Raw genomic sequence first — 115,343 nt, forward strand, 5'->3', positions numbered from 1 at the left:
TGTTCGCGATCAGCCGGCGCGCGGGTTTCGTGCCCGAGCGCGTGAGCCTCGAGCATCATCCGTTCGGCAAGATGCTCGGCGAGGACGGCAAACCCTTCAAGACCCGCTCGGGCGGCACCGTGAAGCTGGCCGAGTTGCTCGCCGAAGCGGTGGAGCGCGCCGCCCGATTGCTCGTCGAGCGCAATACCGAGATGGCGCCGGACGAGCGCGCCGCAGTCGCGCGCATCGTCGGGATCGGCGCGGTGAAATACGCCGACCTGGCGAAGAACCGCACCAGCGATTATGTGTTCAGCTGGGATCAAATGCTGAGCTTCGAGGGCAATACCGCGCCCTACCTGCAGTACGCATGCACCCGTGTCGGCAGCATCCTGCGCAAGGCCGGGGTCGATCCCGCGACGCTCCCGGGACCCATTCACATCGGCTCGCCCGAGGAACGCGCCCTGGCGCTGAAGCTGGTGCAGTTCAGCGAGGCCCTGGAGTGCGTGACCCGCGATGCCGCGCCGCACCTGCTGTGCGCCTATCTTTACGATCTCGCCGGGCTTTACATGCGTTTCTATGAAAACTGCCCGGTACTGCGCGAGGACATTTCCGCCGAACAGCGGACGAGTCGCCTGCGTTTGTGCGACCTGGTTGCGCGCACCATTCGCCAGGGCCTCGAACTGCTCGGCATCGAGACACCGCAGCGCATGTAGGAGCAATTCGCACTGCCGTTACGCCGGGCAGGGACAACGATCGCTGACTACACTACGCTCTGCCCCATCATTCAGGATCGTCATGACGCAGCAGGGCCATGAAACGCGCACCGTAGAGGACTGGATCACTCGTATCAACCAGCGCGAGCTCGCGGCGCTGGCCGCCATCGTGCAACGGGTACAGTCGCTGGTCGGTGATGAAGACAGTTCGGCCGCGCAACTGAGCGAGGTATTGCGGCTCGACCCATCGCTCAGCTCGAAAATCCTGCGCATCGCCAACAGCCCGACCTACCTGGTTTCACCCGATCCGGTCACTACCCTCACCCGGGCCACCACCCTGATCGGCTTCGATGCCATCGCCAATATCTGCATCACCAACCGGCTGCTGGAAACGCTGCTGGCAAGGAAGGAGCTTTCGCGCAGCGTGGTGGAGCGCGTGCTCGATCGCACCGCGGCATCTCTGCACGCCGCGGTACAGGCCCGCGTCATGATCAGCAACGCGAGCTCGAGGGAGCGCGAGGAGGCGTTTCTCGGCGCCCTGCTCGAACAGATCGGCGAAAGCGCCTTCTGGAGCCTCGGCGGGGCGGAAATCGATGCCCTCGATACGGCCCTCGCGACGACGCCGCAGAACACCCGGGAAGCCCTCATCAGGAGGACCGTCGGCGGCTCGTTCCGCCAGCTCAGCAGAGGCCTGATCAAGGCCTGGCATCTCGGCCCCGGCACGGCCCTGCACGAACAGATCACGCCCGCGAGAGCGTCGCGCGCGCAGGTCATCCTGCTCGCGAACGAACTCGCCGACTGCGTGGCGTGCGAAGGCTGGGAATCGCCGCTGCTCGATGATCTCTATGCCCGGATCGCGGCACTGACCAACATCGAGACCGGAGCGGCCGCGATGCGGGTGCGCGCCTGCGGTCGGGAGGCCGAGGGCATCGCGCGCTGCTACGGAGCCAGCATGCTGGCCCAGCGCATGAGCCACAAACCGGCAGGTGCGAAATCCCGACGCACCAGCGCGCACGGGGATTCGAGCGTGCGACTCGGCGTACTGCAGGAACTGGGCGCGATGCAGCCCGGCACTGCGGACATCAATACCGTGATGCAGACCGCCATCGATGGCATATACCGCGGCATCGGCATGGATCGCGTCATCGCCGCGCTGCTCAGCGACGATCGAAAAACGCTCTCCGCCCGTTTCTGGCTCGGCGACGGGTGCGAGCAGTGGGGCCCGACTTTTCGCTTTTCCGTGACCAGGCGCGATGACATCCTGCACCAGTGCGTCGCCAACAACCGTTCGTTTCGGCATGATGCCAGTGCCGCGCAAGCCCCGGCCGGACTGATGCCGGCGGAACTTCTGGACTTCTGCCAATCGGGCGACCTGCTGCTGGCACCGGTGCTGGTCGGAACACGCTGCATCGGGGTGTTGTATGCTGACCGTACGCTTTCGGGTGCCGCGATCAGCCAGGAGGATTTCGACGCCTTCGCGGAACTGGCACACCAGCTCGCCCTGAGCATCGAGCTCGTTGGCAAGCCCGCGTCCTGAAGGGCTTCGGTTGCGCCACCGCCCATGGTGAGCGCGCGCGGCGCCGCTGCGGTGGCCGGCAATCAGTGTGGTGCAGTTGCGGCGCGCCGGTCCGCCTCGGCAATCACGCTCGCGCAGGGATCCTCCAGCGTCGAAAAGCGGTCCCACACACTGCTTGCCAGAATCGACAAACCACCGGTGGCGACCGCGGTCCCGCCGCTGATCAGCGTGCCTTTCTGGTCGAGCGTCAGCTCGGGTTTGGCCAGCGTCCCGGAGACCTTGACGTAGGGATTGAGCAGTTGCGTCGCGCTCAAGCCGAGGCCCTCCCTGGCTACGGTCCTGAATTTCAGATCGATGCTCTCGTTGCGCAGGTCCGCGGCGCCATGACTCATGATGTCCAGCGCGCTGGTTCGAATCACCAGCGCCGGATCCGTGCGCAGCACACCTCCTTCGGCGCGCAACGCGTAGGCCGCGCAGATCACGTCGGTGTAGGGCTCGCGCTTCATCAGCGGATTCAGTGTTTGCAGGAGTTGGCCGAAAAAGCTCGAATACATCAGGTTCAGCTTGCTGTTGGGCAAGCGGGCGCCGGCGCTGGTAAAACGCAGGGTGCCACGCAGGGAGGTCGCCAACTCACGCAGACTGCGTCCCTCGCCCGCAAGATCGATCTCCCCATCGTAACGAAGCAGGCCGAACGGGTTGCTGCCACCGAAATCGAGCAGCAGGCTCTTGCCACTTCCCGCCAGGCGCACCAACGGCACCGTACCTGCGGAGCGGATATCGAGCTGCCCCGAAAACGTCCCGTTGCGGTTGGCAAAGCCGATCGGAGCCGCGGCGAGGTTTCCGTGCTCGAGACGGGCATCGAAGCCAACCGCGGAGTATTCGAGCCCCGCGAAGAGCAACTTGTCCGCATGCAACGCGAAGCGGCCGTCGAGCTTGTCCAGCCGCTCCAGCGGCAGCGGGAAATCGGGTATCAGCAATTTGCGCTGCGGGCTCGCCGCTTGCTGCTCGCGAGGGATGAACGGCGTCAGATCCAGGGAATCGGCATGCAGCTCGATATCGACAACAGGACGCGGGGCGAGGCTGATCCGGGCGCGCCCGGAAAGATCGCTGGCGCCGAACGTTGCGCTGAAGCTCTCGAAATCCAACGCAGCCGGTGTGGCCGAGATGCGCGCCTCGAGCCGCAGAGCACTCGCGGGCAGCGTCAGGCCGGGGGGCAATTCGACGCCGGAGCGCCGTCCCGCGGCGGCCAGGTCAGAGATATGCGCATCGAGCTGCAGCCCCATGGCGGAGAGTTCCGGCGCAAACCCGAGCTCACCCTTCAGGCTCACCTTGTCGGTGGCGGTTTCGAGCTGCAGCAGATCGAAGCTCAAGCGGTCGTTTTTCCAGCCACCGCGCGCACTCAGTTGCCCGCGCTGGTGCACCAGCGGCAACCAGCCCAGCTCCGGCAACAGCGCATCGAAACCGTTACCGGTGGCGCTGATGGCGAATTCGCCGCGCGATCCGGCGAGAGGTAGTCCAAGCGTGGCGCTGCCCCCGATAGCGAGATCACCGACGGAGAATTCCAGCTTGCGCACCCGGACGGCATCGCTCGTGCTGCTCAATTCACCTGCAGCATTGAATCGCAGCCCCGGCAATTTGCGTCGTGCCATGCCACTGAACCCGGCGAGGTCCGGCCCCTCGACCCTGAAGTTCAGCGCGATTCCCGGCAGCGCGCGCGGGCTGCCAATCTGCCCATCGAGACGCAAGCGAGCCCCGGCGATCGTGGCCTCGCCATCTTCCAGCCGCCAGGGGCCGCCGCGGGCGCGAAGCAATCGCCCGCCCGCGGTGTAGGGCTCGGCAGGCAGCGAAGGCTGGCCCAGCAAGTCGGTGAGCAGGCGCGGATCCTTGCCCTGCAACGAGACGCGCAGGTCCAGTTGTTCACCAAAGGGTTGCATCCCGATCACGCCGTCGAGTTCGAGCCGATCCCCGCCGAGTTGCAGCGCGCTGCTCTCGAACTCCAACCCGGCCTCGCTCCAGCGCAACCCGCCGCTGGCATCAAAGCTGCCGCCGGGAAAGCCGCCTGTCTTCAATGCGGCTCCGATCGCGGCAAAATCGGCGCCACTGGCGGTGAATTGCAGCTCGCTGCCGTAGAAGCCGGGAGCCTCTCCCAGCGGACCGTCGATGGTGAGTTTCCCGAGCGCGGTGATCGCGGTGACATCGAGCAGCTCGCGGCCTTGCGCCGAGTGTTTCAGGCGGCCGTTCAACTCGAACGGCCCGGCCGCGAGGCCGGGTACATGAAGCAGTTCGCGCAATCGCGCCAGGTCGGCACCCTTCGCTTCGAAGCCGAGATCGCTGCCGCTCAGGCGCTCGATGCCATCGATGCTGCCGTGCACGCGGAGTTGCGCATCTTTCAGTTGTACCGCCAGGGCATCGATGGTGAGCGAGTCTCGCCGTCGCTCCATGTGCAACTCGAGGCTGAAGGATTCGGGCGGCAGATGGTCGAGACGAAACAGCCCGCCCATCACACTGAGATCGGGGCCGGAAGCCGCGAGCTTCAGCACCGCCTTCTCGACGTTCACCGGATCGACGAGTTCACCGCTCCCCTCGAGTCTCAGCTCGCCCACTACACCCGAGAGTTTGCCGCTGATTCCACGATTGCCGGTCCCCGGGGCGACGCTTGCCTCCAGCCTGACGGGGCCGGAACCGAGATTGCGAATTCCCAGGTGATGGCTCAGGTAGTCGGCATCGGGACCGCTGACCGCGAGTACCAGCCGCGTATTCCCCGGGGACCCCAGGTCGTCGATGAGCCCGCTGCCATCCAGCGTCAGTTCCCCGAGTTGCCCCTGCAACGCGACGCGGATGTCCTTGCCCTCGAGCAGACTGCCCAGGGGGCCCACGCTGGCGCTGAAGCGCAGCGGTATGTCATTGGCCTGCCCCGAGGCATTGAAGACCAGCAAGCCATCGGTCCCGGGATGCTGCTCCACGGTGCCGAAGCGAAACTCCAGTGGGCGGCTCAGGCGCGGCCCGCTGTAACGCAACCGGGCACCGGGCATCGAGATCAGTTTCACCAGCAGCGACGGAGCCTCCGGCCAGCCCGATTCGTGCTCTTGCCCGAGGTTGCCGAATTGCCAGTTGGCCTGCCCCTGCGCGTTGCGCTCCAGCAGCACGTCGAGGCCGGCCAGCTCGATCCGCGGGATCACCGCCGTGTCGCGCAACAACGACAGCAGCTCGAGCTCCAGTACCATGCGCGAGACCCGCAGCATCTCGGGCTCGCTGCCCCAACCGGAATTGGCGAGCCGCACCGCTCCCGCGTCGATCCGCACGATCGCGCCCAACTCCAGGCGCAGCTCCCCATCGATGGCGAGCCGGCGGCCAAGCGCAGCGCCAACCGAGGCCTCGAGGCGGCTCTTGAAAAACCCCGGATCGAGCTCCAGCGCAGCCACCAGCGAAACGATCGCCAGCAACGACAGCATCAGCGCGGCGAGGAGAAATCTGCGTACGATCATCATGGCGCGGGAGTGTAGCCCATGGTGGGCGGACAGGCGTGCTCCAGGTGCCGATACATCGCACTGCTCGGTGCGTTCAAGGTACAGTTGGCCCGGGCCATTCATGAACTCATGATCGGAAAATGACACGATGCATCGCTTGCTCGGCTGGATCGTCAATGTGCTCGTCGCGACCCTGAGCGTGCTGGCGACCATCGTCCTGATATATGCGTTGCAGGCGCGCAGGCTTCCCGATCTGCAGCCTTGGCACACGCAGGCACCGGCCGGCGAGATGCAGGCAGCGGAGCTTGACGCCGGATTCACGCTGGATCGCTACCTCGGGCGCGAGCAGGATCTGTTCGAGGAAACGCGCACTGGGCTGTTGCAGTCGATCCCCCTGGAACAGCAGCTGCCCGGCAATCGCTACTGGGCGCAAAGTCCCAACTACCAGTGGCTGTTCCCGCGCGACTGGAACCGCAGCTTCGAGCTGCGGCCGGCGCGGATCGAGGGCGGCGCGTTGCTGTTGCACGGTCTTACCGATTCGCCTTACAGCATGCGTGCAATCGCCCGCGCGCTGTTCGATCGCGGCTATTACGTGCTGGCCTTGCGCATGCCCGGCCATGGCACGGTGCCGGCGGCGCTGGCGCAGGTGACCTGGCAGGACTGGATGGCCGCGACCCGCCTCGGTGCACGGGCAGTACGCAGTCAGATCGGTGCCGACGCGCCGTTGCTGATGGTCGGTTATTCGAACGGCGCGGCACTGAGCGTCAAGCATCAGCTCGATGCCCTCGAGGATGCATCACTGCCACGCGCCGACCGTATCGTGCTGATGTCGCCGATGATAGGGATTTCGCCGAGCGCTGCCCTGGCACGGCTCCTCGGCAGGCTGTCGTTCATTCCCTTTTTCGCCAAGTCGGCCTGGACCGAGGTGCAACCCGAATTCAACCCGTTCAAGTTCAATTCGTTTCCGCTGAACGGCGCGGTGCAGACCCGCGCGCTGACCGAGGAAATCAGCCGCGGAATCGGTCGCCTCGAAGGCAACGGCGGCCTCGCCCGGATGCCGCCGATCCTGGCATTCCAGTCGCTGCTCGACTCCACCGTCAGCACCCGCGCGGTCGTGCGCACGCTGTTCGCTCATCTGCCAGCGAATGGCAGCGAGCTGGTGCTGTTCGATTTCAACCGCAACGCGGTGTTTGCCACGGCGTTCAAGCGCTCCGACCGCGAATTCCTGCGCACCCTGTTCGACGACGATCCGCGCGCCTACCGCCTGCAAGTCATCACCAACAACAGCGAGCACGGCTCCGCTACCGTGCGCAAATCGATTGCCGCCAGATCGCGGGAGATCGTGGAGCACGGCATGGATGTCGGCTATCCGCGCAGCGTGTATTCGCTGTCGCATATCGCGCTGCCGTTCCCGGTCAGCGATCCGGTCTACGGACTGGAGCCGGATTATACGGAATCGTTCGGTGTGCGCCTGGGAACCCTGGTGCTGCACGGCGAACACAACGCGCTCGCGGTACCGCTCGAGCAATTGACCCGTCTCGGTTCCAATCCGTTCTACCCATACCTGGAGCAGCGCGTGCTGCAATGGGCCTCCGCCACCGGTGCCACGCCATGAACCAGCCGATTTCCGCGGAACATTGCGCCTCGTATTACGCCGCAACGCGCAACGATACTCGCGTGCATCCTCCGCTCGAAGGCAGCGTGCGCGCCGATGTGTGCATCGTCGGCGGCGGTTTCACCGGTGTGGCCAGCGCGCTGGGCCTGGCGGAGCGCGGCTACAGCGTGGTACTGCTCGAACAGAACCGCATCGGCTGGGGCGCTTCGGGGCGCAACGGCGGGCAGCTGATCGGGGGCATGAGCGGGCAGCCCGGGTTGCTCCGCCACCACGGTACGGGAGTGGCCGCGATGCTGCGCGAGATCGGCTGGCGCGGCAACGAGATCGTCGAGACACGGATCCGCGATCATGCGATCGACTGCGATTTCAGGCGCGGCTACCTCGACGTGGCACTGAAGCCGCGCCACATGCGTGACTTCGCCGCCAGCGAGAAAGAGCTGCACTCCCACGCAATCGACCCGCAGGCACGCCTGCTCGATGCACGCGAGTTGCGCGCGATGCTCGCCACGGATGCCTATATCGGCGGGCTGCTGATACCGCGCAATGGCCACCTCCACCCGCTCAATCTCTGCCTCGGCGAGGCGCGCGCGGCAGTCGCCCTGGGCGCGCGGATTTTCGAGCGGTCCGCGGTCACGGAAATCGTGCGCGGCCCACGCGCACGGGTAAAAACCGCATGCGGAGAAGTCGCGGCCGATACCGTGCTGCTCGCCGGCAATGCCTACCAGCGGCTGGAACAGCGTCGGCTCGGCGGACTGGTATTCCCCGCGGGCAGCTACATCATTGCGACCGAACCCCTGGACGAAGCGCAAGCAAACGAACTGAACCCGCACGATCTCGCGGTCTGCGACCCGAACAACGTACTCGACTACTTCCGCTTCTCGGCCCAGCGCCACCTGCTGTTCGGCGGGCGCTGCAATTACTCGGGGCGCGAATCGCGCAGTATCCGCGCTGCCATCATGCCCCGCATGCGGCGCATATTCCCGCATCTCGCAAGCAAGCGCGTGGCATACGAATGGGGTGGGCGGATCGGGATCGTGGTGAACCGGGTGCCGCTGCTCGGGCGCCTCGACCGGCAGGTTTTCTACGCCATGGGTTACAGCGGCCACGGGGTGAATTTCAGCCATGTCGCGGCCGAGATCATGAGCGATGCGATCGCCGGAGACATGGAGCGCATGGATGTGTTTGCCCGCGTGCCACACCGGCGCATTCCCTTCGGCCAGGCCTTCGGCAATCAGCTGGTCGCGCTCGGCATGCTCTATTACCGGCTGCGCGACCTGCTGTGATCCGGCAGCGCGCGCGCACCATTGCCACCGCCCCTCGATTGCGCCTCGCCACCGACGCATCCGATGCGGCACAATTGCAGGCATCAGGCACAGGGGAAAACAGGTGACACGGGACGCGGCGGAAACCTCGAACATCGGCGAATCGCTCGCCGCCATTGGCGCGGCGCTCGATGAGTTTGCCCGCTTCGGTCACGGCGATGCCCAGCCGGCACGGGAGCGCTGGCAACGAATGCTGGAGCAGCCGTTGCCGCGGCACGGCGCAGGCCTCGACACGGTGCTCGCGGAGCTTTGCGAGCAGCTGATCCCCAACGGCAGCGCGGTCGCGCGCCCGGGCTTCAGCGCCTACATAACCACCGGGCCGACCACCGTAGCCATTGCCGCCGCCACTGCCGCCATGCTGGCAGCACCCCAGCGCCAGATGCTGCATGCCTTCAATTTCATCGAGGAACTCTCCCTCGACTGGCTGCGCGAATTGCTCGGGCTGCCGGTGTGCATGAAGGGCATCTACAGTTCCGGCGGATCGGTCGCCAACCTGGTGGCGCTCGGTGGAGCACGGCAGTGGGCGCTGGAGCAGGCGGGCATCGATCCGGCGGCCGAGGGCATGAGCCGGCGTGCAGTGCTCTACGCCAGCAGCGAGACCCACCATACCGTCAAGCGCGCGGCCGGGGTGCTCGGCATCGGCCGCAACAACGTCATCAACATTGAAACCGACCGCCAGGGACGCATCGTGCCGCGGGCGCTGCGCGAACGCATCGCGCAGGATCGGGCACGCGACGTACTGGCGGTCGCCGTGGTCGCGAGCGCCGGTACCACCAACACCGGTGCGATCGATCCGTTATACGAGATCGGCAGCATCGCGGCCGAACACGGCCTGTGGTTTCATGTCGATGGCGCCTATGGCCTGTTCGGTATTCTCGATCAGCGCAAGGCGCCGCTGTACCGGGGGATCGAGCTGGCGGATTCGGCGATCGTCGACCCGCACAAGTGGATGGGCGCTCCGGTCGGCGTTGCGGCAAGCTTCGTGCGTGACCGCGAACTGCTGTTGCGCGCCTTCACCCAGGAGCCCGCCGCCTATCTCGAGGGCTCGGTGCACAACGAGGACGCAGTGCACTCGATGGACAGTCTCGGGATTCCCTATGCGGATTTCGGCATCGAACTGTCGGCGGCCCCGCGCGGCGTGGTCGTGTGGGCGATGCTTCGGGAAATCGGTGCCGCCGGCATGCGCGAGCGCGTCGTTCGCCACAACGACATGGCCAGCCACGTCGCCGAGCGCGCGCGCGCCGATCCGCGTCTGGAGCTGCTGCTGGAGCCTACCCTCTCGGTGTGCTGCTTTCGCTTCAGGGCGCCGGGAATCGGGGATCTCGATGCGTTCAACCGTCGCATCCATCGCCGTCTGCTGCAGGGTAACGAGCACTTGCCGAGCACCACCATGGTCAACGGCTGTCTCGCGATACGCCCCTGCTTCATCGGTGCACGTACCACCGCCCGTTACGCCGACGAACTGGTGGATGCGGTTCTGGACATCGGCCAGCGGCTGCTTGCCGCCGACGGCTCCGGCACAGCAATCGCGCTGCCGGTTTGAAGACGCGCAGTCGACCCGCCTGTTGCCCGGAATCAGAGCCCCGCGCAACAATGCACGCCCTGCAGAATCACATTGTCTGAACAGCGCCTGTGCGCGCCGGGAGATTGAACATGGATATCACGATGAACGAACTTGGCGACAAGGCCGCGATCCGCGATGTGCTGTCACGTTATTGCCGCGGCCTCGACCGCATGGACAAGGACATGGCCCGTGCGGTGTTCGCGCCGCAGGCCAGCGCGAATTATTACGGAATTTACACGGGCACCGGCCACGGCTTCATCGACTGGGTGTGGGAAGCGCATCGCGGCATGGAGACGCATTCGCACCAGATCACCAATGTGCTGATCGAGCTCGACGGCGACAGCGCGGTCAGCGAGGCTTATATTACCGTGGTGCTGCAGCAGCAGCGCGAGACCGGAGCGGTGGAAATCCAGGTGCGCAGCCGCTACCTCGATCGCTGGTCGAAACGCGCCGGCTGCTGGCTGATCGTCGAACGCGAGCACGTGATCGACGCCCAATCGGAAGTGCCGCTGCAGGCCATCGTCAAATCAGCCGAGTCGCGGCGCGACCGCGATGACGCCTCATACAGGTTTTTTTCCTGAATCGGGCATAAGTTAAGCCTCTGGCAACCGCCCGCTCTGGCTACCGCAATACAGTTCCGCGACATTCCCAGGACTGGTCGAGCCCGTCGTCTGCGGAGTAATGAAGGCGCGCAATCATGCCTGGACGGCGGCAGCCGGTTACACAATGATGACGCGTTCCACAACGAACCGATCAGGACTGCTGAACGATGGCCTATGTTTTTGTGAAGTACGAATGCCGGACGCCAGCCGCCACCACCTCGGTGTCGCTGGCGCAGATGTACGACACCACGCTGGAGCAGATTGCGTGGATCGATTCGCTCGGGCTGCCACTCACGATCAACTTCTGTGAACATCACGGCGTCGACGACAATTACCTTCCGAGCCCGATGGTGCTGGCGGCCGCCGCCGCACGCCTCACCAGGCACGTACGGCTGCAGGTGAACGTGCTGCTGCCCTATCTGGACCCGCTGCGCGTGGCCGAGGACGTGGCGGTGCTCGATCACCTGAGCCACGGTCGCGCCGAGGTACTGCTGCTGGGCGGCTACGTCAGCTCGGAGCTCGCCATGTTCGGCGTGGATCCAAAGCGGCGCGGCCTGCTGATGGACGAGGGCGTGCGGGCACTGAAGGAGGCGTGGACCGGTGAGTCATTCACCTACCGCGGCCGCCCGGCGCGCATCTTCCCGCGCCCGCTGCAACGGCCGCATCCGCCGATCTTCATGGGCGGCAGTGCGGCGCCCGCCGCGCGCCGTGCGGCCCGTGACGGCGATGCTTTCATCGGCGGCATGCCGCACCTGAACGAGATTTATGTCAGCGAGTGTCAGGCGCTCGGCAGGCAGCCGCGCTACTCGGGCGAGCTGCCGATGGGATTCCTGTACGTGTCGGAAGACCCGGAGCGAGACTGGGCGCGCATCGCTCCGTTCTGCCTCTACGAAACCAACTGCTACGCGCGCTGGCAGCAGAGCTCCACACTCGACATGCTGTTCAGCTCCGCAATGGATGCGGATGAATTGAAAAAGAACGGAACCTACCAGGTCATGCGGCCGGAGGACGCGCTGGCGCGCGCCTCGCGGATGGCGCCGAACGACATCATCACTCTGCACCCGCTGGTGGGCGGGCTCGACGCGGACATCAGCTGGGCAACACTGCGGAATTTCTTCGGGAAGGTCGCACCGCAACTGAGCATCAACCCTCTTTGACGGTGAAGACCAGGCTGCGATGCTGTTCGCCGTGCACTGCCTTTGGCATACTGCCTGCGCTGTGACGCGAGCACGCGCCATCGAAGACGAGATTAATGCCATGCATCGTCTGTCGGGTCAGGACGCCTACTTTCTCTACCAGGAAACGCCCTCGGCGTTGATGCACACGCTGAAGATCCTGGTATGCCGGTCGCCCGCCTCCAGCGATCCGGGAGAGGACTTCCGCGCCCTGGTGCAACGCTCGATGAGTGTGTTGCCGTTGTTCCAGTACCGCGTGATACCGGTGCCGTTCGGTCTGCATCACCCGGTCGTCATCAACGACGGCGGTTTCGATTTCGATATGCACCTGCATCGCATCGTGGTACCGGCACCGGGTGGGCGCGAGCAGCTGGGTCAGGTGATCGGCGAAATCGCGGCCGGAGCGCTCGATCGCTCGCGACCGTTGTGGGAAATCTGGGTGGTCGAGGGGCTGGAAGGTGGACGCATTGCCTACATCAACAAGATCCATCACCTGCTCGCCGACGGAGTGGCCTCGGTCAATTACCTGGCACACGTGCTGTACCGCGATCCCGCCGCGCTCGCCACTCTCGAGATACCGCATTTCACCCGCGAGGAGGAACCTTCCGCGACACGCCTGGTGGCGGATGCATTGCGTGACCTGTTGCGCGATTTCGCGCATTTTCCCACGCTGCTGCGCGACAGCGCGCGGCGGCGCAAGCTGATCGAGGCGCGCAACCGCTCCGCAAGCGTGGTGCCGGCCGCACCCTACTCGAAGGAAATACCCAAGCTGCGCTTCAATCGGGCGCTGTCGAACCTGCGCAACTACGCCACCGCGCAGTTCGCGCTGGATGATTTCAGAAAAATACGCGAACGCCTCGGCGGTACCATCAACGACGTCGCGCTCGGCATGATCGCCGGTGCGATGCGCCGCTACCTGCTGGCCCACGACGATCTCCCGGCGCTACCACTGGTGTGCGCGATCCCGGTCAGTGCCGATCGGGAAGCCGCTGCTGCCCGTATTTCGGGTAACAACCTGGCGTATTTTCACGTGCGTCTGCGCACCGATATCGCGGATAGCCGCGCACGCTACGAGGCCACCCGCGCCGAGACTGCCGCGGCCAAGGAGGTGCTCGAATTGCTTGGACGCGAAGCGGCACGCGAGTGGATGCAATATATCCCGCCGCTGATATTCTCGCGCAGGCGCCAGCGCGACTATCGCGTGCATGCGGCCGACCGCATGGATTTTCCGCTCTCGGGCAACCTGATCGTCTCGAACGTACCGGGCCCCCGCGAAACCCGCTTTACCGCGCGCGGCGATGTCTGCGAAGCGCTGTATTCCGCCGGGCCGCTCACCGAAGGCACCGGTCTCAACCTGACGTTCTGGAGTTACGCCGGGCAAATGAATCTCGGCGCGATCGCGTGCAAGAAAGCCCTGCCCGATCTGCGCCGACTGATAGATGATATGCACGCGGAGTTCGCCGCGTTGCTGGAGGACTCGGGGTAATTCGAGACAGTCAACTTTTTAGCGAGCAGCCAAAGAGTTTACTGTCTCGAATTACCGTCATGATTTGCGGTCGTGAATGGCAGAGAACACGAACATGCTGATGTTGCCACCCGTCTGCGATCAGGATCTGCGCCGGGCCATACGGGCACTGTCGGACAGCGATGAAGGGGCGCGCGTTGCGGCATTGCTGGCGCAGGCCGATGCTGAGCTCGGCGATGGTGCCGCGGTCGCGGCACGGGCCGCTGCGCTGATCGAGGCGATCCGCGAGAAACAGCGCTACAGCGCCGGCATCAATGCGCTGCTCACGGAATATTCGCTGTCGAGCCGCGAAGGCGTGGTGCTGATGTGTCTCGCGGAAGCCCTGTTGCGTGTTCCCGATCGCATTACGGCCGACCGCCTGATCCGCGACAAACTCGGCAGCGGCGACTGGCGCTCGCATGTTGGCAACAGGCACTCGCTGTTCGTGAACGCCTCGGCGTGGGGACTGCTGCTGACGGGCAAGGTGATCCGTCTGCAGCAGGATGACACCGAGTCGGCGTGGCGCATGTTGCGCCAGACAGTGGGTCGCGCGGGCGAGCCCGCGATCCGCACCGCGATGCGCCTGGCAATGAACATCATGGGCACGCAATTCGTGCTCGGTACCGATATCGATGCCGCGCTCGACAAATCGAAGGAATGGCTGGTGCGCGGTTATCGCTACTCCTATGACATGCTTGGCGAAGGCGCGCGCACCGCAACGAGCGCCGGCGAATATCACGCCGTCTACTGCGCTTCGATCGAGCGGGTCGGACAACACTCCAGGGCGTCCGATCCGGTCAGTGGCCCGGGCTTCTCGGTAAAACTCTCGGCGCTGCATCCGCGGCTCGAACTCGCGCAGGGCAAACGTACCCGGGCCGAGCTGGTGCCACGCGTACTCGAGCTCGCGCAGCTGGCGCGCGCTCACAATATCGGCCTCACCCTCGACGCCGAGGAGGCGCACCGGCTCGATCCCATGCTCGATGTGTTCGAGGCGGTGTATCGCGACAGTTCGCTGTCGGGCTGGGAAGGATTCGGCATGGCGGTGCAGGCTTACCTCAAGAACGCCCCTGCCGTGATCGACTGGCTGGCGGATCAGTCCGCGCGTCAGCGCCGGCGCATCATGGTGCGCCTGGTAAAGGGCGCGTACTGGGACGCCGAGATCAAGCACGCGCAGAATTTTGGCCTCGCCGGCTACCCGGTGTTTACCCGCAAGGCCGCGAGCGATCTGTCCTACCTGGTCTGTGCCGGGCGCCTGCTCGCGCAACGATCGCGCCTCTATCCGCAGTTCGCCACCCACAACGCGCATTCGGCCTCGGCGATACTCGCAATGAGCGGCACGCCGGGCGGTTTCGAGTTCCAGCGCCTGCACGGCATGGGCGAGGAACTGTACGAGGAAATGCTGGAGGCGCAGGGCATCGAGGTACCGTGCCGGATTTACGCCCCGGTCGGGGTACATCGCGATCTGCTCGCCTACCTGGTACGTCGTCTGCTCGAGAACGGCGCCAACAGTTCCTTTGTGCACAACCTCGCCAACAAGGCGCTGCCGAGCGTGCTGCTGGGCGCTGATCCACGCGACAAGCTGCGCGGACTGCGGCAATACGCCAACCGCAGTATTGCGTTGCCCCGGCAGATGTTTGGCACGGCGCGTGCCGCTGCACACGGTGTCGATCTGCAGGATGCGGAGCAATTGCGTGCCTTCGCGAGCGGTCTCGATGTCTGGCGCGAGAGTGCCGCGCGTCTCGGCGCGGATACCGGCCCGGGAACGCGGACCGCGGTGCGCAACCCCGCCAATCGCGAGGAAATTCTCGGTCACTACACGCCGAGTTCGGGCGCGCGGATCGAAGCGGCCGCAGCCGCGGTGCATGCGGCCGAGCGACGCTGGGCCGGGACACCCGCAGGCACGCGTGCCGACTGCCTGAGGCGGGCCGCCAATCAGATGGAAGCCGGGCTCGCGGAACTGGCCGGATTCTGCATCAAGGAAGCCGGCAAGACTGTGCGCGATGCGCTGGCCGATGTGCGCGAAGCCATCGATTTCTGCCGCTATTACGCGCTGGAGGCCGAAACACTGATCGCGCGTCATGGGCACAAGCTCGAGCCGCGGGGACCGATACTGTGCATCAGTCCGTGGAATTTCCCGGTCGCGATATTTGTCGGACAGCTGAGTGCGGCACTGGTCAGCGGAAACCCGGTGATCGCCAAGCCCGCGGAACAGACCACGCTGGTCGCGTTGCGCCTGGTCGAAATGTTCCATGCCGCGGGCGTTCCGGCCGATGTGCTGCAGATCCTGTGCGGACCCGGCGCGCCGGTTGGTGATCGCCTGCTTGGTGATCCGCGCATCGCGGGGGTGATGTTCACCGGTTCGACCGCGGTAGCGACTCATATCGCGAAGGTACTGGCCGCACGCGGCGGCGCGCGCGCGATGCTGATCGCCGAGACCGGGGGTCAGAACGCGCTGGTGGTCGATTCCAGTGCTTTGCCCGAACAGGTGGTCGATGATGTGATCGCCTCGGGATTCAACAGCGCCGGGCAGCGCTGCTCGGCCCTGCGCGTTCTCTGTGTACAGCACGAGATTGCCGAGCGCCTCATCGCGATGCTGCGTGGCGCGATGCAGGAATTGCGCGTCGGCGACCCGGCGGACATTGCCAGCGATATCGGCCCGATCATCGACGAGGAGGCACGCGCGCGCCTCGAGGCCCATGTGGCCTGGCTCGAGGGCAAGGCAAAACTGCTGCACGCCTGCACCCTGCAACCGGGTAGTGACAACGGCAGTTTCTTCGCCCCGCGGCTCTACGAAATCGATTCTGTCGAGTGCTTGCGCGAGGAGGTGTTCGGGCCGGTGGTGCACCTGGTGCGCTATCGCGCGGCCGATCTCGAACAGTTGCCGCAACGCTTGAATGCCGCAGGCTTCGGCCTCACTTTCGGCATCCACAGCCGCGTCCAGCGCAGCATCGATATGCTGGCGCGCGACACCCGCGCCGGCAACGTGTATGTGAATCGCAACATGATCGGCGCGGTGGTCGGCGTCCAGCCTTTTGGCGGGCAGGGTTTGTCCGGCACCGGCCCCAAAGCCGGAGGGCCGTTGTATCTGCCCCGCCTGATGCGCGTGGCGGGCAACGACGTGCCCGCCTATCGCGCCATCGAGGATTCCGAGACACCGATCGATATCGCGGAGGTGTTCGATTGCCGGCTGCTGCTCGCGGCGCTGGCGGAGCTGCAGCACGAATGGAGCCTGGCCGATATGCGCACCCGGTTCGCACCGGCGCGTGCGTTGCGCGAGCAGATCACACACAACGGTTTGCGCGATCACGATCAGCGCGTGGCACTGGGTACACGCCTGCATTCGCTGCTCGAGCAGGGCGCTGCGCTTGCGCAGGCGCTCGAGATGCCCGGCCCGACCGGTGAAACCAACACCCTGTCATTCGAGCCGCGGGGCGTGCTGGCCTGCGTGTGCCGCGACGGTGCGCGGGAAAGCGATATCCTTTTGCCCGCGCTGGCGGCGCTGCTGTGTGGCAATACGCTGCTGTTCCTGTCCGATGCCGCCACGCGTCCGCTGGTGATGACGCTGCGCAACCTGCTCGGGGAGGCCGGTTTTGCCGACGGACTGAGCGCGCATCACACGGTGGCGGATATGCAGGCGCTCGGGGAAATCCTGCGCGGCTGCGCGATCGACGGCGTGCTCTGTCATGGCGATGCCGCGCTCTCGTGTCACTGCAGCCGCTCGCTGGCTGCCCGCGAGGGTGCGATCCTGCCGCTCATCGACGAGGATTTCGGACCGCTCTACCTGCAGCGTTTCGTGCACGAAAAAACGGTTTCGGTGAATACCACCGCATCGGGTGGCAATACCGCGCTGATGTCGCAATCCGAAAGCGATTGATTGCTGCCCCCCCTCTCCCGCGGCGGGAGAGGGGTATTGCGAGCAGGCTCAGGCGGCGTTGTAGCCCATGACCGCCTTGGTTTCGAGGAAGTCATGGAAACCGTGGGCACCCCACTCGCGACCATTTCCGGATTGCTTGTAGCCTCCGAACGGCGCCGCCAGGTCCACGCCACTGCCATTGAGGTGGACCATCCCGGTACGCAACTGCGCGGCAACCTTGCGTGCCCTCTCGATATTCGAGGAGGTTATGTAGCCCGACAGCCCGTAGACCGTGTCATTGGCAATACGGACTGCATCGGCCTCGTCCTTGTACGGCAGGATCGAGAGAACGGGGCCGAAAATTTCCTCGCGAGCAATGGTCATCTCGTTGTTCACGTTGGCGAACACCGTGGGTTTGACGTAATAGCCGGTTGCGAGCCCTTCCGGCTTGCCGGTGCCACCGCAGACGAGCTCGGCGCCCTCGTCGATGCCCGCCTGTATCAGTTTCTGGATCTTGTTGTATTGCAGCTCGCTCACCACCGGGCCCATCGTGGTGCCCTCGGCATCCGGATTGCCGACCTTGACCTTCGCGGCCGCCGCGCGCGCGATCTCCTTCACTTCCGTCAACCTCGATTCCGGTACCAGCATCCGGGTCGGCGCATTGCAGGACTGGCCGCTGTTGCTGAAGCAACCGATCACGTCACGGGTCACGGCCTTTTTGAAATCCGCGTCATCGAGCAGGATGTTGGCCGATTTTCCCCCGAGCTCCTGGCAGACACGCTTGACCGTGTCCGCGGCATTCTTCGCCACCAGGATACCGGCGCGAGTCGAGCCGGTGAACGACACCATGTCGACTTCCGGGTGCGAGGCGAGCGCCGAGCCCACTCCGGGCCCATCCCCGTTGACCAGGTTGAACACGCCGGCGGGTACCCCGGCCTCGTGCAGCACCTGGCTCAGCAGGTAGGCATCGAGCGGCGCGATCTCACTCGGCTTGAGCACCATCGTGCAGCCCGTGGCCAGTGCCGGGGCGACCTTGCAGGCAATCTGGTTGGCGGGCCAGTTCCAGGGGGTGATGAATGCGCACACGCCGATCGGCTCACGGAATATCCGCGTGGTGCCGAGGTCTTCCTCGAACTCGAAGTTCCTGAGCACCTCGAGCGCCGTGGTGAAATGCGCCACCACCATCGCGGCCTGGGCATTGGTGGCCAGCGGCATCGGCGCGCCCATCTCGGCCGAGATCGCGGCCGCGAATTCGCCGTAGCGCGCCTGGTAACCGCTGATGATGCGTTCGAGCAGGGCAATGCGCTCCTCGCGCGTGGTCCGCGAATAGCTCGCGAACGCGGCACGTGCGGCCTTGCACGCGGCATCCACATCCGCGGCGCTACCGAGCGATATCGTTGCAATCGCCTGCTCGGTGGCCGGGTTGATCACTTCCAGCGTGCGCCGCACGACCGGCTCCACCCACTGGCCGTTGATATAGAACTGTTCACAATTTTGCATGCTCGGATTTCCTCGGAAAGAAACAAGTTGCTCGCCACCGCCCGCGGCGGCGAATTCAGGAAGAGTGCGGGTTGTGCCCGGACACCGCTCCCGCCGTAGCTCGGCACGGGGTCGGGGTCGGGGGCGTTATGGTCGCGCCTTGTCCGGTGAATGTAAACCGTGTCGCGAGCGTGGCGTCGAGGTCGAGCAAGTGCCATGGGTGATCGACGAGCACACGCCGTGCCCGGCGTGGCCAGCGTGCGGGCTATCAACGGGGTGGGCGGTGACGAGGAACTGCAGATCGTGTTCGATCCCTGCCGCGCGACAAAGATCGGCATCACCATACCGCAGATTGCGGCGGTTGCCGGCAGCGCCAACGACGCGTCGGGTGGCGTCGTCGATGCAGTGATATTGCATCGGGGAGGGAAAAACATGCTAAGTTTCCTCAATAATCAGGCCGGCAGACGCGCGGACGGCCCACGCGATCCGCAGCCCGGTGGCAGATTCGGAATTCGAGGAGTGAAATGGTTTCCCGCGACGAGGTACTCGGTTGTTACAGGTTCATTCTCGGACGTGATCCCGAGAGCGAGGAAGTGGTCAGGGAGCACCTGGCGGCTTCGAGCCTGGCGGAACTGCGCAGCTCGTTCATCGGATCCGCCGAGTTCCAGCGCATCAGCGGAAGCATCGGAGCGGCGGCGCCCGATATCGACGCCTGCCTGCCGCCGCAGGTGTGGCAAGCCAATCCGGTCGACTGCGAGGCCACTCCCGAGCAACTGGTGGTGCTGCTCGACCGCATTCGCCGCGAGTGGGAGGGATTCGGCAAAACCGAGCCGCACTGGTCCGTGCTCACGCACGACAACTACCGGCAGGACGCGATCGCAGGCAATATCGAGGAGTTCTACGCCTCGGGAATGTTCGTCGCCAACATCATAAAGGCCTTTTTCGAGCGCCACGGACTCGAACCCGCGAAACTGCGCAACTGCTTCGAACTCGGCTGCGGCGTCGGGCGCATCACGATCCATCTCGCGCGGCTGTTCGACAGCGTGGTCGGCGCCGACATCTCGAAATTCCACCTCGATGTATGCCGGGAGGAACTCGGCCGCCGCCGTGTCCGCAATGTGGAACTGCTGTGCCTCGACTCGCCCGCGCGCCTCGAGGCCCTGTCCGAAATCCGCTTCTTCTGTTCGTTCATCGTGCTGCAGCACAACCCACCGCCAGTGATCACCTACATCCTCGATACGGTGCTCGCGCGCCTTGGCGCTGGCGGCGCGGCGGTTTTCCAGGTCCCGACCTGGCGCCGCGGCTATGCCTACGACCTCGACGCCTACCTGCGGCGACCCAAGCGGCTGCACATGGAAATGCACGTGCTGCCGCAGGCCCATGTCCATCGCATCATTGCCCGCAACGGGTGTCGCCTGCTGGAGCTGCGGGAGGACGGCTGGGCCGAGGGGCGTACCGCGGCGACCATTTCCAATACCTTTTTTGTCGTCAGGGACTGAAAGCATCGGCATTTGTCGGTGATCGGTAACCCGTGCCCGGCCAACACGTGATCGGCCTCAAAACCGATGCACAGGCTGGAGACGGAATTACACGTGCGATGGCGGATTATTGCCAGGCCCTCGATGCCCTGGCGCACAACTCGGGACCAGCGCCTGGGGCGCGCCTCGACGAGTGCGCCAGGCGAAAGCCGTTTGACGCCCGCTCAGACGACCCGATGCTCGAGCGCGACCGAATCCCGTATGGCCAGGCTGTTTCTTACCGCCACGTCGATACTCCGACCCAGCGTTTCGTTGGTCAGCCAGGCAAGATGCGGCGCGACAGCGACGTTGTCGAGTGCGAGCAGGGGGTTCGTTGCCACCGCCGGTTCATGGGCGAACACATCCAGCCCGGCCGCGCCCAGTGCGCCCGAGACCAGCGCGACATGAAGCGCGATTTCGTCGATTAGCGCACCGCGCGCGGTATTGATCAATATTGCCCCTCGCTTCATCAGCGCCATGCGCGAGCGGTCAATGAGCTTTTCGGTTTCGGCGGTCAACGGCACATGCAGCGTGACGATGTCCGAAACCTGCAGCAGCTCCCGCAATGACACGAATGGGTAGGCAACCTCCTTTCTGCTGCGCGCGGTATAGATCACTCGTGCGCCCATCGCCTCGAGGATCGGTGCGAGAATTCGCGGAACCTCGCCAAAACCGACGATCCCCACCGTGCGCCCGCACAGCTCGCCAAGGCTCTCCCTGACCTGTGCATCGACGACCCACTTCCCGGTGCGACAGCTGCGCTCGACGCAATATTGCCGGCGCAATGCGGACAGCATCAGCAGCAGGCTCATCTCGGCAACCGCCCGGCTGTTCGTTCCCGGCATATTGCAGACCGCAATTCCCCTGGAGCGGGCGGCATCGAGGTCAATGGTATTCACGCCGACACCGATTTTCTGAATCAGCTCGAGCTTCGGTGCCTGGCGGATCACGTCCGCCGTGATCGGCTGCAACACATGCCAGATCACGCGCGCATCGGCCAGCTCCGCCAGGAACGGCTGCTCGAAACCTTCCGCGCAGCAGACCACTTCAAGCCCGAGCGTTGCGAAGCGCGCGACTTCCTCACGCAGCCTTGCTCCGGCCGCATAGTGAAAAAGAACCTTCACTCGCCGCGATCCGGCTACAAGCCGAAATGCGCCTCGTCGAGCGCCATCATCGTGCGGCTGCCCGCCATCACCGCATCGCGATGGGTCTGCGCGCGCGGCAGTATCTGTTCGGCGTAGAAGCGCGCGGTGATCAGCTTGGCGCGCAGAAAATCACAGTTGCCGCCGCCTGCAGCCAGCCGCCGCAAGGCAGCTGCCGCTGCCACCGCCAGTTGCCAGCCACCGGTCACGGTACCTGCCAGCATCAGGAAATTGTAGGCCGCGGCGCCCGCGTTCTCGCCGGCCCCGTCGAGATTGCTCTTCAGCCACTCGCCAGCCTGCTCCAGCGCATCGACGCCGCGTGCCAGCGCCATGCCGATATCGGCGTATTCGGAGCCATCCAGCGTTGCGGCAACGCCGCGTATTTCGCTCAGCAGGCCAGCCATCGCCGCCCCGCCGTCACGCAGGAATTTGCGTCCCACCAGGTCGAGCGCCTGGATACCGTTGGTACCCTCGTAGATCGGCAGGATGCGGGCATCGCGCAGATACTGCGCGGCGCCGGTTTCCTCGATGAAACCCATGCCACCGTGCACCTGCACACCGGTCGAGGTAATCTCCATCGCGACCTCGGTACACCAGCCCTTCACGATCGGCGTCAGCAGGGCAACGCGCTGGTCGTGCGCCTTCCTCGCGCCCTCGTCGCGCGAGTGATGAATATGGTCCTGGCTGCTCATCGCGACATAGGCCAGCGCACGCCCGGCCTCGGTCAGCGCCTTCATGGTCAGCAGCATGCGGCGCACGTCGGGGTGGTGGATGATCGAGACCCGCTCCGGGCTGCTCGGCGTCGAGCCCTGTACCCGCTCCCGCGCATAGGCTACCGCATGCTGCAGCGCGCGCTCGGACACCGCGACGCCCTGCAAGCCAACCGAAAGTCGGGCGTGATTCATCATCGTGAACATGCAGGCAAGACCCTTGTTCTCTTCGCCGATCAGGTAGCCGAGCGCACCGCCGTTGTCGCCAAAGCCCATCACGCAGGTCGGACTGGCGTGGATGCCGAGCTTGTGCTCGACCGACACCGGATACGCATCGTTACGCTCGCCGATGCTGCCATCGGTATTCACCAGATACTTCGGCACCAGGAACAGCGAAATGCCCTTTACCCCGGGCGGGGCGTCCGGCAGACGCGCCAGCACCAGGTGGATGACGTTTTCCGTCATCGCATGATCGCCCCAGGTAATGAAGATCTTGTTGCCGAAAATCCGGTAGCGATCGCCGTCACGCTCGGCCCGTGCACGCACCACCGCAAGGTCCGAGCCGGCCTGCGGTTCGGTCAGGTTCATGCTGCCGGTCCACGCACCGGAGATCATGTTGGGCAGGTACACCGATTTGAGTGCGTCACTGCCGTGCATCACGATCGCATCGATGGCCCCCTGGGTCAGCAGCGGGCACAGGCTGAACGAGAGGTTCGCCGACTGGATCATCTCCTGCACCGCGGTGGCAAGCACCAGGGGCAATCCCTGCCCGCCGTATTCGCTCGCAAACGGCAGGCTGTTCCAGCCGCCATCGACATATTGCCAATAGGCTTCCTTGAAACCCTCGGCCTGTACTACCGCGCGATTCTCGACCCGCGAGCCCTGCTGGTCGCCGCTGCGGTTGAGCGGAGCGATCGCAGCCTCCGTGAGTTGCGCGGCGCCTTCCAGGATCGCCCGCACCAGGTCCGGTGTAGCCTCCTCCAGACCCGGCAGTGCCGCGATCTCCGCCATCCCCACATGCTCCTCGAGCACGAATGCGATATCCGTTACCGGTGCCTTGTATTCACTCATTTGCGTTCCTCACTGAAAAATCCTGATGCTCCATTGCGCTGGGGCCGGACGCCGACTGACCATCATCGGATTCCTTGTGCCGCGCACCGCGATCGATGTCGTGCGACTCACTCCAAGCCCTTGGCCGCGCATGCATATGCGCGGCGCGTGAATCTCAATCCGCCTCGGGAAACCGGTATTCCCTGAACTGGTCGCGCAGATCCTTCTTGCTGATCTTGCCGGTCGCGGTATGCGGCAATTCATCGACAAAAGCCACGTCCTCGGGAATCCACCACTTCGCGACCTTGCCATCGAACCAGGCCAGCATCTCCTCGCGACTGATCGCGGCGCCGGCTTCACGCACCACGCAGAGCAATGGGCGCTCGGACCAGCGCGGATGATAGGCGCCGATCACCGCCGCCTCGGCGACCAGCGGATGCGCGATCGCGGTGTTCTCGAGCTCGATCGAGCTGATCCACTCGCCACCCGACTTGATCACGTCCTTGGTGCGATCCGTGATCGCGATAAATCCGTGGGCGTCGATCGTGGCCACGTCACCGGTCTCGAACCAGCCGTCCTCGGCATGCGCCTCGCCCCTGCCAATGCGGAAATACTCCGAACAGACCCAAGGACCGCGCACCTTCAGCGCACCGAACGCGACCCCGTCCCAGGGCAATTCCCTGCCTTCGGCATCGACGATCTTCACGTCCACGCCGAACACCGGGCGACCGACCTTGGTGCGCAATTTCCATTGTTCGGCGTGGCTCAGTTCCGCCATGTCGCGCGTAGGGCTGTTGAAAGTGCCGAGCGGGCTCATCTCGGTCATGCCCCAGGCATGGTGCGTGTAGACACCGTGCTTGCTCTCGAACTCCTCCATGATCGCCTGCGGGCACGCCGACCCTCCCACGACCACGCGGTTCAGCGACGGTATTTTCTTGCCGCTCCTGTTCAGATAAGCGAGCAATGCCAGCCACACCGTCGGCACCCCGGCCGACATCGTGACGTTCTCGCTCTCGATCAGGCACTGCAGGGTCTCACCGTCACCCATGCGCGGGCCCGGGAATACCAGCTTGGCACCGACCACCGCCGCCCCGTAGGGAATGCTCCAGGCATGGACGTGAAACATCGGCACCACCGGCATCACCACTTCACGCTGCGACAGGCCCATCACATCGGGCATCGCCGTGGCATAGGTGTGCAGCACCAGCGCGCGGTGGCTGTACAGCACGCCTTTCGGGTTACCGGTGGTGCCCGAGGTGTAGCACAGCGAACAGGCGCTGTTCTCGTCCAGGTCCGGCCAGGAAAAACTCTCCGGCTCCCCTGCGATCAGGCTTTCATAGGACAGCGCATCGCGCAGCCCCGTGTTCTCGGCGGCAGCGGCGGGACCGAGGATCACGAACGCCTCGACCGAGGGCAGCCGGTCCTGGATCGGCACCAGCACCGGCACAAAGGCCGGATCGACAAACAGCCAGCGGTTCCCGGCATGCTGCACGATGTACTCGATCTGCTCGGCAAACAGCCGCGGATTGACGGTGTGGCACACCAGCCCCATGCAGGCACTGCCGAAATAGACTTCGAGATGGCGATAATCGTTCCAGGCCAGGGTGCCAAGGCGATCGCCGGGCTTCGCGCCCAGGCGCGTCAGGGCATTGGCCAGCTTGGCAGCGCGCGCAAAACACTCTCGATAGGTATAACGGTACAGCGGCTGGTCGGCAGTGACCGAGACCACTTCGGCATCGCCATGGAACTTGCGGGCGTGCTCCATGATCGTCGTTATGGTCAATTGTCTGTTCATCATCAGGCCGAGCATCGCTTTGTCTCCGGGTGGCGGGTCTTCATCGGGTGTTATGGCGCCGGTTTTTCAGTTTATCCGCAAGTGCCGCGAAATTCAGCACGTCCGCCCCGATCAGCGCCGTCATTGCAGGTATACTTGCGCTCCGCGCCGCCCATGACCGGGTGCGGGTTCGAGGTGCTACACATGAGCGACAAACCGGCCGGGAAAACGCCGTTTCACGAACTCGTGGGTGCGGTCGAACCGCTGAAGGGAGAAATCAGCCTGTTGCTGAAACGGGCGCCGGAGATCACGCCGGGCACGCTGGAACGGCGCCGCGCCGCGGAACTCCCGGATGGCAAGGAGCGCAATTATCTGTCCACCACGCATATCCCACTGGTGGAGCCGCACGCCGAACTGAGCTTTGTCCGCCCGGGCGTGCAGCACGGGGTGTTCCGTCGCCTGCGGCTCGGCGAGTACCACTTCGATACCCGGCTCGACCTGCATGGACTCGGTGTGGAACAGGCGCGCAGCGCGGTGTTCCGGCTGGTACGCGATTGCATCGCGCACGATATCCGCGCCTGCCTGATCAGTCACGGTCGCGGTGCCGAACGCCGCCCCGCCGCGCTGCTCAAAAGCTGCGTGGCGCTGTGGCTGCCGCAGCTCGAGGAGGTGCTGGCATTCCATTCGGCCCCACGCCATATGGGTGGAACAGGGGCAACCTGCGTGCTGTTGCGCAAGAGCGATCGGGCGCGGCAGGAAAATTTCGAAAAACACAGCAAGCGCAGCCGCTGAGAACTGCGTAACCACCGGAGAAAGCCATGAACGGAGCAGATCAGGATCAGCAGCGCTACCTCAACCGGGCCACCGACGTGGCGATCCGTATCGGCACGCTGGCGCTGCTGTTTGCGGGTTGCCTCGTGATCGTCGCGCCATTCCTGCTGCCGATCGCCTGGGGATGCATCATCGCGATTGCCCTGCACGGCCCCTTCCTGCTGCTGAGCAATCGTCTCGGCGGACGGCGCAGGCTGGCAGCCAGCCTCCTGGTGATTGCGCTGCTGGCAGTGCTGATCGTGCCCAGCGTGTTGCTCGGGGGATCGCTGGCCGAAGATATGCAGCGCCTGCTCGGGGCATTCCAGGCGGGCACGCTGAAGGTTCCACCACCACCGGAAAAGGTCTCCGACTGGCCAGTGGTGGGAGCGCGCTTTCACGCGTTCTGGCTGCTCGCCTCGCAGAATCTCCAGGGGGCGCTGGCGCAGATCGGACCACAGATGAAACCGGTGGCCGGCTGGCTGCTCGGATCCGCCGCGCATTTTGGCATGGCCTTGCTGCAATTCGTGTTCGCGGTGCTGATCAGTGGCGTGTTGCTGGCCAGGTCCACCGCCGGGGGGGCCACCGCGCGCGCCATTGCGCGGCGCCTCGCCGGCACCCGCGGCCCCATGCTGGTCGAACTCGCCGGGGCCACGGTGCGCGGGGTCACGCGCGGCATTCTCGGCGTGGCGCTGATCCAGTCATTGCTGGCAGGAGTCGCGCTGTTTGCCGCAGGAGTGCCGGCCGCCGGCGTATGGACAGCTGCCGCGCTGGTGCTCGCCGTAATCCAGATCGGTGTCGGCCTGATCATGATCCCCGCGACGTTCTGGGTATTTGCCACGCTCGATACGCTGCCGGCGATGGTGTTCCTGGTATGGACCGTGTTGCTGCTCTCGCTCGACAATGTCCTGAAGCCACTGTTGATGGGACGCGGTCTCGACATCCCGATCGCGGTGATTTTCATCGGTGCGATCGGCGGGTTCATTTCCCAGGGCATCATCGGGCTGTTCGTGGGCGCGGTATTGCTGGTGCTCGGTTTCGAGTTGTGGCGGGCGTGGATCGCCGAAGGCAGTCCGCTCCAGCCTGCAACCAGCTCCGAGGCTGAACCCGCGGCATGATCCGCAACGATGGGCTGCGCAGCGCCGCAAGCCGGGTAGCCCGGGTCAGGAGTTCCGCGCGGCAGAACGCCTGGAGCTCAGCCCTCTGGCTCGAACGCCAGCAGCGGCGCACCGCCATCGACCAGGTCGCCGGCGGCGTAGAACAGTTCCGTCACCCGACCGGCAGTCGGGGCGCGTATCGAATGCTCCATTTTCATCGCTTCCATGATCAGTAGCGCATCACCTTTGGCCACCCGCTGATCCGGCTCCACCAGTACGCTCACTACCGAGCCGTTCATCGGCGCAACAAAGGCATTGGCCCCGGCATTGTCGAGCTCGACACCGAAATCCGCCGATTGCAGCGCGAATTCGGTCACACCCGCGGCGTCGAACAGGCTGAACACCGCATCGTGCGCGACCACCGTCACGCGGCTGCGATGACCATCGATATTCGCCTCCAGCTCCGTGCCCCGCAACTGGCCACCGAGCATCACCCGCCGCTCGGGCAGCTGCAGCACGAAGCGCCGAGCCGGCCCCTCACCGAGCTCCTCGATCTCCACCTGCCGCGTTGCGCCAGCGAGCGCGATGCGCAGCCGATGCAAGCGCCGCTCGCCCGAGCGCCACCCGTTCGCCAGGTGCCAGGGCGAGAACGGATCCGTGCTCTGGCGCGCGCGCTCCGCCGTCTGCTGCTCGCGGCGCAGCAGCAGATACAGCACCGCAAGCGGCAGCTGCACTGCCGCACCAGCCGCGGAGCGGTGGAAAATCTGCTCCCGATGCTCCTCGATGAACCCGGTATGAACCTGTGCGTCGGCAAATTCGGGAACGCTGACCAGGTTGTGCAGGAACGCGATATTGGTGGTCAGCCCGCCGACCCGATACTCGGTCAACGCCCGCCGCAAGCGCAGCACGGCACGCGCCCGCGTCTCGTCCCAGACCACCAGTTTCGCAATCATCGGATCGTAATGGATGCTCACTTCGTCACCCTGCACCACGCCGGTATCGACGCGCACATGCGCGCTTTCGAGCGGCGGCTGCACGAACGCGAGGCGTCCCGTCACGGGCAGGAAATCGTTTTGCGGATCCTCGGCATACAGGCGCACTTCCAGCGCATGCCCGTGTATCGCCAGTTCGTGCTGCTGGCGCGGCAACGGCTCACCGGCAGCAACTCGCAACTGCCACTCCACCAGATCCTGGCCGGTGATGAGCTCGGTGACCGGATGCTCGACCTGCAACCGCGTGTTCATTTCCATGAAATAGAATTCGCCTTCGGCGGCAAGCAGGAACTCGACCGTGCCGGCACCGCGGTAAGCGATCGCCTCGGCGGCACGCACCGCAGCCTGGCCCATCGCGGCGCGTACCTGTGGGCTCAATCCCGGCGCCGGCGCTTCCTCGACCACTTTCTGGTGCCGCCGCTGCAGGGAACAGTCGCGCTCGAACAGGTAAACACTGTTGCCATGGTTGTCGCAGAACACCTGTATCTCGACATGACGCGGACGGATCAGGCATTTCTCGACCAGCATATGACTGTCGCCGAATGCCTTGTCGGATTCGCGACGCGCCCCCGCCAGCGCTTCGGCAAACTCCGCCGCGCGATCGACCCGGCGCATTCCCTTGCCGCCGCCACCGGCCGCGGCTTTCAGCAATACCGGATAACCGATGCGCCCGGCTTCGTTCAGCAGCAGCGCATCGTCCTGCGATTCGCCGTGATAACCGGGCACCAACGGCACCGCTGCCGCTTCCATGATGCGCTTGGCCGCGCTCTTCGAGCCCATCGCGGCGATCGCCGCGGGCGGCGGGCCGATGAATACCAGACCGTTATCCGCGCACAGCCGGGCAAAAGCCGCATTCTCGGACAGGAAGCCATAGCCGGGATGTATCGCGCGGGCACCGGTGGCGAGGGCAACCTCGACGATACGCTCGCCGCGCAGATAGGATTCACGCGGTGCGGCAGCGCCGATATGCACGGCCTCGTCGGCCATCATCACGTGCAGCGCATGACGATCGGCGTCCGAATACACCGCTACCGTGCCGATACCGAGCCGGCGCGCGGTGCGGATCACCCGGCAGGCGATTTCGCCACGATTGGCAATCAGGATCTTCTCGAACATCGTTCCCTCACCCCCATTGAACCCGAGCGGCCTGTTCCGGCCGAACCCGACTCGCGGATCGGTTTACATGCGAAATACCCCAAAACGCGTTGCGGATACCGGTGCGTTCAGTGCCGCCGAAATCGCCAGGCCAAGCACCGTGCGCGTATCCGCCGGATCGATCACGCCATCGTCCCACAGCCGCGCCGAGGCATAATACGGATGCCCCTGGTGCTCGTACTGCTCGATGATCGGCTGCTTGAATTCGGTCTCTTCCTGCGCGCTCCAGTTCTCGCCACGGCGCTCGAACTGATCCCTCTTGACCTGCGCCAGCACGCCCGCCGCCTGCTCGCCACCCATCACCGACACCCGCGCATTGGGCCACATGAACAGGAAGCGCGGATCGTAGGCGCGACCGCACATGCCGTAATTTCCGGCGCCGAATGAACCGCCGATCAACACCGTGAACTTCGGCACCGCCGCACAGGCCACCGCGGTGACCATCTTGGCGCCGTGCTTGGCAATGCCGCCGGCTTCGTACTGGCGCCCGACCATGAAGCCGGTGATGTTCTGCAGGAACACCAGCGGAATGCCGCGCTGCGCGCACAACTCGATGAAATGCGCGCCCTTCTGCGCCGATTCGCTGAACAGGATGCCGTTGTTGGCGAGCACTCCGACCGGATAACCCCACAGCCGCGCGAAGCCACACACCAGCGTTGCGCCATAGAGCGACTTGAACTCGTCGAACACCGAGCCATCGACGAGGCGAGCGATCACCTCGCGCACATCGTAGGGCTTGCGGGTATCGCGCGGGATCACTCCATAAATATCGGCGGGCTCGTACAGCGGCTCTTCGGCGGCGATCACATCCAACCCCGGTGATTTCACCCGGTTCAGGCGAGCGACCGCGCGCCGCGCAAGCTCCAGCGCATGGTGATCGTTGCGCGCGTAATGGTCCGCCACACCCGAGGTGCGGCAGTGCACATCGGCACCACCGAGATCCTCTGCGCTGACGATCTCGCCGGTGGCGGCGCGCACCAGCGGCGGGCCACCGAGAAAGATCGTGCCCTGCTCGCGCACGATGATCGCCTCGTCGGCCATGGCCGGCACATAGGCTCCACCGGCCGTGCACGAACCCATCACCACCGCGATCTGCGCAATGTTGCGTGCCGACAGATTCGCCTGGTTGAAAAAAATACGCCCGAAATGCTCGCGGTCGGGAAACACCTCGTCCTGGCGCGGCAGGTTGGCCCCACCCGAATCCACCAGGTAGATGCACGGCAGGGCGTTCTGCGCGGCGATGGCCTGCGCCCGCAGGTGCTTCTTCACGGTGAGCGGGTAATAGCTGCCGCCCTTCACGGTCGCATCATTGGCGACGATCATGCATTCCTGGCCGCTGACCCGCCCGATCCCGGTGATGATCCCGGCGGCCGGCACATCGTCGTCGTAGACACCGAGAGCCGCGAGCGCGGACAGTTCCAGGAACGGCGAACCCGGGTCGAGCAGCGCATCGATGCGCTCGCGCGGCAACAGCTTGCCCCGTCCGAGGTGCAATTCGCGGGCGCGTTCACCGCCCCCGAGACGCGCGGTCTCGAGATGCGTCCGCAGATCATCGACCTGGGCCTGCATCGCGGCGCGATTCTCCGCGAATTCGGCGCCGCGGACATTGATGGCAGTCTGGATCACGTTCATGACAGTTTCCGTTGCCGCCTCAGCGGGTTTCGTTGAACAGTTCGCGTCCGATCAGCATGCGGCGGATCTCGGAGGTGCCCGCGCCGATCTCGTAGAGCTTGGCATCGCGCAGCAGCCTGCCCGTGGGGTAGTCGTTGATATAACCGTTGCCACCGAGAATCTGGATCGCATCGAGTGCCAACCGGGTGGCGGATTCGGCGGTGTAGAGAATGACCGCCGCCGCATCCTTGCGCGCGGTTTCATTGCGGTCGCAGGCGCGGGCCACCGCGTACAGATAGCTGCGCCCGGCATTCAGCGTGGTGTACATATCGGCCACCTTGCCCTGGATCAGCTGGAATTCGCCTATCGACTGCCCGAACTGCTTGCGCTCGTGCATATAGGGGATCACGACGTCGAGGCAGGCCTGCATGATCCCGACCGGTCCACCGGAGAGCACCACGCGCTCGTAATCCAGGCCCGACATCAGCACCGCGGCGCCGCGGTTCTCGCTGCCGAGCACGTTTTCCGCCGGCACCTCGCAATCGACGAACACCAGCTCGCAGGTATTCGAGCCGCGCATGCCGAGCTTGTCGAGTTTCTGGCCACGCGCGAACCCCGCGAAATCACGCTCGACGATGAAGGCCGTGATGCCGCGCGAACCGGCTTCGGGCTCGGTTTTGGCGTAAATCACGTAGACGTTGGCATCCGGCCCGTTGGTGATCCACATCTTGTTGCCGTTCAACACGTAGCGATCGCCGCGCCGCTCGGCACGCAGGCGCATGCTGACCACATCCGAGCCGGCGTTGGGCTCGCTCATCGCCAGCGCGCCCACGTGCTCGCCGCTCACCAGTTTCGGCAGGTATTTCTGCTTCTGTGTGCTGTTGCCGTTGCGGTGAATCTGGTTCACGCAGAGATTGGAATGCGCTCCATATGAAAGGCCGACCGAGGCCGAGGCACGGCTGATTTCCTCCATCGCGATCGCATGCGCGAGATAACCGAGACCGCTGCCGCCATACTCCTCGGCAACCGTGATGCCGAGCAGGCCGAGTTCACCGAACTTGCGCCACATATCGGCCGGGAATTCGTTGTCGCGATCGATCCGGGCCGCGCGCGGCGCCAGCTCGTCACGGGCAAACGCATGCACCGTCTCGCGCAACATGTCGATATCGCTGCCAAGCTCGAAATTCAGGGAGGGATAACCATTGCTCATCACTTGCTCCTGTTGCGGACCGTTTCTTTCGTGGCGGGTTCGCCGAGCGCCTCGAGACAACCCGCCTCGACCTCGCTCAGTTCATCGAACATGGTACGCATCTCGCGCAGCCGTTCCTCGAGAATCCTGCGTTGCTCGCGCACCCGCTCGAGCAGCCGGCGCAACTGTTGCCGGTTGTCGTGGGCGGGATCGTACATGGAGATGATGTCGCGGCTCTCCTCCAGCGAGAAGCCAAGACGCTTGCCACGCAGGATCAGCTTGAGACGCACCCGGTCGGCGGGAGAATAGACGCGTGTCTGGCCGCGTCGCTGCGGCGCGAGCAAGCCTATTTCCTCGTAATGACGGATGGTGCGCGCGGTGACCGCGAATTCACGGGCCAACTCGCCGATCGAATAACTCCGCATGATCGATGCCCTCGAACAGCTGGAGCGAAAGCCTATATGCCGTTTACGTTAACGTCAACTTTTGTCTCGACCGAGAACACTCTTCACGAAGGGAATGCTGATCCGCCTTCCGGCTTCGAGGGTGGCCGAATCAAGCCGGTCCAGCGTTTCGATCAAACTGCTCATGCCGCGGGCGTTGCGCAGCAGGATGAATCGCGCCACCTCGGGCTCCAGCGTCATGCCGCGATCGCGCGCCCGCAACTGCAGGGCCAGGAGCTTTTCGTCGTCATCGAGACCCGCCAGCCCGAGAACCAGCGCGGCCTGCAGCCGCGAGCGCAGATCGGGCAGCACGATACCGAGATCCGCGGGCGGTTTGCGTGCCGCAAGCAACAGTCCCGTCGCGTTCTCGACGATCCGGTTGTACAGATGAAACAGCGCCTCTTCCCAGTCGGGCATGCCGATCACCGCGTCGATATCATCGAGGCATACCAGCGCGCGCGTCTCCAGGCCCGCAAACAGTTCCGCGGGCGGACAATCGCGCAGCTCCGCCAAGGGAAAATAGGCCGTGCCCGCACCCTGACGCTCGAGATACTGACAACTGGCCGTGAGCAGGTGACTGCGACCACTGTCGCTTGCGCCATGCAGCAGCAAGGTCCAGTGCGACCGCTCGAGCAGGGCGCGCAGACGCTCCACGCACAGCCGGTTGGAATCGCAAACCAGGAAATTGTCGAATGAAGCCTCGTCCGCGAGCCGCACCGGAAGCACCAGCTGGCCGGGCATCAGTCGCCGCCGCCGGCGGGCACACCGGGCGCCGATTCCTCAGCCACGGGCTCCGCCGCCGCCGGGCCATAGAGGCTGCTGGACCGGTAGCGATCGTGTGCATGACGCAACAGCACCATGATCACCGCCGAGACCGGCAATGCGAGCAGCACGCCGGTGAAACCGAACAGTTGTCCGCCCGCCATCACCGCGAAGATCACCACTACCGGATGCAGCCCGATCCGGTCTCCCACCAGCTTCGGCGTCAGGTACATGCCCTCCAGCAGCTGCGCCAGCGTGAACACCAGCGCCACCCACAGCAGCGGCAGCCAGTCACCGAACTGCAGCAATGCCGCCACCGATGCCGCACTGATTCCGAGCAGCAGCCCGAGATAAGGCACGATCGCCGCGAGCCCCGCAAGCATGCCGATCAACAGCGCCAGATCGAGTCCGACCAGCATCAAACCGACGGTGTAACATACGCCGAGCGCCAGCATCACCAGCAGCTGACCGCGCAGAAACGCGCTCACCACCTCGTCGCATTCGCACGCCAGCGCCACGACGGTCGGTTCCCACGCACGCGGCAGGGTGCCGCGCACATTGGCGAGCATCACGTCCCAGTCACGCAGCAGGTAAAAGGTCACCACCGGGATCAGCACCAGGTTCGCGATCCAGCCGAGCAGTACCAGCGAGGACGAGGTCGCGGATACCAGCAGCCCCTGCGCCACGCCCCCGGCGCTCTGCCAGTTGGCCATCAGGGCCTGCTTGATTTTCTCCAGCGGAATATCGCCGGCACCGACATTGAACTGTCCCTCGAGCCAAGGCAGCAGGCTGAGCTTGAACCAGTCGATCGCCAGCGGAACCTTGGCGGCCACCACGTGCATCTGGCGACCGAGCAGCGGAACCAGCACCAGCACCAGGAGGATCAGCAGCAAGCTCATCAGAAAAAACACGAGACTGACGCACAATCCGCGCCCCATTCCGAGGCGCTCCAGGCGATCGACGGCCGGATCCCATAGATAGGCCAGCGCCGTCGCGACCAGGAATGGCATCAGGATCGGTGCCAGCAGATGCAGCAGCAGCCCGGCAACCAGCAACAGTCCGAGCCCGGCGAGACGTTGCATCATCCGTGTGCTCGGCTTGTCCTCCTCGCTCACTCGCCGACCCACCGGTAACGGAGCTCTCCCGCAGCGCCCTCCTGGTGCAGACTGCGCAACAGCGACAGCTCTTTTTCGATGCTTTCGATCGATGCATCGCTGCTCAGGTCGAAAAACAGGGTGTCGCGATCGACCAGCGCCAGTTGAAAGCGGCGTACCGACGCCAGCTCCCTGAGCATGCCGGACAACTGCCAGTAGCCCGCGAAGCTCCCGACTCCGTCGATGCGGATGCGCAACTGCCCGGCATGCTCGGGATCGGGACGCACGGCGTAACGCTGCGCCAGCGTCTCGGCGAGCGCGTCCACCAGCTGCGCACCGAGCGCATCGACCGAAGCCGCAGTGGCCTGTCCGAAGACCGTCTCGCCATCTATCTGCTGCTGCCACTCGCCTTGCCACTGCCCATCGATCGCGCGCACCAGGTGCCCGATCACGATGGCGTCGGCGCCGTAACGCTGCGATGCGGGCACCAGCACCGAGGCATCGAGCGCCGCAACCTGCTCGACGCTGACCGCCAGGCTGTCTTCCAGGTCGAGCGCGGGGAACAGCAGCGGAATGCCACGACGCGCGCCATCCATGCGCAACCATCCGGCAACCGTGCCATCGGTTTCCGGGCTCACAATTCGCGGCCCTGCGCCCTCATCGAGCGCGAGCCACAACAGCGTACCCGGACGATTGGGCGAGAGTTGCGGCTCACCGGCCCGACGCAGGATTTCCAGCACGGCGGCCGGCGCATAACTCATGTGCAGCAACAGTTCGGGAGCGGTGGCATTGTCGCGTGGTGGAAGGTCCGAGCGCCGGAAATAGAATTGCTGCAGCAGCGATGGCCCGTCGGCCAGCGCGGCGCTGACCACCGGATTCTGCAATACCTGGGCCGAACCCGAGACCTTGACCAGCACCATTGCGAATCCGGTTCGTGCGGCCGCATTGCGCGTTGCTGGCTCCTGGTCCGCAACTGCCACTTCCGCCTCGTACAAGCCGCTCACCGGCTCGGCAAAGGCAACCAGCGCAAACTGGACGAGCAGCATCGCAAGGATGCCGCGAAGGGCGATCTGGCTACTCATGCACTGGGCCGGTGATGAAGGTGAGCGGCGCATTCTAGCAAGGTGGCGCCAGCCTCCACAAAGCACGCCCGGGCGGTTTGCTGGCCCGGATCGGCTGCTGCTAGAATCGCCCGCCCCAGCGACAGGCGAAAAAGGCGAAAAACGCATGCCCGATACCAGCAACAAGCCCCTCTCCTACAAGGATGCGGGGGTCGATATCGATGCGGGCGACGCGCTGGTCGCAAACATCAAGAGCGTGGCGCGACGCACCGCGCGCCCGGAAGTGCTCGGTGGGCTGGGCGGTTTTGGTGCACTGTGCGAGATTCCCAAAAAATACCACGAGCCGGTACTGGTGTCCGGAACCGATGGCGTCGGCACCAAGCTGCGGCTGGCGATGCAGCTCGGCAGGCACGACACCATCGGCATCGACCTGGTGGCGATGTGCGTCAATGACCTGGTGGTGAGCGGCGCCGAGCCGCTGTTCTTTCTCGATTACTACGCCACCGGCCGTCTCGATGTCGCTATCGCAACCCGCGTGGTGCAGGGTATCGGCGAGGGTTGTGCGCAGGCCGGGTGTGCACTGGTCGGCGGCGAGACCGCCGAGATGCCCGGCATGTACCACGGCGAGGATTACGATCTCGCCGGCTTCTGTGTCGGGGTGGTGGAAAAGAGTCGCATCATCAACGGCAGCCAGGTGCGCGCCGGCGATGTGCTGATCGGTCTGGGCTCGAGTGGCGCGCATTCGAACGGCTACTCGCTCATCCGCAGGATTCTCGAACGCAGCGGCGCGGATCTCGACAGCGACTTCGACGGGCGCCCGCTTGGCGAGGCCCTGCTCGCACCTACCCGCATCTACGTCAGGTCGCTGCTGAAGCTGATCGAAGCCTGCGAAGTGAAAGCGATGGCGCATATCACCGGAGGCGGCCTGCTGGAGAATATTCCGCGGGTGATCCCCGACGGCTGCCAGGCGGTTATCGATACCGCCAGCTGGGTGGAACCGGAGTTATTCCGCTGGCTGGCGCGGGCGGGAAACGTAGAGCGGATGGAAATGTACCGTACTTTCAACTGCGGTGTGGGCATGGTGATCTGCGTGGCAGCCGAACAATCCGCCGCAGCACTCGCGCTGTTGCGCACGGCAGGCGAGAACGCCTGGCGGCTTGGCCATATCGATGCGGCCCCGACGGGCAGCGAGCGGGTGCGCCTGCTTGGCTGCTGAACCGCACGAGGCACGGCGCTGCCGCCTCGTGGTGCTGATCTCGGGTGGTGGCAGCAATCTTCAGGCATTGATCGATAGCTGCGAAACCGGGGAGTTTCCGGCCTCGATTGCCGCGGTGATCAGCAACCGTCCCGACGCCGGCGGACTGGAACGCGCGCGCCGCGCCGGCATCGCTACCGCGATCCTGGATCACAAGTCCTTCCCCGATCGCGCCAGCTTCGATGCGGCATTGCTGCGCGAGATCGACCGCCACGAACCCGGGCTCGTGGTGCTGGCCGGTTTCATGCGCATCCTCAGCGCGGACTTCGTGCGCCATTACGCCGGGCGGCTGATCAACATCCATCCCTCGCTGCTGCCTCTTTATCCCGGGCTGCACACCCATCAACGCGCACTGGAAGCTGGCGACAGCGAACACGGCGCCACGGTGCATTTCGTTGGCGAGGAACTCGATGTCGGCCCGGCAATCGTGCAGGCGCGGGTGCCGGTGCACACGGGCGATACGCCCGAGACGCTCGCCGCCCGTGTACTCGGACAGGAACACCGGATCTATCCCCACGCGGTGCGCCTGTTTGCCGAAGGTCGCTTGCGTCTGGTCGACGGGCGCGCCCTGCTCGATGGCGAAGCGCTACCGGCAACGGGTTTGCCCTTTCCGGACTGATCTCCCCCACTTCCGCTCCAAATTCCCGTGATCGAAATTTTTCGCCTGACGTTATGAAAAAAAGAACTAAGTTAGTTGCTTGACTAAATATGTTCAGCAGCGGATAGTAAGCGCCATGACTAACTCCGGGCAGCAACATGAGCGCCACCAGGTCAGTTGACAAACGCGAACGACTCGTCGATGCCGCACGGGTGCTGTTCCATCACAAGGGCTTCGGCGAGACCAGCCTGGCGGAAATCGCACGCGAATCGGGCGTGCCGGTGGGCAATGTCTACTACTACTTCAAGACCAAGGAGGATATCGCGGCGGCCGTGATCGCTGAACACTCGGCGTATCTCGGAACCATCGCCCGCCAGGCGGAAAAGCTGCCGGCCCCGCGTGAGCGCATCGTCAGCATGCTCGACAGCATGGCCTGCAATTGCGGCTCGATCGCGGACAGCGGCTGTCCGATGGGCTCGCTGTGCATCGAGTTCGGCAAGCGCGACACGGCGTTGCGCGAGGATGCGAACCTGTTGCTGCTGAAAATCGTCAACTGGGTGCAGCGACAATTCGAGGAGATGGGGCGCCGCGATGCCCATGAACTGGCCATTCAACTGGTCTCCACGGTCCAGGGCTCGAGCATCCTGTCACTCGCGATGCACGACCCCGAGATCATGCGCGGCGAACTGGCACGCCTGAAGCGGATGGTCGAGGTCTTATGATATTTTTTTCGCAGAATTTAAGTCAGATGACTAACATATTTTTTGTAAAAATTGAGTTGGTTGACTCGCTTATTCACGGGAATGCAATGCCACTCGCGCCGCGGCGCCGCAGGCATTCCCAACACCAAACCGCCGGTAGCGGTCGCTGCCGGGGATACGCGGATACGCCGCCGGCGCATCCGCAACTACTGGAGAGGACCATGAACGCCACAATCCATACGCGCACACACTCACTTACGCGCGCACGCCGCAACTCGGCGCTGCTGCTCGCGGCCGCCCTGATGGCGGCCGGACTGGCGGCACAGATCCACGCGGCGGAGCCCGCAACCCCTCCCCGATGGCAGGTGCCGATCGAGCGGCTGCTCGAGGCAAAACTGGCAGACCGGCTGGCAAACCTGCCACTGCAGCTTGCCGCGCCGGGCGACACCGCCATTGCGCGTGAGGACGCCAGGTGGCGCAGGCCCCCGGCCAATCCGCAACCGAACGCAATTCCAACCCCAACCGTACAGGAGAAGTCATCATGAACAGTCAATTCAGCTTGCGCGCCGTCGTGGCTGCCGGCTTGTTCGCGGCCAGCCTGAACAGCTTCGCGGCGCCACCCGCGGCAGCGGAACTCGAGGCCTGCATGGCACGTGCCGAACACGGCCTGGCGATTGACAATGGCGATCTCGAGCTGCTCGGGGCGGGTACATTCCGGCTGAGCAATGAGCGCAGGATGATCACGCTCGATGCCCGGATCGGCGCGAACCCGAGCGCCATGCGCCCGCGTATTTATTGTACCGTCGAGAGCAACGGCGTGGTGAGCGCGCTGCAGACGATGCCGCGCCTGCCGCTGCAACCGACGCCGCAACAGGTCGTGACCAAGTGATGGTTGCTGTAGATGGAAGCCCGTCGGTGGCGTTTCGTGCGCCGCCGACAGCGCCCTCAGGCCCTGGGCAGCGTGACGCCGGTCTGGCCCTGGTATTTGCCGCCGCGATCGCGATACGAGGTTTCGCAGACCTCGTCGCTTTCAAAAAACAGCATCTGCGCCACACCCTCGTTGGCGTAGATTTTCGCCGGCAGGTTGGTGGTATTCGAGAACTCCAGCGTGACATGCCCTTCCCACTCGGGTTCGAGCGGGGTGACGTTCACGATGATACCGCACCGCGCATAGGTCGACTTGCCGAGACAGATCGTCAGCACGCTGCGCGGAATACGGAAGTATTCCACGGTGCGCGCCAGCACAAAGGAGTTGGGCGGGATGATGCAGTAATCGGCCTTGATATCGACAAAACTCTTGGGGTCGAAATTCTTCGGATCGACGGTCGCCGAATGCACGTTGGTGAAAATCTTGAAATCGTCCGAGCAACGCACATCGTAGCCATAGCTCGAGGTGCCGTAGGAGATCACCTTGCCCGCGGCGGTGCTGCGCACCTGGTCGGGTTCGAAGGGGCTGATCATCCCCTGTTCGGTCGCCATGCGGCGAATCCATCTGTCCGGTTTGATCGACATGAAACGCTGTTACTCCAGGCGCGGGAATCCGGGGCGACATGGTAGCCGCAAGCCGGTGCCGGCAACAGTGCCAGCCCGCAGGTGCCAGACCGCAGGTAGGGTCGGGGTGCATCCTGCCGGCGGCAGGGCATTACCGGGAGGTGACGATCCTGTCATACGCAGCGTAGTGACTTCTTTTGTACGGGACGGGTATTCTGCTGCTGGAGTCCGTCGGCGAAGCGGGCATGGGTGCCGCGGCGGTGTATGGGCTTTGCTCACGTCGAACAGAAAATAAGGAGAAGCGACCGTGCTGACTGCCCTTGACGAGACGCTGCGCCACCAGATTGCCACCACATTCGACCACGCGGGCACGAGCGATCACCGCTTCTTCGATCGCTATTGGTTCGGCGTCTACGACCCCCGGGGTCGCATGGCGCTGGTCTGTGGCATGGCACAGTACATGAACACGAACGTGATGGACGGGTTTTGTGCCATTCAGCTGCCGCGTGCGGACGGTGGGATCGAGCAACACAATTTTCGCCTGTCGCGGGCGCTGCGCCCGGACCTGGACGAGACGAGGGTCGGTCCTCTCCGGGTTCGGATCGAGGAGCCGTTCCAGCGCATTCGCCTCGGCTGCGAGGCGGGAGAACTTCCGCTCAGCTTCGATCTCGAGTGGACGGCGTTCCTGCCGCCGAGCGAGGAGAAGCACCACTTCAATCGCGTCAACGGCCGCGTATTCCAGGACTATCACCGCTACACGCAGGCAGGTCGCGGCACGGGCGTGGTGCAACTCGGGGATCAGGTTTTCGACGTCGACGACTGGTGGGCCGGACGCGATCACTCCTGGGGCGTACGCTCGCAGGTCGGCGGCTACGAGCCGGCGACCGGACCCGGCACGGAAGCGCAGCTCGCCGCCGCGGGATACGTGTATTACTGGCTCACCTTCAATGACGGCGAGTGCGGGGGCTATGTGCAACTGCAGTTCCTGGGCGACAGGACCCGCATCTTCACGGACGGTGAAATCGTGTGGCCGCAGACGGGGCGCCGCTTCATCGTCGCAGACGCCGAAGTCGAGGTGGAACTGCATCCGGGCACGCGTATCTACAAGCGACTGCGCACGCGGCTGCGCGGATACGACGGATCCACGGTCGAACTCGTGGCGGAACCGGTCATAGGTTACTGGTCCATGGATGGCACCGGCTACGACTGGGGATGGAACGACGACAAGGGACTGGGTTTCCATCGCGGCGAGTACGTGGTCGAGCACGATATATACGACATCACCCATCCCGAGCGGGTTGTGCGTCCGAACGGCGAGCTGCGTATTCCCGGGCACCGCGAGGCGCCGTGCGCCATCACCGTGGACGGCAAGCTGGCGCCGCGCAGTGCCGGACATCAGGTATTCGTTGCGAGCGGCCCGGTAAAGTGGCTCGGTCTGGACAAATAGGCGCCGCCACCGTTCGGCACGAAGGGGCGATCGACCATGGCTGCGAACCGCGATCCTGCCCTCGCATGCACTGATCACGGCGGCCCTCTCGCCGCGTGGTTCGCGGAACACAATCCCCGCGCGACCGGGATTCGTGTGGACGAGATCAGCAGGCCGAGTTCGTCGGGATACTCCAACGAAACCGTCTTCTTCCGCGCACGATGGTGTGAAGGCGCGGCATTGCACGAGGGACGCTACGTGGCCCGCATCGAGCCACGAACGCCTCCGGTGTATCCCGTGCAATGCGCCCAGGCGCTGACCTCGGTGGCACTGCAGTACCGGGTGATGCAGGCCATCGCGGGCGCCAATGGCGTCCCGGTCGCGCCTCTCGTCGCCTACGAGAACAGCGATACGTTCCTGGGTGGCCCCTTCTACGTGATGGGTTTCGTGGCCGGCGACGTACCGAAGGACAATCCGATCTACACGAAGGAAGGATTCTTCGTCGCAGCCAATGCCGCACAACGTCTGCGGATGATCGACAGCGGGCTGGCCGCACTCGCCCGCCTGCACGCCATCGATTCCACCCGTGCAGGGCTCGACTGGCTCGCCGGGGACGCGCGTCCCGGTCTTGGCCGCCAGCTCGAGATCTACGCGCGTTACGCGAGCGAGCTACTCGGCGAGCGCACACACCCGATCCTGGCGCACGCATTCGCGTGGCTGGCACGGGAGTCCGGGGCGGACGGCACGATCGTGCCGAGTTGGGGCGATGCGCGCATCGGGAACATGATCTTCCGCGACTTCGACTGTGTCGCCGTGAACGACTGGGAGGCGGCTGCACTGGGTCCGGCCGAGCTCGATCTGGGCTGGTGGCTGATGTTCGATCGCTTCGCGCACGAGAGCAGTGGCCAGCCACGCCTGGAAGGCGAACCCACGCGGGAAGAGCAGATTGCCCTGTACGAACGGCATGCGGGTCGCACCGTGGGCAACCCGTTCTACCACGAGGTGTTCGCCGCCGCCCGGTTCACGACCGTAATGATCCGCACCTGCCAGCGCAGCACCGATGCGGGCCTGGTGCCGGCGTCGATGAACATGCCCATCAACAACCCGGCAACGCAGGTGCTTGCCGACCTGCTCGACATTCCCTACGCGTGGCTGCAAGCGGCCGGCGTGGCATCCTGATGCAGTGGATGCGTACGGATCAAGACTCTCGCGGAGAACTCGACCATGCCCGGAACACACAAGACTTTCTGCCGCATCTGCCAGGCCCTGTGCGGAATTGACGTCGAGATCGACGCCGGGCGCGTGCTCTCGGTACGCGGGGACTTCGCGCACCCGATGAGCCGTGGCTATACCTGCGAGAAGGGGCGCCAGCTCGGCGCCCATCTGCACAACCCGGAGCGGCTTCGCAGCTGCCTCGAGCGGCGCACCGACGGCACGTTCGCACCGATCGCGAGCGAGGCGGCGCTGGATGCGATCGGAGCGCGCCTGCGTTTGATCCTCGAGACGCACGGTCCGCGCGCGATCGCCACGTACTCCGGCACCGCGGCCTACATGAATGGCACGGCGATTGGCATCACCCGCGCATTCCACGAGGCAATTGGCTCGCCGATGCGATTCACGACAATCACTCTCGACCAGCCGGGAAAGATCATCGCGATCATGCGCCACGGGCTGTGGGCTGGAGGAGGGCACTCGTTTGAATCCGCGAACGTGGTGATACTCATCGGGACCAATCCCCTGGTCTCTGCCTTTCACGTCCACGGCGGCCCGCCGGGTTTCCATCCCGGCGACATCCGGCGCGCGCAGCGCGAACGCGGACTGCGGGTGATCGTGGTCGACCCGCGGCGCACCGAGACAGCCGAGCTGGCCGACCTGCACCTGGCGATCCAGCCCGGAGAGGATGCCACGCTGCTTGCAGGAATGATCCGGCTGATCCTCGCCGAGGAACTCCACGATCGCGCGTTTTGCGACGCGCACGTCGCGGGTCTCGACGAATTGCGTGACGCCGTGGCAGCCTTTACCGAGGATTACGTCGCGCGACGAACGGGCCTCGCAGCGGAACTGATCGCCGAGGCAGCGCGACTGTTCGCGCGTGGGCCGCGCGGCGTCGCCACCGCGGGTACCGGGCCGAACATGTCGCTTCATCCGACATTGACCGAACATCTCGTTCTCTGCCTCGATACGCTCTGCGGCCGCTGGAACCGCGAGGGTGAGCGCGTGAACGTACCGAGCCTGCTCACTCCGGACTTCCCGCGCCCGGCGCAGGCCTTCCCGCCATCGCTGCTGCCACCCGAACTCAATCCCGAGGCGAACCGGGAGCGATCGCGGTTGCGCCAGCTGCGGCAGATCAACCAGGAGATGCCGACACCCGCGCTCGCCGACGAGATCCTGGAGCCCGGAGAAGGGCAGGTGCGGGCACTGATCGTGACCGGCGGCAACCCGCTCGCCGCGTGCGCGGATCCCGTGCGGCTGGCGCGGGCGCTCGAGTCACTCGATCTCCTCGTGTGCGTCGACATCGCGCTCACCCCGACGTGCCGCCGCGCGCACCATGTACTTGCCGCCCGGCACATGCTGCAGCGTGCCGACGTGGCGGCCTACCAGGACATGCTCTACGAGCGGCCGTTCGCGCAGTACACCGATGCACTCGTCGCACCGGACGGCGACCTGCTCGACGAGTGGTACGTGTTCGCGGCGCTCGCGCAGCGCATGGGGAAGAAGCTCGTGCTGCCGGGCGGCGAACTCGACCTGGGCGCTAAACCCACGACCCTCGACGTTCTCGAACTCCTGTACCCGCAGTCCAAGGTCCCCATGCGTACCCTCGCCCGCTACGAGGGCGGGCACGTGTTCGACGACATCGACATTCGCGTAACGGCGCCGATCCCCGGGCTCGAAGGCCGGCTGTGCGTCGCTCCGGAGGGTATCGCCGACGAACTGCACGCCCTGCGCGCGGAGCCCGTTCCCGAGCCGGGTCGCTTCGGGCGTGACGGGCGCTTCACGCACCTGCTCATCTCGCGGCGCATGAAGCACGTCAACAACTCGCTGTGCCACGATCTCCCGCGAAGCAAGGGACGTGCAAATCCGGCGTTCGTGAACCCGGGAGACCTGGCGAGCCTCGGCGCGGTACCGGGCGAACTCGTCGAGATCGAGTCCGACCATGCGCGCGTGGTGGCGGTGGTCGAGGCGGACGACGGCTTGCAGCCAGGCGTGGTCTCGATGGCGCACGCCTTCGGCGGTGACCCCGCCGCGCCGGGTGATCCGCGCACGCAGGGCACCCCCGTGAATGTGCTCGTCGCGACCGATCGCGACTTCGATCCCTGGGTGGGAATGCCGCGCCAGAGCGCGATCCCGGTTCGCCTGCGGCGGATCAGCTGAGCGCAGTTGCCCAGGGCGACCGGAGCTGTCCGCTTACAGTCGCTGCCCGGTCACTGGACCGCGCCATCGGAATCAATCATTGCTGATCGTGATAGTGGGAATCGTCGGCGCCGGGCCCGCACTGCGACGCGCGAGTTCGAGAGCGGCGCGGCGGGCGATCTGGCGATAATCCGCGGCCAATGCGCCCTGCGGATCGGCCACGACGGTGGGCGTGCCGCCATCGGTCTGTTCCCGGATGCGTATGTCGAGTGGCAGCGAACCGAGCAACGGCACCCCGTATTCACAGGCAATACGTTCGCCGCCGCCGGCGCCGAACAGGTGCTCGGCGTGGCCGCACCGCGTGCACACATGCACCGCCATGTTCTCGACCACGCCGAGCACCGGGATATCCACCTTGGCGAACATCTCGATGCCTTTCTTGCAGTCGAGCAGGGCGATGTCCTGCGGGGTGGTCACGATCACCGCGCCGCTGACCGGCACTTTCTGCGCCAGCGTGAGTTGAATATCGCCAGTACCGGGCGGCATGTCGACGATCAGGTAATCGAGCCCTTCCCACGCCGTCTGCGACAGCATCTGCTGCAAGGCACTGCTGGCCATCGGCCCGCGCCAGACCATGGCGGTCTTCTCGGTGATCAGGTAACCCATCGACATGGTCTGCAGCCCGTGCGCCATCACCGGCTCCAGCATCTGGTTGCCGCGCGATTCGGGGCGCTGGTGTTCGGGGATACCCAGCATGATCTGCTGGCTCGGGCCATAGATATCGGCGTCGAGCAAACCCACGCGCGCGCCTTCCGCCTGCAGCGCGAGCGCCAGGTTGACCGCGGTGGTGGATTTGCCGACGCCACCCTTGCCGGAGGCAACGGCGATGATATTGCGCACGTTCTCCAGCGCCGGTACTGCACTGCGGCGGGCACCCGGGGCGATACACCAGGCAAGCTCCACCCGCACCGTCGCCCCCGCGGCCAGCGATGAGAGCGCCTGTTCGACCGCGGCGGCAATCGGTTCGCGCAACCCGGCCAGCGCAACCCGGCATTCGATCTTCACCAGCAACAGGCCGCTGCGGCGCTCGACCCCGGCAACCTGCGCGATCTCGAGCAGGCGGATATCGAGCTCATCGACCCGGCAATTCGCCAACGCCTGTTCTACAGCCTGCATTTCGGTAGGACTCATGCTTCACTCCACATTCGAGGGAGCACGCATATTACCGGCCTGCTCGCAGCCACGAAAGCAGGTCACGCCCCGGGCGGGTGCAATGGGGCCGCGAAATCGTTATATTTCCGGCCTTTTACCCGGCAAGATCCGCCCCAAGGACAAGCGCCAGATGAGCACCAAGCGACGACGTATCCTGGTCACCAGCGCGCTGCCCTATGCCAACGGGCCGGTGCACCTGGGGCATATGGTCGAGCAGATCCAGACCGATATCTGGGTGCGTTACCAACGGCTTCGCGGCCATGAATGCCTGTATGTCTGCGCCAGCGATGCGCACGGCACACCGATCATGCTGCGGGCCGAACTCGAAGGCTGCACACCCGAGGCACTGATCGAGCGCATCCAGGCGGGCCACCGGCGCGATTCGGCCGACTTCCTGATCAACTTCGACAATTTCCACACCACGCACTCGCCCGAGAACCGCCACTACGCGGAGCTGTTCTACACGCGCCTCAAGGAGGCGGGCTTTATCGCGCGGCGCTCGATTGCCCAGGCATTCGACCCCGAAAAAGGCCTGTTCCTGCCCGATCGCTATATCAGGGGCGTCTGCCCGCGCTGCGCCGCCGCCGATCAGTACGGCGATTCCTGCGAAGCCTGTGGCGCAACCTACACCCCGATGGATCTGCTGAACCCGGTATCGGTGCTCTCGGGTGCGACCCCGGTCACCCGCGAATCCGAGCATTTCTTTTTCCGGCTCGGTGCGTTTGAAGCCATGCTGCGCGAATGGACCTCGGGAGCGCAGGTGCAGCCGGAGATCTCCAACAAGCTCGCCGAGTGGTTCGACCAGGGCCTGCAGGACTGGGACATCTCGCGCGATGCACCGTATTTTGGCTTCGAGATTCCCGCTGAACCGGGCAAGTATTTCTATGTGTGGCTGGAAGCCCCGATCGGTTATATGTCCAGCATGCACCATCTGTGCGCGCGTACCGGCCGCGACTTCGACAGCTTCTGGGCACCGGACAGCACCGCCGAGCTGTACCACTTCATCGGCAAGGACATCGCGTATTTCCACACGCTGTTCTGGCCGGCAATGCTCGAAGGGGCGGGATTCCGCCTGCCCACGGCGGTTTTCTGCCACGGCTTTCTGACCGTGAACGGCCAGAAGATGTCGAAATCGCGCGGCACCTTCATCATGGCGCGCACCTACCTCGAGCATCTCGGTGCCGAGTATTTCCGCTACTACATCGCCGCCAAGCTCGGCTCCGGCGTCGATGACATCGATCTGAACCTCGAGGATTTCGTGCAGCGCGTGAACTCGGACCTGGTCGGCAAGGTGGTGAACATCGCCAGCCGCTGCGCGGGCTTCATCGGCAAGCGTTTCGACGGCATGCTCGCGAGCGCGGCGGCGCAACCCGCCCTGCTGACGGAATTCAGCGCGGCACGCGAAGCGATCGCGACGCATTACGAACAACGCGAATTCAGCAAGGCGCTGCGCGCGGTAATGGCGCTCGCCGACCGTGCCAACCAGTACATCGATCACGAAAAGCCGTGGCAACTGGCCAAGGACCCTGATCAGCAGGCCCGGGTGCAGGAGGTATGCACCATGGGTATCAACCTGTTCCGGGTACTGATGGTCTATCTGAAACCGGTGCTGCCGGCGATGGCACAGCGCGCCGAAGCCTTTCTCGCCTCGCCGCTCGACTGGGAGGCGCTGGATCAGCCGCTGCTCGGCACACGGATCGAGACCTTTGTGCCGTTGATGAACCGCATCGATCCCGACCGGGTCCAGGCCATGGTCGATGCCAGCAAGGAAAGCACCATGCAATCGCCCCCGGCACCCGCGGCACCGGCCCGCGCAATCGCTCCCATCGCCGAGACCATTTCGATCGAGGACTTTGCCCGGATCGATCTGCGTATCGCGCGCATCGTCAAGGCCGAACCGGTGGAGGGTGCCGACAAGTTGCTGGCGCTGACGCTGGATCTCGGTGACGGCACGCGCAATGTATTCGCCGGCATCAAGTCCGCTTATGACCCGGCCGAGCTGCCGGGACGGCTGACCGTGGTGGTCGCGAACCTGGCGCCGCGCAAGATGCGCTTTGGTACCTCGGAAGGCATGGTGCTGGCGGCGGGGCCGGGCGGCAAGGAGATCTGGCTGCTGGCACCGGACAGCGGTGCCGAGCCAGGCATGCAAGTGAAATGAGCGCGGAATCACGGTCATGATCGGGGAACTGGCGCTGCTCCTGATCGGAACGGTGCTGGCAAACAACATCGTACTGACGCAGTTCCTCGGCGTCGGCCCTGCCCTGGCTGGCCCGAACCGCCTCGCGCCGCTGCTCGGCATGTGCCTCGCCAGCGCCGTGGTGCTGACGCTGGCTGCCCTGCTGACTCATCTGGTGTTTCACCATGTGCTGGCGCCACTTGGCCTGGCGTACCTGCGCACGCTGGTCTTCGTCCTGCTCATCGCAACCTCGGTACAACTCGTGCAACAGTACGCGCGCAGCCGCGAAGCACTGGCACAACACCTGTTCGATGGATTCCAGCCGCTGCTCACCGTGAATTGCGCGGCACTCGGCGTCGCGCTGCTGAATGTGCAACGCGAATACGACTTTGCGCATGCGATGGTGCACGGAATCGGGGCAGCGGGAGCGCTCGCGCTGGTGATGTTGCTGTCCTGGGCGTTGCGCGAGCGCATCGCGGCCGCCGCTGTGCCGGAGCCGTTTCGCGGCGCGGCGATCGGCCTGGTCACGCTGGGCCTGATGTCGCTGGCGTTCATGGGATTTGCCGGCCTCGCCTGAACCCATGCTTGCGCTCGCCCCCATCCATCCGGTATTCGCCTCGCTGCTGGTCGTCGGTGCGACCACGCTGTGCTGCGCGCTGCTGCTGAGCCTTGCCGCCATCCTGCTGGCGCGCCGACCGGATACGGTGACCGAGGCCATCCTGCGCTGCCTGCCACAAACCCAGTGCGGTCAGTGCGGCCACCCGGGTTGCCGCCCCTATGCCGAGGCGATAGTCGCCGGCGCTCCGATCAACCGCTGTCCACCGGGCGGCAACGCCACCCTCCGCGCGCTGGCACACCTGCTCGATGTGCCGCAACTGGGGCTCGATCCGCTCCACGGCAGCCACAAGCCGCGCGAAGTCGCCTATATCCGCGAGGCGGAATGTATCGGCTGCGTGAAATGCATTGCGGCTTGCCCGGTCGATGCGATCGTCGGCGCCAGTGGCCAGATGCACACCGTGATCGCGGCGCAGTGCACCGGTTGCGATCTGTGCGTGGAACCCTGCCCGGTCGACTGCATCGAGATGCGGGTGCTGCCCGCGGACAATACGGCGCAGGAACCCTCCGCGCAGGCGGTCAGCGAATGCATCCGCTGCGGCCACTGCGAGCGCGTCTGCCCGGTCTCGCTGCTGCCCCAGCAACTCTACTGGTACGCGCGCAGCGCCGAACACGCAGCCCTGGAGCGCTACGGTCTGTCCGATTGCATCGAGTGCGGTGCCTGCTCGCGCGTGTGTCCCAGCCAGATCCCGCTGGTGGCGGTGTATCGCGATGCCAAGCGCGGGTTGCGCAACGCGCAGGAACAACAACAGCTTGCACAGCTGGCCCGCCAGCGCTTCGAGGCAAGACAAGCCCGTGACCATGATGCCCGCCAGCTGGAACAGGTGCGACGCAGCGAGCGCGAGCGCGCCACTACGCGAGCGGCGCAGGTGGAAGCTGCCGTGGCACGGGTGCGCGCCCGCACACTGCAAACACCCGATGCGCAGACGCCGACGGTAACGAGCGCCGTCGAACGGGCGCGCCACAAGGCCCTCGAACGCGTGGCAAAAATGGCGCCGCTCGACACGCAAGCCGGCAGGTCACCGCCTTCGGTCGAGAGCCTGCAGCGGCTGGTCAGCATGACCGAGCGCAAGCTGCAGCGCGCACGGCAGAAACTCGCGGCGGCCTCGGCCGCGGCCGACGCCGAAACCGCGGCGTTGCTGGCACAGGCGATCACGCGTCTCGAACAGCGCCTGGCAGCCGCCCGCCATGATCTCGGTGGCCTGCAAGGAGCGGACGCATGAGCCCGCCGCGTGACGCACATTCGCCCATGAGCAGCGCCGGCATCATGCGCGAAGTGGCGCTGGCGACCACCCCCGGCATCCTGATGCTCAGCGCGTTTTTTGGCTGGGGCACGCTGATCAATATCCTGTGGGCAGTGCCGATCGCGCTGCTGTTCGAATCACTGGCACTGCGCCTGCGCGGGCGCGCGGTCCAGGCAGGGCTGCGCGATGGCAGCGCGCTGCTGAGCGCGGTGCTGCTGGCGATCGCGCTGCCACCCGCCGCTCCGTGGTGGCTGATCGCAACCGGAATCGCGGGCGCGATCCTGGTGGCCAAGCATCTCTATGGCGGCATCGGACACAACGTGTTCAATCCGGCGATGGTGGGTTATGCAGTGCTGCTGGTGTCCTTTCCCCTCGAGATGAACCGTTGGCTGGCCCCCGCTGGCGCGCTCGGCGCGGGACAGGCACTGATCTCGCCGCTCGGCGCGATGCAGGCATCCCTCGGGCTGTTCGAAGCGACGCAACTCGACGCACTGAGCATGGCCACACCCCTCGCTGTGCTGCGTCATGAGCACGCCCGCATGATGGGAGAGCTGGCGGCGGTGTATCCGCAGTTCGGTACGCTGGGTGGCATCGGCTGGGAGTGGGTCAACGCCGGTTTCCTGGCCGGTGGCCTCTGGCTGCTCGGGCGCCGCATCATCGACTGGCAGGCACCGCTCGGGATGCTGGGGGCGATGCTGCTGATGGCGCTGCTGTTCTACGCTGGCGGCAGCTCATCGAGCGGTGGCTCACCACTGTTTCATCTGTTCAGCGGCGCCACCATGCTGGGCGCGTTTTTTATCATTACCGATCCGGTCAGCGGTGCCAGCAGCGCGCGCGCGCGCCTGCTGTGCGGCGCATTGGTCGGGGTGCTGGTGTACCTTGTCCGGCATTGGGGCAACTACCCCGACGGGCTCGCGTTTGCGGTGCTGCTGATGAACGTGGTGGCGCCGCTGCTGGACCGTGTGCTGATCGCTCGTGAACCGGGAAAGACCGTGTGATGCACCCGCGCGCGCTGGTGTTGCCGATGCTGACAGCCTGTACCGTGGCGGTGCTGCTCGGCAGCGGCTGGTCATTGTTGCGCGAGCGTATCGGAGATGCGGAGCGCAGCGCACGCGCCGCGGCATTCGCCGAATTGCTGCCGCGCGCGCGCTTCGACAATTCGCCCGGCGATGATACCGTGCGGGTGGCTGACCCCGTGCTGCTTGGCTTTGCCCGCGAGCGAGCCGCGTATATCGCGCGGCTCGATGGCCGCATCGAGGCAGTGCTGCTGCCGGTGGTCGCGACCGCTGGCTATGCCGGCGCGATCGAACTGCTGGTCGGCATCGACCGCGAAGGTGTGATCACCGGCGTACGGGTGCTGGCGCACCATGAAACGCCGGGCATGGGCGCGCAAATCGAAGCGCGGCACGGCAACTGGCTGCGCCAATTCGTCGGTCGCTCGCTACGCGACCCGGAACGGGAACGCTGGGCCGTGCGCCGCGACGGCGGCGAATTCGATCAGCTGAGCGGTGCAACCGTCACGCCGCGCGCGGTGACCGCGGCCCTGAAACACGCGCTGCAGTATGCCGAGGCCAACCCCGGGCTTTTTGCCGGAGAGATTCATGAGTGACCTGGAAGAACAAATCGTCTTGCCGAAGTGGCAATCGGATGCCAACCCGGCGGCGGTGAAACTGCTCGGCTTGTGCCCCTTGCTCGCGATGAGCCACAGCCTGGTCACCGCGCTGGCGTTGGGCCTTGCGATGCTCGGCGTGATGCTGGTTTCCAGCGTGCTGATCGCGCTGCTGCGCAAGCACCTGGCGCATCCCCTGCGCCTGCTGGTGTGGTTGCTGCTCATTGCCGCCAGCGTTTGCAGCGTGGAGTTGCTGATGCAGGCATTCGCCTGGCAACTGCACCAGGCGCTGGGTATTTATCTGCCGCTGATCGCCGCGAGCTGCCTGGTGCTGCAGCGTGCCGAAAGCGTCGCCAGCCGCAATCCGGTGGCGCACGCCGCTTCCGACGCATTGTTCACGGGCGGCGGCTTGCTCGGCGCGATGCTGCTGCTCGGCGCGCTGCGTGAATTGCTCGGCAACGGAACCGTGTTGGCGGACATGGAGTTGCTGTTCGGCGCCACGGCCGCCGGCTGGAAACTGCAGCCCTTCGCCGGACAGGGCAGATTCCTGCTGGCGATCCTGCCGCCCGGCGCATTCCTGTTCGCGGGGTTGCTGCTGGCGCTGAAGAATCTCGTCGATTCACGTCGCGCCTCCGCGAGTCGATCATCGCAACCTGCGCCGGCACCGGGCTCGCGGCGCGTGCGCAGCGGCGCAATTCAACCATGAACAGGGACAAGCGCCACGAGATATTTCGTCGGCTGCGCGAACAGAACCCGACGCCGACGACCGAGCTCGAATACCACACCCCTTTCGAGTTACTGGTCGCGGTGATCCTGTCTGCCCAGGCCACCGATGTGGGCGTCAACAAGGCCACCCACAAACTGTATCCGGTTGCCAATACCCCGGAGGCCATTTTCGCGCTCGGCGAGGAGGGCCTGAAGCGTTATATCCGCAGTATCGGCCTGTTCAACAGCAAGGCAAAAAACATCATTGCAGCCTGCCGGATACTGATCGAACAACACGGATCACAGGTGCCGCGGGATCGCGCGGCACTCGAATCATTACCGGGTGTGGGCCGCAAAACCGCCAACGTGATACTCAACACCGCGTTCGGCGAACCCACCTTTGCGGTCGATACGCATATCTTCCGGCTCGCCAACCGCATTCGCCTGGCGCCCGGAAAGACGGTGCGTGAGGTCGAGGACCGCCTGCTGCGCACCACCCCGCCCGAGTACCTGAAAGATGCCCATCACTGGCTGATCCTGCACGGTCGCTATGTCTGCACCGCGCGCGCGCCGCATTGCGCGGAGTGCGTGATCAGCGATCTGTGTGAATACCCGGGGCGACGCGCGATTCTGCGCGCCGCTGGAAAAAACGCCTGAGCGGCCTCAGGCGGCGTTGCGCGGCTCGAGGGTCGCGAGGATCTCGTCCACCGCGGCATCGTCCATGTGCTTGTGCTCGAGCAGGCAGTGATAGGCGATATAGACGAAATGCCCACCCTGGCGCAGGAACCACTCGCGCCAGTGATGCTCCGCGTCATCGTGCACGAACAGCTCGCCACGCCATGCACCCACGCTGACCGGTCGCGACGTATGTCCTTCCTCGCGCAAATCGAGACTGAAGCCCGCGAGATCGGCATCGCTAACCACGCCGTCCTCGCGCACCAGGCTCGAAATCTCGATGCAGCTCACGCCGTCCTCGTCCTCGATCACCACCACCTCGTCATCCTGCTCCGCCTCCCATTCGGGCGGCAGTTCGATGGTCCACCAATCGGTTTCGAGCATTTGCATCAGGGTTCTCTCGCAGCCATTTCCAGGCGCAGCAGGAGTGCATCCTCGCGTGCCGCACCGGCGCCATAATAAGCCTTGCGCAGCCCGTTCGGCACGAAACCGTGCGCAAGGTAGAGCGATTGCGCGGCCTCGTTCGATACGCGCACCTCGAGATAACAGGCGCGCGCGCCCTGCGCGCGCGCCTCCGCGAGCGCCGCGGACAACAAGCGCGTGCCGATACCGCGTCGCTGCTGGCCAGGTTCGACCGCGATGCCGAGGATCTCGCACTCGTCGAGGACCGTTTGAAATACCACGAAGCCGCAGATCCGTCCGCTGGCATCGACCGCCAGCCGACACTGTCCTGCGGCAATACTGTCGCGAAACAGGGTCTCGCTCCACGGGCCCGGATTCTGCAAAGCGTCGATTTCGGCGAGTCTGCGGGCATCCGTTGCGCAGGCCTCACGCACGCCTTCAGACACCACCGGATCTACCCGCCTGGATGTCCGCCCAGCTCGCACGCTTGAGCAAGGGATTCTCCAGCAACCCCGCAGCCGAGTGGGTCACCAGCAACGGGGCATCGATGCCAGGGACGCGCTGCGATCGCGACTCGCGCGCGCGGTACTGCTCGCCATTCCAGCCGAGCAACAGCGCGGCGGCCTGCTCGCCCATCACGATCACCTGCTCGAAGCGCCTGGACTCGCGCAGCTTGGCCATCAAGCCGAGCACCGCATCGCGCGCCTGTGCCCGATCATAGGCCACGCCGCGCGGCGGCCAGGCAAACGGATAGGGTTGCGGCGCCACGCGCCCGCCGCCGATGGCAAACGCAAGCGCCGCAATCAGTTCCAGCACCCTGCGCTCGCTGCCCTGCGGCGGCGCCTGATCGATGAACAGGGTGTATCCGGCCGGTACCAGCAGCAACGCACAGCCACTCTCCTCTGCCGGCCCCTGCGGCACGGAACGCGCGCGCTCCGTCACTGCCCGGGGAGGGGCAATGCGTGGCGACGCGCTGCTGCCGAGCAGGTCGCGGGCCCGGTGTGCGCCAGGCGGCGCCGCCGTCTCGAGTGCCTCGGTGTGCGCGGACGCGTGCTGCTCCGGCTCATCTTCGAGCAACACCGGATCCGCGGCGCGCAACAGCCACACCGGGATATCCATCGCGGCGAGATACGCAAGGCGCAGGCTCTCCTCCATGAGTTCAGATTCCGCTGATCTGCGGATGCGCGCGGGTCGCGCCACTCATCGCGTTCAGCGCATGCAGATAGGCCTTGGCCGAAGCCACGATGATGTCGGTGTCAGCGCCATTGCCATTCACGATGCGGTTGTCGCGCTCCAGGCGCACCATCACCTCGGCCTGCGAATCGGTGCCGGTGGTGATCGCGTTGATCGAGAACAGCAGCAACCGGGTCCCGCTGTTCACCTCGTTCTCGATCGCCCTGAACACGGCATCGACCGGCCCGTCCCCATCGGAATAGCTTTCGCGCTCGGCACCATCGATACTCATCGTGACCCGCGCATGGGGCTTTTTGCCGGTATGGGAAACCGCCTCCAGCGCCACGAACTGGTACCGATCCGCGGCTTCCTCGCTGCTCACATTGCTGGCCAGCGCCTGCAGATCCTCGTCGAAGATCTCGTGTTTCTTGTCGGCGAGTTCCTTGAAGCGCTTGAACGCCAGGTCGAGCTCTTCCGGGGTCTCGAAGGTAATGCCGAGTTCATCGAAGCGGGCGCGCACCGCGGCACGGCCCGAGTGCTTGCCCAGCACCAGGCGGTTGGTGCTCCAGCCCACATCCTGGGCGCGCATGATTTCGTAGGTCTCGCGGTGCTTCAGCACCCCGTCCTGGTGGATTCCCGCCTCGTGGGCGAATGCATTGGCCCCGACGATGGCCTTGTTCGGCTGCACCGGAAAGCCGGTGATGCTCGAAACCAGGCGCGAAATCGGCACGATCTCCTCGGTCACGATTCGCGTTTCGACCGGGAAGATATCCGCGCGGGTGCGAACCGCCATCACGATCTCCTCGAGCGAGGCATTTCCGGCACGCTCGCCAAGACCGTTGATGGTGCACTCGATCTGGCGCGCGCCGTGCAGCACCGCCGCCAGGGAGTTGGCCACCGCCAGCCCGAGATCGTTGTGGCAGTGCACCGAAAACACCGCCTTGTCGGCATTCGGTATGGTGTTCATCAGGCGCCCGATATAGGCGCCGTACTCGCCCGGCTCGCCGTAGCCAACGGTGTCGGGCAGGTTGATGGTGCGTGCGCCGGCCTTGATCGTGGCCTCGATGATGCGGCACAGGAACTCGAATTCCGAGCGGCTCGCATCCTCGCAGGAGAACTCCACATCGTCCGTGTGTCCGCGTGCCTGGGTGACCGAGCGCACCGCCTGATCGAGCACCTGCTCGGGCGTCATCTGCAGCTTGTACTGCATATGGATCGGCGAGGTCGCGATAAAGGTGTGGATACGCGGCAGCGCGGCGCCCTCGAGCGCGGCGGCGGCCTGCTCGATATCGCGGTATGCGGCCCGCGCCAGCGAGGCCACGGTGCAATTTCGTACCGTCGCGGCCACTGCCTTCACGGCCTCGAAATCGCCTGGGCTCGCAATCGCGAACCCGGCCTCGATGACATCGACATTCAGGCGCTCGAGCGCCCGTGCAATGCGGATTTTCTCGTCCTTGGTCATCGATGCGCCGGGGCTCTGCTCGCCGTCGCGCATCGTCGTATCGAATATGATCAACCGATCCTTGCTCATGGTCATTCCTCGGGTGCGAACAGGCGCACGTGGGCACCCATCCTATTGAACTTCTCGCGACTATGGAATTGTAGAGACGTGTGTGCTGCCCCTCAGGGCAGGAGGAGTACCAGCAGGCGCGGCGCATGGAATGCACTCGGCGCGGATTGATTGGCGATTCTCGATCTCATCGGGTAATTGTCCAGCGACCGTTCCGGATAGCAGTATGCCGATGGTAAGCAAAATAGCCGACGCTTGCCAAGCTCGGGGCACGCATACCCGACATTGTACCGCGCCCCGGGTGAGCCGGGACCCGGTACCGTTCGCCCGGGGTCGCGCAACGGCGGAAATTGCTAGACTGTCGCGCCTGACACGCCAGGGTGCGCGACCACGCCGGGCGCATCGATCAATGAGAAATAGCGGCCCTTTGAGGCCGGGATCCGGACAACCATGAGGCAGCAACCTTGCAGATAGACGTGTTCGTCGCGGGTTTCGGAAAATGCGGCACCACCACCCTCTGTGCACTGCTGGGCAGACATCCCGGGATATTCGTTCCCGAGGCCAAGGAGACCTGGTTTTTTTGCACCCCCGACTACGATTCCCGCTGGGCCGAACTGCATGGGCACTACGCAGGCCATCGTCCGGGACAACTGCTTCTGGACGGCACGCCACAGTATTCCTCCTACCTGTCCGAGGATATGTGCGTAGAGCGCATTCACGAACACTGCCCCGGTGCGCGCTTCATATTCATTGCCCGCGATCCGAAAAAGCGCATCGAATCGAGCTTTCGCGAGATGCATCACAGCTCACCGCTGTTCGGCTTTGATACGCCTTACCGCTTGTCGGATGCTCTCGACATGCTGCCCCAGATGACAAAAGACAGCCTGTACTGGGAACGTATCTCGAAGTACCGTGCGGTGTTCGGCGATCAACGGATTCTGGTCGTCTTCCTGGAGGATCTCGCCCGTGCCCGCGAATCCGTATTGCGGGCGTGCTTCGGCTTCCTGGGCCTGGACGAAAGTCCTGCGCGGGATATTCCGGCCGCTGCACTGAATGCCGGGGAGCGGAAATACATCGATACCAGGGTGCTGCGCTGGTTGAGAAACCACGAATTCAGTGGCCAGGCAATTTCCCTGGTGCCGGCACGAAACCAGGACCGGCTGCTCGCCCCTCTGGGTCTGAGGCGGCACTTTCGGGAAGCGGTCCACTGGGACGCGAGAGCGCGGGAACTCACCCGAACCGAGGTGTCCCCCGATGCCGCCCGGTTCCTCCGGTTCTATGGCAAGCCCGCCGATTTCTGGCCTGAAATCCTTGCGCTTTGAGCAGCGCCGGCAGCGGAATCCGGGTCGGTCTCCGCCAACCGGTGCTGTGGTGCCTCGCGATCAGCAGGCATTCGCGATACATTGCGCTCGTTCCGGTAGCGCTCCGAAATCACCGCGCCGCGCCTGCGCAACGGAACCTCGAGCAGCCGATAGTTTATTTCGGCACACCCGACAATCAGGGCCACCGCGGTTGCGAGGAAAAGCGGCATGTAGGCGGGACTGAACACGGTCCCCTCCGGCTCCAGGCGAAACCAGATTTCGCGGGTCGCGAAATACGCCGGAATGTGGATGAGATAGATGGCATAGGAACGCCCTCCGACCCATTGCAGCACATTCTTCAGCCATCCGCGCGCGAGGATATAGTCCCGATCGAACGATGCCAGGAACACCAGAATGGCCGCGATGATCGCCACCATGCTGATTTCGATCGGGATATGGATATCCTCGCCGCCAATGAACGCGAGCCCGACCAGAAGTATCAGCACCAGAGTGGCCCGGACCCAGCGGTTCGCCATGAAGCGAGGCTCGAACAGCCGGTAGCTGTCGCGGCTCGACCATAGGGCGATCAGCACGCCCAGCCCCAGCGCATCGGTACGGCAGATGATGCCGAGCGGCGTGCGCGGCAATACCAATTGCGCGACGACTATGACCGCCAGCACCAGCGGCAGGCGCCGTCCGCTCATCCAGATGAGGAACGGAAAAAACAGGTAGAACTGCTCCTCGAGTGAAAGGCTCCAGTAAGGGAATGTCGCTCCGGCTTCGTGAACCCCGTAAGTCGCCATGACGCGCAGGTTCGCTACCTGGAATATCGCGGCGAGCGCCCCCTCGAAATTCGCCCGCAACGAACCCCAGGCGCCCGAGCGATCAAACACCACACAGGCGACGAGAATCACGCCGAGCCACCACCAGGCCGATGGAATCAACCGCCACGCGCGGCGGATCCAGAACGCGACCGAGACCACCAGCCGCTCATGCGTGGAGCCTGTTGCCGCCAGCCGCGGCACCAGGTCGCGCGCGATCACGAAGCCGGAGATCACAAAAAACAGATCCACGCCCGACCACATTCCGCTCCAGCCGTAAAACATCTGGTGCCACTGACCGGGCACCCAGGCAAACAGGTTCATGTGCATGTGCTCCACGCACACGAACAGCACAGCGATACCGCGCAGGACCTCGATATCCTGAATCTTTTTTGTCATGTGCTGGTCCTGGTGCAAACCATGGAACGGGGGACGCAAGCCTGCTTGTAACGACCGGAGGTCTGCATTAATGTGCGTGCGAACCCAACAAGGGGTCTTATGCTGCACATACCGCGCACCGCTCGCAAGTCCCGTGATTCCGTCCCGAACACCGGCTGGATACCCGTAGCAGCATATTTCCGGAGTCGCCGGCTTTGCTCGGCCTGATCCGCTTCGCGCTCGCGCTCGCCGTGTTGCTCTCGCATGTTCCGGGTTTCGACTGGGCGTTGAATCCAGGCGTTGTCGCGGTGATCTGCTTTTACTGTATCAGCGGCTACCTGATGCGCTGCAGCTACCAACGGTTTACCCGCTTGGCGCAGACCCCGGTGCGTGACTTCATCGTGGACCGCGTGCTGAAGCTGTTCCCGCAATACCTCGTGGTGCTCGCGATCACCGTCGGCCTGCTCTGGCTGTGGGGTGCATCGCCCGGATTCTGGTTGATGAACCAGCAGCTTTCCCCGCTCAAACTGCTGTGGAACCTGCTTCTGCTGCCCGCGAACTATGTTTTCGAACCGCTGGTGATCAGCGAATTGCTGCCCCACCCCCTGGTGCCTCCCGCCTGGTCGCTGGCAACGGAATTCCATTTCTACCTCCTGCTCCCGCTGCTTTACCGATGGCGGAGTCTGTTCATGGTAATGCTGCTGGCAACACTTGCCGTACAAATTTTCGGCTTTGTCCATGAATCCACACGCTTCAACAGCGACAACCTGGGTTACCGCTATATATTCGGCGTGCTGCCGGTTTTCCTGATGGGCTACCTGTATGCCGACGATAGCGGTGGACGGCGGCCGCTGGCGGTTGTGCTATGGCTGCTGTATCTCGGCCTCGCAGGCTGCGCGTTCACGGACACCCTCATCCACCAGCAACGGGCGCGCGAAGTGCTGCTCGGGGCCAGCGTTGCCCTGCCGCTGCTGGCAACCACCATGCATCTGCGCGGGCATGCCTGGCCGGGGCGCATCAAGGCGCTGGATGAACGTCTCGGAAATCTCGCTTACCCGATATTCATCACCCATTGCCTGGGATTTTTCATCATCGAGCATGTGACCGGAATGCCGGTGCGGGCCAGCGCGAGTTTCGTGCTCTGCGCCATCCTCGTCTGCCTGCTGCTCTCGATGCCGCTCGAGATCCTGCAGCGACGCCTCGAGCGTGCTCGTATTGCGCTGCGAGGATTCGCGTCGATGAAGACAGATCAGAGATTGGACAGCGACACGCCGGCGAGGATCAACCCGGCGCCAAGCGCCTGATTGAGGCTGATCGACTCCTGGAATACCAGCATTCCAAGCAACGGTACGAACACGAAACTCAGCCCCATGAATGGATAGGCAACCGACAACGGCGTGGTGCGGAGCAGGTGAATCCAGAGCAGTGTGGCCAGGCCGTAGGTCAGCAGCGCGGTGCCCAGCAACAGCAGCACCTCGCTGTCGAGCCATGCTCCGCGGCGCTCGATCGCCAGGCTCGTCTGCCGGAAAAGCAGTTGCCCCGCACTGATCATCATCACGCAGACAATCGCCACGATCGGCCCGGAAGAATAGAGCTTCATTTCTGCACCTTCAGATGCGCGAGATAGAACAGGTTGAGGTCCATCGAAGGTATACGCAACGGCGCCCACGATTCCTGGCGCTCGGGAAAATAATAGCGGAGCAATGCGACGAGGTTGTTTATCGGATTGATGTGCTCGCGCGCCATCCAGTAGTCGTATTCCATGCCCGCCTTCACAAACTTGCCACGCGCGACGAGCTGGCGCCCCAGCCGCCAGCCGAGCCCGGGATCGCAGGGAAGAATCAGCGATATCACTCCCCCCGGTTTCACTACCCGGTGCCACTCGCGCAGCACCTCCCAGGGTCGCTCCAGGTGCTCGAGCACATGCGTGGCGATGAGGCGGTCGAAGCCATCGTCCTCGAACTCGAGATGACAGGCATCGGCAACGCGCAGCTGCACCGAGCCTGCGCGATCCGCGGGCAGTTGCACCTGGCGCAGCATGTCGGCGCTGCCGTCAGTCAGAACGTACTCGCGGAAACGGTGACGAACATGGCGCAGATGAATGCCGGTTCCGGCGCCCACCTCGAGCACCCGCGGGAACTCCCGGTCCGGCGCAAAAGCATTCTCTAGCCACGCGTGGCTTCTGGAGAGAAAGTAGCCAGCCAGCCCCTGGTCGTAGTTGGTTGCCTCGTAAAGCGATACCCACTGGCGCATGTATTCTTCATGGGACGGATCGGGCCTCATTTCGGCACCCCTGCCTTGCGTCGAAATGCCTTCAGTCTGCACAACGCCGTGTCCGGGACCGCTGCAACATCGAAATTGACGAACGAGAGCAGCAGTTGCAGCCCGCTCAGGGCAGGCAGTACCGCGAGCATCACCGTTCCGGTACTCGCATACTGCTGGACCTTCCAGTAGAAATACCATTGCGAAAGGCCGAACACGATACCGAACACGAACAGGATCAGGCCAAAAACCAGCGCCAGTGAAGCAATGGAGAAATCGCGCAGGAAGTAGTTGTAGACCAGTCGCTTCGCGGTATTGCGCAAATGCAGCAACAAAAACTCCAGCAACACGCGCCCGGGGCGCAAACCGCTCGTCTCCTTGTCGTAAACCGAGCGCATCGGGATGTCCACGACCCGGGCGCGAATCGTGTTCAGGCGGAACAACATGTCGGATTCGAAAAAGTAACGCCGGGAAAGCTTCCCGAGCGGCAGCAGCCGTAACACCTCGGCGTGTATCGCGGTAAAACCATTGGTCGGATCGAAGATGTTCCAGTAACCGCTGGAGAGCTTGGTCATGAACGACAGCGCGGCATTGCCAAACAGCCGTATCAGTGGCATGCCAGCCAGATCGTCCGGATGGAAAAACCGGTTGCCCTTGGTGTAGTCGGCTTCGAATGCGCGAATTGGTTCTATGAAATCGGGTATCAGCGACGGATTCATCTGACCGTCTCCGTCGATCTTGACCACGATATCGGCGCCGTCGGCGAGTGCTGCCCGGTAACCTTCGATGACCGCCCCGCCAACGCCAAGGTTTTGCGTATTGAGCAGCACCCTGACGCGTGGATCGGATACCCGCTCGCGCACGTATTCTCCGGTGCGTTCCGGACAAGCATCGTCGATCACATAGACACGCTGAACCTCCGGACCCAATGCCGCGAGCACCGCTTCGATGTGCTCTCTTACCCGATAACAGGGGATGACGACCGCGACCTGCACGTTTTTATCTCACTGGCCAGGCGAGGCTGGCGGCAACCGGTTGACACAAGAGCTGCGCGATTGCCGCCGCCCCCCGAGATGCACGGCCAGCAACACCAGGATTGCCACCATGCTCAGCAGACTGAGAACCAGTCCCGCCCGGAAACTCCATGGCAGAAACTCGAATTCCACCGTGTTGTCCCCCGCCGGAACCTCGACTGCCTTGCCAAGAACCTGGGCACTGAAGAGCGGCGCGAGCTGCCCGCCGATGCGCACGCGCCAGCCGGGATAGTTCGCATCCGCCATGAACAACCAAACGGGCGAGGTCGACTTTACCCGCACCACGCTGCGCGATGGGGTGTGCCGGAGCACCGCCAGGCTCGCCGTCGAGGCTCCGGGCCCGGATGCCCCGGCGCTGAACCCCGGGCCGGGGGAATCGATGAAGAGTTCATCGACAGCGCGTTCCGCCCAATGTGCGATTGCCTCCTCGGGCGTCGGAAAGGCACGTGCCGCGGAATAGAGCTGGAACCGCGGCAACGCATGGGAATTGCGGTAGACACTCCAGTCCTGGGGAGCGCCGTATATTGCCTGCGCATGCGCGAGATCCATACCGGAACCTGCCGTCACATAGCGCACCCCGAGGACGTCGATGAACCGCCGCCCGGGTGTCCCGGTCTGTTCATGAAATTCGTTCCGGGTCAACTCGTACAGAAGATGGCGCCGGTGCAGCCCGAGCGAGGAAACCGAGTCAATGGAGGGCAATTGCCAGAGCAGGTTCGCCATCGGCGTAAGCGAGTTGATCATGCTGCGGAAACCCCGCTCGAGACCGGGTGAATCCGGCGGCATGTAGCCAAAGCTGCTGGCTGCCGTCATGTCCATGACCCGGTAATCGTCAACCGCCCTCCGATCCGCCCGGATCGCCTCCATTTGCCGGGGCTCTGCCAGGATGTTGCGGTCTGCAAAATGAAATACGTCGAAACGCAAAGCCACACACTCCAGGATCAACAGTCCCACGGCGAACCGCGCCGTCCAGGCCGGACGTCGCATGGCCAGCGGCAGCACGCACGCGGGCGCAAACATCAGGGCCATGACCAGTTGCGTTCTCCCATACTCGGGATGGTAATACGAAATCACCAGGGCGCCGATGGCAACCGCGCTCAGCAGCAGTACACCGCCCCCGAAAACGCGTGCTTCGATGCGAGCAAAGCCGCGCTGCGCCGCGCGCCCCCCCAGCGCATCGAGCGCTCCGCCCGCCACCAGCGAGGCACCGACGACGAATATCGCCACGTATGCCCACATGAAGCGAAATGCGTGGATGCCGGGAACCAGAGAGTGCTCGTACACTACCCTGAACAGCGGTGAAAGCTCCTGGACACCCAGGTTGTAGAGCACCAGCGCGGCAATGCCGTGCGCCACGATGCGCCGGTCGCGGCATACAACCAGGCCGCACAGGAACAGGGAGGATACAAACGCGCTTCCGAGGCTCTGCAAATTCGGCGCGGACGGGTCGCTATAGTGGCCAATAAAGGAGAACAGCAAACCGCGCACATGCATCGTGAGCGAGCTCGGATACAACAGGCCTATGCCTTCGCTGCGATGGGACTCGCTCACCAGTTCCGCCAGCGGGAGCAGTTGCACTGCGGCCAGGCCGATAGCGAGAATCACCCCTGCGGCGCCCATGAGCAGCAAGCGCCGCCACTGCGCGCGCGCCTGTGCCCGCCCGTCCCGGTAGCAGGCCTCGACAAACACCCGGCATACGATATATATCGCGACCCCATGGGCAAAATGCGGATAGCCCGACAACACCAGCAGCGTCGCGGGCAATGCGAGCCAAAGCACGCTCGCGATGTCCGGGCGCCGCAACCAGCGCTCCACGCCAAGCAGCACCCACGGCACCCAGGTCAGGGTGCCGGCGCAAACCATGTTGTTGTGAAAAAAAACAAAGACAATCGAAAAACCCGTCCCGAGGCCGGCAAAACAGGCCGCCGACCGGCTGAGACCGATTTCCCGTCCGAGCAGCAGCGTACCCAGCGCGGCGCCGAACATGGCCAGGAAATGATAGGCCATCATCGCCGACGCGGGCCCGAGCAGCAGCGCGAGCGCGAGCTTGAGCGGCTGGGCGAATGCAGCCTGTCCCTCGGCAAACAACGGAAATCCACCGTAGAGCTTGTCGTTCCACAGGATTCCCGGGTCCACCTCCAGCGCCTGCGACTGCAGCAGCAGCATCAACAGGTCGAAATGGATCGTCTCGCCATGAATCAGGATTCTGTCGTGCAGCAGCGCCGCCCTCCAGAACAGCACACAGAGCAAGAACAGCAGCGCCGCCGGAAGATACCAGCCCAGGTGTCGGCGCGCGGAAATCGGGCCGGGGGCAACCATGGGTTCAGATTTCATCCCAGGGTTCGGCTCTCAGCAAATGCTGCACCCGACCATATTGCCAACGCGCGACCGGATGGCGGAAGCAATGCTCCGCGGGAATCTCCGGAAGCAGGCCCGCGGCGATATCATCGCGCAGGAATATCACGTTGAAACCGTAGCGGTTGGCTCCGACCAGCCGGTAACCTTTCTCGCGCCCGAGCTTGACCATCGCCGGGAGCGACGCCCCGCAATAGTCGACCTCGATGTGCTGCTCCGGATCGACCAGCTTGCGCACGCAGAAGCCGGGGTCGTAAGGCACTGTCACGCTCGCATCGCTCATCCAGCCGGCCTGGATCTCGATGATCACCACGCGCGGATTGGCCACCTGGATGGCTCTCCACAGCCAATAGTCGTTGCCATCAACATCGATGGACAGAAGATCGATCTGCTGGTCGAAGCCATGGCGGCTGATCACCTCGTTGACGTTTTCGGCGGTCAGCCATTCGCGGGAGATCGCCGGAGGAATCCTCATGGTATCCGGATGGCGCCAGTAGAATGCGGTCGCCGTGCGGATGTTCTCCTCGCTGCCGTCGCACAGCAGCGCGTGCCAGCCGTGGTTGATGATCAGGTTTGCCGCATTGCATTCACGACCGTCCCCGGCACACATCTCCACCACGTACTTGTTGGTGGTGCCGATAACGCTGAAGATGTAATGGAGTATTCCGTCCTCGCCGTTCTGGGAATGATTGCGGAACTCGACGCTCTCGAAATCGTGCGCCACCCCGGTGCGGGCGTCGCGCCGGTACTCCATTGCCAGCAGTTGCTGGGTGCCGCGGTCGACATAGTTCGGCTGCTGAACGACGGCGGCCGTCTGACCGCGAAGCAGTGCCTCCATGGCATCGAAACGCGAGCCAAGCGTGCCGAGTTGCGGCGCGATCCCCGCGCACTGCCGCTCCAGTTCCGCAAGGCGTGACGCCAGCGCTGCCAGTTGCGTCGCCGCGTCGTTGTTGCTTTGCGTCAACCGGTTCGCGTTGCGTTTGAACATGTCTCTCCCCACTCTTGATTTCCCTGCCCCGCGCCCTCGCCTGCGAGGGCGCGCCCGGCATAGATTCAGGCACGGCGCGCGACGATCACCCGGCTCTTCGGCATCAACTCGTTGAACGAGCGATGCATGGCCTGTGCCCCCGGCAGTTCGAGAAACCGCGTCCAGGTTTCCGACCAGCTCTCGAGCAATGGATGATAGGGCGGTTTGATCTGGTCCAGCGTGGGCACATCACCGGCTGCCTGCCCCTGGGCGGCCCAGTAAAAGCTCATCCACATGAACCAGTAGAAACCCCATTGCCCGCGGCTCTCCACCACGAGTCCGCAATCGACGACGAGGGCCTCGAGTTCCGCCGGCTCGATGATACGCACATGGTTCGGCGGTGCAAAATAGGCGGCCGACGCGAACGGCATCTGGAACGTTTCGCAGGCAGCATCGGGAACGCTGATCAGGTATTTCGCACCCGGCTTGCCGACGCGCACGAGCTCCATGAGCAGCGCCCGCGGATCGTCGACGTGCTCCAGAACCTCCGTCGCGATGACCCGGCTCATCGAGGCATCGGCGAACGGCAGCCTGTCGCCACGCACGACATGACCTGCATGACGAGTCAGCCCGCGCTCGTCAAGGTGCCGCCCGAGCGCACGTATCTTGTCGGGATCGATGTCGCAGAAATCGACATGGGCGCCCTGTTGGGCGCAGAACGTCACGGCCAGCCCGTCGCCGCAGCCGACATCCAGCACGGTGTCGTCCACACCCACCGCGAACCCGCCGAACAGTTCGCCGGCAGCGGCGTTGCACCAGCCGCTGCGCACCATGTCGGAAAGACCACTCGCCCGCGGGTCGGCACGCAGGTTTGCGCCACGCAGGAGCGCGGACTCGCGCAGTGAAAACAGCAGGCGCCGCAGTTTGTCGCGAAGAAATGTCCCCACCAGCCCGGACCTGGCCGGAAAGTGCTCGCCCACCACTGCGCCAGACGCCCCGGGCAGCTGCGGCTGATGGTCTGCATCCTGCAGGCTTCGGGCATGCGCGCGGAAAAAATGCAGCAGCTTCGCCCGCGCCACATCCTGCGAACAATGCCTGCGCTGACGCCCGCGCGCCTGCTGCGACATACGCCAGTACGCGGGCGGATCCAGCAGACGCAACTCGCGACTCGCAACGTAGGCCGACATCAGCGACTCCCACTCCGGACGATGGCGCCGTGTGCGCAGCATCTCGCGCAAATCCTGCGGCCAGTTGCACCACTCGGGAAAAGCCCGCACGACGAAACCACAGGTGTCATCGAGATAATCGAGCATGGCGGTGTGTCCGGGAGCGATGGCGGGCACACCCGCCGACATGAATTCCATCAGCGGCAGGCACTGCCCCTCTCCGAGCGAGGAGTTCACGATGAAATCGCTGCCCCGGACCAGCTGCCCGTACTGCTCGTCATCGAGGAATGCGTGCACGACGAGAATACGCGCCAAACAGCGCGGCAGACGCCTCATCGCCAGGAGCACCTCGGCGATGGCCTCCTCGCGGTCATGGTGCACGAGCTTCAGGACCAGGGTGCAATCGGCCTTGTCCCGGAACGCCCAGCAAAATGCCGTAACGAGATCTTCCCAGTTCTTGCGCCCGTCCATCGGGCAGAATATTGCGGTATAGACCACGCCGTCGAGCGTCAACTCCTGCTCTCGCGGCGCGCAGGCACGCAGCAGTTCGGCATCATCCGCGCGCAAATCGTCCACCCGACTGTCGAGCACGGCCCCTTGCACAACGAGCTTGCGCGCGGCGCCGGGCTCCTGCAGCGGATCGCGGGCGGCGGCGCAGGTGTACCTGTCCCACACCGGCGCCGGTATGGAGACGATCGGGAAATCGGCGCGAATCGAACCGCGCACCGAGCTCACGGCGAATTCCGAGTGGGTGATCGCGCGGCCGTGGAGAGCAAGTATTCTCGACCAATCCGTTTCGCGGTCATGGCGCCAGCTCTCGTCGGGAATGCTGTCGTATTCCCATGCGAATACCGGCACGACCGGGCAGCGCAGTCCCATCGGAATGCGGTGCGGCGGCGAGAACGCGAGCAGCACGCAGTATTCACCGCGTGCGGCACACTGGCTGTGCCACACGTCTGCCTCGGTGTGCGGATCGCGCAGTTCCACGACCGTCCCCAACGCCTGCAGTACCGGCACATAGGATCGCAGCACGAAGTAATAGCTGTAGTCCTCCTTGCCGAGATCGCCCTCGATCGTCTCGGCGGCAAAATTCGCGTGCACGAGAAACATCATCTCGCCGGCTCCTCGTGGCCCGAATCGGCGCCGCGGTCATGGACCGCGCTCTCGCGCTCCCCGCCACCAACGAACGCCCGCATCCGACCCAGTACGCTGTCGAATCCGCAATAGCGGCGCATGCGGTTCATTGCGGCGTCGCCCATGCGCCGGTACGCCTCGGGTTCGCTGCGCAACAGTTCATGGCTTCGCCTCAACGCCAGAACCACCGACTGCGGATTCACCCGGTATTGCAGCGTGCGCAACACCTCCCGCTCATCATGCGGCCAGATACACGGCTCGACGCTCGCATCGACTGTTATCGAGTTTGCATCGTCGAGGTAATCGCAAAGGGAGGTGTGACGCGGCGCGATGGCGGGCTTCCCGCAAATCATGAACTCCATGATGGGAATGCACAGACCTTCGGCCTTGGAGACATTGACATAAAAGTCGGTGCGCGCAATCAGGTTCCTGTAGTTTTCGCTGTCGAGAAATCCATGTATCAGGACGATATTGCAGGCAAACGGCGGCATGCGCTGCAACAGGTGATGGAATTCAAAAAGGTAACTGGACTGCGAATGGTGCGTCATCTTGAGAACCAGCGTCGCATCCGCGCAATCGGCGAAAGCCATGCCGAATGCGGACACCAGCAGTCGCCAGTTCTTGCGGTCATCGCAGGGATTGAGAACGCTGGTGTAGACCACACCCTCGAGCCTCGCACAGTGCCGCACGTGTGCCGGTGCAAGAGAGCGCAACAGCGCCTGGCGCGAGCCGAGGGGATCGGACAAGGGGCGAATCAACAGACTTCGCAGGCCGATTCCGAGCAACCGGGGGTCACCCGGCTCCCCGACCGGGCACAGCCGGACTCCGATAAATCCGAAAATCTGGGCGGGTTCCGCGAGATCGAACTCGAAGTGGTACATTTCGACCACGGACGACAGCACGACTTCTCTCGTCTGTTTGCCGAGATAGACGGCAATCCGGCTGCCGGCATTGAGGCCGAAGCCGCACAATTCAATCTCCACGGCCACACGCCCGGTCACCGGCCGGGGCAACATGACCCACGGCGCCTCGGCGGAGGACCAGCTTCCCCAGTCATCGGGAGCCCAGAAACCGTGCAGCAAGGGGCCGTCGGATGAGCCTGCGCAAAAATCCAGGGACACGGGAGCCGCGGGCACCGTGGTGCCCTCGGCACGACGCACGCTCAGCCCCAGCAAGCCGATGCCGAGCGTGCGCTGGTCCGTCCCGTCGGGCGGGTGCATGACATCGATGCCCGTTATTACAAGCAGACGCGCCGGATGCGACAGGCTGAACGTGAACGAATGTGTTTCGTCACGGTCGCCGATACGCAGCACCTGGAATTCGCTGCCGATCCCGATCAGCAATGGACGCCCCTGGTTGGTCCCGTAGGCGCGTGCCACTATCTCGATGGTGACATCGCCGTGCAGCAACCACGGCAGCACCACCGAGACCTCGGCATTGCGCGACCAGGCACCCCAGGGTTCGGGAGGAAAAAAGCCGTCCAGCGCACCGGTGCCCGGCGCGTGCAGGCGAAAATCGAGCGTTTGCTCCGAGCCGTCCCAGACCTCGAACGTGAACGAGGACAGCGGACGTTGGCTGTGAAACGAATCTGCGCCCACAACGAAATCGCGCGTGCTCAGCAATGCGCCGTCGACCACGATGCCGGCGGTGAGTGCACTCTCCCCGCGACACATCGCCTGCGCCGGCGCCATTCGCTCCCAGATCGGCACCGGCACCGCCAACACCGGAAAGTCTTCGCCCATGGCTGCCTTTACCGCGCGCAGCGCGTGTTCCGACAGGGTGATCGCACGACCGCAGCGCGCCAGCGGGTTACGCCAGTCATTGTCCGGATTGCCGCCCCACACCTCGTCGGGAATACGCTCGAATTCCCAGGCGAACAGGGGAATGACCGGACAAGCAGCGGGACGCGGCATATTGTGCGGCGCCGTAAACGCCACCAGCACGCAGTCCTGGCCGTTCGCACGATGCTTCGCGTAGAGTTCGTCCGCCTCGGCGAGCGCGTCCTCGATCACCGTGACGGTACCCAGCTGTTCGAAGACCGAACGGAATTCCGCCAGCAGAAAATAATAGCTGTATTCGGGTGCACCGAGCGCACTCCCGATGTCGCGGGCGTTTATGCGCGAGTAAAGCAGGAACTGCATGGTCACGGCTCACCAGCCACGCTCGCGAAACTCCCCGTGGGCGCCAGCCAGTTGCAGCCCACGAACCGCGGATACTCGACATTCATGACGTGAAAGATCAGCGCCCGATCTCTCCACTCATAGGTGCGGTCGATGTGCGAGTCCGAGCGGGTGAGCGCGGCAGAGACCGAATAGTGCCCCTCCCCGATATTCATCACGAAACCCAGACGGAACACGTGCTCGGTACCAGCCGCGAGATGGCCTATCGGAATGGTCAGCCGGTGGCTGTTTATCCCGAAGATCTCCTGTCCCAGCCGATCCTTCACCAACACTCCCACGACCAGCGAGGGCAATTCGACATGCACGCGGATGCGCACGCAAATCGACACCTGCTCACCGACTTTCGCGGCATCGCTCGACCTGCCCGCGGAATTCTGCAGCGTAACCGAGACGATCGTCGCCTCTCCGGTGCCGGATACGGTCTGCTCCAGGCCCTGTGCGTTCAGTTCACGGCGGATCATGGCAAAGGTGCGGTCGGCCATCAGTGCGTGATAGTAATCCATGACCACCGCAGGTTCGCCCTGCTGATGGAGTCGCCCTTCATGCAGCAGCAGGGCGCGATTGCAAAGGGACTGTATGGAATGCCGGTCATGGGAAACGATCAGCAGTGTGGTGCCTTGCTCGCGGAACTGGCGAATCCGCGAAAAACTCTTGTGCTGGAAGTACGCGTCCCCTACCGACAATGCCTCGTCGACTATCAGGAGTTCCGGGCGCCGCGCGGTCGCCAGGCTGAAAGCGAGCCGCATCGCCATGCCACTGGAATAGATGCGCAAGGGTTCGTCGAAATACGCGCCTATTTCGGCAAAATCCTCGATTTCCGGCAGTAATTCATCGATTTCCGCGCGCCCCAAACCAAGCAGTTGCCCGGCAATCAGCACGTTCTGCCTGCCGCTGAATTCGGGATGGAACCCCATGCCGAGTTCGAGCAATGCCGCCACTCGCCCCTGCAGGCGGACCGAACCTTCCGTCGCGCCCGTGGTACCACAGATGATCTTCAGCAGAGTGCTCTTGCCTGCGCCGTTGAAGCCGACGATCCCCAGCGCCTCCCCGGCAGCCACCTCGAAGCTCACATCGCGCAACGCCCATGTGAGCTGGTGCCGGGGGCCCGCGAAAGGCAGCAGCCACTCTCCAAGCCGCGACCAGTGATTCGGGTAATGCCGGTAGGCTTTGCCGACGCTCCGGGCCTCGACGGTGATGCTCATAGTTCGTCCACCATTTCAAACGAACGCCGCCTGAACAGCATCAGCGCCAAAGCAGCGAGAACGATCGCCAGCAGCAACGGGGAAACCAGACTCGACCAGTCGGGCCACCCGGTGCCCAGGGCGATGCCTTGTTGCGCGCTGATCAGCGGCGTCAGCGGGTTGGCCCTGACCAGGGACGCGATACTTTCCGGCAGGATCGATATCGGGTAGACGATGGGGGTAAACCAGAACCAGAACTGCAGCAGGATCGTGAACAACTGCCCCGCATCCCTGAAGAACACATTCAGCACCCCGATGATTATTCCGAGACTCGTCGCCAGCAGGCACACCACGGCGACAACCGGCAGCATCGCCACGAGAAATGCACCGGGAAAGCTCCCGAGGACCAGCAGAAGCAGCAGGAACAGCGCGGATATGATCGCGTAATTCATCCCCGCGTTGAGTACCACGATGACCGGCAGACAGATGCGGGGAAAATTCATTTTCTTGATCATGCCGGCGTTGTCGAGGAACATCGACATGCTTCGCTGGATGATTTCCGCAAAGAAATTCCAGGCGAAAATTCCGGCACAGAGATAGATTCCGTACTCGAAGGTCCCCGAACTGCCCGGCAGGCGAGCCTGCATGATCTGCGAAAACACCACCGTGTAAATGATCACCATCGCGAGCGGGTTGATCACCGCCCAGCCCGCGCCGAGCAACGAACTGCGGTATTTCGCGACGAACTCGCGCTTGACGCTGCCCGCGATGAAACCTCGAAAGCTCCATGCGGCTCGAACCAGTTGCATCAGCACGCGGTTGCTCCAAACGCCGAAAGTCCGGAATTGTAACAGCCCGAAAAATTGCGGTCACCGACGCCCGATGTGACTTTCACACCACAACTTCCCCGAGCAGCTCGCAATACAGCGACTGGTAGGCATCGATCATCCGTCGGGCGCTCAGCGTGGTCGCGACGCGCTGGCGCCCGGCAAGACCGAGTCTCTTGCACAACACATCGTCGCCCTCGAGTTGCAGCATGGCGCCGCGCAGAGCAGCAGGGTCATCGGGAGCGACCCACAATCCGGTCTCTCCCGGCACGTTTACAAAATTCATCCCGGAGTCGATATCGACACTGATCACCGGCCGGGCGCAGGCCATGGCTTCGAGCAACGCCACTCCATAGGCTTCCGAGCGGACATTCGAGGGAAACACCATGGCCCTGGACAACTCGAGCAGCGCCCATTTGTCGGCATCCGCGATGCGCCCGGCAAACTGTACATTCCCGGCACCGAGCCGCTCGGCAAGGGCGCGCAGCCGCGGCCCCTCGGGACCGTCCCCGGCAATCACCACCCGCAGCCCGGTGCCCGCCACCGCGTGCAACAGCACCTCCAGGCCCTTGTAGTAGCGCAACACGCCGACAAAGAAAAAGAAGCCTTCCCCCACCTGCGAACGCCACGCTTGCAACCGCGCGGACTGTGCGCGCTCGACACGTGCTGCATCTATTCCGATCGGAATGACGCGCACCCCTGGCGCGAACTCGCCGAGCAGCGCACTGCCACGCATATAGGGCTCGGACGTCGCGACGATACGGTCGACCGAACGCAGGAATCGGCGCATGAGGGGAGCATAGATGCGCCCGAGCAGGCGTTGGCGCACGATATCGGAATGGTAGGTGAGCACCGACTTCGGGCGCGGGTGCCCCGCGACCAGGAGATGGAGAATATCCGCGAACGGCCATGGGAAATGGTAATGGACAATGTCCGCCCAGCGCGCCCAGCGCCGGAATGCACCGAGTCCGCACAGGAACACGTTACAGGAGGCGACTTCGAACAATTCGGGCACGCGGCAGACGCGCACCCCATCGACCTCGACTTCCTCCACACATCGCACCTGGCGCGAGGGACAAAACACCACCACATCGAAGCGATCGCGCGCAAGCCCGCTGGCAAGCGTGCGAATCACATCCTCGAGCCCACCCTGGGTATCGGGAAAGTAGGTACGATAGACGTGCAGGATTCGAATCATCGATTGGCGACACGGTTTGTTGCCCCGCGCTTCGCAACTGGACACGAATACGGCGAAAAACGGCTGTGCGAAGGCAAGTTTCGATGGATCCCGCATCCTTCCCGGATGGTGGCCGCGGCGAGGCCGGTCATCTGCGCAACGCCTTGAACCAGACGGAATACGGTTGGTAGAGCCACCACTTGAGTGGCACGCGCCCGTAATGCCTGCGCACCACCTGCATCGCCTCGCGGTAGTGAAGCCGGCGGTTGTTGCGCGTTTTCGTCCAATCGTGCTCGCGGTTCACCGCCAGCACGGAGTCGACGTAACGAAACGGGCCTGCATGCCGGTAAAGACGCCACCACAAATCATAATCCATTGCCATGTGCAGTCGCTCATCGAGCCCTCCCACCGCGTCCCACGCGCTGCGGCGTATCAGCGTCGCGGGTTGCGCAATGAAACAGCGCAGCGCAAGCCGACGCTCGTCAAACGATTCAACCCACACCTTGCTGCGTCTGCCATCGCGCTGGCGTTGATTCCACGCCTGACCGTATGCGACCGGCGCCATGGGGTTTCCCTGCAGTGCATCCACCAGCGTGCGCAGCGCACCGGGCAACAACAGGTCGTCGCTGTTCAGCCAGCACACGAAGGGTGCCCGCCCGCGATCGATGCATTCGTTGATCGCGGCCGATTGCCCCTTGTCAGCGTGACTTCTCCAGCCCGCCAAATGCCCTTCTCGCGACTCGATGATACTGACGGAGGCGTCAGATGAGCCCCCATCGGCAACGAATACCTCGGCCGGAACATCCTGCATGAATATCGAGTCGAGCGCCTCGCCCAGGAATTCCGCCTGATTGAATGAGGGCACTGCCACTGTTACCAGCGACTCCCGGGGTGTGCCGATCATCCGTAGCGGTTCAGGAAGTCGCGGTAGGCAAGCGCAATTCCCGCCTCGAGCGAGGTCGACGCACGCCAGCCAAGCCCCGCCATGCGACTGACGTCGAGCAGCTTGCGTGGCGTACCATCGGGCTTGCTGGCATCGAAGACGATATTTCCCCTGAACCCGACCACGTCCATGACCGTCTCGGCCAGCTCGCGGATACTGATATCCGCACCGCACCCTATGTTGAACAATCCGTCGTCGATTTCATGCTCCATCAGGAACACGCAGGCATCGGCCATGTCGTCAACATACAGAAACTCCCGGAGCGGCCGACCCGAACCCCAGACCACGAACTCGCTGTCTCCGCACAGCTTTGCCTCGTGTGCCTTGCGAATCAGCGCAGGCAGAACATGACTCGTTTCGAGGTCATAATTGTCAGCGGGACCGTAGAGATTGGTCGGCATTGCCGCCACGTAACGGGTGCCGTACTGCCGGTTATAGCTCTCGCAAAGCTTGATACCTGCGATCTTGGCGATCGCATAGGGCTCGTTGGTATGTTCCAACGGGCCGGTCAGCAAATAGTCCTCTCGAATTGGCTGCGGGCAATCGCGGGGGTAGATGCAGCTGGAGCCGAGAAACAGCAGGTGCCGGACGCCGCTGCTCCATGCGGCCTGGATTATGTTGCTCTCGATCATGATGTTCTGGTACAGAAATTCGGCGCGGAAGGTGTTGTTTGCCAGTATGCCGCCAACCCTGGCGGCAGCGAGGAACACATGGTCCGGGCGCTCGTCCCGGAAAAAACGCTCCACCGCCGCCTGGTCGACGAGGTCGAGTTCCGCATGCGAGCGCAGGATCAGGTTTTGGAAGCCGGCAGACTGCAATCGCCGCACGATCGCCGAGCCTGCCATGCCCCTGTGACCGGCCACATAAATACGCATGTTTTTGTCCACTGCATTCACTCGTGATGATCGTAGGTCGAATACCCGTGCTTGCGCACCAGTTCGTCACGCTCGGCACTCTTCAGATCCTCGCGAATCATTTCCACCACCAGATCGTTGAAACTGGTCCGTGGTGTCCAGCGCAGTTTTTCGCGCGCCTTTGTCGAATCGCCAAGCAGGGTGTCGACTTCGGTTGGCCTGAAATAACGCGGGTCAACCCGAACGATGACCTTGCCGCGCTGGTCCGCGCCCGTTTCTTCCGTTCCGCGACCCGACCAATTGAGGCTAAGACCCAGCTCGGCGGCTGCCGCATTCACGAAGTCCCTGACACTGTGCTGTATTCCGGTAGAGATCACGTAATCCTCGGCACTTTGCTGCTGCAGCATAAGCCACTGCATCTCGACATAATCGCGCGCATGCCCCCAATCGCGCAGCGCATCGAGATTGCCGAGGTAGAGGCAGTCCTGGAGCCCGAGCTTGATACGTGCCAGTGCGCGCGTGATCTTGCGCGTGACGAAGGTCTCGCCGCGGATCGGCGATTCGTGATTGAAGAGGATGCCATTGCAGGCATACATGCCATAGGCTTCGCGGTAGTTGACCGTGATCCAGTAAGCGTAGAGCTTGGCAACCGCATAGGGACTGCGCGGATAGAATGGCGTGGTCTCCTTTTGCGGCACCTCGCGCACCAGTCCGTACAGTTCGGAACTGGATGCCTGGTAAAAACGCGTTTTGCTCTCCAGGCCCAGCAGGCGAATCGCTTCCAGAATGCGCAGCGTGCCGAGCCCGTCGGCGTTGGCCGTGTACTCCGGGACTTCAAAGCTCACCGCGACATGGCTCATCGCACCGAGATTGTAGATCTCATCGGGCTGGATCTGCTGGATCACGCGGATCAGATTGGTCGCGTCCGTGAGATCACCATAATGCAGGAACATCCTGCGCTCCGTTTCATGCGGATCCTGGTAGAGATGATCGATACGATCGGTATTGAGCAGCGAGGCGCGCCGCTTGATCCCGTGCACCTCGTAACCCTTCTCCAGCAGCAACTCGGCCAGGTACGCCCCGTCCTGCCCGGTAATGCCCGTGATCAGCGCCTTTTTCATCAATTCCCTTCCTCCCCGATTCGCGCCACTGTGCGGCTCATTCCATGACGGCGCGCAAACGCCGGATCTGTGCGTTGACCATGTCCTGCACCATCTCGTCGAATCCGAGGGCAGGGCTCCACCCGAGACTGGCATGCGCCCGGGCGGGATCCGCGACAGTACATACGGTCTCCAGCGGACGCGCCAGTTGCGCATTCGTGACCACGTGATCGCGCCAGTTCAGCCCCACGTGCCGGTACGCGAGTTCGCAGAGATCGCGCAGGGTGTGCAATACGCCCGTGCCAACCACATAGTCGGCAGCCTCGGATTGCTGCAGGATCAGCCACATCGCGCGCACGAAATCACGCGCGTGCCCCCAGTCCCTCTCGATATCCAGATTGCCGAGCGCGAGCTTGCCGTTCTCGACGATAGGGCTGCCGAGTTCGTTGAGCTCCGGAGAATCCCTGACACCCAGGGCAGCGCACGCAGCGCCATAAGCGATTTTCTGGGTCACGAAATGCAGCGGTCTGCGCTCGCTTTCGTGGTTGAACAATATGCCCGTCGCAATAAACAAACCGTAGCTTTCCCGGTAGATGCGCGCCATATGGTGCGCGTACACCTTGGCGGCCGCATAGGGATTCTGCGGGTTGAACGGCGTGGATTCGTCTTGCGGAGCGCTCGACGCGCGGCCGAACATTTCCGATGAGGAGGCGTGGTAGACGCGGCATTCCGGACGCACATGACGCACAGCCTCGAACAACCGGATCGCTGCCAGACCATTGATGACCAGCGTCTCCGAAGAGCGCGCCCAGGATTCACCCGGGCGCGATTGCGCGGCAAGATTGTAGATCTCGTCCGGACGCGCATCCTGCACCGCGGTGGCGAGATCCACGCCCTCGGCCATGTCGCCAAACAGCACCTGTATGCTGTTGCGAAGATGGCTCGCGTTGTTCTGGCGGAACCAGCTCTCGCGCCGTGCAAGCCCGTATACCGTGTATCCCTTTTCGAGCAACATCTCGGCCAGATAGGATCCGTCCTGACCGGTGATTCCGGTAATCAATGCCGTGGGCACGACTCGCTCCTCCTGGGCGTAGCAGCCGCCTCCTCGTACAGGGCCAGAAGATCACCCGCTCCCTTGCGCCAGTCGAAACGCGCCGCTTGCAGGCGCGATTTCCGGCCCATGGTTTCTCGTCGTGCAGGATCACCGGCCAGGTGCAGCATTGCCGCGGCCCAGGCCTCCGTGTCGTCACTGGGCAGCAGTTGCGCTGCCTCGCCGGCGACTTCCGGCAACGATGAATTATCCGCAACCAGCGAAGGCGCGCCAAACTGCATTCCCTCGAGTATCGGCAAGCCGAAACCTTCGAACAGCGAGGGGTACAGGTTCGCGTGACAATGCCGGTAGAGCCATACCAGTTCCTGATCCGAGACATAGCCCGTCAGGATCACTCGGCCCGCAACCCCGCGCTCCTCCAGGTAACGCGGGAAATCATCCATGCGCCAGCCCGCGCCCCCGGCAAACACCAGTGGCATCGGCGGGCCTCCGCGCCCAAGGTACTCGCAATAGGCATCCACCAGCCGGCGCTGATTCTTGCGCGGCTCGATGGTGCCCACACACAGCCAGAATCCTCCTTCCGCAACGCCCTGCAGGGCCGCCGGACGCTGGGCGGCTGGCACCTCGTCGACAAAGCGCGAGCAGGGAGGTATCACGCGGATCCGATCCGCCGGAAAATGCGGAAAAGTGGCGAGATAGTGATCACGCGATGCCTGCGAAATCGCCACGATCCAGTCAGCCGCCAGCGAGGCACGAAACACGCCATCAAAGCAACCCACGCGATTCTCCTCGGTACTCCAGGCGGGGGTCAGCAGAAACCCCAGATCGTAAAGCGTGTAGACGAGACGGCTCGAATGCAGTTGCAGCGGGCACCAGAAATTATTGGCATGCACGATCTGTGGCGCGCCGAGCGCTGTCTCCAGTTCATCCGAGTTCCAGAACCGTGCCGCCGCCTCGCGTGTGAGGTGCCGCGGTCCGTAGCTGCTGCGCGCCGACGCGTAGGGATTGACCATCGGCATGCGCGCATCGAAGTAGAAGTCGCCAAAGTCCGGATAAAACGACCAGCGGTGATCGGCCCCGTGGTCGAGAAGGGCGCGGGCGAGCGCATGCGCGTAATAGCCGCAACCGGCCTTGCTGCTGCCGGTCTGCGACACATCAAACCCGATATGCATGCCGACTCCACTCCACCATCGAAGCGCGCATTCCCCGGCTCACACTCCGGTTCCAGCGCAGCGAGGTCGCGCAGGCATGCCACGCCAGACACAGCAGGAACAGCCGCGGGCGCCGGGTTCTGTCGATGCGCGGCTCCACCACCGCGTGAGCGTAATTGAAGAGCCAGCGATCGGGTACCCGGCCGAGCAGCCGTTTCATGACACTGTTGATCTCGCGATGCACCGCGACCCGTGCGCCGAGCGTCTTGTTCTCGCCGTACATGCGCGAGCCCGCCAGCTTGCTCTCGAGATAGTGGAATCTTGCCCCTTGCAACCCGAGCCGCATCCAGTACTCGTAGTCCATGCAATAGTGCAGATTGTCATCGGGATACCCGTATCTCTCCAGTACGCTGCGCCGCATGAACAGCGCGGGCTGGCAAATGAAGCAGGTATCCTGCAGGCGCGTCAGATCCCACGGCTCGGTCGGATAGGCCTCGAATGCCCGGTCATTCTCGTCGATGTGATCCGCCATCCCGTAGACGACATCGACTTCCGGGTGCTCCTCGAATACTTCGAGCACGCGTTTTATTGCTCCCGGATAATAGACATCATCGGAATTCAGCCAGCCGATGATCTCGCCTGCCGCTTCGCGCAGGCCCTTGTTGAGCGCATCAGTCTGTCCGCGATCCGGCTCGGACCGCCAGCGCACCGGAGGATCAAAATCGCGCAGAACCCGCACCGTCTCGTCCTTGCTGCCACCATCCATTACCAGATGTTCCAGACCGTCGATATCCTGGTGGGCCACGCTCACCAGGGTTCGTTCGATGAACCGGCCCTGGTTGAACGAAGGCGTGACGATACTGACTTTCACCCTTGTGATTCTCCCCACAGAAGGTCGCCGTCACCATCGTCGCGGCGTACGGAACAGTGTTTCAGCTTCAATGTGAGTTCGCGCGGATCCTCTCCATGACCACAGAGAGCCGGAACGAACGAGGGCTTCAGACACACATCGAGCAGCCCATCACTCACCGGAACGCTCCATAGCCGGGACTCCCCGCGTCGAAGGCGGATATGCCTCGCGTGGCTCATGCCACTACGGACACGCAATTCCACATCCACGCTCTTGTGGGGAATCCAGTCAGGAACCACCAACTCCATGCGCAATTGCACATTCTCGCCGGGTGCGACCACATCAAGTTCCAGTTCGTTGCCGACCCAATTGTCAGCGTACACTCCAACGAGTTGACTCGCGGTTCGCCCCAGTGACATGGCTTCGCCAAAACACACCAGATAGTCATTAGCCATCTGCCGCGTGTCCGAATAGCCGGCAGCGCGCAATCGACCCGCCCTCACCAGGTCTTCGGCGACCGTTGCGTCGGTCGCCAGCAGCAGGATCGCGTCGGCAATTTCCCGAACCGATCCGGGATCGAAGAGTATGGCCGCCCCTGCCGCCACCTCGGGAAGCGACGTGGCATTGCTGCACGCCACCGGAACACCCGCGTCCATGGCCTCGAGTACCGGCAGGCCGAACCCTTCGTACAGCGAGGGAAAAACCATACCCAGGCTGCCGCGCATCAATGCCGCCAGCTCCGCGGTGCTCAAATAGCCGGGAAACAGAATTCGCTCCTGCAAGCCCATGGTGCGTGCCGCATTCATCAGGAAATCGCATCGATCCCCCGCGGCACCCGTACAGACCAGACGAACGTCGGCGGGTAATGCGCCCGACGCCGCCACACCGAACGCTGTCAGCAGCAATTCATGGTTCTTGTGCTTCCAGAAGTTGGCCGGGTACACCAGATAACGCGTGCCGCCCAGGCCGAGCCGCAACAACAGCGAGGGATCCCCGCTGGCCGCGTCACCGAGCCTTCGGGCGAGACGATGGGGAATCGTCCGGATGCGATGCTCTCCGAGCTTCCCATGATGAATCGCCGATCGACGCGTGTATTCCGATATTGCCACGAGTCTGGTTGCCTCCCGGCAGGCGGTGACGAACGCGTAATCACGGTGTGCCACCTCCTCGGCAGCAAAAAACTGCGGGTAGGATTTGTATTGAAGGTCGTGGATGGTACTCACCGCAGGGACACCCGGCACCGCGTAGACTGTTGCTCCAAAGGGACAGAATAGAAGGTCCGCACCCGATTCGCGCAGCAGGCTGCGCCCGTGCGGCCGCTTTTGTCTCCGGCGCAGGCAAGCGCCCATGCGGACTACAAGATGCTTAACTCTGGTTGGAAGATAGGGTAACAACCGTTTCCAGGCCTTGAATACCAGAGAGTCGGCAACGACGCCCCGGGACTGTTCCAACACTTGCAGACGCTCGATATTGGAAGCGTCGAGCCCCGCCAGTTCACCGTGTGACTCGGCCCGGGTGAGCAACACGAACTTCCAGCACGGCGCGAGCCGCCCAAGCTCCGGCAACAGCTCGCAGACGAACACCTTGGCACCGCCATTTCCGCCGCCAGGAAGCAACGGCGTGACATCGACCGCAATCACGGCTTCATTCTCGAGGGGCGACTGCCCGTCGCCGCGCCGGATTCCGGAGCATAACGGCAGCACCTGCTTCTGCATTACCATCGGGACCGGGCTGCGCCACAAAGCGACTCTTCTCCGCCGCGCACCAACAACGGTCGCGTGTCGCCGTCGGCCGTGCCGACCACCCAATGAAGAAACGGCTGGTTTGTCTGCAATCGCCGGACGATGGAATCAGGCATCGAAACAATCATGGAAAACCGGTTGAGTCGTAGAGCATGCAAATCTCGGAAGGCACGAGAATACCGCAGGTTGAGCGTCGCGCCGCAGTAAACGTGAATTTTCTGGCTTGGCACATCAAGCGGTAGCTGCAGCCGTTGTCGACGTGCTTTGCGAGCCGGCCGCCCATGTCAGATCCCGGACCAGGACAGCAGACGCTCCGGCATTCGGCGCAACACCCACATGAGCCATCGCCAGTATCGCGGCGCGTAGAGCACATGCCGTCCCTTGCCGAGTGCGTCGCAAGCCAGCCGTGCAACCTCATCTGGCGATGACTGGAGCAGGCCCTTGCGGATTCCTCCACCCATCATGATTTCCAGCGGCCCCGGCTTCAGATTGAGAATATTTACCGCGCTGCCCGAATCAGCCAGGCGCAGCCCCTGGACAAAGGCGTCCAAGCCCGCCTTGGTCGCCCCGTAGAAATAGTTCCTGGCGCGTACGCGATCGCCGGAGATCGAAGAGATCAGCACCAGGTCACCACCGCGGCGTGAATCGAACAACGGAATACAGCGCTCGGCACACAGCGCCGCGCTGGTCAGATTGGTTTGCACCATGAGATTGAATTTTCCGGGCTCGTCTCTGCACGCCTGATCGCTGGCCATCAAACCCTGGGCGACCAGCGCCACATCCACGGGAGCCCGGGCGCAAATGTCAGCAAATACCCTGTTCATTGCGGGTTCATCGAGAAAATCCAGCTGGTGCCACTGGAGAACCACGCCGCCCCCACGGACGATCTCGTCTGCAAATAGCTGGACGCGCTCCCGATCGCGCGCCACCAGGATCAGTGCATAACCGCGTACGGCCAGCTCCCGGCTGATCGCCTTGGCCAGATTCGATGTCGCCCCCAATACCAGCGCTGTCTTCTGACGCAGTTGCATGAGTCCCATGAATTTCAGGTCGATTCAATGCCAAGCGTCAACCGGCCGCCTGCGCAGTTACTTGCCACGCAGATTGGCGTGGCTGCTATCACGCCTGAACTCCCACGCAGGAGTTGGCTGAAACCGCTGCAGCGGCCACACCGCCTCGATGCGTTTCTCGATCGACAATCTGTTCTTCTGCGCCATGTCTCGCCCCTCTGTGGAGAGATTATCTTACACCGGGGCCAAGGAGGCCGGGGCAAAACGCTCGTTCGCAGCCAAATGGTGCGCAAGCCGTATTGCCAATGCCCCAATGGTAAAAGTCGGGTTCGCGCAGCCAGTGGTAGTAAATACCGAGGAACCGAGCGCGAACAGATTTTCATGATCGTGGAATCGACAGTCGCCGTTTACCACTCCGTCGTCTGGGGTATGTGACATGCGCGTAGTACACATGTGGTGATGTCCACCCCAGAATTTCAGCTCCCCGCTCATCGTTTTCCTGATTGCATCCTGATCGAGCCAGATCCTGCCAAGATCATTCGAACCAAGTTGCCGACCGAAAAACAGCAACTGCTCGTAACTCGAACGAATCTCGTTCGGGGTCACACTCAAGTCGATATACAGACGGCGCTGACCGAAATCGTCCAAAGAATCGGTCAATCCGACATGGTTATCAAAGCGCGTCTCCATTTCGTTGATCAACAGCAAGAATTGCATCAATACGTGATTCCTGGATGTGAGATGACCAATTATCTCCGGATCCAGCGCGCGCGATTCCTGTGGTGGCATGGGCAATACGATTTCGAAAACACAGTCCAACCAGTTTCGCGTCCTCCGTATCTCGTCGGAAACCTTGAGAAACGCACTCAGTCCACTTCCGGAGACAGGCTTCATCGAGTTTCTGGCGTAGAGTTTTGATTCTGCCAAAGCTCCGGTTAACAGCACCTTTCCCCAGAAATACACCGGATGAACACTGAAGTAACGTCCTACATTAACGTGCGTTACTGGCAGGAAATCCGGATTTTCCGCTTTTTGATTCAGCAAGAAGCGGGCGTTCTCGAGCCCGCCCATCGATACGACGAATATCCCGGCTGCGACTGAAACCAAAGCGCCGTTATGTGCACAGTTGGCCTGAACAATACGACCGTTGCTATCCAAGCGCAGTCCGACGCAGGTCGTTTCGACAAACACATCAATCTGCGCTGACAGTTCCAGCGCATTGCCATAAATGGATGCGAAATTCAATCCATGGAACTGCCAGATTTTTTGAGTTAGTCCATGTCCCCTGAAGCTCGCCGAATAATGGCTCTGGTCTAGCCAATGGGCAGTATCGAAGTAAGGATCGACTTGAAAATACGACGATGCAATAAAATAGAAAGGGTCCAAATCCTCCTTCGAAATGGGCCAGCCGCTTTTTGGTCGCCAAGCCTGGCGCTCAAATGACTCCGTATCGAGGGGAGAAATATACCCACCCCATATGTGGCTCGTGCCACCCAAAGCGCGAACGCGAGATATACCTGGGTCCTCGGCTTCACTCAGCACCGGACTTCTGTTTTCTCCCTGGCAATATTTCTGGTAGATCTGGTTTCTCTCTTTTGCACCGCTTTCGACAAGGCAAATACGGTAATCCGGTCGCTGCTTTGCAAGTTCCAGCGCCGCAATGATGCCCGCTATTCCAGCGCCCAAAATGCACACATCGTAGTCTGGCAGCACCTGAGCATCTGGTTTGACAATGGTCACTTCGAGCACCGCGCGTGTTGATCCGCCTCATGCTGGGACATGAGCCAGCCATTCACGATAACCGTTCGTCCTGAATCGAAGTCTGAACGAATCCGGGATTCGTCGAGGACACCACATCGTGGAACGAGCCGCGAGAACATCCACACACCAGGCACTGCTACTGCCAAGGCAATCAGCTTGCGTCGGTGTATCACCCAATTCATTCCAGGATCTGCTGACATTCAATCCAACCAGATGAACGCTGCGGCGAGCGCGATGAATGATGAAATGCGGCTGGCGAGTTTGTCGAGTTCCTTGCAGCGTTGCGGACCTGCAAAAAATCTCCCCGCCGCACAATGAAAAAAGGCCCACCGTTACGGGTGAGCCTTTTTTGTTTAAGTGCCTGGCGATGACCTACTCTCACATGGGGAGACCCCACACTACCATCGGCGATGACGCGTTTCACTTCTGAGTTCGGTAAGGGATCAGGTGGTTCCACGTCTCTATGGTCGCCAGGCAAACGGGATTGCCTTGCGGCAAATTCGGTTGAAGGGTGATAGCGCGGTCGAGTCGAGCTCATATCCGTTGTGTATTCGCAGTTGTCGTTGATCGTTTGGGTTATATGGTCAAGCCGCACGGGCAATTAGTATGGGTTAGCTCAACGCCTCACAGCGCTTACACACCCCACCTATCAACGTCCTGGTCTTGAACAACCCTTCAGGGGGATCGAGTCCCCGGGGAGATCTCATCTTGGAAGAGGCTTCCCGCTTAGATGCTTTCAGCGGTTATCCCGTCCGAACGTAGCTACCGGGCAATGCCACTGGCGTGACAACCCGAACACCAGAGGTTCGTCCACTCCGGTCCTCTCGTACTAGGAGCAGCTTTCCTCAAATCTCCAACGCCCACGGCAGATAGGGACCGAACTGTCTCACGACGTTCTAAACCCAGCTCGCGTACCACTTTAAATGGCGAACAGCCATACCCTTGGGACCGGCTTCAGCCCCAGGATGTGATGAGCCGACATCGAGGTGCCAAACACCGCCGTCGATATGAACTCTTGGGCGGTATCAGCCTGTTATCCCCGGAGTACCTTTTATCCGTTGAGCGATGGCCCTTCCATTCAGAACCACCGGATCACTAAGACCTGCTTTCGCACCTGCTCGAGCCGTCGCTCTCGCAGTCAAGCACCCTTATGCCTTTGCACTCAAAAGCGTGATTTCCGACCACGCTGAGGGTACCTTCGTGCTCCTCCGTTACTCTTTGGGAGGAGACCGCCCCAGTCAAACTACCCACCATACACTGTCCCCGACCCGGATAACGGGCCTGGGTTAGAACCCCAAATATGTCAGGGTGGTATTTCAAGGTTGGCTCCACCAGAACTAGCGTTCCGGCTTCATAGCCTCCCACCTATCCTACACAAACAGATTCAGAGTCCAGTGCAAAGCTGTAGTAAAGGTTCACGGGGTCTTTCCGTCTAGCCGCGGGTACACTGCATCTTCACAGCGAGTTCAATTTCACTGAGTCTCGGGTGGAGACAGTGTGGCCATCGTTACGCCATTCGTGCAGGTCGGAACTTACCCGACAAGGAATTTCGCTACCTTAGGACCGTTATAGTTACGGCCGCCGTTTACCGGGGCTTCGATCAAGAGCTTCGCCTTGCGGCTGACCCCATCAATTAACCTTCCGGCACCGGGCAGGCGTCACACCCTATACGTCCACTTTCGTGTTTGCAGAGTGCTGTGTTTTTAATAAACAGTCGCAGCCACCTGGTCACTTCGACCGCCCGGAGCTCACGGAGCAAGTCCGATCACCCCAAGCGGCGTACCTTCTCCCGAAGTTACGGTACCATTTTGCCTAGTTCCTTCACCCGAGTTCTCTCAAGCGCCTTGGTATTCTCTACCTGACCACCTGTGTCGGTTTGGGGTACGGTCCCTTGTTACCTGAAGCTTAGAGGCTTTTCCTGGAAGCATGGCATCAACCACTTCACCGTCAGACCGAAGCCTTGACAGCTCGTTATCGCGTCTCGGAATTGACCCCCCGGATTTACCTAAGAGATCTCCCTACTCGCTTGAACGCGGACAACCAACGCCGCGCTGGCCTAGCCTTCTCCGTCCCCCCATCGCAGTAACAAAAGGTGTTGGAATATTAACCAACTTCCCATCGACTACGGCTTTCGCCCTCGCCTTAGGGGCCGACTCACCCTGCGCCGATTACCGTTGCGCAGGAACCCTTGGTCTTCCGGCGGGGAGGTTTTTCACCTCCCTTGTCGTTACTCATGTCAGCATTCGCACTTCCGATACCTCCAGAGAACCTCCCGATTCTCCTTCACAGGCTTACGGAACGCTCCGCTACCGCGCATGCACTTCCTTAACACCACCGCATCGCCCCATTGACCCCCTTCATCACGACTCAACGTGATGAATGCTTGGTCCTCGCGCTCACGCGCGAGGACAAGCTCCAGGATGATGGCGTTAAGTGAAGTGCACGCACCCGCAGCTTCGGTTACTGGTTTAGCCCCGTTAAATCTTCCGCGCAGGCCGACTCGACTAGTGAGCTATTACGCTTTCTTTAAAGGATGGCTGCTTCTAAGCCAACCTCCTAGCTGTCTGAGCCTTCCCACATCGTTTCCCACTTAACCAGTATTGGGGACCTTAGCTGGCGGTCTGGGTTGTTTCCCTCTTCACGACGGACGTTAGCACCCGCCGTGTGTCTGCCAGGCTGTACTCCTCGGTATTCGGAGTTTGCAACGGTTTGGTAAGTCGGGATGACCCCTAGCCGAAACAGTGCTCTACCCCGAGGGTAATCACCTGACGCGCTACCTAAATAGCTTTCGCGGAGAACCAGCTATCTCCGGGCTTGATTAGCCTTTCACTCCTAGCCACAGATCATCCGAATCTTTTCAACAGATCCCGGTTCGGGCCTCCAGTCCGTGTTACCGAACCTTCACCCTGTCCATGGCTAGATCGCCCGGTTTCGGGTCTACTACCAGCGACTGAAACGCCCTATTAAGACTCGGTTTCCCTACGCCTCCCCTAGACGGTTAAGCTCGCCACTGACAGTAAGTCGCTGACCCATTATACAAAAGGTACGCGGTCACCCTTGCGGGCTCCCACTGCTTGTACGCACACGGTTTCAGGATCTATTTCACTCCCCTCTCCGGGGTTCTTTTCGCCTTTCCCTCACGGTACTGGTTCACTATCGGTCAGCTGGGAGTATTTAGCCTTGGAGGATGGTCCCCCCATGTTCAGTCAAGATACCACGTGTCCCGACCTACTCATCGCACTCAACTCGACACGCCATTTCGGATACGGGGCTATCACCCACTATGGCCGGCCTTTCCAGGCCCTTCTCCTATGACGTGTCGCGATACAAGTGCTGGGCTCTTCCCCGTTCGCTCGCCGCTACTAGGGGAATCTCGGTTGATTTCTTTTCCTGCGGGTACTTAGATGTTTCAGTTCCCCGCGTTCGCCTCCCTGGTCCTATGTATTCAGTCCAGGAATACTGGCTTATGCCAGTGGGTTTCCCCATTCGGATATCTCCGGATCAAAGTCTGGTTGCCGACTCCCCGAAGCTTTTCGCAGGCTCCAACGTCCTTCATCGCCTCCAGCTGCCAAGGCATCCACCGTGTGCGCTTATTCGCTTGACCATATACCGAAACAATCGTCCGCTATACAGCTGCAAATACTCATTCGGTGCCACGTGCGACCACGCTCGCAGCACCTCTCACCGGATATTACGCTTGACTCGCCGTACGTGTGTGTACCACACACATACAACTACCGATTACAGAAGCATCACACTTCCGCAATCTTCGCTATCACACTTCCACCTTTTTAAAGAACTCTCCAGGTGTGTAACCCAGACCGAAGCCACCCGCGCCGGGTCGCTTCGGTCTGCATTCACATCGCCACCCTCTGGTTGGTGGAGCTGAGCGGGATCGAACCGCTGACCTCCTGCGTGCAAGGCAGGCGCTCTCCCAGCTGAGCTACAGCCCCGTCAAGAAGCCAGAATCAAGAAGCAAGCATCAAGAAAGAGAACCTCTTGCCTCTTGCCTCTTGCCCCTAGTTGGTGGGTCTGGGTGGACTCGAACCACCGACCTCACCCTTATCAGGGGTGCGCTCTAACCACCTGAGCTACAGACCCCTGTAGTCTCATCGATCAAGCAATTGGTGTGGACGCTTGCGCCAGCGGGTGCGGCTCAGCGTTTAAGGAGGTGATCCAGCCGCAGGTTCCCCTACGGCTACCTTGTTACGACTTCACCCCAGTCATTGACCACACCGTGGTAAGCGCTCTCCTTGCGGTTAAGCTACCTACTTCTGGTGCAGCCAACTCCCATGGTGTGACGGGCGGTGTGTACAAGGCCCGGGAACGTATTCACCGTGACGTGCTGATTCACGATTACTAGCGATTCCGACTTCACGGAGTCGAGTTGCAGACTCCGATCCGGACTACGACCGGTTTTAAAGGATTCGCTCCACCTCGCGGTTTCGCCGCCCTTTGTACCGGCCATTGTAGCACGTGTGTAGCCCAGGTCGTAAGGGCCATGATGACTTGACGTCGTCCCCACCTTCCTCCGGTTTGTCACCGGCAGTCTCCCTAGAGTGCTCGACCGAATCGCTAGCAACTAAGGACAAGGGTTGCGCTCGTTACGGGACTTAACCCAACATCTCACGACACGAGCTGACGACAGCCATGCAGCACCTGTCTCAGAGTTCCCGAAGGCACCCATCCATCTCTGGAAAGTTCTCTGGATGTCAAGACCTGGTAAGGTTCTTCGCGTTGCATCGAATTAAACCACATGCTCCACCGCTTGTGCGGGCCCCCCGTCAATTCATTTGAGTTTTAACCTTGCGGCCGTACTCCCCAGGCGGTCTGCTTATCGCGTTAGCTGCGCCACCGAGACCTCAAGGATCCCAACGGCTAGCAGACATCGTTTACAGCGTGGACTACCAGGGTATCTAATCCTGTTTGCTCCCCACGCTTTCGTCCTCTATCGTACTCCAGCTTAACAGTATCGAATGCAGTTCCCAGGTTGAGCCCGGGGCTTTCACATCCGACTTACCAAGCCGCCTACGCGCGCTTTACGCCCAGTAATTCCGATTAACGCTCGCACCTTCCGTATTACCGCGGCTGCTGGCACGGAATTAGCCGGTGCTTCTTCTGTGGGTAGCGTCAACGACCCAGGGTATTAGCCTGGGCTCTTTCCTCCCCACTGAAAGTGCTTTACAACCCGAAGGCCTTCTTCACACACGCGGCATGGCTGCGTCAGGCTTTCGCCCATTGCGCAATATTCCCCACTGCTGCCTCCCGTAGGAGTCCGGACCGTGTCTCAGTTCCGGTGTGGCTGATCATCCTCTCAGACCAGCTACGGATCGTCGCCTTGGTAGGCCTTTACCCTACCAACTAGCTAATCCGACGCAGGCTCTTCCTATAGCGCGAGGTCCCGAAGGATCCCCCGCTTTCCCCGTAGGGCGTATGCGGTATTAGCCCGAGTTTCCCCGGGTTATCCCCCACTACAGGGCAGATTCCTACGCGTTACTCACCCGTCCGCCACTCTACTCGCCACCGAAGTGACTTTCGCGTTCGACTTGCATGTGTTAGGCCTGCCGCCAGCGTTCAATCTGAGCCATGATCAAACTCTTCAGTTCAATCTTTAGCCTCTGCCTTTCAGCAAGAGGGAGCGTTTATCCAAAAACCCGGACAATCACTCAAAACCCGGCTCAGCAACAAGAACAACTGTATACAAATGAATCTACACAGGTCACTTGCGCCGATGGTCTCTTCACCGAAACCCCCCAACACAAGCGCCCACACAAATTGCTTGATCGTTGATTTCTTAAACAACCGCAGCCTCGCTCGGAAGCCACCTTTATCCCTGACCTGTCGTCAGGGAACGCGCATTATAGGGATCGAACTCCGCATGGCAAGCGCGAATACAGCAATGCACCAGTAAATTTTCACACCGGCGAATTTCGCCATTCGCCTTGACAAGTTCAGGAGGAAAGACGGCGCCCCTGCAATCGCTGCCAAAGAAGCTGCCCCGGCCCGGACAACGCATAGCTGATCGCAATCAGCAAGAGGATTCGCGGCGGATCGATCGTCACGACACCCACCACCAATACCAGCACCAGCATCAGCGCGAACGGTACGCGCTTCTTCAGATCGAATTTCTTGAAGCTGTAATAGCGAAAATTGCTGACCATCAGCAGACCCGCTCCGGCGGTTACCAGCGCGACAATGAACTTCACTGCCACCGGGATGTCGTCCCCGATCAGGCCGAGCTCCGGGTCGCTGCACGACCATACCAGCGACGCCAGCAGCGCAGCGGCAGCGGGGCTGGCAAGCCCGCGAAAAAAACTGTTGTCGGTGGTGCCTGCCTGGGTATTGAATCGCGCCAGACGCAACGCCGCTCCGGCAACATAGATGAACGTAGCGGCCCAGCCGAATTTCCCCATCGAGGAAAGCGCCCAGCTGAAACTCACCAGGGCCGGCGCAACGCCGAACGAAACCATATCCGACAGGCTGTCGTACTGCACTCCGAAGGCACTCTGGGTATTGGTGAGGCGAGCGACCCGTCCATCCAGCCCATCGAAAAACATGGCCACGAAAATCGCGATGGACGCTGCTTCGAATTGCCCGTTCATGCCGGCAACTATTGCGTAGAACCCCGCGAACAGCGCACCCGTGGTCAGCAGATTCGGCAGCAGATAAACGCCACGCATGCGGACTTTCTGTCCGCCCACGGACACTTCTTCCTCGTGCTCGTCGACCGGCAAGCCGAGCTCGACTTCTCCGGACCGGTCTCCTTCCTGCTGCTCCCTGTCCTGCTCCACCTGACTCTCCCGAAATATGTCCGACCGTACTATAGAGCACTGCAACCGACAGTGTCAGCCGCGCCGCCCCCTTTCACCGGCGAGCTTCCACAGCGCCGCCACCAGAGGATTTCCGAGAGCCTGCTTCAAACAGCACAGGCCGATGCGAAAGCCGGGCAACTGCGGCATCACCTCGAGTACGCGCACGCTGTCGCGAAACGGGCTCGACTTCAGCACCAGCAAGGGTACGACCCCCAGGCCGCAGCCAAGCGCCACCATCCCGACAATCGCCTCGTTGCCGGACACCTCCGCATATACATGCGGCTCGATTCCCTGTGCACCGAACCACCGGTCCACATGCTCGCGTGCCAGGCCGGACTCCTGCAGGATCAGCGGTAATCCAGCCCAGGCAGGCCGCGCGGACACCGGCAGCAGATCCCCTCTGGCTGCCAGCGAAGCCTGCGCTATGAATACCAGCGGCGTGCTGATCAACTCCAGGAACGCGATCCGCGCTGGCAGTTTTTCCGGTCTCGCGGCAATTGCAACGTCCTCCAAGCCTTGCATTATCCGCCCCAGGGCACTGGCCTCGTCACCGGTATGCACCCTTATCTCCACACTTGGGTAATGCTCGCGGAACTCCGGCAGCAAACCGGCGAGCAGGCTGTAGCTCGCCGTGACCGAGCAATAGAGACTGACGGCACCACGCAGTTCCGCGGACTGATCGTCCAGTTTGCGCTGCAGCGCCCGCAGGCGCTCGATCAGGTCTTCCGCCTGCGCCTGCAGCACACGCCCCTGCTGCGTCAGGCGCACCTCGCGGTTGTTGCGTTCGAACAGCCTGCAGCCGAGTTCCTGTTCCAGCCGCTGGATGCTGCGACTCAATGCAGACGCCGACAGGTGACATTGCGCCGCGGCGCGTCCGAAATGCAGGGTGCCGGCAAGAGCGACGAAAACCTTCAGGGAATGAATATCCATATCGTTGCATTTCATGCATCATCACATTTCCAATATATCACTTTACGCAATACATCACCGGGCGTATCGTGCCGCTCCTCGCTCATCAGGGCGTACCGGCTCACCACAGGAGAAGCCACATGGGTGCCAACTACTTCAATACGCTGGTATTGCGCCAGCAACTCGAGCAACTCGGCAAATGCCGCTTCATGGACCGCGAAGAGTTTGCGCACGAGACCGAGATGCTGCGCGGCAAGAAGATCGTCATCGTGGGTTGCGGCGCGCAGGGTCTCAACCAGGGACTCAACATGCGCGACAGCGGTCTCGACGTGAGCTACACGCTGCGCGACAGCGCGATCGCCGAGAAACGCCAGTCGTGGCAAAACGCCAGCGAGAACGGCTTCCGGGTCGGCACCTACGCCGAACTCATTCCCACGGCCGACCTGGTGTGCAACCTGACTCCCGACAAGCAGCACAGCGCAGTCGTCACCGAGATCATGCCGCTGATGAAGCAGGGCGCATGCCTGGCCTATTCCCACGGCTTCAATATCGTCGAAGAGGGCATGCAGATTCGCCCCGACATCACCGTGATCATGGTCGCGCCGAAGTGCCCGGGCACTGAAGTGCGCGAGGAATACAAGCGCGGATTCGGCGTACCCACGCTGATTGCAGTGCATCCGGAAAACGACCCCCAAGGCAATGGGCTCGAGATCGCCAAAGCTTATGCCGCCGGCACCGGCGGGCATCGTGCCGGGGTGCTCGAGTCTTCCTTCATCGCGGAGGTCAAATCGGACCTGATGGGCGAGCAGACCATTCTCTGCGGCATGCTGCAGGCCGGATCGCTGCTGTGTTTCGACAAGATGCTCGAGCGCGGCATTGCGCCCGGTCGCGCGGCAACGCTGGTGCAGTATGGCTGGGAAACCGTCACCGAGGCGCTGAAGCACGGCGGCATCACCAACATGATGGACCGGCTGGCAAATCCGGCGAAGATCGAAGCCTACAATCTCGCCGAGCAGTTGAAGAAGATCCTGCGACCGCTGTTCTGCAAGCATATGGACGACATCATCACCGGTGAATTCTCCCGCACCATGATGGCGGACTGGGCTGCCGATGACCGCAACCTGCTCGGGTGGCGCGAAGAAACCGGCAGGAGCGCATTTGAAACCACACCCTCGGATGCCAAGGGCAGCATCGGCGAACAGCAATATTTCGATCAGGGAATCCTGATGGTCGCAATGATCAAGGCCGGCGTCGAGCTTGCCTTCGAGACGATGGTATCGAGCGGCATCATCGCCGAGTCGGCCTACTACGAGTCACTGCACGAGACCCCGCTGATCGCCAACCTGATCGCGCGCAAGAAGCTCTATGAAATGAACAAGGTGATCTCCGACACCGCCGAGTACGGTTGCTACCTGTTCGCGCATGCCGCGGTACCGTTGCTCGCCGGCTTCATGAAGGATGTCGACACCGACGTGATCGGCAAGGGACTGGCGGGCGACAATCGCGTGGACAATCAGGAACTGATCGTGGTGAACACCGCGATCCGCAGTCATCCGGTGGAACTCGTTGGCCGCACGCTGCGCTCGCACATGACGGCGATGAAGAAAATCATCTGATTCCCGCGGCGCCGGCGCCGCGTTCCCGCCCGGGCTACGGGCTGAGAACGCGGTCGCCGCGCGCGATGCCGGATACGCCGCTGCGGACCACTTCGAGGATCACCGCATCGCCCACCGCCTGCACAAAAGCGTCGAGCTTCTGCTGGGTTCCGGTGAGCAGGATGGTGTAAAGCGAGCTGGTCACGTCCACGATCTGGCCGCGGAAGATATCCGCGCAGCGCTTGACTTCATCGCGCTGGGTACCCGTCGCACGCACCTTGATCAGCATCAGCTCCCGCTCGATGTGCGCGCCCTCCGTGAGGTCGGTCAGCTTCACCACATCGATCAGCTTGTTGAGTTGCTTGGTGATCTGCTCGATCACGCGATCATCACCAACGGTGGTCAGCGTGAGCCGCGAGAGCGTCGGGTCCTCGGTGGGCGCCACGTTCAGCGTCTCGATGTTGTAGCCGCGCTGCGAGAACAGGCCCACCACACGCGAGAGGGCACCGGATTCGTTTTCCATCAACAACGAGATGATATGGCGCATCTAGGTTCTCTCCGTCTTGCTGAGCCACATGTCACGCATTGATCCCGCGGATGCGATGAGCATCGGATACACATGCTCGTGCGGGTCGACCATGATATCCATGAACACCAGGCGATCTTTCAGTGCAAAGGCGCGCTCCATGGCCGGGCGAAGCTCCTCCTTGCTCTCGATTTTCATTCCAACATGGCCATAGGCTTCGGCCAGCTTCACGAAGTCCGGCAGCGAATCCTGGTAGGTGCTGTGCGAGTGGCGCCCGGCATACTGCATGTCCTGCCATTGCTTGACCATGCCGAGATAGCCGTTGTTGAGGTTGATGATCTTGAGCGGCAACGAGTAATGGGTGCAGGTGGCAAGCTCCTGGATACACATCTGGATACTGCCTTCACCGGTGACACAGGCGACATCCGCCGCAGGATGCGCGAGCTTGACCCCCATTGCCGCCGGCAAACCAAAGCCCATGGTGCCGAGACCGCCGGAATTGATCCAGCGGCGCGGTTCGTCGAACCGATAATACTGCGCCGCAAACATCTGGTGCTGTCCCACATCGGAAGTGACGTACGCCTCCCCGCGGGTGACCTCATAGAGCGTCTTGATCACGTCCTGCGGCATGATCATCGAACCCCCGGTGTTATAGCGCGGCCGTACATGGAAACCATGCGCTTCGCGCCAGCCATCGATCTTCTCCCACCACTGGACAAGCGCATCGCGATCGGGTTCGCCCTCATTGCCGCGCCGCAACTCCTCGATCTGCGACAGCATCTCGTCGAGAACCGCATCAACCGGCCCGGTGATCGGAAGGTCCGCCACCACGGTCTTGGAAATCGAGGTGGGGTCCACATCGATGTGGATGATCTTCGCATCGGGGCAGAATTTCGTCGGCGTGTTGGTCACCCGGTCATCGAAACGGGCACCGATCGCGATGATCAGATCGCTGTGGTGCATCGTCATGTTGGCTTCGTAGGTGCCGTGCATGCCGAGCATGCCGAGAAACTGCCGATCCGTGCCCGGGTAGGCCCCCAGCCCCATCAGCGTGCTGGTTACCGGATAATCCAGCGTGCGCGCCAGCTTGCGCAGTTGCGCCGAGGCATTGCCGAGCACCACCCCGCCGCCGCTGTAGATCACGGGACGACGTGCGCCGAGCAGCATCTGCACCGCCTTGCGTATCTGGCCGCTGTGCCCGCGGGTGACCGGGTTGTAGGAGCGCATCCGCACACGCTCCGGATAGACGTACTCGAATTTCTCCGCCGGACTGGTCACATCCTTCGGTATATCCACGACCACCGGACCTGGCCGGCCGCTCGCGGCAATATAAAAGGCCTTCTTGATGATGTCCGGAATCTGCTCGGCCCGCTGCACCAGGAAACCGTGCTTCACGATCGGTCGCGAAATACCGACCATATCGGTTTCCTGGAAGGCGTCCTCGCCGATCTTGTCGCGCGGAACCTGGCCCGAAATCACCACCATCGGAATCGAGTCCATATAGGCCGTCGCGATGCCCGTGATGGCGTTGGTCGCCCCCGGGCCCGACGTGACCAGCACCACACCGGTCTTTCCGGTAGCGCGCGCATACCCGTCCGCGGCGTGCGTGGCCGCCTGTTCGTGCCTTACCAGCACATGAGTGAGCCCTTCGCCATGAGTGAACAGCGCATCGTAGATATGCAGCACCGCGCCACCCGGGTAGCCGAAAACATATTCGACTCCCTCGTCCTTGAGCGCCTGAACGACCATTTCACCACCCGACAACAGTTCCACCGCGACCACCTCCGTGATGTGCATTGCGCACGCTTTCCAGCCCCACCGACCCACGGCCCCCGGGCGCGTGCCATCCGCACCCTGCCCGCCAGGCAAGTCTGTTGCTGTTATATCTGATCAGAATCCGCGAATCAGCAGCGTAATGATGCCTGTGACCCCGGTGCAGAGCAGTTGATAAGCGTCTGTGTCTGAGTGCCGGGGGATGGAAACACGCGGTTTTCGCGTTCCCTGACGGTACCGATCACGGATGAGATCACGGCACAGCCCCGGGGAGAGACAATTTTTCCGGCAGCAACGCTGCAAGTCAACCTGAATTTTACCGCTCCCGGGGGCCAATGCCTTGTTTCCGAAATGAATTGTGTGCATTTTCGCGCGTTGGTCACGCTCGCAAATTCTCTGTCTATACTAATGCTGCGCACTTTCCCGGATGTGGAACAGCAATATGCAACGAAATACTCTCTTCCCGCTGATCGCCGCAACGCTCTGCGCGGCGGCAATGACGCTGACAGTTCACGCGGGTGAAAAAGTCTACAAATGGACCGATGCCGAGGGCGTCGTGCATTACGGCCAACAACCTCCGACGGAGACACAGTCCGAAGCCATCAAGGTGCAGAAGGGCTATTCCACCGCAGCGGAGCAGGATCCTGCCGAGTTGAGCGAGGAACAGAAAAGAACAACAGCAGGCCGAAATTTGCCGCGCGGCCACGCAGAATTTCAACGCGCTGGCGGGCGAAGCGGAGGTCGAGCAGGCTGACGAGTACGGCAACGTCCATACGCTCAGCAAGGAACAGAGGGCCGAGCAGATGGAGCGCGCCAAGGCGGCAATGGAGCAAAACTGCAAGCCCGGCGCCGATACGCCGGCAACCTAGATCGCGCTTCCGGCATCACACGGCGCATTGCCCGGAACCACGCTCGCCCCCCTACTACAGCCCCGAACTCCGGCGCAACGAGATTGCGGCGGATTGTCGCGTGGGCAGCGATGACGGAGCAGTCGTCAGCGCTTTGAGAACACCAGGTCTTCATCACCCTTCTTGCCAGCGCAATCGACCAGCACCGTATCTCCGGCGACGAACTTGCCCGCAAGAATCAGTTGTGCGAGCGGGTTTTCAATCTGGTGCTGGATCGCACGCTTCAGCGGACGCGCCCCGAACACCGGATCGAAACCGGCCCGTGCCAGTTGCTCGACGGCCCTGTCCGTCACTTCCAGCCCGAGTTCGCGCTCGGCCAGACGGCGCCGCAACAGATCGAGCTGGATATCCGCAATACCGCGAATCTGATCGCTGCCGAGCGGGTGGAATACCACCGTATCGTCGATCCGGTTGATGAACTCCGGGCGGAAATAGCGCCCGACAACCTCCATCACGGCCGCTTTCATCCGCGGGTAGTCGGCCTCGGTCGCCAACTCCTGGATCAGGTCCGAACCAAGATTCGAGGTCATGACCACCACGGTGTTGCGGAAATCCACCGTGCGCCCATGCCCGTCCGTGAGCCGCCCGTCCTCGAGCACCTGCAACAACACGTTGAACACATCCGGATGCGCCTTTTCGACCTCATCGAGCAACAGCAGCGAGTAAGGTTTGCGACGCACCGCCTCGGTCAGGTAGCCACCTTCCTCATAGCCCACGTAACCGGGCGGCGCACCGATCAGGCGTGCCACGGAATGCTTTTCCATGAATTCCGACATGTCAATACGCACCATCGCGTCATCGCTGTCGAACAGGAACTCGGCAAGCGCCTTGCACAATTCCGTCTTGCCCACGCCGGTCGGGCCGAGGAACAGGAACGAACCGTTGGGCCGCGCCGGATCGGCCAGGCCCGCGCGACCACGGCGCACCGCGTTCGACACCGCGACGATCGCCTCCTCCTGCCCGATCACGCGCCGGTGCAGCGCCTCCTCCATGCGCAGCAGCTTGTCGCGCTCGCCCTCGAGCATTTTCGCGACCGGAATGCCGGTCCATTTCGACACCACCTCGGCGATTTCTTCCTCACCGACCTTGTTGCGCAGCAGTTGCATGCGTCCGACGGCGGGTTCCGCGGCCGTGGCGAGACGCTTCTCGAGCGCCGGGATCACGCCGTATTGCAGCTCCGACATACGTGCCAGATCGCCCGCGCGGCGGGCGCCTTCCATGTCGATGCGCGCCTGCTCGAGCTCACTCTTGAGCTGCTGCGAGCCCTGCACCGCCGCTTTCTCGCCCTTCCATATCTCCTCGAGCGCGGCAAACTCGCGCTCCAGTTCCGCGATTTCGCCCTCGATCTTTTCGAGTCGCTGGCGCGAGGACTGATCCTCGTCCTTGCGTACCGCTTCACGTTCGATCTTGAGCTGGATGAGGCGTCGCTCCAGCCGGTCGAGCTCCTCCGGTTTCGAATCGATCTCCATGCGGATGCGGCTGGCGGCCTCGTCGACCAGGTCAATCGCCTTGTCCGGCAACTGCCGGTCAGTGATATAGCGCTGCGAAAGGCGGGTGGCGGCAATGATTGCCGAATCCGTGATGGTCACGCCATGGTGCACCTCGTAGCGCTCACGCAAGCCACGCAGAATCGCGATCGTGTCCTCCTCGTTCGGTTCGTCGACCTGCACCTTCTGGAAGCGCCGCTCGAGCGCCGCGTCCTTCTCGACGTACTGGCGGTACTCGTTGAGGGTAGTGGCACCGACGCAATGCAGTTCACCGCGCGCCAGCGCCGGCTTGAGCATGTTCCCGGCGTCGAGGGCACCCTCGGCCTTGCCGGCGCCGACCATGGTGTGCAGTTCGTCTATGAAGAGGATCACGCGCCCCTCCTCGCGACCGATCTCCTTGAGCACCGCCTTGAGTCGCTCCTCGAAATCGCCGCGGTACTTGGCCCCCGCCAGCAGCGAGCCAAGGTCGAGCGAGAGCAAGCGCTTGTTTTTCAGCCCTTCGGGAACCTCGCCATTGATGATTCGCTGGGCCAGGCCTTCCACGATCGCGGTCTTGCCCACGCCCGGCTCGCCAATCAGCACCGGATTGTTCTTGGTGCGCCGCTGCAGCACCTGGATGGTGCGGCGAATCTCGTCGTCGCGTCCGATCACCGGGTCGAGCTTGCCCTCGCTGGCGCGAGCGGTCATGTCGATGGTGTATTTCTCCAGCGCCTGACGGCTGCCTTCCGCTTCCGGATCATCCACGGCCTCTCCTCCCCGAACATCCTGGATTGCCTGCTCCAGTGCCGCACGCGTCAGCCCTGCCGCGCGCAGCGCCGCGCCGCCTCCGCTATGGTCATCCAACGCCGCCAGCAATACCAGCTCGCTGGAAATGAACGTGTCCTTGTGTGTTTGTGCCAGCTTGTCCGCCACGTTCAGCAGCTTCGACAACTCGTTGGAAACGTGTATCTCGCCGCCGGTGCCTTCCACCTGGGGCTGGCGCGCAAGCAATTCCTCGAGGCTGTTGCGCAGCACCTTCACATCGACCGCGCATTTCAGCAACAGCGGACGCACGGTCCCGCCTTTCTGATCGAGGAGAACCAGCAACAGGTGCGCGGGCAATATGAAATTGTGATCGCGCCCCAGCGCCAGGGACTGGGCCTCGGCCAGGGCGGCCTGGAGCTGATTGGTAAGACGGTCAATACGCATGGAATGCCTCCCGGGATGGCTGCACACTATGTGGGGGCTTTGGGGGCACAGTTCAAGTGTGCCGGGCTAAGCACCGATCCATGCCAATGTCGCCATGCGACCGGTGAGACCATCGCGTCGATAGGAGAAAAAACTCTCCTTCTCGCCGAACGTACAGCGTCCACCGCCACTGATCCGGCATACGCCTTTCGTCTCGAGTATCAGCCTGGCAAGCGCATGGAGATCGGCGTGATACTTCCCGCCGCGCGCAGGCAGGAAAGCCGCCTCGGTGGCATCGCGGGCCGAGCACCCCACTGTCGTCTCCAGGAACGCCGCTCTGACCTCCGCACCCACTTCAAAGGCGGCCTGGCCAATCGCCGGTCCGAGCCACGCCTGCAGTTCCGATGCCGGGCGGCGAAACCGCGCCACGGTGGCCTCCAGCACGCCGGCTGCAAGGCCACGCCAGCCACAATGCGCCACCGCGACTTCGGTACCCTCGCGATCGGCGATCACCACCGGCAAACAATCCGCCGTCAGCACCGCGCAAACGGTACCGTGACGATCCGTGTATGCGGCATCCCCCTCGCGCAGCACCCCGTCGGCTTTCGCGTCCACCACGATCGTGCCGTGCACCTGGCGCAACCACTGTGGCTGCGCCGCAAGGCCCAGCACGCGGCACAGCAACTCGCGATTGGCCCTGACGGCGTTCGCATCGTCACCCACATGCATGCCGAGGTTGAACGACTCCCACGGCCCCGTGCTGTAACCCCCGCGACGGGTGCTGACCACTGCCCTCACCCGGCCCGGCGCGGGCCAGCACGCCTCGATGATGTTGCCCTCATCCACCATCCGCGCATTCCCGGCGATCCGCATCCAGCGCATTCACGAGCCGGCGCATGTCCTGCGGCAGGGGGGCCGCGAAATCGAGCATTTGCCCCTGCACCGGGTGGGCAAACCGCAAGCGGCAGGCATGCAGCGCCTGGCGGCGGAATTCCTCCAGACAGGACAACAGGGCGCGCGATGCCCCACGCGGCACGCGCGCACGCCCGCCGTAGACCTGATCGCCCACGATCGGGAAACCGATCGCCGCCAGGTGCACGCGGATCTGGTGGGTGCGCCCGGTATCCAGGTTCACTCCGAGCAGGCTGTGGGCACGATAACGCTCGAGCACGCGATAATGGGTGACCGCACTCTTGCCGCCGCTGGAGAGCACCGCCATGCGCTGGCGATCACGTGGATGACGCCCCATCGGCTTGTCGATCGTGGCACCGCTGATGACCACACCGTTCACCACCGCACGATATTCGCGATGCATCTCGCGCGCCTGTATCGCGGCCACCAGGTGCGTCTGCGCAGACAGGGTCTTGGCAACCACCATCAAACCGCTGGTATCGCGATCCAGGCGATGCACAATTCCCGCACGCGGCACTTCGGCCATCTCCGGACAGTGGGCGAGGAGCCCGTTCAGCAGCGTATCGTTCACATGACCGGCCGCGGGATGAACCACCAGCCCGACCGGTTTGTCGACCACGAGTATCGCCTCATCCTCGAAAACGATACTCAGCGGCATCGGCGTGGCCTGCCATTCCCCCTCGGTTTGCGCTTCGGCGTCCAGCGCCAACTCATCGCCCGTGGCCAACGCCAGCCGGGGCTGGCAGGTCTGGCCATTGACGGTCAGGCACCCCTCCCGGATCCAGCGTTGCAGTCGCACCCGCGAAAAATCGGGGAACAGCGCGGCCGCGGCCTGGTCCAAGCGCTGACCGCTCGCGGTGGCAGGCACGATGGCACGGCGCGTGATCGACTGCTTCATCGGAAACCGGGGATTTTGCTCGGGCTCGCGAGTCTAGCACCCCACCTGCTTGGGCGTCGCACTGCCGGTGTGGTTAAATAGGCCGCTTTCGCCCGATCCGGATTCGGATCCAGACCCAGAGTCACAATATCGATGTCCCTTGTTCGCACCGTATCCATTCTGTTGCTTGCCTTGAACCTCGCGGGGTGCTCGTGGCTCGGTATCGGCAAGGATGACGAAATCCCGCCGGACCAGGGCGAGCGCCAGCTCTATGAAGCGGCCCAGAAAAACATCAAGAGCAGCAACTTCGAGCTGGCGATCAAGAACCTCCAGCTGCTGGAGGCGCGTTATCCCTTCGGCCCCTATGCCGAACAGGCACAGATCGAACTCATCTACGCCCACTACCGCAACTACGATCACGAAGAAGCAGTGGCGGCTGCCGACCGCTTCATTCGCCTGCACCCGCAACAGCAGAACGTGGACTACGCCTATTACATGAAAGGGTTGTCGGCGTTCACCGAGGGCCAGGGCCTGCTCGAGCGCTTTCTGCCGACCGACATGACGTTGCGCGATCCGGGGCCCGCACGGCAGTCGTTCGCGGACTTCTCGCAATTGCTGTCACGCTTTCCGAATTCGGACTATGCGGCCGACGCCCGGGCGCGCATGGTCTATCTGCGCAACCTTCTGGCGCGCTACGAGATCAACGTCGCCAATTACTATTTCAAGCGTCGCGCCTATGTCGCGGCACTGAATCGCGGGCGCTTTGTGGTGGAGAATTTCCAGGAAACGCCGGCCGTTCCCGATGGCCTCGCCGTGATGGCACAAGCCTACCTGATCCTCGGCATGAACGATCTGGCCGACAATGCGGTGACCGCGCTGCGCGAGAACTACCCGACGCATCCTTCGCTCGACAAATCGGGCAAATTCATCGCCCAGTCCTACCCGGGCGATTCCGACCGCTCGTGGGTGAATATCCTGAGCGTCGGCTTTCTCGACCGGGCAGAACCGCCGAGCTTCGACAACCGCGACATCCTGCCCGGCCAATGAGCCTCAGTCCCCGGCCTCCCATCCCGATGTCACCGGGTAGCGCCGGTCGCGCCCGAATGCCTTGCGCGTGACCCGCACCCCGATCGGCGCCTGGCGTCGCTTGTATTCGTTCAAATCGACGAGCCGCACCACGCGACGCACCGTGTCGGCATCGAAACCGTCCGCGATGATTGCATTGGCGCTGAAGTCCCGCTCGACGTAACGCTCGAGAATCTGGTCGAGAATGTCGTACGGCGGCAGCGAATCCTCGTCTTTCTGGTCCGGCGCGAGTTCGGCCGAGGGCGGGCGATCGATGACGCGCTGCGGAATGACCGCCGTGATCGAGTTGCGGTAACGGGCAAGTGCGAAAACCAGGGTCTTCGGCACGTCTTTCAGCACGTCGAAACCGCCCGCCATGTCGCCGTAAAGCGTCGAATAGCCGACTGCCATTTCGCTCTTGTTGCCGGTCGTGAGCACCAGGCAACCCTTCTTGTTCGAGATCGCCATCAGCAGCACTCCACGACAGCGCGCCTGGATGTTCTGCTCGGTCACGTCGACCGCGCAGCCTGCAAACTCCTCGCTCAGCGCGCTCACGAAGGCCTCGTACATCGGCTCGATGGAGATGCTCCGGTAGCGCACGCCAAGGCCCGCGGCCTGCGCCGCCGCATCCTCGATACTCATCCCCGCCGTGTAGCGAAACGGCATCATCACGGCCTCCACCCGCTCGGCGCCGAGCGCATCGACCGCCAGCGCCAGTGTCAGCGCCGAGTCGATGCCACCGGACAGCCCCAGCACCACACCCTTGAAGCGATTCTTGTTGACGTAATCACGCACCCCGGTGACCAGCGCCTGGTAGACCAGCGCCCGATCCCCGGGCTCAGGCTCCTGCAGACCCTGCTCGAGCAATACCCGACCCGCCGCATCGCGACCGATACGCACCGGAAACAGACCTTCGGCAAAGTGCGGCGCCAGCACTGCAAGCCCGCCGTCGCGCCCGATCGCCATGGAACCCCCGTCGAACACCAGCTCATCCTGGCCGCCGACCTGGTTCACATAGAGGATGGCGACATCGCCGGCCAACGCGCGGCGCTCGACGATCCGCAGTCGCTCGCGGTGCTTGCCGAGGTGATAGGGGGAGGCATTGATGTTGAGCAGTATTTCAGCGCCAGCCTCGACCGCCATCGCGGTCGGACGCTCGTGCCAGATGTCTTCGCACACCGACAACGCGAACCTGAATCCACCGATCTCGACCACACGGGGCTGCACTCCCGCGACGAAATAGCGCTTCTCGTCGAATACCTCGTAGTTCGGCAACTCCATCTTCCCGTAGGCAGCCACCAGCTTGCCACCCTTGAACAAGCCCGCCACGTTCTCCAGGCCACCCGCGCCGCGCGACGGATAGCCGAGCAGCACCCACACATCCGGCAACTCCCGCCGCAAACCCTCGAGCGCGCGCTCGACGCGAAGCCCGATGCTGGCGCGCAGCAACAGGTCTTCGGGAGGATAACCAGTGAGCGCGAGTTCCGGGAAAACCACCACATCGGCCCGGTGCAACTCCACGGCACGCCGGCTTTGCGCAAGGATGAGACGGGCGTTGCCCTCGATGTCTCCCACCAGTGGATTGATCTGGGCCATCACAACCGTGATCTGCGTCATCGACAAACACATCCTGAATGAACCGGGAGCGCGCGCATTGTCCCGTAAACAGGGTCATGCAGGCAAAGCGCCGCAGCAGTTCACATCTGCCGGGCGGAGCGCTACGCTGTAAGCATGTGCCACACCCTGCGGTAAGACCGATGATCCTGATTCGCCTGCTGTTTTTCGCGCTCATCGCGTTTCTTGCCTATCGCATCTATCGCCTGCTGATCACGCCGCGCCGCGCCGACCCTGACCCTGCCCGGCTGAACGGAGAGGAAATAGTGCGCTGCACCCAATGCAATCTGCATGTGCCCAGGTCCTCGGCGCTCGCCCACGAGCAGCACTGGTACTGCTCGCGGGAACACCGGGATCTGCATCTTGCCGCAAACAGGCAGGAGCCCTGACGCGTGACGGGAGGCAGCGCTTCGGTACGCGAAAATCGCTACGGCCTGCTGCGCATCTACAGTTACTACCGTTGCGCGCTGGCGCTGCTGCTGTTGCTGGTGTATTTCGCCTTCAGCCGCGACGCGGGTGCCCAACCCTTCCTTCCGTTCCTCTACCTCGGGACCGCGATTCCCTACGCGATTCTCAACCTGGTGGCGTTGGTGGTGGTCCTCGCCAGGCCGCGCCGCCCGCGTCCCCGCCACCTGTTCCTGATGCTGGTAATGGATATCGCGGCACTGGTGCTGATCACCCATGCCAGCGGTGGCATCGACACCGGCTTCACCATCCTGCTGATGGTAACGATCGCGGCGGCCGCGATTTTCGTGCCCGGACAGATCGCGACGCTGGTCGCCGCGGTGGCAAGCCTGGCGGTCCTGTTCGATGCGCTGTACCTGATGCTGCGCTACGACAGTGGCGTGGGCGCGCTGTTCTCGGCTGGCCTGCTGGGGATGCTGCTGTTCGCGAGCTCGCTGCTGGCGCAACGATTGGCGGCACGGCTGGAAAGCAGCCAGGAACTCGCGCGGGAGAAAGCCGGCGAGGTAATCGGCCTGCAGCGCCTGAACCAGTTGATCGTGCAACGGATGCGTACCGGCATCGTGTTCATCGACGCCGACGACCGGGTGCGCATCGCGAACGAATCGGCGGCGAAACTGCTCGCCGTCGGCGTGCACGAGATCGCCGACCGGGGCAGTTCGCTGCCGCTTGGTGTCAGTACCCCGCTCGCCGCATGGCGCCGCGACGCGCGCCACGCCCCGGCGCCGTTGCGCCTGAACGAAAACGGCCCGCTGGTACAGCTCGCGTTCACCCGTATCCACGCACCCAGCAGCGACGGCACGCTGATATTCGCCGAAGATTTCTCGCAGATCGCGCAGCAGGCGCAGCAGCTCAAGCTCGCTTCGCTCGGCCGGCTCACCGCCAGCATTGCCCATGAGATCCGCAATCCTCTCGGCTCGATCAGTCATGCAGCGCAACTGCTGCGCGAATCCGCGCACCTGCCCGACGAGGATGCACGCCTCGTGGACATCGTGATCGGCAATGCCAAGCGTACCAATGACGTGATAGAGAGCGTGCTCACGATGTCGCGCGGCCATCAGCCGCGCCCGGAGCAATTCGATCTCGGCCACTGGCTGGCACGATTTGTCGAGGAGCTGCGCATGCGCGACGCCGAAGTCTCGCCGGCAATCCGCTACGCGCTCGATCCACGCAACATCATGGTTCGCGTCGACCCGATCCATTTGCGCCAGGTCCTCAACAACCTGTGCGAGAACGGTCTGCGCTACAGCCTGCGCGCCACGGGCGTTGCGTCGCTGCGTCTCAAAGGCGCCTGCGACCGGGAAACCGGGCTGAGCCATCTCGACGTGATCGACCAGGGCAAGGGCATACCCGAACACAGCGCATCCAACGTGTTCGAGCCGTTCTTTACCACCGAAACCAGTGGCACCGGACTGGGCCTGTATCTCGCGCGTGAACTGTGCGAAGCCAATCAGATCCGGCTCGAGTATCGCAACGATGCAGCACACGGCAGTTGCTTTCGCCTGAACTTTCCACACCCCGAACGACGCGCCATCATGGACCCCGAACTGAGACAAGCATGAGCACTCCCGCCATCCTGATCGTCGACGACGAACCCGATATTCGCGAACTTCTCGCGATGACCATCCGCCGCATGGGGTTCGAGGCATTCTGCGCCGACAACCTCGAAGGCGCCCGCCGCCAGCTCGAACGGCGGCGCTTCGATTTCTGCCTGACCGACATGAAACTCCCGGATGGCAGCGGGCTCGAACTGATCCAGCATATCCAGCAACAGCACGCGGGATTGCCGGTAGCGGTGATCACCGCCTACGGAAGCGTGGACCTCGCGATCGAATCGATGAAAACCGGGGCGTTCGATTTCCTGTCCAAACCGATCGACATAGAGCGGCTGCGCGCGCTGGTAAGCAATGCCCTGCGGCTGAACGTGGCGGAGGAACTGCACTACCCCGAACAGGTACAACTGCTCGGTGAAACCGAGCCGGTCGCCCATTTGCGCCAGCAGATCATCAAGCTCGCGCGCAGCCAGGCACCGGTCTACATCACCGGCGAATCGGGCACCGGCAAGGAACTGGTGGCACGCCTGATCCACGCCAACGGGCCGCGGGCAAGCCAGTCCTTCGTCCCGGTCAATTGCGGCGCCATCCCCACGGAACTCATGGAGAGTGAATTCTTCGGCCATCGCAAGGGCAGTTTCACCGGCGCGATCAGCGACAAGCATGGCCTGTTCCTGGCGGCGCAGGGGGGCACGCTGTTTCTCGACGAGGTGGGCGACCTGCCGCTGGCAATGCAGGTCAAGCTGCTGCGTGCAATACAGGAAAAGACGATTCGACCGGTTGGCGCCGAGCAGGAAATCCGCGTGGATGTCCGGGTTCTCAGCGCCACCCACAAGAACCTCGCGGCCGAGGTCGAAAACGGCCATTTTCGCAGCGATCTTTTCTACCGCATCAACGTGATCGAGCTTGGCGTTCCCAGCCTGCGCGAACGCAGCGCCGATATTCCGCTGCTCGCGGAATTCTGCGTCAGCCGCCTTGCCACCGATTACGGCGTCGCCGCGCCACGACTGCACGAAGACGCGCTCGTGGCGCTGCAGGCATACGGTTTTCCGGGTAATGTCCGCGAGCTCGAAAACATCCTCGAGCGCGCCTTCACGTTACGCGAAGACAACATGATCCGCGCGCGCGACCTGCGTCTGCCGACCGGTGCGGCAATCGAAACCGGCGATCCGGTTGCCGGGCTTGCGACCCACTACGACTCCGGATCTGGCGTGAGCCTCGAGCACTTCCTGGAAGATATCGAGCGCCGTGCCATCACCCGCGCGCTCGAGCAGGAACGCTGGAACCGCACCGCCGCAGCCAAACGCCTCGGCATGACGTTCCGCTCGTTGCGCTATCGCCTCAAAAAGCTCGGCATCGACTGAGCCGCTGCTCCGCCGCTCCCGCGCCCTGGTCCCGACTCCGCTGCGGCCTGCATTTCCTGCTTTCCCGCCGGTGCCCGCAGCGGTCCCGATCCTTGCCTTTCGCCACAGAAAAGATCCGATATTTCCTACAGACATTCGTGAACCAGGTCGCTAAGGTTGACCTCGCACGCAAGGATGCGTGCAACTCCAGGGATGGAGAAACTCATGGACGAGGCGCAGGGCCGAGGAGTCTCACCCGGCCCAGACCACGCTGCCATGGCTGGCCAACCAGGGAACGGCGGCCAGGTAACCATGGCAGCGGAGGTTTCAGTCCATCTTCCCGGGGTGCGGCACAACATCAGGGATGGAGGGCTTCACAATGAGCCACACGGACCCAGGGACGGGTCGAATCGCGCACGGGTTCACGCTGGTGGAACTCCTGGTGGCGCTGTCGATCCTGTGCGTACTGCTCGGCATCTCCCTGCCGGGAATGCATGATTTCACGGCACGCAATCACGCCAATAATTCCATGCTGCAATTGCGCGGGCTGCTGGGGCTCGCCCGCCAGAGCGCAATCACGATGCACCGCGACGTCACCCTGTGTGGCACCAGCGACGGCGTGCTGTGTGCAGCGCTCTGGGACGGCAAACCGACGCTCGTCTTTGTCGACTCGAACAGTAACCGGCAGGCCGACCTCGGCGAGCGCATCGTGCTGGTATCCGAACTCACCCGCAGCGGCGAGATTCGCTGGCGCGCCTCGGGTGGCCGCAATTACCTGCGCTACCGTCCAGACGGCGGCGTAGGGGAATACGGCAACTTCACCTATTGCCCGCGTGACGCCGATCCGCGCCATGCGCGGCAACTCGTTCTGAGCGCGACCGGGCGCCCGCGTTCGTCTGTCGATACCAATGGCGATGGAATCGTCGAGGACCGCGACGGCAAACCGCTGGCCTGTGCCGGCGCTTGAACCCCGCACCTCGTCACGGACCAATCATCGATATCACTCTGCGGCAGTGCCAGACCCGAAGAACCGGCGACGGCGCCGCCGCAGCTTTGCTGACCGCCAATCCGGTTCGCGGGACCTTCGAAATCGCACCGTACCGCCCTGCACCCGCCCCCCCCGGATCGAGCGCCTTCTGCGTCAGCCCTGCGCAACGCTGCCATCCTGCCTTATGGCGGGACGCGGAACAGCGTTCGACCGGCAATGTGCTCATTGCTCGATATGCCAGTAAACCCGGGTAGTCGGCTGATCGAACGAGGTGGTGACGGACGGGTCCATCACCTCGAACGGTGAGCTGGCGCTGCCGCCGATCAGGATCGGGACCGTCGTCCCGTCATCGAGCGTGACGCTGCCGGCTACCGGTGAAGGTGGCAGTCCGTCGCCGGTGAGATGCTCGAAACGCTCCTCACCGGTGAGCGGCGCGGCGTTGAGGTAATTCACATTGTACACGTTGGCGGTTCCCAGTCCCGAGCCGCAGGATCCTGCGACCGGGGCAGGTGGCTGCGAGGTGCTGAACGTTACCCGGTTGGATACCGTGATTGCGGCAGTCACCACCTGCTCCGTGGCCGCCAGGCCCAGGTACCAGCCTTTGCCTGCGGCCAGGTCCGAGTTGCCTGGCGTTGCGCTCGACAGTACCGGCGTCAGCGAACCGAGACACAGCAGATCGACCCCACAGGCACCGCCGCCCGAGCTTTCCTCGCTCAACCAGGAAGTGTTGGCCGGCGTGTCGCGAACCGCGAAAAAATAATTTTTCACGCCGGCGGTGGCGGCATAACGCAGCAGCGGCTTTTCCCGATCACCCGAGCCGACCAGGATCATGAAAGAACCGCGGTCCTCGACCACATCGGGTGCGAACAGGAACTTGCGGTTTGCCGCACAGCTTGCGCTCGTGGCACAGCCGAGCGAGGCCACCCGGGTGATGGTCCAGTCGGCCGGCGCACTCTCGCCAAACGGGCTGGTGGCGCTCCCACCCGCACCGACACCACCGATCCGATAGAGATTGCCGCCGGTGTCCGCGGCATAGGCATAACGCGCCAGGCCACTGACGGCATCCGGCACCACGGTGATTCCACCCGCCACGCTGCGCTCGGTATCCATGACTTTCAGCAGGGCCCCGGTTTCAGCATCGAGCACATAGATCTTGTTACCCTTCGGCGTCGCGCAATCATGATTGGCCATTCCGCTGTCCACGTCCTCGCAATCGTCGTAGCCGCCGCCCATCATCAACAGCGCCGAGGTGCCGGATCCGTGCCCTGCGGCATGCATCGTTACCGCCGGCGACCAGGTTTGTCCGATGCCACTGAAATCCAGCGCGCCGGAAACCGTGCAACCGCTATCGTCGCCGATAGCGGGGCAACCCACCTTCCACATCAGCGCCGGGGTGGACGGCGCCGACACGTCAAAGGCATACAGCGCGCGGCCGCCGCGGCGCATACCCGCATAGACAAATACCTTCGCGATGCCGGCAATGGCGCCCTGGAACGCGGTAATCGGTCCATCCATGCCATAGGCCTTGGGCTGCGCACCGGGAACGCTGCTGCCGGGGTAGTCGATGGCAATGGTGTTGTCGCGAATCCGCTTGATCTTGCCGTAGAACTCCGGCGCCATGAAGGACCACAATTCGCCACCCGGCCCCACCGGGCCGATATCCGTGCCGCGGTTGCCATTGATGGCGCGCAACATGCCATCGTTGCCCCCGTAGAACACCACCACTCGAGGGCTTGTGTCACTGCCGAAATCGATCGCCAGCGGGCGCGAATGCACCACATCGCCGTGCAGCGATGGACGCATCTCGGCCGTGGTTATCCCATCGATGTCCTCGTCGAAGTTGTCGAGGCCGCGCGCCCAGTCGATGAGGGCCTCTTTCTCGGCCAAACTCGCGGCACCGAGCAACTCCCCGGTGATTTCACTGTTCGAGGTATCAAAGGACGTCAGCGCGGTACAGGAGTCAAAATCCGCCGAACAGGTGTGCACGTCGCGGGTGACGGCACTGCGCAGCACATGAGCCTGAGCGCCTTTCTCGACGACCGGACCATCCGGCGAGTTGGATGCATCCGATCCGCTCACCGCAAGGCAGGAACCCGAGGGGCTGAAGGCCCAGTATGTATCGGTCGTGGCGGGCGTCCAGAAACTGCGCGCGCAGCCCGTCATGAATCCGGTACCGCTGTCGAGCGCCGGCTCGTCACGGGAATCGAGCAACCTGGGGGATCCGTCGAGCAGGCCGATCTTGTAGTGCTTGAGATTGCCCAGCCAGCGCGACAGGCCATTTTCATCGGGACGGAACATGCCGATGAATACCTCGTTGAGCAAGGTACTCCGGGTATGGGCGCTGGCCGGCAGGCTCGGCGACGCAAATACGCTGTTGACCGCCTGGATCTCGCCAAATGCCACGTTCAGCGCATCGGCGATCGCGGTGCCCGAGGCCGCAACGTCAAAGTATTTCCCCCCACTGACGGCCGCCATGCTCCTGAGCAGTGCGCTCCAACCGGGCCCGTTCCCGTCGCTGGCGCGATTCACATCGATGGTATAGGTGGTGAGCCCGAGAGCGTCCTGCTTCATCCAGCGCGCCCATTCGTCGGCAATATTGTCCTGCGCATCAGCGGGCGAGAGCGGAATGGCGATCGTGCTGCCCCCTGCGGCGGCGAGCTGCGCGCTCGCCAGCGAATTGTCGATGACGTTGTGATGAAGCGCGCTGTTGCTGATATAGACAATGAAATTTCTCGCGCAAGCGCTCGTGACCGGACTCACATAGGGCGATCCGGCTTTAGAGAGCAGTGCGTTACCACTCAACGCATAAACCGCGTTGGATCGGGAGCTGCCCGAACTGTTGCCGCGATAGTCCGTCCTGTCCTTGTTGTTTCCCGAATGAGGCGCCAGGCCTGAAAAATAGAAATAGGCTTCGGCCATCGTCATTGCGAGACTGCCACGCGCGGATTGGTCGGCATTCTTGTCCAGGCTGTCGATCAGCGCCGCGTACCGGGTCTGGTTGTCGCTGTCCAACAGCCTGACCGCTGCCCGGACATAGCCGCCAGCCACGTTCGAGTTGTCGGCACCGGTTTCGCCGAACATCATCAAACCGACCCGGAACCGCTCGGGCGGGAGAGTGCCCAGGACTTTCGACAGCGCGGCCATTTCGTTGTCGAACGCCGCATCCCAGTTGGCCGTGTTGTCGAGGATGACCAGCACATTGGGCACTTCCGCGGCACCAGGTGGTACACCCGCGAACAGATCGATATCCTCGGCCGCAGCCGGCATATGCCCGGCGATCTGGGCCGCGAGCAAGGTGGCGATGAAACACTTTTTCATGATGGATCCTCCCTGATGGTCCGCGCTCAGGCGCAGACCGCATCCTTCCGGGCCTGGGTCAGCAGCACGCGCACGCCCTGGCGAACCCTGATCGAGGCACCGCTACCGGTCTCGGTGACGCTCGCATCGAGTTCCCATATCGTCTGCCAGGCGAAAGGCGTGGATATTCCCGCCAGCGTCACGCTGCTGACGGATTCGGCAACGGCCGGGGTTGCGCGCACGCAAACGGGAGTCGCGATAGCGACGTGATAGTCAGCGCCGCCATCCTGATCGATATCGATCGGGAAATCGTCCACCGGCGCCGGCCTGTCGGTAAACGGCAAACCGAGCTGCGCTTCGATTGCCATGTTGGCGGCGGCCAGCGCCTCCTCGCGAAGCTGCATATTGCGCACACCGTGCAGGTTCACGGTACTCAGCGTGGAGGCGGCGGTGAGCATGACGCTGATCAGCAGCAGCATGATCAGGCTGAGCAGCAGCGTAACCACGCCCCGCTGGCGGCGCGGCGCAGCGCGTGGCCCGCTCATGGCGTCTCCCTCCGGCCCGCTACATTGACCAGGCGCACGCTGCGCGAAAACACATGGCGCTTGAAACCGTCATTGAAGGGGCCGAGCGTGGTACTCCCGAGGGTATAGCTCCTGGTATCGGTGTAGCCCGGCGTGACTTCGTTGGCGCGCGCCAGCAGGAAAATCCGAACCGCGACCACATCACGCAGCTGCGCCACGGTACAGGGCGAGGCGGTGGTGCAGCGGACAAAGGCGCCATCCGGAATGCCATCACCGCGATTGGTCGGCGAATCACGAAGCTCCGGATCGGCCCAGGCAATCGCCGCGGTGTAATCCGTTGCGGCACCGCTGTCACCGAGACTGTCGATTCCCAGCTCGACGCGGAAACCCTGGATACCCTCGATCAGCGCGACCGCCGGCTGGTGCGCCAGGGTCGTGCCGGACAGATCGAATTCGGAACGCACGAGGGTCGGGATGCCATCGCCCGGGTTCAACGAGAAATTGCGGATGTAATAGATGTTCGAGACAAAGCGGCGTTTCGGGGCCAGCGGCCCTCCGGCCGGCGTGCCCGCCACGCAGGTGCGCCCGTGCAGCCCAAAACCCGAAGTACCGAGCAGATAGCGCGTGGCATTTTCCAGCTCGCAGAAACTCGTCTGGAAATAGAGTTTGCCAGCCATGTCTGGCTCGCAACCGACGGTGCCGGGAACGCAGGTTCCCGCATGACGCACCACCAGCACATCGGTATCGGGCTGCATGTTCGCGACCACCGACGTGCACCCGTCCGGCGAGGCATCGAAGCTCTGGACTGCGATCCCCATCAGCGAGTCGATATAGGCCCCGCTCCACGGAGTCGAATAGGCAAGACAGGGATCGGGCAACGAGACCGGCGCATCGGTGGCCACGTCGGCGAAGCTCAAATCGTCGAATGCGGGAACAAATCCGCCCCAGTAGCCGCCATGAACGATATCGCCGTGCAGGAATTGCAGCGCAAAGCGTGCGTTCTCGATCTGGCTGTTGGTCCCGGCCATTTCCCGGTTGATGCGCGACATATCGACATACATGCCCAGCATTGCCGTCATGATGAGCAGTCCGAGCGCAAGCGCAACCATCAGCTCGAGCAGGCTGAAGCCGCCATTCAGGCCGGCGCGACCGGGGCTCATGCGTTTCACAGCGCTGCCACGCCAACCAGCGTGGTGAGCGCACGCCGGCACAGATCGCCCTGGCACGGCGTGCCGGGGGCCCCGTCATAGCGATCCTTGCCGCAGCCCACGCTGGCCGGCGGGGCCACGATCGGCGTCATGCCCTGCCACGCAATCGTGACCATGAACTGTCCGCCGCCAAGATCCTCCACGCAGCCGCGACCGCCGATCATCGCACCGACGCGTGTACTGCCGGTCCCGAGGGTTTCCGCGGCGCCCTGCAACGCATCGCACCATTCGGCGAGGTCACGCTCCGGAGGTGTTGCGCCGGCGGCGGGACAGTTCATGTCCACACCCAGCGGGCTGTCGAGCGCGACGGCATAACTGCCGGCGGCAGCCCGGTTGGTGGCCATGCGACTCGCCATGTCGTTCAGCAGTAACAGGGCCTGCGCGCGCTGATAAGACTCCATTTCGGAAAGCTGCAGGCGGGCCTGCACTTTGGCCATGCCCCACAAACCCGTGACGACGATCACGAGGGTGATCAGCACTTCGATCAACAGCGCGCCATGCTGCATGCGCGACTTGTGCGGATGGCGCTGCATCACCATTTGCCTGCCGGGGCCCTGACTCCGGCGCTGCTCAGGCTGAGGTCTCCGTCGTCGCTCTGCGCACCGATCGCGGTACAGTTGATCCTGAACGATGGAACCGTGTCGACGCCGAGCATGCTCTCGCAGCGGTAACGCGTTGCCAGCTCGGGTGGCAGCGCATATCCCAGCGCCGCGAAACTGCCGGCGTAACCGCGGTTGGCCAGCAGGAATTGAAGTTGCCGGTTGGCAATATCCAGCATCTGCCCCTGTGCCGCGGAGCGATGGCCACGCAGGATGTGTTGCCGGTAACCGGGCAATGCGATCGCGACAAGTATCCCCGTCATCGCGAGCGCCACGACCAGTTCGATCAGCGAAAAACCGCGCGCTCGTGCGCGCGGTCCAATAGCGGAGTTGGTTGAGGTCATCACCGTTGCAATTCCATTTGCCAGTGAAGGGAGAGATCCGTTCTCAAGCCAACCGTAACATTACGGCGATCCGCGGCAACCGATGTCCGACGAACGGTTGCCGGGCGAGGACGAGCGGTCGATTGTTGCCTGAACTAGTGTTTGGGCTCGGCCTGCCGCAGTTCGCGCGGCATGGAGAAGGTGATGGTCTCGATGCGCCCGCTCATTTCCTCCGGCGCCGTGGCGCCAAGCGCCTGCAGGCGCTCCACCACGCGGCGCACCAGCACCTCGGGGGCGGATGCGCCCGCCGTGACCCCGATCGTCTGCCTGCCCTGGAGCCACTGCGCCCGGATATCCTCGGCCGAATCGATGAGGTACGCCTCGGTGCCGATGCGGCGGGCAAGTTCCGCCAGGCGATTGGAGTTCGAGCTGTTGGGCGAACCGACCACGAGCACCAGATCGCATTCACCGGCAAGTTGCTTGACTGCATCCTGCCGATTCTGGGTCGCGTAGCAGATATCGTCCTTGCGCGGCCCCTGGATCAGCGGATATCGGCGGCGCAACGCGTCGATCACTATCGCCGTGTCATCCACCGACAGCGTGGTCTGGGTGACATAGGACAGCGTTTCGGGATTGCGCACGCTCAGCGCATCCACCTGCTCCGCGCTCTCGACCAGATAGATGCGCCCGCCGCTTGTCTCGTCGTACTGGCCCATGGTGCCTTCGACTTCGGGGTGCCCGGCATGCCCGATCAGCACGCATTCATGGCCCTGACGGCTGTAGCGCGCGACCTCCATATGGACTTTGGTCACCAGCGGACAGGTAGCGTCGAACACCTTGAGCCGCCGGCGGGCCGCCTCCGTCTGCACCGCCTGCGAAACGCCGTGCGCGCTGAAAATCACGATCACCCCGTCCGGCACTTCATCGAGCTCGTCGACGAATATCGCACCGCGCGCGCGCAGATCATCGACCACGAACTTGTTGTGGACCACTTCATGGCGCACATAGATCGGCGCACCGAACACTTCGAGCGCTCGGTTGACGATTTCGATCGCCCGATCCACGCCGGCGCAGAAGCCGCGCGGATTAGCCAGCCTGATCTGCACGATCATCCTCTCCCCGGTCGAGAAACAGCACTTCGACGGCCATCATGATCGCGCCCAGCGTGATCGCGGAATCGGCGATGTTGAAGGCCGGAAAATAACTCGTGCCCCAATGTACCGAAATGAAATCCACCACGTAGCCGAGCAACATGCGGTCGATCAGGTTGCCGAGCGCGCCACCGAGAATCAGCGCCAGGCTGGCAGCGAGCCAGCGCTTGTTGCGTGGCAGACGATTCATCCACAACGCAATCCAGCCGCTCACCAGCAACGCAACCACGCCAAAGAACCAGCGTTGCCAGCCGCCGGCGTCACTGAGAAAACTGAACGCCGCACCGCGGTTGTGCAGCAGCGTGAGATCGAATACCGGCGCCAGCACGAGCGGCACGCCATAATCGAGCCTGGCGCTCGCCAGCCACTTGGTGGCGTGGTCGAGCACGACGACGACCAGGCTCAGCATGTACCAGCGCAGCGCGTGCATCAGAACCTGTCCGGGACGTTGCGGGGTGAACCGCTGCCAACGGGGCGCCGCACCTGGTCAGGCATGGCGGCGAACCTCGCCCGCACCATCGACATTTTCCACGCAGCGCCCGCACAGCTCCGGGTGCGCCTCATGGCTGCCCACATCCTCGCGGTGGTGCCAGCAACGCACGCACTTGGGGGCTGCGGATGCCCGCGCCAGCACCTTGAGGCCCGGAATCGCGGTAGCCACGGCCGCGGCGGGTGCCTGCTCATCGGATTCGATACGCGCGGCAGAGGTGATCAGCACGAAGCGCAGCTCATCGCCGAGCCGGCCCAGCATCCCGGCCAGCGCCGGATTGCAATAGAGGGTGAGCTCGGCGGACAAGGTCGCACCAACCGCACCCTCGTTGCGCTGACGTTCCAGCTCCCTGTTCACCTCGCTCTTGACCTGCATCGCAAGCTGCCAGAAGTCGCGCCCGAGTTCGGCGTCCGCGGGAATTTCGGCCAGTTGTTCATACCACAGCGCTGCAAACACCGGGGTGGAGCGCTCGCCAGCCATGCAGCGCCAGATCTCGTCGGCGGTAAAACTCAGAATCGGTGCTATCCAGCGCACCATGGCCTCCAGCACATCGAACAACGCGGTCTGCGCGGAACGACGCGCCACGCTGTCGGCGCGCGTGGTGTACTGGCGATCCTTGATCACGTCGAGATAGAAGCCTCCGAGATCGGTCACGCAGAAATTGTGCAGCTTCTGGTAGATCAGGTGGAACTGGTAGTTCTCGTAGGCTTCGACGATCTCGCGTTGCAACAACAGCGTGCGGTCCAGCACCCAGCGGTCGAGCGCGAGCATCCGGTCCGCACCGACACGATGCGCAGCGGGGTCGAATCCCGCCAGGTTGGACAGCAGGAAACGCGCGGTATTGCGGATGCGCCGGTAGGAATCCGCAGTACGCCGGAAGATCTCGTCCGACACCGCCATCTCGGCACGATAATCGGTGGCCGCGACCCACAAACGCAGGATATCCGCGCCGAGCGTCTTCATGACCTGCTGGGGAGCAATCACGTTACCGCGCGACTTCGACATCTTGTGCCCGGCGCTGTCAACGGTAAACCCGTGGGTCAGCACTGCCTTGTACGGCGCACTGGCGTTGATTCCGCTCGATGTGAGCAGCGATGACTGGAACCAGCCGCGGTGCTGATCCGAGCCTTCGAGATAGAGATCCGCGGGAAACTGCAGCTCCGGGCGCCGCTTCAGCAC

90 protein-coding genes, 2 tRNA genes and 3 rRNA genes (2 of these 95 cut by a window edge) are annotated in these 115,343 nt (G+C 63.2%); 36 read left to right on the forward strand and 59 right to left on the reverse strand.

Annotated elements, in window-relative coordinates; translation table 11 throughout:
* Positions 1 to 692: the 3' end of an arginine--tRNA ligase gene (argS, locus tag IPF49_20445; GenBank protein MBK6289962.1), read on the forward strand. 1,051 nt of this gene lie to the left of the window's left edge; only the last 692 of its 1,743 coding nucleotides appear in the window; its start codon lies off the left edge, out of view; the stop codon is at positions 690 to 692.
* Positions 693 to 774: 82 nt separating this feature from the next.
* On the forward strand, positions 775 to 2,229 hold the full coding sequence (locus tag IPF49_20450; protein MBK6289963.1) for an HDOD domain-containing protein: 1,455 nt from the start codon (positions 775 to 777) through the stop codon (positions 2,227 to 2,229).
* Between the two features lie 62 nt (positions 2,230 to 2,291).
* Here the strand turns inward: IPF49_20450 and IPF49_20455 are convergent, their stop codons facing one another.
* Positions 2,292 to 5,822, reverse strand: coding sequence for an AsmA family protein (locus tag IPF49_20455; protein ID MBK6289964.1), 3,531 nt, complete (start codon positions 5,820 to 5,822; stop codon positions 2,292 to 2,294).
* Position 5,823: 1 nt separating this feature from the next.
* Between IPF49_20455 and IPF49_20460 the strand changes: the two genes are divergently transcribed.
* From IPF49_20460 to putA, 7 genes are all read left to right on the forward strand, one after another.
* The gene (locus IPF49_20460; GenBank protein ID MBK6289965.1) at positions 5,824 to 7,290 is read left to right on the forward strand and encodes an alpha/beta fold hydrolase; all 1,467 of its coding nucleotides are present in this window, start codon (positions 5,824 to 5,826) and stop codon (positions 7,288 to 7,290) included.
* On the forward strand, positions 7,287 to 8,573 hold the full coding sequence (locus IPF49_20465; protein MBK6289966.1) for an FAD-binding oxidoreductase: 1,287 nt from the start codon (positions 7,287 to 7,289) through the stop codon (positions 8,571 to 8,573). Before IPF49_20460 ends, IPF49_20465 begins: the two co-directional genes overlap by 4 nt.
* Positions 8,574 to 8,676: 103 nt before the next feature.
* A complete protein-coding gene (locus tag IPF49_20470) occupies positions 8,677 to 10,155 on the forward strand; it encodes a pyridoxal-dependent decarboxylase (protein MBK6289967.1) in 1,479 nt (492 codons plus the stop codon).
* 110 nt (positions 10,156 to 10,265) lie between these two features.
* A complete protein-coding gene (locus IPF49_20475) occupies positions 10,266 to 10,757 on the forward strand; it encodes a nuclear transport factor 2 family protein (protein ID MBK6289968.1) in 492 nt (163 codons plus the stop codon).
* Between the two features lie 188 nt (positions 10,758 to 10,945).
* Positions 10,946 to 11,935: an LLM class flavin-dependent oxidoreductase gene (locus IPF49_20480; protein MBK6289969.1), complete on the forward strand. Its 990-nt coding sequence runs from the start codon at positions 10,946 to 10,948 to the stop codon at positions 11,933 to 11,935.
* Between the two features lie 100 nt (positions 11,936 to 12,035).
* A complete protein-coding gene (locus IPF49_20485; protein ID MBK6289970.1) occupies positions 12,036 to 13,439 on the forward strand; it encodes a wax ester/triacylglycerol synthase family O-acyltransferase in 1,404 nt (467 codons plus the stop codon).
* A gap of 76 nt (positions 13,440 to 13,515) precedes the next feature.
* Positions 13,516 to 17,331 (forward strand): bifunctional proline dehydrogenase/L-glutamate gamma-semialdehyde dehydrogenase PutA, encoded by a 3,816-nt coding sequence (gene putA / locus IPF49_20490; protein ID MBK6289971.1) that lies wholly within the window; start codon positions 13,516 to 13,518, stop codon positions 17,329 to 17,331.
* Positions 17,332 to 17,379: 48 nt separating this feature from the next.
* Here the strand turns inward: putA and IPF49_20495 are convergent, their stop codons facing one another.
* A complete protein-coding gene (locus tag IPF49_20495; protein MBK6289972.1) occupies positions 17,380 to 18,810 on the reverse strand; it encodes an aldehyde dehydrogenase family protein in 1,431 nt (476 codons plus the stop codon).
* Between the two features lie 503 nt (positions 18,811 to 19,313).
* On the opposite strand from IPF49_20495, the gene IPF49_20500 reads away from it, so the two are divergent.
* On the forward strand, positions 19,314 to 20,288 hold the full coding sequence (locus IPF49_20500) for a class I SAM-dependent methyltransferase (protein MBK6289973.1): 975 nt from the start codon (positions 19,314 to 19,316) through the stop codon (positions 20,286 to 20,288).
* A 203-nt stretch (positions 20,289 to 20,491) separates the two neighbouring features.
* Here the strand turns inward: IPF49_20500 and IPF49_20505 are convergent, their stop codons facing one another.
* The 3 genes from IPF49_20505 to IPF49_20515 all read right to left on the reverse strand — a co-directional run bounded on the left by IPF49_20505 (position 20,492) and on the right by IPF49_20515 (position 25,018).
* Positions 20,492 to 21,430 carry a hydroxyacid dehydrogenase gene (locus IPF49_20505; protein ID MBK6289974.1) on the reverse strand — a complete coding sequence of 313 codons (939 nt, stop codon included), beginning with the start codon at positions 21,428 to 21,430 and terminating at the stop codon, positions 20,492 to 20,494.
* Between the two features lie 14 nt (positions 21,431 to 21,444).
* On the reverse strand, positions 21,445 to 23,229 hold the full coding sequence (locus IPF49_20510) for an acyl-CoA dehydrogenase (protein MBK6289975.1): 1,785 nt from the start codon (positions 23,227 to 23,229) through the stop codon (positions 21,445 to 21,447).
* Positions 23,230 to 23,383: 154 nt separating this feature from the next.
* Positions 23,384 to 25,018, reverse strand: a complete 1,635-nt coding sequence (locus IPF49_20515) for a long-chain-fatty-acid--CoA ligase (protein MBK6289976.1) — start codon at positions 25,016 to 25,018, stop codon at positions 23,384 to 23,386.
* A gap of 168 nt (positions 25,019 to 25,186) precedes the next feature.
* On the opposite strand from IPF49_20515, the gene smrA reads away from it, so the two are divergent.
* Both smrA and IPF49_20525 read left to right on the forward strand, forming a co-directional pair.
* Positions 25,187 to 25,774 (forward strand): DNA endonuclease SmrA, encoded by a 588-nt coding sequence (smrA, locus tag IPF49_20520; protein ID MBK6289977.1) that lies wholly within the window; start codon positions 25,187 to 25,189, stop codon positions 25,772 to 25,774.
* A 26-nt stretch (positions 25,775 to 25,800) separates the two neighbouring features.
* A complete protein-coding gene (locus IPF49_20525; GenBank protein MBK6289978.1) occupies positions 25,801 to 26,907 on the forward strand; it encodes an AI-2E family transporter in 1,107 nt (368 codons plus the stop codon).
* Between the two features lie 77 nt (positions 26,908 to 26,984).
* On the opposite strand, the gene IPF49_20530 is transcribed toward IPF49_20525, so the two are convergent.
* The 7 genes from IPF49_20530 to IPF49_20560 all read right to left on the reverse strand — a co-directional run bounded on the left by IPF49_20530 (position 26,985) and on the right by IPF49_20560 (position 35,214).
* Positions 26,985 to 28,994: an acetyl-CoA carboxylase biotin carboxylase subunit gene (locus tag IPF49_20530; GenBank protein ID MBK6289979.1), complete on the reverse strand. Its 2,010-nt coding sequence runs from the start codon at positions 28,992 to 28,994 to the stop codon at positions 26,985 to 26,987.
* Between the two features lie 63 nt (positions 28,995 to 29,057).
* Positions 29,058 to 30,665, reverse strand: coding sequence for a methylcrotonoyl-CoA carboxylase (locus IPF49_20535; protein ID MBK6289980.1), 1,608 nt, complete (start codon positions 30,663 to 30,665; stop codon positions 29,058 to 29,060).
* A 19-nt stretch (positions 30,666 to 30,684) separates the two neighbouring features.
* On the reverse strand, positions 30,685 to 31,854 hold the full coding sequence (locus IPF49_20540) for an isovaleryl-CoA dehydrogenase (GenBank protein MBK6289981.1): 1,170 nt from the start codon (positions 31,852 to 31,854) through the stop codon (positions 30,685 to 30,687).
* Positions 31,854 to 32,258 carry a MerR family DNA-binding transcriptional regulator gene (locus tag IPF49_20545; protein ID MBK6289982.1) on the reverse strand — a complete coding sequence of 135 codons (405 nt, stop codon included), beginning with the start codon at positions 32,256 to 32,258 and terminating at the stop codon, positions 31,854 to 31,856. Before IPF49_20545 ends, IPF49_20540 begins: the two co-directional genes overlap by 1 nt.
* Before the next feature lie 54 nt (positions 32,259 to 32,312).
* Entirely contained in the window at positions 32,313 to 33,020 is a 708-nt protein-coding gene (gene hda, locus IPF49_20550; protein ID MBK6289983.1) for a DnaA regulatory inactivator Hda, read from the reverse strand.
* Positions 33,017 to 34,123 (reverse strand): AI-2E family transporter, encoded by a 1,107-nt coding sequence (locus IPF49_20555; GenBank protein MBK6289984.1) that lies wholly within the window; start codon positions 34,121 to 34,123, stop codon positions 33,017 to 33,019. The genes hda and IPF49_20555 overlap by 4 nt, the downstream gene beginning before the upstream one ends.
* Before the next feature lie 26 nt (positions 34,124 to 34,149).
* On the reverse strand, positions 34,150 to 35,214 hold the full coding sequence (locus tag IPF49_20560) for a DUF2066 domain-containing protein (protein MBK6289985.1): 1,065 nt from the start codon (positions 35,212 to 35,214) through the stop codon (positions 34,150 to 34,152).
* A 145-nt stretch (positions 35,215 to 35,359) separates the two neighbouring features.
* Between IPF49_20560 and purM the strand changes: the two genes are divergently transcribed.
* The 5 genes from purM (at position 35,360) to IPF49_20585 (ending at position 38,636) form a co-directional block, all read left to right on the forward strand.
* Positions 35,360 to 36,409: a phosphoribosylformylglycinamidine cyclo-ligase gene (purM, locus tag IPF49_20565; protein MBK6289986.1), complete on the forward strand. Its 1,050-nt coding sequence runs from the start codon at positions 35,360 to 35,362 to the stop codon at positions 36,407 to 36,409.
* A complete protein-coding gene (gene purN / locus IPF49_20570; protein ID MBK6289987.1) occupies positions 36,363 to 37,067 on the forward strand; it encodes a phosphoribosylglycinamide formyltransferase in 705 nt (234 codons plus the stop codon). Before purM ends, purN begins: the two co-directional genes overlap by 47 nt.
* A 137-nt stretch (positions 37,068 to 37,204) precedes the next feature.
* Positions 37,205 to 37,768: a TetR/AcrR family transcriptional regulator gene (locus tag IPF49_20575; protein ID MBK6289988.1), complete on the forward strand. Its 564-nt coding sequence runs from the start codon at positions 37,205 to 37,207 to the stop codon at positions 37,766 to 37,768.
* Between the two features lie 200 nt (positions 37,769 to 37,968).
* Positions 37,969 to 38,292: a hypothetical protein gene (locus IPF49_20580; GenBank protein MBK6289989.1), complete on the forward strand. Its 324-nt coding sequence runs from the start codon at positions 37,969 to 37,971 to the stop codon at positions 38,290 to 38,292.
* The gene (locus tag IPF49_20585) at positions 38,289 to 38,636 is read left to right on the forward strand and encodes a hypothetical protein (GenBank protein MBK6289990.1); all 348 of its coding nucleotides are present in this window, start codon (positions 38,289 to 38,291) and stop codon (positions 38,634 to 38,636) included. Before IPF49_20580 ends, IPF49_20585 begins: the two co-directional genes overlap by 4 nt.
* Positions 38,637 to 38,692: 56 nt before the next feature.
* Here IPF49_20585 and IPF49_20590 read toward each other — a convergent pair whose 3' ends face one another.
* Positions 38,693 to 39,259, reverse strand: a complete 567-nt coding sequence (locus IPF49_20590) for a dCTP deaminase (protein MBK6289991.1) — start codon at positions 39,257 to 39,259, stop codon at positions 38,693 to 38,695.
* Positions 39,260 to 39,545: 286 nt separating this feature from the next.
* Between IPF49_20590 and IPF49_20595 the strand changes: the two genes are divergently transcribed.
* Genes IPF49_20595 through IPF49_20605 form a run of 3 tightly spaced genes read left to right on the forward strand, consistent with a single transcriptional unit; the run spans position 39,546 to position 44,036 of the window.
* Positions 39,546 to 40,685, forward strand: a complete 1,140-nt coding sequence (locus tag IPF49_20595; GenBank protein MBK6289992.1) for a hypothetical protein — start codon at positions 39,546 to 39,548, stop codon at positions 40,683 to 40,685.
* Between the two features lie 36 nt (positions 40,686 to 40,721).
* The gene (locus tag IPF49_20600) at positions 40,722 to 41,843 is read left to right on the forward strand and encodes a phosphotransferase family protein (protein MBK6289993.1); all 1,122 of its coding nucleotides are present in this window, start codon (positions 40,722 to 40,724) and stop codon (positions 41,841 to 41,843) included.
* Between the two features lie 45 nt (positions 41,844 to 41,888).
* Entirely contained in the window at positions 41,889 to 44,036 is a 2,148-nt protein-coding gene (locus IPF49_20605) for a molybdopterin-dependent oxidoreductase (GenBank protein ID MBK6289994.1), read from the forward strand.
* A gap of 72 nt (positions 44,037 to 44,108) precedes the next feature.
* On the opposite strand, the gene apbC is transcribed toward IPF49_20605, so the two are convergent.
* Positions 44,109 to 45,206 carry an iron-sulfur cluster carrier protein ApbC gene (apbC, locus tag IPF49_20610; protein ID MBK6289995.1) on the reverse strand — a complete coding sequence of 366 codons (1,098 nt, stop codon included), beginning with the start codon at positions 45,204 to 45,206 and terminating at the stop codon, positions 44,109 to 44,111.
* Between the two features lie 151 nt (positions 45,207 to 45,357).
* Here apbC and metG point away from each other — a divergent pair, with 151 nt between their 5' ends.
* From metG to nth, 7 genes are read left to right on the forward strand one after another with little or no spacing between them, the layout of a single operon-like run.
* Positions 45,358 to 47,385 carry a methionine--tRNA ligase gene (gene metG, locus IPF49_20615; protein ID MBK6289996.1) on the forward strand — a complete coding sequence of 676 codons (2,028 nt, stop codon included), beginning with the start codon at positions 45,358 to 45,360 and terminating at the stop codon, positions 47,383 to 47,385.
* A gap of 16 nt (positions 47,386 to 47,401) precedes the next feature.
* Entirely contained in the window at positions 47,402 to 47,980 is a 579-nt protein-coding gene (locus IPF49_20620) for an electron transport complex subunit RsxA (GenBank protein MBK6289997.1), read from the forward strand.
* A gap of 4 nt (positions 47,981 to 47,984) precedes the next feature.
* Positions 47,985 to 49,241, forward strand: coding sequence for an electron transport complex subunit RsxB (gene rsxB, locus IPF49_20625; GenBank protein ID MBK6289998.1), 1,257 nt, complete (start codon positions 47,985 to 47,987; stop codon positions 49,239 to 49,241).
* Between the two features lie 26 nt (positions 49,242 to 49,267).
* Positions 49,268 to 50,260 carry an RnfABCDGE type electron transport complex subunit D gene (locus tag IPF49_20630; protein ID MBK6289999.1) on the forward strand — a complete coding sequence of 331 codons (993 nt, stop codon included), beginning with the start codon at positions 49,268 to 49,270 and terminating at the stop codon, positions 50,258 to 50,260.
* The gene (locus tag IPF49_20635; GenBank protein MBK6290000.1) at positions 50,257 to 50,871 is read left to right on the forward strand and encodes an RnfABCDGE type electron transport complex subunit G; all 615 of its coding nucleotides are present in this window, start codon (positions 50,257 to 50,259) and stop codon (positions 50,869 to 50,871) included. The genes IPF49_20630 and IPF49_20635 overlap by 4 nt, the downstream gene beginning before the upstream one ends.
* Complete coding sequence (gene rsxE, locus IPF49_20640) at positions 50,864 to 51,577, forward strand: electron transport complex subunit RsxE (GenBank protein MBK6290001.1); 714 nt, start codon at positions 50,864 to 50,866, stop codon at positions 51,575 to 51,577. Before IPF49_20635 ends, rsxE begins: the two co-directional genes overlap by 8 nt.
* Entirely contained in the window at positions 51,574 to 52,233 is a 660-nt protein-coding gene (gene nth, locus IPF49_20645) for an endonuclease III (GenBank protein ID MBK6290002.1), read from the forward strand. Before rsxE ends, nth begins: the two co-directional genes overlap by 4 nt.
* 6 nt (positions 52,234 to 52,239) lie before the next feature.
* On the opposite strand, the gene IPF49_20650 is transcribed toward nth, so the two are convergent.
* Genes IPF49_20650 through IPF49_20665 form a run of 4 tightly spaced genes read right to left on the reverse strand, consistent with a single transcriptional unit; the run spans position 52,240 to position 55,357 of the window.
* Positions 52,240 to 52,641, reverse strand: a complete 402-nt coding sequence (locus IPF49_20650; GenBank protein ID MBK6290003.1) for a hypothetical protein — start codon at positions 52,639 to 52,641, stop codon at positions 52,240 to 52,242.
* Complete coding sequence (rimI, locus tag IPF49_20655; GenBank protein ID MBK6290004.1) at positions 52,641 to 53,102, reverse strand: ribosomal protein S18-alanine N-acetyltransferase; 462 nt, start codon at positions 53,100 to 53,102, stop codon at positions 52,641 to 52,643. Before rimI ends, IPF49_20650 begins: the two co-directional genes overlap by 1 nt.
* Positions 53,092 to 53,808, reverse strand: a complete 717-nt coding sequence (locus tag IPF49_20660; GenBank protein MBK6290005.1) for a hypothetical protein — start codon at positions 53,806 to 53,808, stop codon at positions 53,092 to 53,094. Before IPF49_20660 ends, rimI begins: the two co-directional genes overlap by 11 nt.
* 4 nt (positions 53,809 to 53,812) lie before the next feature.
* The gene (locus IPF49_20665) at positions 53,813 to 55,357 is read right to left on the reverse strand and encodes a 2-isopropylmalate synthase (GenBank protein MBK6290006.1); all 1,545 of its coding nucleotides are present in this window, start codon (positions 55,355 to 55,357) and stop codon (positions 53,813 to 53,815) included.
* 443 nt (positions 55,358 to 55,800) lie between these two features.
* On the opposite strand from IPF49_20665, the gene IPF49_20670 reads away from it, so the two are divergent.
* On the forward strand, positions 55,801 to 56,658 hold the full coding sequence (locus IPF49_20670; protein MBK6290007.1) for a sulfotransferase: 858 nt from the start codon (positions 55,801 to 55,803) through the stop codon (positions 56,656 to 56,658).
* On the opposite strand, the gene IPF49_20675 is transcribed toward IPF49_20670, so the two are convergent.
* On the reverse strand, positions 56,613 to 57,857 hold the full coding sequence (locus IPF49_20675) for an acyltransferase (protein ID MBK6290008.1): 1,245 nt from the start codon (positions 57,855 to 57,857) through the stop codon (positions 56,613 to 56,615). The two genes, IPF49_20670 and IPF49_20675, sit on opposite strands and share 46 nt — an antisense overlap.
* A 194-nt stretch (positions 57,858 to 58,051) precedes the next feature.
* Here IPF49_20675 and IPF49_20680 point away from each other — a divergent pair, with 194 nt between their 5' ends.
* Positions 58,052 to 59,140 carry an acyltransferase gene (locus tag IPF49_20680; protein MBK6290009.1) on the forward strand — a complete coding sequence of 363 codons (1,089 nt, stop codon included), beginning with the start codon at positions 58,052 to 58,054 and terminating at the stop codon, positions 59,138 to 59,140.
* Here IPF49_20680 and IPF49_20685 read toward each other — a convergent pair.
* The 26 genes from IPF49_20685 to ilvY all read right to left on the reverse strand — a co-directional run bounded on the left by IPF49_20685 (position 59,086) and on the right by ilvY (position 90,323).
* Complete coding sequence (locus IPF49_20685) at positions 59,086 to 59,436, reverse strand: EamA family transporter (protein ID MBK6290010.1); 351 nt, start codon at positions 59,434 to 59,436, stop codon at positions 59,086 to 59,088. The two genes, IPF49_20680 and IPF49_20685, sit on opposite strands and share 55 nt — an antisense overlap.
* On the reverse strand, positions 59,433 to 60,119 hold the full coding sequence (locus IPF49_20690; protein MBK6290011.1) for a class I SAM-dependent methyltransferase: 687 nt from the start codon (positions 60,117 to 60,119) through the stop codon (positions 59,433 to 59,435). The genes IPF49_20685 and IPF49_20690 overlap by 4 nt, the downstream gene beginning before the upstream one ends.
* Positions 60,116 to 61,093: a glycosyltransferase family 2 protein gene (locus IPF49_20695; protein MBK6290012.1), complete on the reverse strand. Its 978-nt coding sequence runs from the start codon at positions 61,091 to 61,093 to the stop codon at positions 60,116 to 60,118. The genes IPF49_20690 and IPF49_20695 overlap by 4 nt, the downstream gene beginning before the upstream one ends.
* A 9-nt stretch (positions 61,094 to 61,102) precedes the next feature.
* The gene (locus IPF49_20700) at positions 61,103 to 63,466 is read right to left on the reverse strand and encodes a YfhO family protein (GenBank protein MBK6290013.1); all 2,364 of its coding nucleotides are present in this window, start codon (positions 63,464 to 63,466) and stop codon (positions 61,103 to 61,105) included.
* A complete protein-coding gene (locus tag IPF49_20705) occupies positions 63,456 to 64,475 on the reverse strand; it encodes a hypothetical protein (GenBank protein ID MBK6290014.1) in 1,020 nt (339 codons plus the stop codon). The genes IPF49_20700 and IPF49_20705 overlap by 11 nt, the downstream gene beginning before the upstream one ends.
* Positions 64,476 to 64,540: 65 nt before the next feature.
* A complete protein-coding gene (locus tag IPF49_20710; protein MBK6290015.1) occupies positions 64,541 to 66,733 on the reverse strand; it encodes a methyltransferase domain-containing protein in 2,193 nt (730 codons plus the stop codon).
* Positions 66,730 to 68,895, reverse strand: coding sequence for a hypothetical protein (locus tag IPF49_20715; GenBank protein ID MBK6290016.1), 2,166 nt, complete (start codon positions 68,893 to 68,895; stop codon positions 66,730 to 66,732). The genes IPF49_20710 and IPF49_20715 overlap by 4 nt, the downstream gene beginning before the upstream one ends.
* A 2-nt stretch (positions 68,896 to 68,897) precedes the next feature.
* Complete coding sequence (locus IPF49_20720; protein MBK6290017.1) at positions 68,898 to 70,130, reverse strand: ABC transporter ATP-binding protein; 1,233 nt, start codon at positions 70,128 to 70,130, stop codon at positions 68,898 to 68,900.
* Between the two features lie 2 nt (positions 70,131 to 70,132).
* Entirely contained in the window at positions 70,133 to 70,930 is a 798-nt protein-coding gene (locus IPF49_20725; protein MBK6290018.1) for an ABC transporter permease, read from the reverse strand.
* A gap of 76 nt (positions 70,931 to 71,006) precedes the next feature.
* Positions 71,007 to 72,140 carry a glycosyltransferase gene (locus IPF49_20730; GenBank protein MBK6290019.1) on the reverse strand — a complete coding sequence of 378 codons (1,134 nt, stop codon included), beginning with the start codon at positions 72,138 to 72,140 and terminating at the stop codon, positions 71,007 to 71,009.
* Between the two features lie 127 nt (positions 72,141 to 72,267).
* Entirely contained in the window at positions 72,268 to 73,023 is a 756-nt protein-coding gene (locus tag IPF49_20735) for a glycosyltransferase (protein MBK6290020.1), read from the reverse strand.
* The gene (locus IPF49_20740; GenBank protein ID MBK6290021.1) at positions 73,020 to 73,937 is read right to left on the reverse strand and encodes a GDP-L-fucose synthase; all 918 of its coding nucleotides are present in this window, start codon (positions 73,935 to 73,937) and stop codon (positions 73,020 to 73,022) included. The genes IPF49_20735 and IPF49_20740 overlap by 4 nt, the downstream gene beginning before the upstream one ends.
* 17 nt (positions 73,938 to 73,954) lie before the next feature.
* Complete coding sequence (gene gmd / locus IPF49_20745) at positions 73,955 to 75,037, reverse strand: GDP-mannose 4,6-dehydratase (protein MBK6290022.1); 1,083 nt, start codon at positions 75,035 to 75,037, stop codon at positions 73,955 to 73,957.
* Between the two features lie 37 nt (positions 75,038 to 75,074).
* Positions 75,075 to 76,088: a GDP-mannose 4,6-dehydratase gene (locus tag IPF49_20750; GenBank protein ID MBK6290023.1), complete on the reverse strand. Its 1,014-nt coding sequence runs from the start codon at positions 76,086 to 76,088 to the stop codon at positions 75,075 to 75,077.
* Positions 76,073 to 77,239, reverse strand: coding sequence for a glycosyltransferase family 4 protein (locus tag IPF49_20755; GenBank protein MBK6290024.1), 1,167 nt, complete (start codon positions 77,237 to 77,239; stop codon positions 76,073 to 76,075). The genes IPF49_20750 and IPF49_20755 overlap by 16 nt, the downstream gene beginning before the upstream one ends.
* The gene (locus IPF49_20760) at positions 77,223 to 78,089 is read right to left on the reverse strand and encodes a glycosyltransferase (protein MBK6290025.1); all 867 of its coding nucleotides are present in this window, start codon (positions 78,087 to 78,089) and stop codon (positions 77,223 to 77,225) included. The genes IPF49_20755 and IPF49_20760 overlap by 17 nt, the downstream gene beginning before the upstream one ends.
* Positions 78,086 to 79,783 carry a glycosyltransferase family 4 protein gene (locus IPF49_20765; protein MBK6290026.1) on the reverse strand — a complete coding sequence of 566 codons (1,698 nt, stop codon included), beginning with the start codon at positions 79,781 to 79,783 and terminating at the stop codon, positions 78,086 to 78,088. Before IPF49_20765 ends, IPF49_20760 begins: the two co-directional genes overlap by 4 nt.
* A 311-nt stretch (positions 79,784 to 80,094) precedes the next feature.
* Positions 80,095 to 80,850 carry an SDR family NAD(P)-dependent oxidoreductase gene (locus IPF49_20770; GenBank protein MBK6290027.1) on the reverse strand — a complete coding sequence of 252 codons (756 nt, stop codon included), beginning with the start codon at positions 80,848 to 80,850 and terminating at the stop codon, positions 80,095 to 80,097.
* 204 nt (positions 80,851 to 81,054) lie between these two features.
* Positions 81,055 to 82,569 (reverse strand): GMC family oxidoreductase, encoded by a 1,515-nt coding sequence (locus tag IPF49_20775; protein ID MBK6290028.1) that lies wholly within the window; start codon positions 82,567 to 82,569, stop codon positions 81,055 to 81,057.
* Between the two features lie 371 nt (positions 82,570 to 82,940).
* Positions 82,941 to 83,056 (reverse strand): 5S ribosomal RNA (gene rrf / locus IPF49_20780).
* A gap of 105 nt (positions 83,057 to 83,161) precedes the next feature.
* Positions 83,162 to 86,185, reverse strand: a 23S ribosomal RNA gene (locus IPF49_20785).
* 273 nt (positions 86,186 to 86,458) lie between these two features.
* Positions 86,459 to 86,534: transfer RNA gene (locus IPF49_20790), tRNA-Ala, on the reverse strand.
* 71 nt (positions 86,535 to 86,605) lie between these two features.
* Positions 86,606 to 86,682: transfer RNA gene (locus IPF49_20795), tRNA-Ile, on the reverse strand.
* Between the two features lie 63 nt (positions 86,683 to 86,745).
* Positions 86,746 to 88,187: ribosomal RNA gene (locus IPF49_20800) — 16S ribosomal RNA — on the reverse strand.
* The 16S, 23S and 5S rRNA genes sit together here with 2 tRNA genes alongside, the layout of an rRNA operon.
* A 345-nt stretch (positions 88,188 to 88,532) precedes the next feature.
* On the reverse strand, positions 88,533 to 89,261 hold the full coding sequence (gene pssA, locus IPF49_20805) for a CDP-diacylglycerol--serine O-phosphatidyltransferase (protein MBK6290029.1): 729 nt from the start codon (positions 89,259 to 89,261) through the stop codon (positions 88,533 to 88,535).
* A 165-nt stretch (positions 89,262 to 89,426) separates the two neighbouring features.
* A complete protein-coding gene (gene ilvY, locus IPF49_20810) occupies positions 89,427 to 90,323 on the reverse strand; it encodes an HTH-type transcriptional activator IlvY (protein MBK6290030.1) in 897 nt (298 codons plus the stop codon).
* 119 nt (positions 90,324 to 90,442) lie between these two features.
* On the opposite strand from ilvY, the gene ilvC reads away from it, so the two are divergent.
* Positions 90,443 to 91,918 (forward strand): ketol-acid reductoisomerase, encoded by a 1,476-nt coding sequence (ilvC, locus tag IPF49_20815; GenBank protein ID MBK6290031.1) that lies wholly within the window; start codon positions 90,443 to 90,445, stop codon positions 91,916 to 91,918.
* A gap of 34 nt (positions 91,919 to 91,952) precedes the next feature.
* Here the strand turns inward: ilvC and ilvN are convergent, their stop codons facing one another.
* Together ilvN and IPF49_20825 are read right to left on the reverse strand one after the other, a co-directional pair.
* On the reverse strand, positions 91,953 to 92,444 hold the full coding sequence (gene ilvN, locus IPF49_20820; protein ID MBK6290032.1) for an acetolactate synthase small subunit: 492 nt from the start codon (positions 92,442 to 92,444) through the stop codon (positions 91,953 to 91,955).
* Positions 92,445 to 94,196, reverse strand: coding sequence for an acetolactate synthase 3 large subunit (locus IPF49_20825; GenBank protein MBK6290033.1), 1,752 nt, complete (start codon positions 94,194 to 94,196; stop codon positions 92,445 to 92,447).
* 442 nt (positions 94,197 to 94,638) lie between these two features.
* Between IPF49_20825 and IPF49_20830 the strand changes: the two genes are divergently transcribed.
* Positions 94,639 to 94,950 (forward strand): DUF4124 domain-containing protein, encoded by a 312-nt coding sequence (locus tag IPF49_20830; protein ID MBK6290034.1) that lies wholly within the window; start codon positions 94,639 to 94,641, stop codon positions 94,948 to 94,950.
* 240 nt (positions 94,951 to 95,190) lie between these two features.
* Here IPF49_20830 and clpB read toward each other — a convergent pair whose 3' ends face one another.
* The 3 genes from clpB to rluD all read right to left on the reverse strand — a co-directional run bounded on the left by clpB (position 95,191) and on the right by rluD (position 99,568).
* Positions 95,191 to 97,779 (reverse strand): ATP-dependent chaperone ClpB, encoded by a 2,589-nt coding sequence (gene clpB / locus IPF49_20835; GenBank protein ID MBK6290035.1) that lies wholly within the window; start codon positions 97,777 to 97,779, stop codon positions 95,191 to 95,193.
* 66 nt (positions 97,780 to 97,845) lie between these two features.
* Positions 97,846 to 98,607, reverse strand: a complete 762-nt coding sequence (gene pgeF / locus IPF49_20840; GenBank protein MBK6290036.1) for a peptidoglycan editing factor PgeF — start codon at positions 98,605 to 98,607, stop codon at positions 97,846 to 97,848.
* Complete coding sequence (rluD, locus tag IPF49_20845; GenBank protein ID MBK6290037.1) at positions 98,597 to 99,568, reverse strand: 23S rRNA pseudouridine(1911/1915/1917) synthase RluD; 972 nt, start codon at positions 99,566 to 99,568, stop codon at positions 98,597 to 98,599. Before rluD ends, pgeF begins: the two co-directional genes overlap by 11 nt.
* A gap of 132 nt (positions 99,569 to 99,700) precedes the next feature.
* On the opposite strand from rluD, the gene IPF49_20850 reads away from it, so the two are divergent.
* The gene (locus tag IPF49_20850; protein ID MBK6290038.1) at positions 99,701 to 100,594 is read left to right on the forward strand and encodes an outer membrane protein assembly factor BamD; all 894 of its coding nucleotides are present in this window, start codon (positions 99,701 to 99,703) and stop codon (positions 100,592 to 100,594) included.
* A 3-nt stretch (positions 100,595 to 100,597) separates the two neighbouring features.
* On the opposite strand, the gene IPF49_20855 is transcribed toward IPF49_20850, so the two are convergent.
* Positions 100,598 to 102,229, reverse strand: a complete 1,632-nt coding sequence (locus IPF49_20855; protein ID MBK6290039.1) for an NAD+ synthase — start codon at positions 102,227 to 102,229, stop codon at positions 100,598 to 100,600.
* A 140-nt stretch (positions 102,230 to 102,369) separates the two neighbouring features.
* Here IPF49_20855 and IPF49_20860 point away from each other — a divergent pair, with 140 nt between their 5' ends.
* The 4 genes from IPF49_20860 to IPF49_20875 all read left to right on the forward strand — a co-directional run bounded on the left by IPF49_20860 (position 102,370) and on the right by IPF49_20875 (position 106,551).
* A complete protein-coding gene (locus IPF49_20860) occupies positions 102,370 to 102,615 on the forward strand; it encodes a hypothetical protein (GenBank protein MBK6290040.1) in 246 nt (81 codons plus the stop codon).
* A 3-nt stretch (positions 102,616 to 102,618) separates the two neighbouring features.
* Positions 102,619 to 104,250, forward strand: coding sequence for a PAS domain-containing sensor histidine kinase (locus IPF49_20865; protein ID MBK6290041.1), 1,632 nt, complete (start codon positions 102,619 to 102,621; stop codon positions 104,248 to 104,250).
* Positions 104,247 to 105,605 (forward strand): sigma-54-dependent Fis family transcriptional regulator, encoded by a 1,359-nt coding sequence (locus IPF49_20870; GenBank protein MBK6290042.1) that lies wholly within the window; start codon positions 104,247 to 104,249, stop codon positions 105,603 to 105,605. The genes IPF49_20865 and IPF49_20870 overlap by 4 nt, the downstream gene beginning before the upstream one ends.
* A 358-nt stretch (positions 105,606 to 105,963) precedes the next feature.
* Positions 105,964 to 106,551, forward strand: a complete 588-nt coding sequence (locus IPF49_20875) for a GspH/FimT family pseudopilin (GenBank protein ID MBK6290043.1) — start codon at positions 105,964 to 105,966, stop codon at positions 106,549 to 106,551.
* A 243-nt stretch (positions 106,552 to 106,794) separates the two neighbouring features.
* Here IPF49_20875 and IPF49_20880 read toward each other — a convergent pair whose 3' ends face one another.
* The 8 genes from IPF49_20880 to ileS form a co-directional block, all read right to left on the reverse strand.
* Positions 106,795 to 109,890, reverse strand: a complete 3,096-nt coding sequence (locus tag IPF49_20880; protein MBK6290044.1) for a pilus assembly protein PilY — start codon at positions 109,888 to 109,890, stop codon at positions 106,795 to 106,797.
* Between the two features lie 26 nt (positions 109,891 to 109,916).
* Positions 109,917 to 110,414 (reverse strand): hypothetical protein, encoded by a 498-nt coding sequence (locus tag IPF49_20885; GenBank protein MBK6290045.1) that lies wholly within the window; start codon positions 110,412 to 110,414, stop codon positions 109,917 to 109,919.
* Entirely contained in the window at positions 110,411 to 111,553 is a 1,143-nt protein-coding gene (locus tag IPF49_20890; GenBank protein MBK6290046.1) for a PilW family protein, read from the reverse strand. The genes IPF49_20885 and IPF49_20890 overlap by 4 nt, the downstream gene beginning before the upstream one ends.
* Positions 111,554 to 111,558: 5 nt before the next feature.
* Positions 111,559 to 112,134 carry a pilus assembly protein gene (locus IPF49_20895; GenBank protein MBK6290047.1) on the reverse strand — a complete coding sequence of 192 codons (576 nt, stop codon included), beginning with the start codon at positions 112,132 to 112,134 and terminating at the stop codon, positions 111,559 to 111,561.
* The gene (locus tag IPF49_20900) at positions 112,134 to 112,544 is read right to left on the reverse strand and encodes a prepilin-type N-terminal cleavage/methylation domain-containing protein (GenBank protein ID MBK6290048.1); all 411 of its coding nucleotides are present in this window, start codon (positions 112,542 to 112,544) and stop codon (positions 112,134 to 112,136) included. Before IPF49_20900 ends, IPF49_20895 begins: the two co-directional genes overlap by 1 nt.
* A gap of 134 nt (positions 112,545 to 112,678) precedes the next feature.
* The gene (gene ispH / locus IPF49_20905; protein ID MBK6290049.1) at positions 112,679 to 113,629 is read right to left on the reverse strand and encodes a 4-hydroxy-3-methylbut-2-enyl diphosphate reductase; all 951 of its coding nucleotides are present in this window, start codon (positions 113,627 to 113,629) and stop codon (positions 112,679 to 112,681) included.
* Positions 113,610 to 114,104 (reverse strand): lipoprotein signal peptidase, encoded by a 495-nt coding sequence (locus IPF49_20910; GenBank protein MBK6290050.1) that lies wholly within the window; start codon positions 114,102 to 114,104, stop codon positions 113,610 to 113,612. The genes ispH and IPF49_20910 overlap by 20 nt, the downstream gene beginning before the upstream one ends.
* A 57-nt stretch (positions 114,105 to 114,161) precedes the next feature.
* Positions 114,162 to 115,343: the 3' portion of an isoleucine--tRNA ligase gene (ileS, locus tag IPF49_20915; GenBank protein MBK6290051.1), read on the reverse strand. Its footprint extends 1,632 nt past the window's final position; only the last 1,182 of its 2,814 coding nucleotides appear in the window; the start codon falls outside the window, past its right edge; its stop codon occupies positions 114,162 to 114,164.

This window comes from Gammaproteobacteria bacterium, assembly GCA_016705365.1.
Taxonomy (GTDB): domain Bacteria; phylum Pseudomonadota; class Gammaproteobacteria; order Pseudomonadales; family UBA5518; genus UBA5518.

Excerpts from the sequence above, each read along its gene's own strand:
- IPF49_20450 (MBK6289963.1), top strand. The coding sequence starts at position 775 with ATGACGCAGCAGGGCCATGAAACGCGCACCGTAGAGGACTGGATCACT.
- IPF49_20460 (MBK6289965.1), top strand. The coding sequence starts at position 5,824 with ATGCATCGCTTGCTCGGCTGGATCGTCAATGTGCTCGTCGCGACCCTG.
- IPF49_20465 (MBK6289966.1), top strand. The coding sequence starts at position 7,287 with ATGAACCAGCCGATTTCCGCGGAACATTGCGCCTCGTATTACGCCGCA.
- IPF49_20475 (MBK6289968.1), top strand. The coding sequence starts at position 10,266 with ATGGATATCACGATGAACGAACTTGGCGACAAGGCCGCGATCCGCGAT.
- IPF49_20480 (MBK6289969.1), top strand. The coding sequence starts at position 10,946 with ATGGCCTATGTTTTTGTGAAGTACGAATGCCGGACGCCAGCCGCCACC.
- IPF49_20485 (MBK6289970.1), top strand. The coding sequence starts at position 12,036 with ATGCATCGTCTGTCGGGTCAGGACGCCTACTTTCTCTACCAGGAAACG.
- putA (MBK6289971.1), top strand. The coding sequence starts at position 13,516 with ATGGCAGAGAACACGAACATGCTGATGTTGCCACCCGTCTGCGATCAG.
- IPF49_20495 (MBK6289972.1), bottom strand. The coding sequence starts at position 18,810 with ATGCAAAATTGTGAACAGTTCTATATCAACGGCCAGTGGGTGGAGCCG.
- IPF49_20500 (MBK6289973.1), top strand. The coding sequence starts at position 19,314 with ATGGTTTCCCGCGACGAGGTACTCGGTTGTTACAGGTTCATTCTCGGA.
- IPF49_20510 (MBK6289975.1), bottom strand. The coding sequence starts at position 23,229 with ATGAGTGAATACAAGGCACCGGTAACGGATATCGCATTCGTGCTCGAG.
- IPF49_20515 (MBK6289976.1), bottom strand. The coding sequence starts at position 25,018 with ATGCTCGGCCTGATGATGAACAGACAATTGACCATAACGACGATCATG.
- smrA (MBK6289977.1), top strand. The coding sequence starts at position 25,187 with ATGAGCGACAAACCGGCCGGGAAAACGCCGTTTCACGAACTCGTGGGT.
- IPF49_20525 (MBK6289978.1), top strand. The coding sequence starts at position 25,801 with ATGAACGGAGCAGATCAGGATCAGCAGCGCTACCTCAACCGGGCCACC.
- IPF49_20530 (MBK6289979.1), bottom strand. The coding sequence starts at position 28,994 with ATGTTCGAGAAGATCCTGATTGCCAATCGTGGCGAAATCGCCTGCCGG.
- IPF49_20535 (MBK6289980.1), bottom strand. The coding sequence starts at position 30,665 with ATGAACGTGATCCAGACTGCCATCAATGTCCGCGGCGCCGAATTCGCG.
- IPF49_20540 (MBK6289981.1), bottom strand. The coding sequence starts at position 31,854 with ATGAGCAATGGTTATCCCTCCCTGAATTTCGAGCTTGGCAGCGATATC.
- IPF49_20545 (MBK6289982.1), bottom strand. The coding sequence starts at position 32,258 with ATGCGGAGTTATTCGATCGGCGAGTTGGCCCGTGAATTCGCGGTCACC.
- IPF49_20555 (MBK6289984.1), bottom strand. The coding sequence starts at position 34,123 with ATGATGCAACGTCTCGCCGGGCTCGGACTGTTGCTGGTTGCCGGGCTG.
- IPF49_20560 (MBK6289985.1), bottom strand. The coding sequence starts at position 35,214 with ATGAGTAGCCAGATCGCCCTTCGCGGCATCCTTGCGATGCTGCTCGTC.
- purM (MBK6289986.1), top strand. The coding sequence starts at position 35,360 with ATGCCCGATACCAGCAACAAGCCCCTCTCCTACAAGGATGCGGGGGTC.
- purN (MBK6289987.1), top strand. The coding sequence starts at position 36,363 with ATGCGGCCCCGACGGGCAGCGAGCGGGTGCGCCTGCTTGGCTGCTGAA.
- IPF49_20575 (MBK6289988.1), top strand. The coding sequence starts at position 37,205 with ATGAGCGCCACCAGGTCAGTTGACAAACGCGAACGACTCGTCGATGCC.
- IPF49_20580 (MBK6289989.1), top strand. The coding sequence starts at position 37,969 with ATGAACGCCACAATCCATACGCGCACACACTCACTTACGCGCGCACGC.
- IPF49_20585 (MBK6289990.1), top strand. The coding sequence starts at position 38,289 with ATGAACAGTCAATTCAGCTTGCGCGCCGTCGTGGCTGCCGGCTTGTTC.
- IPF49_20590 (MBK6289991.1), bottom strand. The coding sequence starts at position 39,259 with ATGTCGATCAAACCGGACAGATGGATTCGCCGCATGGCGACCGAACAG.
- IPF49_20600 (MBK6289993.1), top strand. The coding sequence starts at position 40,722 with ATGGCTGCGAACCGCGATCCTGCCCTCGCATGCACTGATCACGGCGGC.
- IPF49_20605 (MBK6289994.1), top strand. The coding sequence starts at position 41,889 with ATGCCCGGAACACACAAGACTTTCTGCCGCATCTGCCAGGCCCTGTGC.
- apbC (MBK6289995.1), bottom strand. The coding sequence starts at position 45,206 with ATGAGTCCTACCGAAATGCAGGCTGTAGAACAGGCGTTGGCGAATTGC.
- metG (MBK6289996.1), top strand. The coding sequence starts at position 45,358 with ATGAGCACCAAGCGACGACGTATCCTGGTCACCAGCGCGCTGCCCTAT.
- IPF49_20620 (MBK6289997.1), top strand. The coding sequence starts at position 47,402 with ATGATCGGGGAACTGGCGCTGCTCCTGATCGGAACGGTGCTGGCAAAC.
- rsxB (MBK6289998.1), top strand. The coding sequence starts at position 47,985 with ATGCTTGCGCTCGCCCCCATCCATCCGGTATTCGCCTCGCTGCTGGTC.
- IPF49_20630 (MBK6289999.1), top strand. The coding sequence starts at position 49,268 with ATGAGCAGCGCCGGCATCATGCGCGAAGTGGCGCTGGCGACCACCCCC.
- rsxE (MBK6290001.1), top strand. The coding sequence starts at position 50,864 with ATGAGTGACCTGGAAGAACAAATCGTCTTGCCGAAGTGGCAATCGGAT.
- nth (MBK6290002.1), top strand. The coding sequence starts at position 51,574 with ATGAACAGGGACAAGCGCCACGAGATATTTCGTCGGCTGCGCGAACAG.
- IPF49_20650 (MBK6290003.1), bottom strand. The coding sequence starts at position 52,641 with ATGCAAATGCTCGAAACCGATTGGTGGACCATCGAACTGCCGCCCGAA.
- IPF49_20660 (MBK6290005.1), bottom strand. The coding sequence starts at position 53,808 with ATGGAGGAGAGCCTGCGCCTTGCGTATCTCGCCGCGATGGATATCCCG.
- IPF49_20665 (MBK6290006.1), bottom strand. The coding sequence starts at position 55,357 with ATGAGCAAGGATCGGTTGATCATATTCGATACGACGATGCGCGACGGC.
- IPF49_20675 (MBK6290008.1), bottom strand. The coding sequence starts at position 57,857 with ATGACAAAAAAGATTCAGGATATCGAGGTCCTGCGCGGTATCGCTGTG.
- IPF49_20685 (MBK6290010.1), bottom strand. The coding sequence starts at position 59,436 with ATGAAGCTCTATTCTTCCGGGCCGATCGTGGCGATTGTCTGCGTGATG.
- IPF49_20690 (MBK6290011.1), bottom strand. The coding sequence starts at position 60,119 with ATGAGGCCCGATCCGTCCCATGAAGAATACATGCGCCAGTGGGTATCG.
- IPF49_20700 (MBK6290013.1), bottom strand. The coding sequence starts at position 63,466 with ATGAAATCTGAACCCATGGTTGCCCCCGGCCCGATTTCCGCGCGCCGA.
- IPF49_20705 (MBK6290014.1), bottom strand. The coding sequence starts at position 64,475 with ATGTTCAAACGCAACGCGAACCGGTTGACGCAAAGCAACAACGACGCG.
- IPF49_20710 (MBK6290015.1), bottom strand. The coding sequence starts at position 66,733 with ATGATGTTTCTCGTGCACGCGAATTTTGCCGCCGAGACGATCGAGGGC.
- IPF49_20715 (MBK6290016.1), bottom strand. The coding sequence starts at position 68,895 with ATGCAGTTCCTGCTTTACTCGCGCATAAACGCCCGCGACATCGGGAGT.
- IPF49_20730 (MBK6290019.1), bottom strand. The coding sequence starts at position 72,140 with ATGATTCGAATCCTGCACGTCTATCGTACCTACTTTCCCGATACCCAG.
- IPF49_20735 (MBK6290020.1), bottom strand. The coding sequence starts at position 73,023 with ATGATCGGCACACCCCGGGAGTCGCTGGTAACAGTGGCAGTGCCCTCA.
- IPF49_20740 (MBK6290021.1), bottom strand. The coding sequence starts at position 73,937 with ATGCGTATTTATGTGGCCGGTCACAGGGGCATGGCAGGCTCGGCGATC.
- gmd (MBK6290022.1), bottom strand. The coding sequence starts at position 75,037 with ATGAAAAAGGCGCTGATCACGGGCATTACCGGGCAGGACGGGGCGTAC.
- IPF49_20755 (MBK6290024.1), bottom strand. The coding sequence starts at position 77,239 with ATGCATATCGGGTTTGATGTGTCGCAGACCGGCAGCAGCAAGGCCGGT.
- IPF49_20765 (MBK6290026.1), bottom strand. The coding sequence starts at position 79,783 with ATGCAGAAGCAGGTGCTGCCGTTATGCTCCGGAATCCGGCGCGGCGAC.
- IPF49_20770 (MBK6290027.1), bottom strand. The coding sequence starts at position 80,850 with ATGGGACTCATGCAACTGCGTCAGAAGACAGCGCTGGTATTGGGGGCG.
- pssA (MBK6290029.1), bottom strand. The coding sequence starts at position 89,261 with ATGCGTGGCGTTTATCTGCTGCCGAATCTGCTGACCACGGGTGCGCTG.
- ilvY (MBK6290030.1), bottom strand. The coding sequence starts at position 90,323 with ATGGATATTCATTCCCTGAAGGTTTTCGTCGCTCTTGCCGGCACCCTG.
- ilvC (MBK6290031.1), top strand. The coding sequence starts at position 90,443 with ATGGGTGCCAACTACTTCAATACGCTGGTATTGCGCCAGCAACTCGAG.
- ilvN (MBK6290032.1), bottom strand. The coding sequence starts at position 92,444 with ATGCGCCATATCATCTCGTTGTTGATGGAAAACGAATCCGGTGCCCTC.
- IPF49_20830 (MBK6290034.1), top strand. The coding sequence starts at position 94,639 with ATGCAACGAAATACTCTCTTCCCGCTGATCGCCGCAACGCTCTGCGCG.
- clpB (MBK6290035.1), bottom strand. The coding sequence starts at position 97,779 with ATGCGTATTGACCGTCTTACCAATCAGCTCCAGGCCGCCCTGGCCGAG.
- pgeF (MBK6290036.1), bottom strand. The coding sequence starts at position 98,607 with ATGGTGGATGAGGGCAACATCATCGAGGCGTGCTGGCCCGCGCCGGGC.
- rluD (MBK6290037.1), bottom strand. The coding sequence starts at position 99,568 with ATGAAGCAGTCGATCACGCGCCGTGCCATCGTGCCTGCCACCGCGAGC.
- IPF49_20850 (MBK6290038.1), top strand. The coding sequence starts at position 99,701 with ATGTCCCTTGTTCGCACCGTATCCATTCTGTTGCTTGCCTTGAACCTC.
- IPF49_20855 (MBK6290039.1), bottom strand. The coding sequence starts at position 102,229 with ATGACGCAGATCACGGTTGTGATGGCCCAGATCAATCCACTGGTGGGA.
- IPF49_20860 (MBK6290040.1), top strand. The coding sequence starts at position 102,370 with ATGATCCTGATTCGCCTGCTGTTTTTCGCGCTCATCGCGTTTCTTGCC.
- IPF49_20870 (MBK6290042.1), top strand. The coding sequence starts at position 104,247 with ATGAGCACTCCCGCCATCCTGATCGTCGACGACGAACCCGATATTCGC.
- IPF49_20875 (MBK6290043.1), top strand. The coding sequence starts at position 105,964 with ATGAGCCACACGGACCCAGGGACGGGTCGAATCGCGCACGGGTTCACG.
- IPF49_20880 (MBK6290044.1), bottom strand. The coding sequence starts at position 109,890 with ATGAAAAAGTGTTTCATCGCCACCTTGCTCGCGGCCCAGATCGCCGGG.
- IPF49_20885 (MBK6290045.1), bottom strand. The coding sequence starts at position 110,414 with ATGAGCGGGCCACGCGCTGCGCCGCGCCGCCAGCGGGGCGTGGTTACG.
- IPF49_20890 (MBK6290046.1), bottom strand. The coding sequence starts at position 111,553 with ATGAGCCCCGGTCGCGCCGGCCTGAATGGCGGCTTCAGCCTGCTCGAG.
- IPF49_20895 (MBK6290047.1), bottom strand. The coding sequence starts at position 112,134 with ATGCAGCGCCATCCGCACAAGTCGCGCATGCAGCATGGCGCGCTGTTG.
- IPF49_20900 (MBK6290048.1), bottom strand. The coding sequence starts at position 112,544 with ATGACCTCAACCAACTCCGCTATTGGACCGCGCGCACGAGCGCGCGGT.
- IPF49_20910 (MBK6290050.1), bottom strand. The coding sequence starts at position 114,104 with ATGCACGCGCTGCGCTGGTACATGCTGAGCCTGGTCGTCGTCGTGCTC.